Origin of the sequence: Rhizobium sp. TAL182 (assembly GCF_002117725.1) — a bacterium.
Lineage (GTDB): Bacteria > Pseudomonadota > Alphaproteobacteria > Rhizobiales > Rhizobiaceae > Rhizobium > Rhizobium esperanzae.
The window spans coordinates 1,805,765-1,915,606 of the sequence record NZ_CP021024.1; the positions used below are offsets into that span (position 1 = coordinate 1,805,765).

At 61.0% G+C, this 109,842-nt stretch carries 118 protein-coding genes and 1 pseudogene (2 of these 119 only partly in view); 68 read left to right on the top strand and 51 right to left on the bottom strand.

Going from position 1 to position 109,842, the window contains the following annotated elements; genetic code table 11:
* The 12 genes from rplF to Tal182_RS09125 all read left to right on the top strand — a co-directional run.
* Window positions 1-336, top strand: the 3' portion of a protein-coding gene (rplF, locus tag Tal182_RS09065) for a 50S ribosomal protein L6 (RefSeq protein ID WP_064801909.1). 198 nt of this gene lie to the left of the window's left edge; the window shows 336 of its 534 coding nt (coding positions 199-534); the start codon falls outside the window, past its left edge; the stop codon is at window positions 334-336.
* Window positions 337-348: 12 nt separating this feature from the next.
* Window positions 349-711, top strand: coding sequence for a 50S ribosomal protein L18 (gene rplR, locus Tal182_RS09070; protein WP_011424987.1), 363 nt, complete (start codon window positions 349-351; stop codon window positions 709-711).
* A gap of 134 nt (window positions 712-845) precedes the next feature.
* Window positions 846-1,415: a 30S ribosomal protein S5 gene (rpsE, locus tag Tal182_RS09075; protein ID WP_003573784.1), complete on the top strand. Its 570-nt coding sequence runs from the start codon at window positions 846-848 to the stop codon at window positions 1,413-1,415.
* Window positions 1,416-1,428: 13 nt separating this feature from the next.
* A complete protein-coding gene (gene rpmD / locus Tal182_RS09080) occupies window positions 1,429-1,638 on the top strand; it encodes a 50S ribosomal protein L30 (RefSeq protein WP_011424988.1) in 210 nt (69 codons plus the stop codon).
* Between the two features lie 16 nt (window positions 1,639-1,654).
* Window positions 1,655-2,131: a 50S ribosomal protein L15 gene (gene rplO, locus Tal182_RS09085; protein ID WP_064801911.1), complete on the top strand. Its 477-nt coding sequence runs from the start codon at window positions 1,655-1,657 to the stop codon at window positions 2,129-2,131.
* A 233-nt stretch (window positions 2,132-2,364) separates the two neighbouring features.
* Entirely contained in the window at window positions 2,365-3,705 is a 1,341-nt protein-coding gene (gene secY, locus Tal182_RS09090) for a preprotein translocase subunit SecY (RefSeq protein ID WP_064801913.1), read from the top strand.
* A complete protein-coding gene (locus Tal182_RS09095) occupies window positions 3,702-4,352 on the top strand; it encodes an adenylate kinase (protein WP_085859192.1) in 651 nt (216 codons plus the stop codon). Before secY ends, Tal182_RS09095 begins: the two co-directional genes overlap by 4 nt.
* A gap of 222 nt (window positions 4,353-4,574) precedes the next feature.
* Window positions 4,575-4,943 carry a 30S ribosomal protein S13 gene (gene rpsM / locus Tal182_RS09100; RefSeq protein ID WP_008521297.1) on the top strand — a complete coding sequence of 123 codons (369 nt, stop codon included), beginning with the start codon at window positions 4,575-4,577 and terminating at the stop codon, window positions 4,941-4,943.
* Window positions 4,944-5,076: 133 nt separating this feature from the next.
* On the top strand, window positions 5,077-5,466 hold the full coding sequence (gene rpsK, locus Tal182_RS09105) for a 30S ribosomal protein S11 (RefSeq protein ID WP_003547577.1): 390 nt from the start codon (window positions 5,077-5,079) through the stop codon (window positions 5,464-5,466).
* Window positions 5,467-5,563: 97 nt separating this feature from the next.
* A complete protein-coding gene (locus Tal182_RS09110; RefSeq protein WP_003547579.1) occupies window positions 5,564-6,574 on the top strand; it encodes a DNA-directed RNA polymerase subunit alpha in 1,011 nt (336 codons plus the stop codon).
* A 176-nt stretch (window positions 6,575-6,750) separates the two neighbouring features.
* Window positions 6,751-7,173 (top strand): 50S ribosomal protein L17, encoded by a 423-nt coding sequence (rplQ, locus tag Tal182_RS09115; RefSeq protein WP_011424993.1) that lies wholly within the window; start codon window positions 6,751-6,753, stop codon window positions 7,171-7,173.
* Between the two features lie 164 nt (window positions 7,174-7,337).
* Window positions 7,338-7,730, top strand: a complete 393-nt coding sequence (locus tag Tal182_RS09125) for a DUF2809 domain-containing protein (RefSeq protein WP_085859194.1) — start codon at window positions 7,338-7,340, stop codon at window positions 7,728-7,730.
* A 9-nt stretch (window positions 7,731-7,739) separates the two neighbouring features.
* Here the strand turns inward: Tal182_RS09125 and msrQ are convergent, their stop codons facing one another.
* Together msrQ and msrP are read right to left on the bottom strand one after the other, a co-directional pair.
* On the bottom strand, window positions 7,740-8,396 hold the full coding sequence (msrQ, locus tag Tal182_RS09130; RefSeq protein ID WP_085859195.1) for a protein-methionine-sulfoxide reductase heme-binding subunit MsrQ: 657 nt from the start codon (window positions 8,394-8,396) through the stop codon (window positions 7,740-7,742).
* On the bottom strand, window positions 8,396-9,343 hold the full coding sequence (msrP, locus tag Tal182_RS09135) for a protein-methionine-sulfoxide reductase catalytic subunit MsrP (protein ID WP_085859196.1): 948 nt from the start codon (window positions 9,341-9,343) through the stop codon (window positions 8,396-8,398). Before msrP ends, msrQ begins: the two co-directional genes overlap by 1 nt.
* Before the next feature lie 340 nt (window positions 9,344-9,683).
* Here msrP and ilvD point away from each other — a divergent pair, with 340 nt between their 5' ends.
* Window positions 9,684-11,522: a dihydroxy-acid dehydratase gene (ilvD, locus tag Tal182_RS09140; RefSeq protein WP_085859197.1), complete on the top strand. Its 1,839-nt coding sequence runs from the start codon at window positions 9,684-9,686 to the stop codon at window positions 11,520-11,522.
* Window positions 11,523-11,580: 58 nt separating this feature from the next.
* Here ilvD and Tal182_RS09145 read toward each other — a convergent pair whose 3' ends face one another.
* Both Tal182_RS09145 and Tal182_RS09150 read right to left on the bottom strand, forming a co-directional pair.
* On the bottom strand, window positions 11,581-11,931 hold the full coding sequence (locus Tal182_RS09145; RefSeq protein WP_086005019.1) for a hypothetical protein: 351 nt from the start codon (window positions 11,929-11,931) through the stop codon (window positions 11,581-11,583).
* Window positions 11,932-11,950: 19 nt separating this feature from the next.
* Window positions 11,951-12,331: a DUF1232 domain-containing protein gene (locus tag Tal182_RS09150; protein WP_085859198.1), complete on the bottom strand. Its 381-nt coding sequence runs from the start codon at window positions 12,329-12,331 to the stop codon at window positions 11,951-11,953.
* Window positions 12,332-12,464: 133 nt separating this feature from the next.
* Here Tal182_RS09150 and Tal182_RS09155 point away from each other — a divergent pair, with 133 nt between their 5' ends.
* A complete protein-coding gene (locus Tal182_RS09155; protein WP_064801925.1) occupies window positions 12,465-13,868 on the top strand; it encodes a DegQ family serine endoprotease in 1,404 nt (467 codons plus the stop codon).
* Window positions 13,865-15,181 (top strand): replication-associated recombination protein A, encoded by a 1,317-nt coding sequence (locus Tal182_RS09160; protein ID WP_064801927.1) that lies wholly within the window; start codon window positions 13,865-13,867, stop codon window positions 15,179-15,181. Before Tal182_RS09155 ends, Tal182_RS09160 begins: the two co-directional genes overlap by 4 nt.
* A 12-nt stretch (window positions 15,182-15,193) precedes the next feature.
* Here the strand turns inward: Tal182_RS09160 and Tal182_RS09165 are convergent, their stop codons facing one another.
* From Tal182_RS09165 to Tal182_RS09175, 4 genes are all read right to left on the bottom strand, one after another.
* Window positions 15,194-15,505, bottom strand: coding sequence for a DUF1883 domain-containing protein (locus tag Tal182_RS09165; RefSeq protein ID WP_085859199.1), 312 nt, complete (start codon window positions 15,503-15,505; stop codon window positions 15,194-15,196).
* A 124-nt stretch (window positions 15,506-15,629) separates the two neighbouring features.
* A complete protein-coding gene (locus tag Tal182_RS32185; protein WP_164517743.1) occupies window positions 15,630-15,788 on the bottom strand; it encodes a hypothetical protein in 159 nt (52 codons plus the stop codon).
* A 168-nt stretch (window positions 15,789-15,956) separates the two neighbouring features.
* Window positions 15,957-16,955, bottom strand: coding sequence for a 2-dehydropantoate 2-reductase (locus tag Tal182_RS09170; protein ID WP_085859200.1), 999 nt, complete (start codon window positions 16,953-16,955; stop codon window positions 15,957-15,959).
* A gap of 146 nt (window positions 16,956-17,101) precedes the next feature.
* Window positions 17,102-17,953 (bottom strand): oxidoreductase, encoded by an 852-nt coding sequence (locus tag Tal182_RS09175; protein WP_085859201.1) that lies wholly within the window; start codon window positions 17,951-17,953, stop codon window positions 17,102-17,104.
* A 114-nt stretch (window positions 17,954-18,067) separates the two neighbouring features.
* Here Tal182_RS09175 and Tal182_RS09180 point away from each other — a divergent pair, with 114 nt between their 5' ends.
* The gene (locus tag Tal182_RS09180) at window positions 18,068-18,955 is read left to right on the top strand and encodes a LysR family transcriptional regulator (protein ID WP_085859202.1); all 888 of its coding nucleotides are present in this window, start codon (window positions 18,068-18,070) and stop codon (window positions 18,953-18,955) included.
* Window positions 18,956-18,966: 11 nt separating this feature from the next.
* On the opposite strand, the gene Tal182_RS09185 is transcribed toward Tal182_RS09180, so the two are convergent.
* A complete protein-coding gene (locus tag Tal182_RS09185; protein WP_085859203.1) occupies window positions 18,967-19,530 on the bottom strand; it encodes a nucleoside 2-deoxyribosyltransferase in 564 nt (187 codons plus the stop codon).
* A 351-nt stretch (window positions 19,531-19,881) separates the two neighbouring features.
* On the opposite strand from Tal182_RS09185, the gene Tal182_RS09190 reads away from it, so the two are divergent.
* Window positions 19,882-20,856, top strand: coding sequence for an alpha/beta hydrolase (locus Tal182_RS09190; RefSeq protein ID WP_170965926.1), 975 nt, complete (start codon window positions 19,882-19,884; stop codon window positions 20,854-20,856).
* 25 nt (window positions 20,857-20,881) lie between these two features.
* Here the strand turns inward: Tal182_RS09190 and Tal182_RS09195 are convergent, their stop codons facing one another.
* Both Tal182_RS09195 and Tal182_RS09200 read right to left on the bottom strand, forming a co-directional pair.
* The gene (locus Tal182_RS09195; protein ID WP_085859205.1) at window positions 20,882-21,505 is read right to left on the bottom strand and encodes a carboxymuconolactone decarboxylase family protein; all 624 of its coding nucleotides are present in this window, start codon (window positions 21,503-21,505) and stop codon (window positions 20,882-20,884) included.
* A gap of 118 nt (window positions 21,506-21,623) precedes the next feature.
* Window positions 21,624-23,156: a PAS-domain containing protein gene (locus Tal182_RS09200; protein ID WP_085859206.1), complete on the bottom strand. Its 1,533-nt coding sequence runs from the start codon at window positions 23,154-23,156 to the stop codon at window positions 21,624-21,626.
* A gap of 400 nt (window positions 23,157-23,556) precedes the next feature.
* Here Tal182_RS09200 and Tal182_RS09205 point away from each other — a divergent pair, with 400 nt between their 5' ends.
* The 12 genes from Tal182_RS09205 (at window position 23,557) to Tal182_RS09260 (ending at window position 39,562) form a co-directional block, all read left to right on the top strand.
* Window positions 23,557-24,612 carry a LacI family DNA-binding transcriptional regulator gene (locus Tal182_RS09205; RefSeq protein WP_085859207.1) on the top strand — a complete coding sequence of 352 codons (1,056 nt, stop codon included), beginning with the start codon at window positions 23,557-23,559 and terminating at the stop codon, window positions 24,610-24,612.
* A 22-nt stretch (window positions 24,613-24,634) separates the two neighbouring features.
* Window positions 24,635-26,248: an acyl CoA:acetate/3-ketoacid CoA transferase gene (locus Tal182_RS09210; RefSeq protein ID WP_085860890.1), complete on the top strand. Its 1,614-nt coding sequence runs from the start codon at window positions 24,635-24,637 to the stop codon at window positions 26,246-26,248.
* Window positions 26,241-27,020, top strand: a complete 780-nt coding sequence (locus tag Tal182_RS09215) for an enoyl-CoA hydratase/isomerase family protein (RefSeq protein ID WP_085859208.1) — start codon at window positions 26,241-26,243, stop codon at window positions 27,018-27,020. Before Tal182_RS09210 ends, Tal182_RS09215 begins: the two co-directional genes overlap by 8 nt.
* Complete coding sequence (locus Tal182_RS09220) at window positions 27,020-28,528, top strand: aldehyde dehydrogenase family protein (protein ID WP_085859209.1); 1,509 nt, start codon at window positions 27,020-27,022, stop codon at window positions 28,526-28,528. The genes Tal182_RS09215 and Tal182_RS09220 overlap by 1 nt, the downstream gene beginning before the upstream one ends.
* 97 nt (window positions 28,529-28,625) lie before the next feature.
* Window positions 28,626-29,885 carry an ABC transporter substrate-binding protein gene (locus Tal182_RS09225; RefSeq protein ID WP_085859210.1) on the top strand — a complete coding sequence of 420 codons (1,260 nt, stop codon included), beginning with the start codon at window positions 28,626-28,628 and terminating at the stop codon, window positions 29,883-29,885.
* 147 nt (window positions 29,886-30,032) lie between these two features.
* Entirely contained in the window at window positions 30,033-30,980 is a 948-nt protein-coding gene (locus Tal182_RS09230) for a sugar ABC transporter permease (protein ID WP_085859211.1), read from the top strand.
* Window positions 30,977-31,948, top strand: coding sequence for a carbohydrate ABC transporter permease (locus Tal182_RS09235; protein ID WP_085859212.1), 972 nt, complete (start codon window positions 30,977-30,979; stop codon window positions 31,946-31,948). Before Tal182_RS09230 ends, Tal182_RS09235 begins: the two co-directional genes overlap by 4 nt.
* A 3-nt stretch (window positions 31,949-31,951) precedes the next feature.
* Window positions 31,952-33,067 carry an ABC transporter ATP-binding protein gene (locus Tal182_RS09240; protein WP_085859213.1) on the top strand — a complete coding sequence of 372 codons (1,116 nt, stop codon included), beginning with the start codon at window positions 31,952-31,954 and terminating at the stop codon, window positions 33,065-33,067.
* A gap of 15 nt (window positions 33,068-33,082) precedes the next feature.
* The gene (locus tag Tal182_RS09245) at window positions 33,083-34,621 is read left to right on the top strand and encodes a GMC family oxidoreductase (protein ID WP_085859214.1); all 1,539 of its coding nucleotides are present in this window, start codon (window positions 33,083-33,085) and stop codon (window positions 34,619-34,621) included.
* Window positions 34,622-34,630: 9 nt separating this feature from the next.
* Window positions 34,631-36,286 carry a GMC family oxidoreductase N-terminal domain-containing protein gene (locus Tal182_RS09250; RefSeq protein ID WP_085859215.1) on the top strand — a complete coding sequence of 552 codons (1,656 nt, stop codon included), beginning with the start codon at window positions 34,631-34,633 and terminating at the stop codon, window positions 36,284-36,286.
* Between the two features lie 11 nt (window positions 36,287-36,297).
* The gene (locus Tal182_RS09255; RefSeq protein ID WP_085859216.1) at window positions 36,298-37,467 is read left to right on the top strand and encodes a Gfo/Idh/MocA family oxidoreductase; all 1,170 of its coding nucleotides are present in this window, start codon (window positions 36,298-36,300) and stop codon (window positions 37,465-37,467) included.
* A 13-nt stretch (window positions 37,468-37,480) separates the two neighbouring features.
* Window positions 37,481-39,562, top strand: a complete 2,082-nt coding sequence (locus tag Tal182_RS09260) for an FAD-binding protein (protein WP_085859217.1) — start codon at window positions 37,481-37,483, stop codon at window positions 39,560-39,562.
* 18 nt (window positions 39,563-39,580) lie between these two features.
* Here Tal182_RS09260 and Tal182_RS09265 read toward each other — a convergent pair whose 3' ends face one another.
* From Tal182_RS09265 to Tal182_RS09280, 4 genes are all read right to left on the bottom strand, one after another.
* A complete protein-coding gene (locus Tal182_RS09265) occupies window positions 39,581-39,763 on the bottom strand; it encodes a hypothetical protein (RefSeq protein WP_064801965.1) in 183 nt (60 codons plus the stop codon).
* Window positions 39,764-39,768: 5 nt separating this feature from the next.
* On the bottom strand, window positions 39,769-39,999 hold the full coding sequence (locus tag Tal182_RS09270; RefSeq protein WP_085859218.1) for a hypothetical protein: 231 nt from the start codon (window positions 39,997-39,999) through the stop codon (window positions 39,769-39,771).
* Between the two features lie 77 nt (window positions 40,000-40,076).
* The gene (gene xth / locus Tal182_RS09275; RefSeq protein ID WP_085859219.1) at window positions 40,077-40,868 is read right to left on the bottom strand and encodes an exodeoxyribonuclease III; all 792 of its coding nucleotides are present in this window, start codon (window positions 40,866-40,868) and stop codon (window positions 40,077-40,079) included.
* Between the two features lie 123 nt (window positions 40,869-40,991).
* Complete coding sequence (locus Tal182_RS09280; RefSeq protein WP_085859220.1) at window positions 40,992-41,477, bottom strand: hypothetical protein; 486 nt, start codon at window positions 41,475-41,477, stop codon at window positions 40,992-40,994.
* Window positions 41,478-41,778: 301 nt separating this feature from the next.
* On the opposite strand from Tal182_RS09280, the gene Tal182_RS09285 reads away from it, so the two are divergent.
* Window positions 41,779-42,267 carry a hypothetical protein gene (locus tag Tal182_RS09285; RefSeq protein ID WP_085860891.1) on the top strand — a complete coding sequence of 163 codons (489 nt, stop codon included), beginning with the start codon at window positions 41,779-41,781 and terminating at the stop codon, window positions 42,265-42,267.
* 105 nt (window positions 42,268-42,372) lie between these two features.
* Here the strand turns inward: Tal182_RS09285 and Tal182_RS09290 are convergent, their stop codons facing one another.
* The 3 genes from Tal182_RS09290 to Tal182_RS32190 all read right to left on the bottom strand — a co-directional run bounded on the left by Tal182_RS09290 (window position 42,373) and on the right by Tal182_RS32190 (window position 44,628).
* Window positions 42,373-42,996, bottom strand: coding sequence for a response regulator transcription factor (locus tag Tal182_RS09290; RefSeq protein WP_064801974.1), 624 nt, complete (start codon window positions 42,994-42,996; stop codon window positions 42,373-42,375).
* Window positions 42,997-42,998: 2 nt separating this feature from the next.
* A complete protein-coding gene (locus tag Tal182_RS09295) occupies window positions 42,999-44,387 on the bottom strand; it encodes a sensor histidine kinase (protein WP_085859221.1) in 1,389 nt (462 codons plus the stop codon).
* A gap of 64 nt (window positions 44,388-44,451) precedes the next feature.
* A complete protein-coding gene (locus Tal182_RS32190) occupies window positions 44,452-44,628 on the bottom strand; it encodes a hypothetical protein (RefSeq protein WP_164517778.1) in 177 nt (58 codons plus the stop codon).
* 159 nt (window positions 44,629-44,787) lie between these two features.
* On the opposite strand from Tal182_RS32190, the gene Tal182_RS09300 reads away from it, so the two are divergent.
* Window positions 44,788-45,639 (top strand): methyltransferase domain-containing protein, encoded by an 852-nt coding sequence (locus Tal182_RS09300; protein WP_085859222.1) that lies wholly within the window; start codon window positions 44,788-44,790, stop codon window positions 45,637-45,639.
* Window positions 45,640-45,735: 96 nt separating this feature from the next.
* Here the strand turns inward: Tal182_RS09300 and Tal182_RS09305 are convergent, their stop codons facing one another.
* Window positions 45,736-46,008: a hypothetical protein gene (locus tag Tal182_RS09305; RefSeq protein WP_064801980.1), complete on the bottom strand. Its 273-nt coding sequence runs from the start codon at window positions 46,006-46,008 to the stop codon at window positions 45,736-45,738.
* A 192-nt stretch (window positions 46,009-46,200) separates the two neighbouring features.
* Between Tal182_RS09305 and Tal182_RS09310 the strand changes: the two genes are divergently transcribed.
* The 6 genes from Tal182_RS09310 to Tal182_RS09330 all read left to right on the top strand — a co-directional run bounded on the left by Tal182_RS09310 (window position 46,201) and on the right by Tal182_RS09330 (window position 49,924).
* Complete coding sequence (locus tag Tal182_RS09310) at window positions 46,201-46,599, top strand: DUF1236 domain-containing protein (protein WP_064806091.1); 399 nt, start codon at window positions 46,201-46,203, stop codon at window positions 46,597-46,599.
* Between the two features lie 112 nt (window positions 46,600-46,711).
* On the top strand, window positions 46,712-46,876 hold the full coding sequence (locus Tal182_RS32195; RefSeq protein WP_164517779.1) for a hypothetical protein: 165 nt from the start codon (window positions 46,712-46,714) through the stop codon (window positions 46,874-46,876).
* Complete coding sequence (locus Tal182_RS09315) at window positions 46,873-47,454, top strand: BA14K family protein (protein WP_085859223.1); 582 nt, start codon at window positions 46,873-46,875, stop codon at window positions 47,452-47,454. Before Tal182_RS32195 ends, Tal182_RS09315 begins: the two co-directional genes overlap by 4 nt.
* A gap of 114 nt (window positions 47,455-47,568) precedes the next feature.
* Window positions 47,569-47,883, top strand: a complete 315-nt coding sequence (locus Tal182_RS09320; RefSeq protein WP_085859224.1) for a hypothetical protein — start codon at window positions 47,569-47,571, stop codon at window positions 47,881-47,883.
* A 63-nt stretch (window positions 47,884-47,946) separates the two neighbouring features.
* A complete protein-coding gene (locus Tal182_RS09325; RefSeq protein WP_085859225.1) occupies window positions 47,947-48,831 on the top strand; it encodes a hypothetical protein in 885 nt (294 codons plus the stop codon).
* A gap of 100 nt (window positions 48,832-48,931) precedes the next feature.
* Entirely contained in the window at window positions 48,932-49,924 is a 993-nt protein-coding gene (locus Tal182_RS09330; RefSeq protein ID WP_085859226.1) for a L,D-transpeptidase, read from the top strand.
* A 73-nt stretch (window positions 49,925-49,997) separates the two neighbouring features.
* Here the strand turns inward: Tal182_RS09330 and Tal182_RS09335 are convergent, their stop codons facing one another.
* On the bottom strand, window positions 49,998-50,534 hold the full coding sequence (locus tag Tal182_RS09335; protein ID WP_085859227.1) for a peroxiredoxin-like family protein: 537 nt from the start codon (window positions 50,532-50,534) through the stop codon (window positions 49,998-50,000).
* 90 nt (window positions 50,535-50,624) lie between these two features.
* Between Tal182_RS09335 and Tal182_RS09340 the strand changes: the two genes are divergently transcribed.
* Window positions 50,625-51,380 (top strand): AraC family transcriptional regulator, encoded by a 756-nt coding sequence (locus Tal182_RS09340; RefSeq protein WP_085859228.1) that lies wholly within the window; start codon window positions 50,625-50,627, stop codon window positions 51,378-51,380.
* Between the two features lie 166 nt (window positions 51,381-51,546).
* Here the strand turns inward: Tal182_RS09340 and Tal182_RS09345 are convergent, their stop codons facing one another.
* Window positions 51,547-52,338 carry a phenylalanine 4-monooxygenase gene (locus Tal182_RS09345; RefSeq protein WP_011425035.1) on the bottom strand — a complete coding sequence of 264 codons (792 nt, stop codon included), beginning with the start codon at window positions 52,336-52,338 and terminating at the stop codon, window positions 51,547-51,549.
* Window positions 52,339-52,461: 123 nt separating this feature from the next.
* On the opposite strand from Tal182_RS09345, the gene Tal182_RS09350 reads away from it, so the two are divergent.
* Window positions 52,462-52,923 carry an Lrp/AsnC family transcriptional regulator gene (locus tag Tal182_RS09350; RefSeq protein WP_064801990.1) on the top strand — a complete coding sequence of 154 codons (462 nt, stop codon included), beginning with the start codon at window positions 52,462-52,464 and terminating at the stop codon, window positions 52,921-52,923.
* A 3-nt stretch (window positions 52,924-52,926) separates the two neighbouring features.
* Here the strand turns inward: Tal182_RS09350 and Tal182_RS09355 are convergent, their stop codons facing one another.
* Complete coding sequence (locus Tal182_RS09355; RefSeq protein ID WP_064801992.1) at window positions 52,927-53,427, bottom strand: Lrp/AsnC family transcriptional regulator; 501 nt, start codon at window positions 53,425-53,427, stop codon at window positions 52,927-52,929.
* A gap of 130 nt (window positions 53,428-53,557) precedes the next feature.
* Between Tal182_RS09355 and hppD the strand changes: the two genes are divergently transcribed.
* From hppD to maiA, 4 genes are read left to right on the top strand one after another with little or no spacing between them, the layout of a single operon-like run.
* Window positions 53,558-54,667 (top strand): 4-hydroxyphenylpyruvate dioxygenase, encoded by a 1,110-nt coding sequence (gene hppD, locus Tal182_RS09360; RefSeq protein WP_085859229.1) that lies wholly within the window; start codon window positions 53,558-53,560, stop codon window positions 54,665-54,667.
* Between the two features lie 39 nt (window positions 54,668-54,706).
* Window positions 54,707-56,068, top strand: a complete 1,362-nt coding sequence (gene hmgA, locus Tal182_RS09365; protein ID WP_085859230.1) for a homogentisate 1,2-dioxygenase — start codon at window positions 54,707-54,709, stop codon at window positions 56,066-56,068.
* 48 nt (window positions 56,069-56,116) lie between these two features.
* The gene (locus Tal182_RS09370) at window positions 56,117-57,142 is read left to right on the top strand and encodes a fumarylacetoacetate hydrolase family protein (protein ID WP_085859231.1); all 1,026 of its coding nucleotides are present in this window, start codon (window positions 56,117-56,119) and stop codon (window positions 57,140-57,142) included.
* The gene (gene maiA / locus Tal182_RS09375) at window positions 57,139-57,771 is read left to right on the top strand and encodes a maleylacetoacetate isomerase (RefSeq protein WP_085859232.1); all 633 of its coding nucleotides are present in this window, start codon (window positions 57,139-57,141) and stop codon (window positions 57,769-57,771) included. Before Tal182_RS09370 ends, maiA begins: the two co-directional genes overlap by 4 nt.
* A 3-nt stretch (window positions 57,772-57,774) precedes the next feature.
* On the opposite strand, the gene Tal182_RS09380 is transcribed toward maiA, so the two are convergent.
* Window positions 57,775-58,245, bottom strand: coding sequence for an MEKHLA domain-containing protein (locus Tal182_RS09380; RefSeq protein WP_085859233.1), 471 nt, complete (start codon window positions 58,243-58,245; stop codon window positions 57,775-57,777).
* A 71-nt stretch (window positions 58,246-58,316) separates the two neighbouring features.
* On the opposite strand from Tal182_RS09380, the pseudogene Tal182_RS09385 reads away from it, so the two are divergent.
* A pseudogene (locus Tal182_RS09385) lies at window positions 58,317-58,581 on the top strand (hypothetical protein); the annotation flags it as partial.
* Between the two features lie 102 nt (window positions 58,582-58,683).
* On the opposite strand, the gene Tal182_RS09390 reads toward Tal182_RS09385, so the two are convergent.
* Entirely contained in the window at window positions 58,684-59,592 is a 909-nt protein-coding gene (locus Tal182_RS09390) for an ATP-dependent Clp protease proteolytic subunit (protein WP_085859235.1), read from the bottom strand.
* Between the two features lie 197 nt (window positions 59,593-59,789).
* On the opposite strand from Tal182_RS09390, the gene Tal182_RS09395 reads away from it, so the two are divergent.
* Complete coding sequence (locus Tal182_RS09395; RefSeq protein ID WP_085859236.1) at window positions 59,790-61,058, top strand: patatin-like phospholipase family protein; 1,269 nt, start codon at window positions 59,790-59,792, stop codon at window positions 61,056-61,058.
* A gap of 276 nt (window positions 61,059-61,334) precedes the next feature.
* Here the strand turns inward: Tal182_RS09395 and Tal182_RS09400 are convergent, their stop codons facing one another.
* From Tal182_RS09400 to Tal182_RS09445, 10 genes are all read right to left on the bottom strand, one after another.
* Window positions 61,335-61,868, bottom strand: a complete 534-nt coding sequence (locus Tal182_RS09400; protein ID WP_085859237.1) for a histidine phosphatase family protein — start codon at window positions 61,866-61,868, stop codon at window positions 61,335-61,337.
* 584 nt (window positions 61,869-62,452) lie between these two features.
* On the bottom strand, window positions 62,453-63,823 hold the full coding sequence (locus tag Tal182_RS09405) for an IS1182 family transposase (RefSeq protein ID WP_085859238.1): 1,371 nt from the start codon (window positions 63,821-63,823) through the stop codon (window positions 62,453-62,455).
* A gap of 88 nt (window positions 63,824-63,911) precedes the next feature.
* Window positions 63,912-65,720 carry a TniQ family protein gene (locus Tal182_RS09410; protein WP_085859239.1) on the bottom strand — a complete coding sequence of 603 codons (1,809 nt, stop codon included), beginning with the start codon at window positions 65,718-65,720 and terminating at the stop codon, window positions 63,912-63,914.
* Window positions 65,717-66,772, bottom strand: a complete 1,056-nt coding sequence (locus Tal182_RS09415; protein WP_085859240.1) for an ATP-binding protein — start codon at window positions 66,770-66,772, stop codon at window positions 65,717-65,719. Before Tal182_RS09415 ends, Tal182_RS09410 begins: the two co-directional genes overlap by 4 nt.
* Window positions 66,773-66,787: 15 nt before the next feature.
* A complete protein-coding gene (locus Tal182_RS09420; RefSeq protein WP_085859241.1) occupies window positions 66,788-69,067 on the bottom strand; it encodes a Mu transposase C-terminal domain-containing protein in 2,280 nt (759 codons plus the stop codon).
* Complete coding sequence (locus Tal182_RS09425; protein WP_085859242.1) at window positions 69,064-69,351, bottom strand: hypothetical protein; 288 nt, start codon at window positions 69,349-69,351, stop codon at window positions 69,064-69,066. Before Tal182_RS09425 ends, Tal182_RS09420 begins: the two co-directional genes overlap by 4 nt.
* A 10-nt stretch (window positions 69,352-69,361) precedes the next feature.
* The gene (locus Tal182_RS09430; RefSeq protein WP_085859243.1) at window positions 69,362-70,204 is read right to left on the bottom strand and encodes a TnsA endonuclease N-terminal domain-containing protein; all 843 of its coding nucleotides are present in this window, start codon (window positions 70,202-70,204) and stop codon (window positions 69,362-69,364) included.
* 180 nt (window positions 70,205-70,384) lie between these two features.
* On the bottom strand, window positions 70,385-70,867 hold the full coding sequence (locus Tal182_RS09435; RefSeq protein ID WP_085859244.1) for a hypothetical protein: 483 nt from the start codon (window positions 70,865-70,867) through the stop codon (window positions 70,385-70,387).
* Between the two features lie 43 nt (window positions 70,868-70,910).
* The gene (locus Tal182_RS09440; protein ID WP_085859245.1) at window positions 70,911-71,378 is read right to left on the bottom strand and encodes a hypothetical protein; all 468 of its coding nucleotides are present in this window, start codon (window positions 71,376-71,378) and stop codon (window positions 70,911-70,913) included.
* A gap of 80 nt (window positions 71,379-71,458) precedes the next feature.
* Window positions 71,459-71,866 (bottom strand): hypothetical protein, encoded by a 408-nt coding sequence (locus Tal182_RS09445; protein WP_085859246.1) that lies wholly within the window; start codon window positions 71,864-71,866, stop codon window positions 71,459-71,461.
* A gap of 524 nt (window positions 71,867-72,390) precedes the next feature.
* Here Tal182_RS09445 and Tal182_RS09450 point away from each other — a divergent pair.
* Window positions 72,391-73,080, top strand: a complete 690-nt coding sequence (locus Tal182_RS09450) for a hypothetical protein (RefSeq protein WP_085859247.1) — start codon at window positions 72,391-72,393, stop codon at window positions 73,078-73,080.
* On the opposite strand, the gene Tal182_RS09455 is transcribed toward Tal182_RS09450, so the two are convergent.
* Both Tal182_RS09455 and Tal182_RS09460 read right to left on the bottom strand, forming a co-directional pair.
* On the bottom strand, window positions 73,019-75,241 hold the full coding sequence (locus tag Tal182_RS09455) for a DNA cytosine methyltransferase (RefSeq protein WP_085859248.1): 2,223 nt from the start codon (window positions 75,239-75,241) through the stop codon (window positions 73,019-73,021). The genes Tal182_RS09450 and Tal182_RS09455 overlap by 62 nt on opposite strands.
* A 168-nt stretch (window positions 75,242-75,409) precedes the next feature.
* On the bottom strand, window positions 75,410-76,000 hold the full coding sequence (locus tag Tal182_RS09460; protein WP_085859249.1) for a PIN domain-containing protein: 591 nt from the start codon (window positions 75,998-76,000) through the stop codon (window positions 75,410-75,412).
* Window positions 76,001-76,105: 105 nt separating this feature from the next.
* Here Tal182_RS09460 and Tal182_RS09465 point away from each other — a divergent pair, with 105 nt between their 5' ends.
* The 6 genes from Tal182_RS09465 to Tal182_RS09490 all read left to right on the top strand — a co-directional run bounded on the left by Tal182_RS09465 (window position 76,106) and on the right by Tal182_RS09490 (window position 80,141).
* Window positions 76,106-76,288, top strand: coding sequence for a hypothetical protein (locus Tal182_RS09465; RefSeq protein WP_085859250.1), 183 nt, complete (start codon window positions 76,106-76,108; stop codon window positions 76,286-76,288).
* Between the two features lie 602 nt (window positions 76,289-76,890).
* On the top strand, window positions 76,891-78,189 hold the full coding sequence (gene blh, locus Tal182_RS09470) for a bifunctional sulfur transferase/dioxygenase Blh (protein ID WP_085859251.1): 1,299 nt from the start codon (window positions 76,891-76,893) through the stop codon (window positions 78,187-78,189).
* Window positions 78,180-78,527 carry a sulfite-sensing transcriptional repressor BigR gene (gene bigR, locus Tal182_RS09475; protein ID WP_094299091.1) on the top strand — a complete coding sequence of 116 codons (348 nt, stop codon included), beginning with the start codon at window positions 78,180-78,182 and terminating at the stop codon, window positions 78,525-78,527. The genes blh and bigR overlap by 10 nt, the downstream gene beginning before the upstream one ends.
* Entirely contained in the window at window positions 78,524-78,934 is a 411-nt protein-coding gene (locus Tal182_RS09480) for a YeeE/YedE family protein (RefSeq protein ID WP_085859253.1), read from the top strand. The genes bigR and Tal182_RS09480 overlap by 4 nt, the downstream gene beginning before the upstream one ends.
* Complete coding sequence (locus tag Tal182_RS09485) at window positions 78,931-79,362, top strand: YeeE/YedE family protein (protein WP_085859254.1); 432 nt, start codon at window positions 78,931-78,933, stop codon at window positions 79,360-79,362. The genes Tal182_RS09480 and Tal182_RS09485 overlap by 4 nt, the downstream gene beginning before the upstream one ends.
* Window positions 79,359-80,141 (top strand): sulfite exporter TauE/SafE family protein, encoded by a 783-nt coding sequence (locus Tal182_RS09490; protein WP_170965912.1) that lies wholly within the window; start codon window positions 79,359-79,361, stop codon window positions 80,139-80,141. The genes Tal182_RS09485 and Tal182_RS09490 overlap by 4 nt, the downstream gene beginning before the upstream one ends.
* Before the next feature lie 218 nt (window positions 80,142-80,359).
* Here Tal182_RS09490 and Tal182_RS09495 read toward each other — a convergent pair whose 3' ends face one another.
* Window positions 80,360-81,193, bottom strand: a complete 834-nt coding sequence (locus tag Tal182_RS09495; RefSeq protein WP_085859256.1) for a universal stress protein — start codon at window positions 81,191-81,193, stop codon at window positions 80,360-80,362.
* A gap of 96 nt (window positions 81,194-81,289) precedes the next feature.
* A complete protein-coding gene (locus Tal182_RS09500; protein ID WP_085860892.1) occupies window positions 81,290-83,941 on the bottom strand; it encodes an HAD-IC family P-type ATPase in 2,652 nt (883 codons plus the stop codon).
* Window positions 83,942-84,176: 235 nt separating this feature from the next.
* Between Tal182_RS09500 and Tal182_RS09505 the strand changes: the two genes are divergently transcribed.
* Both Tal182_RS09505 and Tal182_RS09510 read left to right on the top strand, forming a co-directional pair.
* Window positions 84,177-84,500 (top strand): TraR/DksA family transcriptional regulator, encoded by a 324-nt coding sequence (locus tag Tal182_RS09505; protein ID WP_085859257.1) that lies wholly within the window; start codon window positions 84,177-84,179, stop codon window positions 84,498-84,500.
* Window positions 84,501-84,528: 28 nt separating this feature from the next.
* Complete coding sequence (locus tag Tal182_RS09510) at window positions 84,529-86,388, top strand: heavy metal translocating P-type ATPase (protein WP_085859258.1); 1,860 nt, start codon at window positions 84,529-84,531, stop codon at window positions 86,386-86,388.
* On the opposite strand, the gene Tal182_RS09515 is transcribed toward Tal182_RS09510, so the two are convergent.
* A complete protein-coding gene (locus Tal182_RS09515) occupies window positions 86,385-87,206 on the bottom strand; it encodes a universal stress protein (RefSeq protein WP_085859259.1) in 822 nt (273 codons plus the stop codon). The genes Tal182_RS09510 and Tal182_RS09515 overlap by 4 nt on opposite strands.
* Window positions 87,207-87,335: 129 nt before the next feature.
* Here Tal182_RS09515 and Tal182_RS09520 point away from each other — a divergent pair, with 129 nt between their 5' ends.
* Together Tal182_RS09520 and Tal182_RS09525 are read left to right on the top strand one after the other, a co-directional pair.
* Window positions 87,336-87,794: a pyridoxamine 5'-phosphate oxidase family protein gene (locus Tal182_RS09520; protein ID WP_085860893.1), complete on the top strand. Its 459-nt coding sequence runs from the start codon at window positions 87,336-87,338 to the stop codon at window positions 87,792-87,794.
* Window positions 87,795-87,838: 44 nt separating this feature from the next.
* Window positions 87,839-88,210, top strand: coding sequence for a hypothetical protein (locus Tal182_RS09525; RefSeq protein ID WP_085859260.1), 372 nt, complete (start codon window positions 87,839-87,841; stop codon window positions 88,208-88,210).
* A 12-nt stretch (window positions 88,211-88,222) separates the two neighbouring features.
* Here Tal182_RS09525 and Tal182_RS09530 read toward each other — a convergent pair whose 3' ends face one another.
* Window positions 88,223-88,633, bottom strand: coding sequence for a universal stress protein (locus Tal182_RS09530; RefSeq protein ID WP_085859261.1), 411 nt, complete (start codon window positions 88,631-88,633; stop codon window positions 88,223-88,225).
* Window position 88,634: 1 nt separating this feature from the next.
* Window positions 88,635-88,934, bottom strand: coding sequence for a hypothetical protein (locus Tal182_RS09535; RefSeq protein WP_085859262.1), 300 nt, complete (start codon window positions 88,932-88,934; stop codon window positions 88,635-88,637).
* Between the two features lie 165 nt (window positions 88,935-89,099).
* On the opposite strand from Tal182_RS09535, the gene Tal182_RS09540 reads away from it, so the two are divergent.
* A complete protein-coding gene (locus Tal182_RS09540) occupies window positions 89,100-90,083 on the top strand; it encodes a zinc-dependent alcohol dehydrogenase family protein (RefSeq protein WP_170965911.1) in 984 nt (327 codons plus the stop codon).
* A gap of 282 nt (window positions 90,084-90,365) precedes the next feature.
* Window positions 90,366-91,013, top strand: coding sequence for a BON domain-containing protein (locus tag Tal182_RS09550; protein ID WP_085860894.1), 648 nt, complete (start codon window positions 90,366-90,368; stop codon window positions 91,011-91,013).
* Window positions 91,014-91,120: 107 nt separating this feature from the next.
* Here the strand turns inward: Tal182_RS09550 and Tal182_RS09555 are convergent, their stop codons facing one another.
* Both Tal182_RS09555 and Tal182_RS09560 read right to left on the bottom strand, forming a co-directional pair.
* Window positions 91,121-93,040, bottom strand: coding sequence for a PAS domain-containing sensor histidine kinase (locus Tal182_RS09555; RefSeq protein WP_085859264.1), 1,920 nt, complete (start codon window positions 93,038-93,040; stop codon window positions 91,121-91,123).
* A complete protein-coding gene (locus Tal182_RS09560; RefSeq protein ID WP_085859265.1) occupies window positions 93,018-93,749 on the bottom strand; it encodes a helix-turn-helix domain-containing protein in 732 nt (243 codons plus the stop codon). The genes Tal182_RS09555 and Tal182_RS09560 overlap by 23 nt, the downstream gene beginning before the upstream one ends.
* 122 nt (window positions 93,750-93,871) lie before the next feature.
* On the opposite strand from Tal182_RS09560, the gene Tal182_RS09565 reads away from it, so the two are divergent.
* Window positions 93,872-94,615 (top strand): response regulator transcription factor, encoded by a 744-nt coding sequence (locus tag Tal182_RS09565; RefSeq protein ID WP_085859266.1) that lies wholly within the window; start codon window positions 93,872-93,874, stop codon window positions 94,613-94,615.
* Here the strand turns inward: Tal182_RS09565 and Tal182_RS09570 are convergent.
* Entirely contained in the window at window positions 94,578-95,021 is a 444-nt protein-coding gene (locus Tal182_RS09570; protein ID WP_085859267.1) for a hypothetical protein, read from the bottom strand. The two genes, Tal182_RS09565 and Tal182_RS09570, sit on opposite strands and share 38 nt — an antisense overlap.
* A gap of 203 nt (window positions 95,022-95,224) precedes the next feature.
* On the opposite strand from Tal182_RS09570, the gene Tal182_RS09575 reads away from it, so the two are divergent.
* Window positions 95,225-95,731, top strand: a complete 507-nt coding sequence (locus tag Tal182_RS09575) for an Hsp20/alpha crystallin family protein (protein ID WP_164517780.1) — start codon at window positions 95,225-95,227, stop codon at window positions 95,729-95,731.
* Window positions 95,732-95,807: 76 nt separating this feature from the next.
* Here the strand turns inward: Tal182_RS09575 and Tal182_RS09580 are convergent, their stop codons facing one another.
* Together Tal182_RS09580 and Tal182_RS33095 are read right to left on the bottom strand one after the other, a co-directional pair.
* Entirely contained in the window at window positions 95,808-96,455 is a 648-nt protein-coding gene (locus tag Tal182_RS09580) for a BON domain-containing protein (protein WP_085859269.1), read from the bottom strand.
* Between the two features lie 80 nt (window positions 96,456-96,535).
* Entirely contained in the window at window positions 96,536-96,670 is a 135-nt protein-coding gene (locus Tal182_RS33095; protein ID WP_280952450.1) for a hypothetical protein, read from the bottom strand.
* Here Tal182_RS33095 and Tal182_RS09585 point away from each other — a divergent pair.
* The 7 genes from Tal182_RS09585 (at window position 96,669) to Tal182_RS09615 (ending at window position 104,305) form a co-directional block, all read left to right on the top strand.
* Window positions 96,669-98,306 carry an MBL fold metallo-hydrolase gene (locus Tal182_RS09585; protein ID WP_085859270.1) on the top strand — a complete coding sequence of 546 codons (1,638 nt, stop codon included), beginning with the start codon at window positions 96,669-96,671 and terminating at the stop codon, window positions 98,304-98,306. The two genes, Tal182_RS33095 and Tal182_RS09585, sit on opposite strands and share 2 nt — an antisense overlap.
* The gene (locus Tal182_RS09590; protein ID WP_085859271.1) at window positions 98,287-98,640 is read left to right on the top strand and encodes a hypothetical protein; all 354 of its coding nucleotides are present in this window, start codon (window positions 98,287-98,289) and stop codon (window positions 98,638-98,640) included. The genes Tal182_RS09585 and Tal182_RS09590 overlap by 20 nt, the downstream gene beginning before the upstream one ends.
* The gene (locus Tal182_RS09595) at window positions 98,633-99,805 is read left to right on the top strand and encodes an acetate/propionate family kinase (RefSeq protein ID WP_085859272.1); all 1,173 of its coding nucleotides are present in this window, start codon (window positions 98,633-98,635) and stop codon (window positions 99,803-99,805) included. The genes Tal182_RS09590 and Tal182_RS09595 overlap by 8 nt, the downstream gene beginning before the upstream one ends.
* A gap of 9 nt (window positions 99,806-99,814) precedes the next feature.
* Window positions 99,815-102,199, top strand: coding sequence for a phosphoketolase family protein (locus tag Tal182_RS09600; RefSeq protein ID WP_085859273.1), 2,385 nt, complete (start codon window positions 99,815-99,817; stop codon window positions 102,197-102,199).
* Window positions 102,200-102,438: 239 nt separating this feature from the next.
* Entirely contained in the window at window positions 102,439-103,104 is a 666-nt protein-coding gene (locus tag Tal182_RS09610; protein ID WP_170965910.1) for a CBS domain-containing protein, read from the top strand.
* 39 nt (window positions 103,105-103,143) lie between these two features.
* Window positions 103,144-103,296 carry a hypothetical protein gene (locus Tal182_RS32200; RefSeq protein ID WP_164517781.1) on the top strand — a complete coding sequence of 51 codons (153 nt, stop codon included), beginning with the start codon at window positions 103,144-103,146 and terminating at the stop codon, window positions 103,294-103,296.
* Window positions 103,297-103,375: 79 nt separating this feature from the next.
* Window positions 103,376-104,305 (top strand): ABC transporter ATP-binding protein, encoded by a 930-nt coding sequence (locus tag Tal182_RS09615; protein ID WP_245344853.1) that lies wholly within the window; start codon window positions 103,376-103,378, stop codon window positions 104,303-104,305.
* Window positions 104,306-104,345: 40 nt separating this feature from the next.
* Here Tal182_RS09615 and mgtA read toward each other — a convergent pair whose 3' ends face one another.
* The 5 genes from mgtA to Tal182_RS09640 form a co-directional block, all read right to left on the bottom strand.
* Window positions 104,346-106,985, bottom strand: coding sequence for a magnesium-translocating P-type ATPase (mgtA, locus tag Tal182_RS09620; RefSeq protein WP_125461466.1), 2,640 nt, complete (start codon window positions 106,983-106,985; stop codon window positions 104,346-104,348).
* 155 nt (window positions 106,986-107,140) lie between these two features.
* On the bottom strand, window positions 107,141-107,974 hold the full coding sequence (locus Tal182_RS09625) for a universal stress protein (protein WP_085860898.1): 834 nt from the start codon (window positions 107,972-107,974) through the stop codon (window positions 107,141-107,143).
* Window positions 107,975-108,119: 145 nt separating this feature from the next.
* Window positions 108,120-108,578, bottom strand: coding sequence for an EF-hand domain-containing protein (locus tag Tal182_RS09630; protein WP_085859274.1), 459 nt, complete (start codon window positions 108,576-108,578; stop codon window positions 108,120-108,122).
* Window positions 108,579-108,837: 259 nt separating this feature from the next.
* A complete protein-coding gene (locus Tal182_RS09635) occupies window positions 108,838-109,434 on the bottom strand; it encodes a cytochrome b/b6 domain-containing protein (RefSeq protein WP_085859275.1) in 597 nt (198 codons plus the stop codon).
* Entirely contained in the window at window positions 109,431-109,706 is a 276-nt protein-coding gene (locus Tal182_RS09640; RefSeq protein ID WP_085859276.1) for a PepSY domain-containing protein, read from the bottom strand. The genes Tal182_RS09635 and Tal182_RS09640 overlap by 4 nt, the downstream gene beginning before the upstream one ends.
* Before the next feature lie 128 nt (window positions 109,707-109,834).
* Between Tal182_RS09640 and Tal182_RS09645 the strand changes: the two genes are divergently transcribed.
* On the top strand, window positions 109,835-109,842 hold the 5' end (the start) of the coding sequence (locus tag Tal182_RS09645) for a PepSY domain-containing protein (RefSeq protein ID WP_245344841.1). 343 nt of this gene lie beyond the right edge of the window; only the first 8 of its 351 coding nucleotides appear in the window; it begins with the start codon at window positions 109,835-109,837; its stop codon lies off the right edge, out of view.

A 109,842-nucleotide genomic window follows, 5' to 3' on the forward strand; every position in this document is an offset into this window, starting at 1 on the left:
ATGTCCCGCACGATGATCGAAGGCATCTTCAAGGGCGTCAAGGACGGTTACGAGCGCAAGCTCGAAATCAACGGCGTCGGTTACCGCGCCGCCATGCAGGGTAAGAACCTGCAGCTGGCCCTCGGTTTCAGCCACGACGTGGTCTATGAACCGCCGGTCGGCATCTCGATCGCTGTTCCGAAGCCGACTGAAATCATCGTCAGCGGCATCAACAAGCAGCAGGTCGGTCAGGTTGCCGCTGAAATCCGCGAATATCGCGGTCCCGAGCCGTACAAGGGCAAGGGCGTCAAGTATGCCGACGAGCGGATCGTCCGCAAAGAAGGCAAGAAGAAGTAAGGATCACGCGAAATGGCTAGCAGGAAAGAAGCACTTGCACGTCGTGCCAACCGCGTGCGCCGTCATATCAAGTCGGTGGCCAATGGCCGTCCGCGCCTGTCGGTTCATCGCTCCTCGAAGAACATCTATGCTCAGATCATCGATGACGTGGCCGGCAAGACGCTTGCGTCCGCCTCCACCCTCGACAAGGATCTGCGCGGTTCTCTGAAGACCGGTGCCGATACCGCCGCCGCCGCCGCCGTAGGCAAGCTCGTCGCCGAGCGCGCCTCCAAGGCCGGTGTTACGGACGTCGTATTCGACCGTGGCGCCTTCATCTATCACGGCCGCATCAAGGCTCTCGCCGAAGCGGCCCGCGAAGGCGGTCTGACCTTCTGATCAGTTTCCGGCCGGGCGCTGTCGCTCCGGCCGGATTTTCGCCGGACCGCAGGCACTCCCCGGCAAGAAGGGGAGGCTGATGCGGTCCACATTCATTTGCCGATTGCACCCGGAAAAGAAAAAGGAAGAGGACAATGGCACAGGAAAGAAGGCCGCAGCGGGAAGACCGCCAGAGCCGTGAAGAGCGCGATAGCGAATTCGTCGACAAGCTGGTCGCGATCAACCGCGTCGCCAAGGTCGTCAAGGGCGGCCGTCGTTTTGGTTTCGCAGCACTCGTCGTCGTCGGCGACCAGAAGGGCCGCGTCGGCTTCGGCCATGGCAAAGCACGCGAAGTGCCGGAAGCCATCCGCAAGGCAACCGAAGCCGCCAAGCGCGAGCTGATCTTCGTACCGCTGCGTGACGGCCGTACGCTGCATCACGACGTCCACGGCCGCCACGGCGCCGGCAAGGTTCTGCTGCGCTCCGCCAAAGTCGGTACCGGCATCATCGCCGGCGGTCCGATGCGCGCCGTTTTCGAAACGCTCGGCATGCACGACGTTGTCGCCAAGTCGACCGGTTCGTCGAACCCCTACAACATGGTTCGCGCCACCTTCGACGCTCTGAAGCACCAGGTTCACCCGAAGGACATCGCAGCTCAGCGCGGCATCAAATATGCAACGCTGCAGGCTCGTCGTAGCGCCTCCGGCAACGCCTCTGAAGAATAAGAGGAGCTGACCAATGGCCAAGGCTACCAAGAAGGCTGAAGCGAAGACTGTCACGATCGAACAGATCGGCAGCCCGATTCGCCGTCCGGACGTCCAGCAGCGCACGCTGATCGGTCTCGGACTGAACAAGATGCACCGTCGCCGCACGCTGGAGGATACTCCTTCCGTTCGCGGCATGATCCGTGCTGTCCAGCATCTCGTTCGCATCGTCGACGAGAAGTGAGACGGAGGAAACGCTCATGAAACTCAATGAAATCAAGGACAACGAAGGCTCGACCCACAGCCGCAAGCGCCTCGGCCGCGGTATCGGTTCGGGCTCGGGCAAGACGGCTGGTCGCGGTGTCAAGGGTCAGAAGTCCCGTTCCGGCGTCGCCATCAACGGCTTCGAAGGCGGCCAGATGCCGATCTATCGTCGCCTGCCGAAGCGCGGCTTCAACAACATTTTCGCTTCCGATTTTGTTGTCGTGTCGCTCGGCCGCATTCAGGCTGCGATCGACGCCGGCAAGCTCGATGCAAAGGCGACTGTTGACGCAGCTGCCCTGAAGGCTGCCGGTGTTATCCGCCGCGCCAAGGATGGCGTTCGCGTTCTCGCTGACGGCGAGCTCAAGGCCAAGATCACCATCGTCGTCGCAGGCGCTTCCAAGCCCGCCGTCGAGAAGATCGAAAAGGCCGGCGGCACAGTGACGCTGCTTTCGGCTCCGGCTGCAGCAGAATAATATCTGATGATATATCGCCCGGAGTGCTTCACACCGGGCGATTTTGCTCCCATATGTGGGCCTCACAAAAACTTGGCTGGCGCGCCCGCGTCATGCCGGTAAGACTGGAAAACAAGGGTGAGGCATGGGGTTGCGCTGCAATCCGTCCAAAGCCCGGTTTTGAATTATTTTCATACTGATTCCGGGGCCGGTATTTCCCCAGGGACGCCGGAATTGGTAGGGCGGAGAATCGCATGGCTTCTGCAGCGGAACAATTGGCATCCAACCTCAATTTTTCGACCTTTGCCAAAGCCGAGGATTTGAAGAAGCGCCTGTGGTTCACACTGGCTGCTCTCCTCGTCTACAGGCTCGGCACCCATATCCCGCTTCCGGGTCTCAATCCCGAAGCCTATGCCCAGGCGTTCCGCGGCCAGGCAGGCGGTATTCTCGGCCTTTTCAACATGTTCTCGGGCGGCGCCGTTCAGCGCATGGCGATCTTTGCGCTCGGCATCATGCCCTATATCTCCGCTTCGATCATCGTGCAGCTGATGACTTCGGTTGTGCCGACGCTTGAAAACCTGAAGAAGGAAGGCGAGCAGGGGCGCAAGATCATCAACCAGTACACCCGCTATGGCACCGTCATTCTGGGTGCGCTCCAGGCTTACGGCATTGCCGCCGGCCTTGAGAGCGGCCAGGGCCTTGTCGTCGATCCGGGCTGGTTCTTCCGTATTTCCACCGTTCTGACGCTGCTCGGCGGCACGATGTTCCTGATGTGGCTCGGCGAGCAGATCACCTCGCGCGGTATCGGCAACGGCATTTCGCTGATCATCTTCGCCGGTATCGCAGCAGGCCTTCCGAGCGCTCTTGCCGGCACCCTTGAACTCGGCCGCACCGGCGCGCTGTCGACCGGCCTCATCCTGCTCGTCATCATAGTCGCGATCGCCGTCATCGGTGTCATCGTCTTCGTGGAGCGTGCCCAGCGCCGGTTGCTGATCCAGTATCCGAAGCGCCAGGTCGGCAACCGCATGTTCCAAGGCGATACCTCGCACCTGCCGCTGAAGCTGAACACCTCGGGCGTCATCCCGGCGATCTTCGCCTCTTCGCTGCTGCTTCTGCCGGCGACAGTCGCAGGCTTTGCCAACACCACTGCGATGCCTGCCTGGGCGACCTCGATCGTTGCCGCCCTCGGTCACGGACGGCCGCTTTACATGGTGCTCTATGCGGCGCTGATCGCCTTCTTCGCCTTCTTCTATACGGCCATCGTTTTCAATCCGAAGGACACGGCCGACAATCTGAAGAAGCATGGCGGCTTTATTCCCGGCATCCGTCCCGGTGAGCGCACCGCCGAATATATTGACTACGTGCTGACCCGCATCACGCTGATCGGCGCCATCTATCTTGTCTTCGTCTGCATCCTCCCTGAGATTCTGGTGTCGCAAACCGGCATTCCATTATCCCTTGGTGGGACTTCGCTTTTGATCGTGGTTAGCGTAACTCTTGATACGGTTGCACAGATCCAGGGTCACCTGATCGCGCAGCAATACGAAGGCCTGATCAAGAAATCGAAGTTGCGAGGAGGAAAGAGGGGGCGATGAGACTTATCCTTTTGGGGCCGCCGGGCGCGGGCAAGGGAACCCAGGCCCAGCGGATCGTGGAAAAGCACGGCATTCCGCAGCTTTCCACGGGAGATATGCTGCGGGCGGCGGTCAACGCCGGCACGGAGGTCGGCAAACGCGCCAAGGCGGTGATGGACGCCGGCAAGCTGGTCTCGGATGAGATCGTCATCGCCATCGTCTCGGAGCGAATCGATCAGCCCGATTGCGCCAACGGTTTCATTCTCGATGGCTTCCCCAGGACCCTTGTTCAGGCGGACGCTACGGAAGCGATGCTGAGAGCAAAGGGTCTTGATCTCTCCGTCGTCATCGAATTCCGCGTCGACGACGCTGAGCTCGTCCGGCGCGTTGCCGGTCGCTACTCCTGTGCGCAGTGCGGTAGCGTCTATCACGACACGGACAAGGTCCCGGCCAATGAAGGCGTGTGCGACAAGTGCGGCTCTACCCACTTCAAGCGCCGTCCCGACGACAATCCAGAGACCATGACGGCCCGGCTGCAGGTCTACTACAAGGAGACCTCGCCGCTGATCGGTTACTACCATGCCAAGGGCAAGCTCAGGTCCGTCGACGGCATGGCCGAAATCGATCGGGTGACTGGCGAGGTCGAAGCCATTCTTTCCAAGCTGTAAGGCTTGAAAATAAACTTGGCGGAAACGGTTGCTTTTCAGCAGTGATTCCGCTAAACACCGCGCCAACTCGCGACATTCCCTGCGATCGGCGCGGATTTCCCTGGGAAGTCCGGGTGCGGTCGTTTTGACATGTTACGGACATTAAATCTGAACGGGCGGTCCTGAGGGCCGCATAACGAAGCCCACTTGCCGGATGGCAACTGGAATGCAAGGAGAACAGGCGTGGCACGTATCGCTGGCGTCAACATCCCGACTGCAAAGCGCGTAGTCATCGCGCTGACCTACATTCACGGGATCGGTCCGAAATTCGCACAGGAAATCGTCGAGAAGGTCGGTATTCCGGCTGAACGTCGTGTGCATCAGCTGACGGACGCTGAAGTCCTTCAGATCCGCGAAGCCATCGACCGTGACTATCAGGTCGAGGGTGATCTTCGTCGCGAAACCGCGATGAACATCAAGCGTCTGATGGACCTCGGCTGCTACCGCGGCCTGCGTCATCGTCGCGGCCTTCCGGTCCGCGGTCAGCGCACGCACACCAATGCCCGCACCCGTAAGGGTCCGGCAAAGGCAATCGCTGGCAAGAAGAAGTAATTTCCGGGAAACCGGGGTGGGGAGGCTGGCGGTCCGCGCCGGCCTCTTTTGAGTTTGGATCGGGACCATATAGGCGCCGTTCCGGTGTAGCCGCTGGTGTTACGGCGGTGAAGAGATCAACGAAAGGAATAGCATGGCTAAGGAAGCCGTCCGCGTTCGCCGTCGCGAGCGCAAGAATATCTCGTCGGGTGTCGCTCACGTCAACTCGACCTTCAACAACACGATGATCACCATCACTGATGCGCAGGGCAATGCGATCGCCTGGTCGTCGGCTGGCGCCAAGGGCTTCAAGGGCTCGCGCAAGTCGACCCCCTTTGCTGCCCAGATCGCTGCCGAAGACTGCGCCAAGAAGGCCCAGGAGCACGGCATGAAGTCGCTGGAAGTCGAAGTCTGCGGTCCGGGTTCGGGCCGTGAATCGGCTCTGCGCGCGCTCCAGGCTGCAGGTTTCATGATCACGTCCATCCGCGACGTGACCCCGATCCCGCACAATGGCTGCCGTCCGCGCAAGAAGCGCCGCGTCTGATCATCGCTCTCGTCACCGGTGAGCGCCTTGGTGCTCCCGGTGGTTTTCAAGCTCGGTTGTCACGATTGGATGGTGGCAACGAACGGAAGGCAAACTCATGATTCAGAAGAACTGGCAGGAACTGATCAAGCCGAACAAGGTGGAGTTCTCCTCGAGCTCGCGCACCAGGGCGACGCTTGTCGCCGAACCGCTGGAGCGCGGCTTCGGCCTCACCCTCGGCAACGCGCTGCGCCGCGTTCTGCTCTCCTCGCTGCGCGGTGCTGCCGTCACGGCGGTGCAGATCGACGGCGTGCTGCACGAATTCTCCTCGATTCCCGGCGTCCGCGAAGACGTCACGGATATCGTGCTCAACATCAAGGAAATCGCCATCAAGATGGATGGCGACGACGCGAAGCGCATGGTCGTCCGTAAGCAGGGCCCGGGCGTTGTCACGGCTGGCGACATTCAGACGGTCGGCGATATCGAAATCCTCAACCCCGAGCATGTGATCTGCACGCTCGACGAGGGCGCCGAAATCCGCATGGAATTCACCGTCAACAACGGCAAGGGCTATGTTCCGGCCGAACGCAATCGTGCAGAAGATGCTCCGATCGGCCTTATCCCGGTCGACAGCCTCTATTCGCCGGTCAAGAAGGTGTCCTACAAGGTTGAAAATACCCGCGAAGGACAGGTTCTCGACTACGACAAGCTGAACATGACCATCGAAACCGATGGCTCAATCACCGGCGAAGACGCCGTCGCTTTCGCGGCGCGCATCCTCCAGGATCAGCTTGGCGTCTTCGTCAACTTCGACGAACCGCAGAAGGAAACCGAAGAAGAAGCAGTCACCGAACTCGCTTTCAACCCGGCTCTCCTCAAGAAGGTGGACGAACTCGAACTGTCGGTCCGTTCGGCAAACTGCCTGAAGAACGACAACATCGTCTACATTGGCGACCTCATTCAGAAGACCGAAGCAGAAATGCTCCGCACGCCGAATTTTGGTCGCAAGTCGCTGAACGAAATCAAGGAAGTTCTCGCTTCCATGGGCCTGCACCTCGGCATGGAAGTGCCGGCATGGCCGCCCGAGAACATCGAAGATCTCGCCAAGCGTTACGAAGACCAGTACTGAGCGGCGTGAGGAAAAGTGTAAAGCGGTTTTCCGCCCGCACGCCGATCGCAAGAACATAACAAAAGGCAGGCTCTTTCGGCTGCCTTTCCCCGTCAAACAGCAGGCCGATCGCCTGCATGTGCCAGGAAACGGCAGGCCCACCTAACGTAAGGGCACTGCATTAAAGGAGAATAGCAATGCGCCATGGTAAAGCCGGCCGCAAGCTGAATAGAACCGCAAGCCACCGCAAGGCGATGTTCGCCAATATGGCGGCTTCGCTGATTACCCACGAGCAGATCGTCACGACCCTGCCGAAGGCCAAGGAAATCCGTCCGATCGTCGAGAAGCTGGTCACGCTCGGCAAGCGCGGCGACCTGCACGCTCGCCGTCAGGCGATCTCGCAGATCCGCGATGCCGCCGTCGTCTCGAAGCTGTTCGACACGATCGCAACGCGTTACGCCACCCGCAACGGCGGCTACCTGCGCATCATGAAGGCCGGCTTCCGCCAGGGCGACAACGCCGCCATGGCCGTGATCGAGTTCGTCGACCGCGACACCTACGCCAAGGGCGCAGCCGACAAGGCCCGTGTCGCTGCCGAAGAGCAGGCCGTCGCCGCCTAAGTCTTCCGCTTCGGCGGATAGAAAACAGCCGGGCCTGCAAAGCCCGGCTGTTTTCGTTTGTGCATCGGTCGAAAACGGAAGCGGCGCAGCTTCTTTAGCGACGGAGCCATTCTGATGTCCGCCCAGAGCTCCAAACTGTGGAGATTAAGAGGGAAGAAGATTCTATGCGCGAAGCGCATTCTCGAGCGCAGTTCCTCCGTCTCGCGGCTGTGCTTGTGGCGATTGCGGCCGGCCTGGCACTCAGGCGCTTCGGCTACGCGGTCGATCTGCCTTTCGTCGTCGTCAAATATGGCGGGTCGGCGCTGTGGGGAGCGATGGTCTATCTGCTGGTGGCACTCGTTCTCGGAAAGTCACCGCGGGCAGTCATTGCGGTCATGGCGCTGTTCATGGCAGTCGCAGTCGAATTGTTCCGGCTTTATCATACACCCTGGTTGGACGCGTTTCGGCTGACGACTGCAGGCGCCTTGTTGCTTGGCCGGATATTTTCCCTCTGGAACATACTGGCCTATGCGATCGGCATCGCTGCGGCCTGTGCCTTTGATCCCGCGCGCCGTTGACGGCTGGCTTCAAGAAACCGACGCCACCGCGCGATTGCGTTGCCGCCCCTGGCTTTTCTTCCGACTGCGCGCGATCGGCCGCCAGGAGCGGTAAAGGATGAGCGCGATGATCAACCCCACATAAATAAACTGCTCGAGATCGAGGATCTTGGTCGAAAGCGCAAAATGCAGAGCCCCGGAGGCGGCAATGATGTAGATGAGGCGGTGCAGCCAGATCCAGCGATTGCCGAGGCGACGGATCGAGAAATTATTGGATGTCACCGCCAGGGGAATAAGCATCGCAAGGCCGGCCATGCCGAACATGATGAACGGGCGCTTCAGCACGTCATTTATGACGGCCTGAATATCCATCGCCTGGTCGAGCACCATGTAAACGGTGAAATGCATCAGCGCGTAGTAGAAGGTCAAAAGGCCGAGAGCGCGGCGGTAGCGCAAATAATTCCAGCCGAACAACTCGCGGGCAGGGGACACCGCAAGTGTCGCGATCAGGAAGCGGATCGTCCATATGCCGAGGAAGAGCTCGAAGGTCTTGACCGGATCGGCGCCGAGCTGATCGGTCGCGCCGAGATAAAAGGTCCAGACGGCAGGCACGAGCCCGACGGTATAAAGCAGCCAGACGGAGGCAGGTTGCCAGCGCTTCGGGATGGCAAGCGACAGTTCGGCCATCAGAAATTCGCCTTCAGGTCCATGCCGGCATAAAGGCTCGCCACCTCGTCGGCATAGCCGTTGAAGGGCAGGGTGGGGTGGCGACTTGCGCCGAAGAAACCGCTTTCGCCGATGCGTCGTTCGCTCGCCTGGCTCCAGCGTGGATGGTCGACGGCAGGATTGACGTTGGCGTAGAAACCGTATTCCTGCGGATTTGTTACCTGCCAGGTGTTTTTCGGCTGCTGGTCGGTGAGCGTGATCCTGACGATCGACTTGATGCCCTTGAAGCCGTATTTCCACGGCACGACCAGGCGGATCGGCGCACCATTCTGGTTCGGCAGCGTTTCACCATAAAGTCCGACGGCAAGCAGCGTCAGCGGGTGGCGCGCCTCGTCCAGCCGCAGCCCCTCGACATAGGGCCAGTCGAGCGATTGGAAGAAGCCCTTCTGGCCCGGCATCTCCTCCGGCCGCACGACGGTTTCGAAGGCGACATATTTGGCGCTGCCGAGCGGCTCCACCTTGTCGAGCAGCGATGCCAGCGGAAACCCGTTCCATGGGATGACCATCGACCAGGCCTCGACGCAGCGCATCCGATAGGTGCGCTCCTCGATTGGGAATTCCTTCATCAGCGCCTCGACGTCGAAGGTGCCTGGCTTGTTGACCATGCCGTCGACCTTGACCGTCCAGGGCAGCGGCTTGAAATCGCCGGAGAGAGCGGCAGGGTCGCCCTTGTCGAGGCCGAACTCATAGAAATTATTGTAGGTCGTGACGTCCTTGATCGGTGTCGTCTTCTCATCGACCTTGTACTTGCTCTCGACGGCGGAAAGGGCGGCCGCGCTCGCCTTGCCGGCGCCATAGAGCGCCATGGCGCCCAGCGCTGCGGCGCCCAGGAATTCACGGCGGCGCAGATAGATCTGGCGCGGCGTGATCTCCGACGACGCGATCTTCGGGGGGCGATAGCTTGGCATGTCGAAAACCTCCAGGGCGGATACTCCGAATATAGTCCTTAAACGAACTGCCCGCATGTTCGGATCAATCTCTATGCCTTGAATATTGCCGACGGGAAGCCAATTTTTTGTGTTCGGCTGTGATGGAATAGGTCGTAACCAAAGGTCCCGCCGAACCGTATATATTCGAATGGCCCTCAACGCGCTTCTCCCGGCAGCGTACCGGATTTGGCCTTGCCGGTAGTGACAGCTCCCATCGATTGGATTAGGACAATTCCAAAAAGCGGCGTTCGCCCGGGCCGCAGGCTTCATTGCCGCCCCGGCTTCGCCTGATGTTTCCGACATGTCGAGGAAGACACCAATGCCAGCTTACCGTTCCAGAACCACGACCCACGGCCGCAACATGGCGGGCGCGCGCGGCCTTTGGCGCGCCACGGGCATGAAGGATTCGGATTTCGGCAAGCCGATCATCGCGGTGGTGAATTCCTTCACCCAATTCGTTCCCGGCCACGTGCATCTGAAGGATCTCGGCCAGCTGGTCGCTCGCGAAATCGAGGCGGCCGGCGGCGTTGCCAAGGAGTTCAACACGATCGCGGTCGACGACGGCATCGCCATGGGCCATGACGGCATGCTCTATTCGCTGCCGTCGCGCGAGCTGATCGCCGACAGTGTCGAATACATGGTCAATGCCCATTGCGCCGACGCCATGGTCTGCATTTCCAACTGCGACAAGATCACCCCCGGCATGCTGATGGCATCGCTGCGCCTCAACATCCCGACAGTCTTCGTTTCCGGCGGTCCGATGGAAGCGGGCAAGGTCGTGCTGCATGGCAAGCAACACTCGCTCGACCTCGTCGATGCCATGGTCGCGGCTGCCGATGACAAGATCTCCGATGACGACGTCAAGGTCATCGAGCGTTCAGCCTGTCCGACCTGCGGTTCGTGCTCCGGGATGTTCACTGCAAACTCGATGAATTGCCTGACCGAGGCGCTCGGCCTGTCGCTGCCCGGCAACGGCTCGACGCTCGCCACCCATGCCGATCGCAAGCGCCTCTTCGTCGAGGCCGGCCACCTGATCGTCGATCTCGCCCGCCGCTATTACGAGCAGGACGACGTCAAGGCGCTGCCGCGCACCATCGCCTCCAAGCGGGCCTTCGAGAATGCCATGGCGCTCGACATCGCCATGGGCGGTTCGACCAACACGGTCCTGCACATCCTGGCCGCCGCTCACGAAGGCGAGGTCGATTTCACCATGGCCGACATCGACGCACTGTCGCGCCGGGTGCCGTGCCTGTCGAAGGTCGCGCCCGCCAAGAGCGATGTGCATATGGAAGATGTCCACCGCGCCGGCGGCATCATGTCGATCCTCGGCGAGCTCGATAAGGGTGGCCTGTTGAACCGCGATTGCCCGACCGTTCATGCCGAGACGCTCGGCGATGCGATCGATCGTTGGGACATCACCCGCACCACCAGCGACAGCGTCCGCAACTTCTATCGCGCCGCTCCCGGCGGCATCCCGACCCAGGTCGCCTTCAGCCAGGAGGCTCGCTGGGACGAACTCGACACCGATCGCCAGCACGGCGTCATCCGCTCGGTCGAACATCCCTTCTCCAAGGATGGCGGTCTTGCCGTGCTGAAGGGTAATCTCGCGGTCGACGGCTGCATCGTCAAGACGGCCGGCGTCGATGAATCGATCCTGAAATTCTCCGGCCCGGCCCGCGTCTTCGAAAGTCAGGATGCGTCGGTCAAGGCGATCCTCGCCAACGAGATCAAGGCCGGCGACGTCGTCGTCATCCGCTACGAAGGCCCGAAGGGCGGTCCCGGCATGCAGGAAATGCTCTATCCGACGAGCTACCTGAAGTCGAAGGGCCTCGGCAAGGCCTGCGCGCTGATCACCGACGGCCGCTTCTCCGGCGGCACCTCCGGCCTTTCGATCGGCCACGTCTCGCCGGAAGCGGCGAATGGCGGGACGATCGGCCTGGTGCGCGAAGGCGACATGATCGATATCGATATCCCGAACCGCACGATCAGCCTGCGCGTCGGCGAGGCCGAACTCGCCGCCCGCCGCGCCGAGCAGGACGGCAAGGGCTGGCAGCCGACCGAGGTTCGCAAACGCAATGTGACCACAGCGCTGAAGGCCTATGCGGCTTTCGCAACCAGCGCCGACCGCGGCGCCGTGCGGGATCTCAACGCCCGCTGAGTAGTCTCGAACTACGACCCGCTGATTAAGAGTCAGCGGCTTTGCCAACCGGCCGCTGTCAAAGGGGCCGGTTGATGTTTTTGTAGGTCTCGCCGAGCTGCTTCATCCGCTCGTCATAGGCAGCCTTGATACAGGCCGCGTCGGCCCCGCATTCCTGTCGCTTCTTCAGCCAGGCGGTCTGCTCGTCCTGCAATGTTCCGCGCGAACCCATGGCCAGCAGCCCGGAGAGCAGCTCGAAGGTCGTCACCATCTTGACGTCGGCGTCGTTGAGGGCGCGGTTGTCGCAGATCGCCTTTTCGTCCGGCTTCAATTCCTTCGCATCACAATCGAAGCTCGCCGACCATGCCGGATCCGATGGGAAAATCAGGATCGCCAAACCAAGCGCGGCCGACATTCGCCATGTCATCATCATCTTCCTTTACTGCCGATCAAATCAGCTTGCGCACTGCCAGAGCCAGAAAGATGATGCAGGAGAGCCAGACGACAAGGATGAAGATCAATCCTGCCCGGCCGGCCGGGCGTTCGATCCGCCTCGCAGCTTCGACGCGAAGCGCAGCCATCACCTTTGCTGGAACAAGACGCGTCGCCAGCAGGATGCCGAGCGGAACGATGACGAGATCGTCGAGATAGCCGAGCACGGGAATGAAATCGGGGATCAGATCGATCGGCGAAAGCGCATAGGCTGCGACAGCACCGGCGACCGCTTTCGCATACCAGGGCACGCGAGGATCGCGAGCGGCAAGCCACAGCGCTACGATGTCACGCTTCAGTGACTTTGCCCAGATTTTGGCTTTTGATATCAGTTCCATGGCTGATCTTCCGGAATCAAATTCGCAGCGACTTCAGGGCATTCTCTTGCCTTATTCTTCCATGCTTCCGCCCTCTTTCCTTTCTAGCGTCGGACGCTACAACGTTGCTCAAGAGGATTCAAAAGGGATACCCATGCAAGGCCTGTTCAAGCGCGCCTCCGTTTCGCTGTTCGCTCTCATGCTCGTTCTGCCGGCTGCAGCCCAGGCGCAGACGGCAAAGACGGTGCCTGAGAGCCAGATGCAGATGCAGCTCTCCTTCGCGCCGCTGGTCAAGCAGACGTCGGGCGCAGTCGTCAACGTCTACGCGGAAAAGATCATCCAGCGCCAGTCGCCCTTTGCCGGCGATCCCTTCTTCGAGCAGTTTTTCGGCCAGCAGATGCCGAATCGATCCGAGAAGCAGTCCTCGCTCGGTTCCGGCGTCATCGTCGAGGCGAACGGCACCGTCGTCACCAACAACCACGTCGTCGAAGGCGCCGACGACATCAAGGTGGCGCTGTCGGATGGCCGCGAATTCCCCTGCAAGGTGGTGCTGCGCGACGACCGCGTCGACCTCGCCGTGCTGAAGATCGACACCAAGGAGAGCTTCCCGACGCTGCCGATCGGCAATTCCGATAACGTCGAGGTCGGCGATCTCGTGCTGGCGATCGGCAATCCCTTCGGTGTCGGGCAGACGGTGACGAGCGGTATCGTCTCCGCGCTTGCCCGCAACCAGGTGGTCAAGAACGAGTTCGGCTTCTTCATCCAGACCGACGCGTCGATCAATCCCGGCAATTCCGGCGGCGCGCTGATGAACATCAAGGGCGAACTGATCGGCATCAATACCGCGATCTTCTCGCGCGGCGGCGGCTCGAACGGCATCGGCTTTGCCATTCCCGCCAATCTGGTCAAGGTCTTCCTCGCTTCCGCCGATGCCGGCGTCAAATCCTTCGAGCGGCCCTATGTCGGCGCGAGCTTCGATGCGGTGACGTCGGAAGTCGCCGAAGCCCTTGGACTCAACAAAGTGCGCGGCGCACTCGTCGTCAAGGTTTCGGAAGGCAGCCCGGCGGCCAAGGCCGGGCTGAAGGCCGGCCAGATCGTCACGTCGGTCAACGGCATCTCCGTCGAGCATCCGGACGCATTGCTCTATCGCCTGACGACAGCCGGCCTTGGCAAATCGGTCAATCTGACCGTCATCGACAACGGTCGCGAGGAGCAGTTATCGCTGGCGCTGGATCGCGCCCCGGAAACCTCGCCGCGCGACCAGCGCGTTATCGGCGGGCGCACGCCCTTTACCGGCGCCGTCGTCGAAAACCTGTCGCCGCGTGTCGCAGACGAATTGCGTATGCCCTCGGAATCGGCGGGCGTCGTCGTTGCGGATGTCAAGGAGGATTCGCCGGCAGCCCGCCTTGGTTTTGAGCCCAAGGATATCATCGTTTCGATCAACGGGACGGACGTGAAATCGACCAAAGAGCTCTCTGAGATCGCCGATAGCGACCCCGGCCTGTGGCGGGTCGAGATCGAGCGCGACGGCCAGCGCATCCGGCAGTTCTTTCGATGAGCAATGATCTCTTCGCGCCGCGTGTTCCGGAAGAGGTTGCCGCCAGGCGGCCGCTTGCCGACCGGTTGCGGCCGAAGACGCTTGCCGATGTCACCGGTCAGGAACATCTGACCGGTGAGGACGGCGTGCTGAAGAGGATGATCGAAAGTGGTTCGCTCGGCTCAATGATCTTCTGGGGGCCGCCAGGCACCGGCAAAACGACGGTGGCGCGGCTGCTTTCCGGTGAGGCGGGGCTGGCCTTCGAGCAGATATCGGCGATCTTTTCCGGCGTTGCCGATCTGAAGAAAGTGTTCGAGGCGGCTCGCATGCGCCGCATGGACGGCCGCCAGACGCTGCTGTTCGTCGATGAGATCCATCGTTTCAACCGCGCCCAGCAGGACAGTTTCCTGCCTGTTATGGAGGACGGCACCGTCATCCTCGTCGGCGCCACCACCGAAAATCCCTCCTTCGAGCTCAACGCCGCTCTGTTGTCGCGCGCCCGCGTCCTCACCTTCAAATCACATGACGAGGAGAGCCTGGAGGAATTGCTGACGCGCGCCGAGGCGATCGAGCAGAGGCCGCTGCCCCTGACCGAGGAGGCCCGCGCCAGCCTGATCCGCATGGCCGATGGCGACGGCCGCGCGGTGCTGACGCTTGCCGAAGAGGTCTGGCGTGCCGCCCGCGAGGGCGAGAGCTTCGACACCGAAGGCCTGACGCGCATCGTCCAGCGCCGCGCCCCGGTTTACGACAAGGCGCAGGACGGTCACTACAACCTCATTTCGGCGCTGCATAAATCGGTGCGCGGTTCGGACCCGGATGCTGCGCTCTATTATCTCGCCCGCATGTTCGATGCCGGCGAGGATCCGCTCTATCTCGGCCGGCGTCTGGTGCGCATGGCGGTGGAGGATATCGGGCTTGCCGATCCGCAGGCGCTGGTGATCTGCAACGCCGCTAAGGATGCCTATGACTATCTCGGATCGCCGGAGGGGGAGCTGGCGCTCGCCCAGGCCTGCGTCTATCTCGCCACCGCTCCGAAATCGAATGCCGTTTATACCGCCTTCAAGGCGGCAAGCCAGGCCGCGAAGCAGAACGGTTCGCTGCTGCCGCCCAAGCATATCCTCAATGCGCCGACCAAGCTGATGAAAGGCGAGGGCTATGGTGAAGGTTATCGCTACGACCATGACGAGCCGGATGCCTTTTCCGGCCAGGATTATTTCCCGGAGAAAATGGGCCGCCAGACCTTCTACGATCCGCCGGAACGCGGTTTTGAACGCGACATCCGCAAGCGGCTGGAATGGTGGGCGAAGCTTCGTAAGGAGCGCAATCCGCGCTGACCCGTCCGAATGTCAGGAAGAACGCGGCGTCTTCTGATTGGGTGGCGCGGCGATCACCTTGACAGCAGATTCGGCAAGGCCGTGGTGGCCTTCCATATCGACGACGACGTGCCAGTGGCCGCTTTCCGGAACGGTGAGCTTGACGGGTGACTTGCGCGCCACGCCGCCAATATATTTGAAATCGAGAACCTCGGTGAACCGCTGGAAGTTCGGCGCCGTCATCAGACGAACATTGTTCACCGCATTCAGTGACACCTCGACGATCGTTCCGGCTCGCTGTTCCTTGAGATCGTAATGGCTGAAGCGGAAATTCGGTTTCGGCATCGGTCTCGTGGCATCTGATAACTTGGCGACGAGATTTTACCAGCATGCCGGTTAACGAAAAGTTGGAGATCGGCCCCTTCATCCCATGCCTTCTCTCGCTGCGTGGAAAACACGCGCAGAGGGCTCAGAATGCGGAGTAGACGATGTAAAGTTCGACACAGGCCAGCAGGACGCTGAAGGCGATGAGCGCCCAGGCGGTGCGCCTCTCGCGCATCCGCCGGTCGCCGCGCGTGATCCGATGTGGGCGAAGAGCGTGGAAGGCGGAGGACATGATATTTCGCATGGCGTTTGACCCTTGCCGTTACGGCGAGAATCTACAGCCGGCTGCGATAGGAAATCCATTCGGGGCGAGGGACAAAAATATAGGAATGGCATAAAGGCGGGCGGCGGAAATTTCGGCGCGCGGTGTCGGAAAGGGATGACCGCCTGATGGCTGCCGTTCTCCTCGTTGTCAGTTGCCGCGCCGGTTTTCCCGATCCAGCTGCGTCACCAGCGCCAGGATCGTTTCCGATACCGGTGTCGGCACGGCGGTCAGGCGTCCAAGCGCCACCAGCATGCCCACAAGCGGCGTAATTTCGAGCGCCTTGCCGCCGATCAAGTCCTGCAGCATCGAGGTTCGAACGCCGCCGATGTGGCGCGATTGCTCCAGCCGCCGCTCGACTGACATGGCGAAATCTGCGCCGACCGCATCGCCGACGGCGCGCACTTCCTTCATGACCTTGCTGACCATATCCATCAGCGCCGGATCCGCCATGATGTCAGTCATCAGCGCCCGTGTCAGAGCACTGATCGGGTTGAAGGCGGCGTTGCCCATCAACTTGCTCCAGATTTCACTGCGGATGTCCGCCGTGGTCGTAATGCTGAGGCCGGCGCCGGTCAGCACCGCTGCTATGGCCGAAAGGTCGGCAGACATTTCGCCGCAGGGCTCGCCAAGCACGAAGCGGCCGTTATGAGAAAGCCGGATCTCGCCCGGGCTGACGACTTCCGCACCTTGATAAGCGACGCAGCCAATCACGCGGTCCGGCCCGATCAGCCGCCAGAGCCTGCCGCCGGGATCGAGCTCATCAAATTGCAGTTCCGCATGTCCGCTCCTGGTATCGCGATGGAAATACCACCACGGAATGCCGTTGAGGATCATGACGACGCGGGTGCCTTGCTTGAGCAGACCGGCGATCCCCTCGGCGGCAGGGGGCAGCTGGTGCCCCTTGAGGCCGGTGATGACGAGATCCTGCGGCGGCAATGTCTTCGGATCGTCGGTTGCTGTCACGTGCACCTTGAGCGGGGTTTCCGCATCGGCCTCGCGCAGGCTGAGACCGTGGCTGCGGATCGCGTCGAGATGCGCCCCACGCGCGACGACGGAGACGTCGTTATCTTCCCTGCCTGCGAGCTTGGCGGCGATGGTGCCGCCAAGGGCGCCGGCGCCATAGATACAGATGGTCTTGATGGACATGCGTTGCCTCTTCACGGGTCACGCTGACTACATAGGCCATCCCCGGCGAGAGGCGAATGCCAATTTGCCACAAGGTGTTCTTTCCATGATCATGGTGTTGCCGCCGCATCTCCAAGTTTGAATGCGACGGCATCGATCCTGGCTGCTCAGGCCCCAGCCATTGCATCGCTTGCGAAATCCGTGGAGACGGCAAGCTCGCGCCATGCGGCCAGCTCCCTTTCGACACTCGCATGCTGCGCCTCGATCATGGCGACCGTATCGCTGCCGAACGGCATGCGCAGCGGTGGGTTGGCCGAGTTGACCATCGTCATGATGCCAGCCGCGAGCCTGGTGGGGTTGCCGGGCTGGGCGTGATTGGCGTCGGCGGCGAAATTACGCATGTTTCCGGCCGGCGTGCCCTCGTAATCGGCGATGGAAGCAGGGCTTATTGCCAGCGAGGTGTCGGCGAGGAAGTCCGTGCGGAAGAAGCCGGGCTCGACGATCGTCACCTTGATTCCGAAGGGTGCGAGTTCGGCGGCAATGGATTCCGACAGTCCCTCGACGGCGAATTTTGTCGAGCCGTAGACGCCCCAGCCGGGATAGCCGAAATAACCGCCGATCGAGGAGAAGTTCAGGATATGGCCGGAACGCTGGCGACGCATATAGGGCAGCACGGCGCGTGTCACCTTCAGGAGACCGAAGACATTGGTGGCATAGATCTTTTCGATCTCTTCGGCTGTGGCTTCCTCGACCGCGCCGAGGAGGCCGTAGCCGGCATTGTTGGCGAGAACGTCGATGCGGCTGAAGCGGGCGATGCCGGCGGCCGCAGCCTCCTTCGCCTGCGTCTCGTTGGTGACGTCGAGGGCGACGGCCAGCAGGTTCGGATGGTCCCCAAATTGCTCGATGATGGTCTTCGGGTTGCGGGCGGTGGCGATGACGGCATCGCCTGATGCGAGTGCTTCCTTGGTCATCAGCGCGCCGAAGCCGCGGGATGCACCAGTGATGAACCAGACTTTCATGACGAATTCCTTTTGTTGGCGTCGCATCTTTGTGCTGACGGGCTGAATTTGACCGAAATTACGATGCTGTATAAGATTTGTTATTATTGAAGCTATGATGAGTACAGTTCAATAATGCGTGCGACCGAACTTTCTGAACTGGCCGCCTTCGCGGCCGTGGCGCGGCACAAGAGCTTCCGCAAGGCGGGGGAGGAGCGGGGCGTTACTGCCTCTGCCGTCAGCCATGCCGTGCTCAATCTGGAAGACCGAATTGGCGTCCGCCTGCTTAACCGCACGACACGCAGCGTTTCGCTGACGGAAGCCGGCGAACTCCTTGTCTCGCATCTCGCCCCGGCTTTCGGGGAGATGGCGGCGGCCCTCGATGCGCTGAACCGCTACCGCGACACGCCCTTCGGCAGGGTGAGGATCAACGTGCCGAATTCGATCGGTCCTTTCGTCATCGGCCGTGTCATCGCACCGTTGATTGAGCGTAATCCCAATTTACAGCTGGAAATCAACGCGACCGACAGGCTGGTCGACATTGTCGAGGAGGGTTTTGATGCCGGCATCCGTTTCGGCGAGCGCGTCACGGAAGGCATGATCGCCTTGCGCATCAAGCCGCGCATCCGCCTGGTCGTCGTCGGTTCACCCGGCTATTTCGAGAGGCGCCCGAGGCCGGAAACGCCTCACGAGCTCAAGCGCCACCTCTGCATTCAGAACATGTTTCCCTCCGGTGCCCGCTATGCCTGGGAATTCGAGAAGGCCGGCCAAACGGTGAGTTTTCAGCCGACCGGCCCGCTGTCACTCGACGATCATGAACTGATGATGCAAGCAGCGCTCGGCGGCGTCGGCCTTGCCTATATCTGGGAGCCTCGCGTCGCAAAGGCCATTGCCGACGGAGAGCTCGTCCAGGTGCTCGATGATTGGTGTCAGCCGGAGGAACCGCTCTATCTCTACTATCCCAGCCGCCGCCACATGTCTGCGGGCTTCAGGGCGGTGATCGACGCGATCAGGGCGGAGTGAAGCGTGCAATCCTACCCGCGCATGCCGGCGATCGTCTGAAGAGCCTGAAGATAAACCGTCAGGTCGCGGGCAGGATCCGTCGGCAGCGCGGTCGCACGGAATACCTTGCCTCCCGCCGCCTCAACGCCTCCGTCGATCATCAGGTTGTCGGCCATGCCGTGATTTTCGATGGCGATGCCGTCAGGCCCACGCGGGCGTCCGCTCGTCTCGTCGATCTCCATTCCCGCATACCAGATCGAGCGGACGCGCAGCCCATAGTCGTCGGGGTGATTGGTATAGGCGAAGACCGATTTGCCGAGAGCAATCATGAAGCCGATCTCGTAGACTGTACCCGGATCGGCGCTGACGCCGCGAAAGGGCGTGATATTGGCGAGACAAATTTCGGCCCGGCGCATGGCGACGTCATTGCGGGCGTAGATCTCTGCAGCCGTCCGCTTCACGGGTGTCTGGTTTTCATCGCTGCCGGGACCGGTCGGTTCGAAGGCGAACTGACGCGCCAATCGGCGTTTTTCGGCCATGATGGGCAGTGCGTCGGCAAGAAAGACTTCCGGGCCGGCAAGGTAAATGGTGGTCATCGGTATCCTTCATTCCTACGCGAGCCGAAGCATTGGAGTTAAGGGCAGGGCGGGAGCCTATTTCCGATGGAAGCCTGGCAGATGGCAAGCCGCGCCGGCAGCAATTGTCGATTTTTTCCGATGACAGTCCGGTCAGCCCGCGGCAGGCCGCAGCTGCCGCGGGCCGGCATCAGGCTGCTCGTTGGAGACGAAAAAGCGGAAGGTTGCGCTCGTCACCCTTTTGACTTCGCTGGGCGAAGCGGCCAAAGATACGGCCATCGGCAGCATCATCGGGAGAGATTGATGAAGGGGCGGATTTTGTCAAATGCTGATCGAAGAGCGCCGAAGCGGCTCGGATATCTGTTTCCCGTCTTGGCCGCGCTGATCCTATCGGCACCGCTGGCGCTGGGAGAGGACATCGGGCCGCAAAGCCAGTCCTCGCGTGCCCAGGTCGAAAAACTGCTCGGCCTGTGGAAGGAGCACTTCGCCGGCGCCGACAGCCTGCAAGAGCGCAGGGCTGCTTTCGCCAGGCTGATGGAAACGATGCCGGGGCCGACGCGCATTCAGGTCCGGCAGGTCGATGCCGATGGTGTGGATGGCGAGCTGATGTGGCCCGCCCGGCTCCATCATCCGATCGGCAAAAGGGCGATTCTCTACATTCATGGCGGCGGTTTTTCCGGCGGTTCCATCCGCACGCATAGCCTGTTCGCCGGTTCGCTCGCCAAGGCCGCATCCAGCGACGTGCTTCTGATCAATTATCGGCTGATGCCGGAATATACCTATCCCGCCCAGATCAACGACGCGCTGACGGCCTATCGCTGGCTTCTCGATAACGGCTATCGCAACGAGAATGTCGTCGTGGCAGGAGACGACGCCGGTGGCAATATCGCGCTCGAGACGGTGCTGCGGCAGAAGCAGGCGGCCAAACCCTTGCCGGCGGCCGTGATTGCGCTGAGCCCGATCACCGATCTTGCCGCGACGGGCGGAACGATGACGGCAAATGCCGGCAGCGACCCGCTGATCGATAAGGCGTCGATCGAGACCTTGCGCAAGACCTATCTCGGCAGCCGGCCTGCCACCGATCCTCAGGCCTCACCGCTTTATGCCGACGTGACCGGATTCCCGCCGCTATTGCTGCAGGTCGGTTCCGGCGAAGCCCTGCTTGATGACACGCTGCGCCTCGCCGACAAGGCGCGCGGGGAGGGCGTAGATGTCACCACCGAGGTCTGGCCGGGCATGCCGCATCAGTGGCAACTGTTTCCCGCGATGCTCGACGATGCCGATCGCTCGAGCCAGACTATTGCCGAGTTTGCGATCCGGCATTTTGCCGATAAGCCGGAAGAGTAGGGGCGCAGCAGCCCGCGTCACCGCATCATCGCGATGTGCCGCCGGCCGGTGAAGGCGCCAGAGGCCGCTCGACCTCCCGGCCGACGCTGAGCGCCTTTCGCACATTCGGCTCCAGCCGCTCGATATAGGCGTGGTCGGGCGCAGCGCCGAGCGCATCAAGCATTTTCGAGAAGAAACAGCGGGCGGCTGCGGCGGCCGTGACGTCGAAGATCTCGGCGTCGCTCAGCCCGTGTTTTTTCAACCCGTCTATATCCTGCTGCGTGACCGACGTCGCATCGCGCGCCACCTTGGCCGCAAAGGCCATGATCGCACGTTCGCTGGCATCGACCGGCGCCTTTTCCGTCTCGTTGACAAGGGCCGTCAGCCCGTCGCTGGTAAATCCCTCGCGCAGCAGCACCGAGCCGTGCGCCAGCATGCAATAAGAGGATTTGAGCTCCTTGGCGGCCGCCAGCGTCACCAGTTCATAGCGCCTGGGGCTCATATGGCTGCGAATGCTCGAAAGCAGCCCCGCCCAGCTCTCCATCACCTCCGGCCGATGGCCGAAGGCACGATACATGTTCGGCAGATAACCATAATTCGCCTCGGCCGACGCGTACATCGACGTCGTCCTCTCGCTGGCGGATGCATCCGGGGTGTGAATGAAAGCCATGGCATGGTCCTCCTCTATTGCGAGAAGGATAGGGTAGATATGCCGGACAGCAATCCTGCGCCGTCAGTTCGGGAACGAGCCATCGGCCCTGGAGGACGCCATTTGAGGATCTGAATGATCAGGCAACGTCGTTGCCCGCCAGAACGTCAGCGGCTCTCCTGATTGGAAGAGTGACCGTGAAGGTGGATCCACACCCTTTTGCACTTCGCACCTCTATCGAGCCTTGATGCAGTTCGATGATCTGCTTCACAAGGTTGAGGCCGATACCGGTTCCGGCAATCCCCGTCGACGTGCGCGCCCGGAAATAGCGCTGAAACAACCGGGGCACGTCTTCAGCATCGATCCCCACGCCGTCATCGCTGATCGAAACCTTGACGTTGCCCGTCTCCTCCCATGCCGCAACCCGAATTTCGGATGTTCCTGGCGCGTATTTCACTGCATTCGAGAGCAGATTGGTGAAGACCTGGCTCAAGCTGCGGGGATCGGCATCGATGAATTCCGGCAACCCGTCTATGTCAAGCACGAAGCCATGCGTCTTCGAGATTGCCGACTGCCGCTCGCAGCAGGTTCTGATCAACGGTCCCAGGGCGCAGGCGTCGTAACTGATATCGATCTCCCCGGTATCGAGGCGTCCGTCCGACAGGATGCTCTCCATGAGATCGACGATCCGGCTCACCGATGCACGGATCTGTTCGACCTTGTCATTGAGAAAATCGGGCTCGACCGCGCCTCCCTTCCGCAACAGTCGCTGGGCGGCGGCATCGATGATTGCAAGCGGCGTACGGAATTCATGTGATGCCATCGCCACGAACTGCCGCTGCAATTCGTTGATGCTCCGCTCCTGGGCGAGCATCCGCTCAAGCTCGCGCGCCTGCCGCTCGACCTCCGCCGTACGGCTTTGCACGGTAACTTCGAGCCGATCGTGATGGCGGCGCAGCTCTTCCGCGAGCCGCACAGTCTTGGTGACATCCTCGTGGGTCGCCACGTATCCGCCGTTCTGCATCGGATTGTGGGTGATTTTGATGATGCGCCCGTCGGTGAGCGCGATGTTCTGGCTCGCCGGCGCGCCGAGTGCCGTCGCTTCGAAGACAACGTCAAAATAGGTGGCGGTGTCTGCCGGACCATTTCCCAGCCGGCTCCGATAGGCGAGGATGTCCACCAGCGACGTTCCGGGTTGAGTGAGAAAATCCGGCAGATCGTACATCCGTGCATAAGATGCGTTGCACAATATCAGCTTCTTCATCGAATCGAACATGCACAGTCCATGTGGCATGTTGCTGAGAGCTGCGTCGAACCGCTGATGTTGTTCGCTCAGACTGTCTGCGACGCGGCTGAGGGTCGAGATGTCTTCATAGCTCAGGATCCAGCTTCCCGCTCTCGACGGGGCGCAGGTCAATGAGATCATCCGTCCGTCGGCCAGTGCAAACTGCGAGGTGTGCGGCCTACCGGTCGTCAACCGTGAACAGGCCGCTGCACGGCAGGCGGCGGTGCCGGGCAGGCCGTCGATATTCATTCCCCTGCGCAGAGTGCCATCGGAAAGGCCGAGAATGTCGAGCGCGCGGGAATTGAAAGCCGTCACTGTATCGGCAGAATCGAGGAGAACAATGCCCTGCGGCAGGTTCTCCAGAATGGCTTCAAACGAATGCGGCATTTCCGGCCCCGCTTTAGATCTGGCACGTCCCCTATCCGTAGCATTAGCCACAAACGATAAAGTTTCGCTAATGCCTCTGGGCGAGAGTTCCTTGGGAGCAATTCCAGCAGAACTGCATCGCGATTCTGCGTCACGCTATTGGATCCACGACATTGCCGCGCTTCATCTTCTGGCTTGAAGAATGAGAGATTTCGCAGGGTGACCCGAGCGCGCAGCGTTGGGAAAAGCCCGTCGGATTGATCCCATGTTTTAAATCGTTCCAAAAATCGTCCCCCGCCTCGCGGCGTGATAGCGCTAGAGAAAGGTCAATAAAGCGCAGCTTTAATTGAATTAGTCCTTGACATATTTGGAACGTTCCAAATAAATAGACATCAGTCGACGACGACGTCGGGAGGGTGAAGTGACAAAGGCGCGGGTGACCGTCATCGACATTGCGAAGGCCGCCAATGTCTCCAAGTCGACGGTGTCGCTCGTGCTTCAGGGATCCTCCCTGGTCAACGAGGCGACACGTGCCAAGGTCAATGCCGTGATGCGCGAGCTCGGATACGTCTATAATCGCGGCGCAGCCAATCTTCGGCAGGCCGGTTCCAAATCGAGGATCATTGGAGTCGTCGTGAACGATCTGACGAACAGCTTCTTTGCGGAGTTGGCGGTCGGGGTCGATATGGTCGTTCAGTCGGCGGGTTTCGTGCAGTTCCTGTCGAATACCGGTGAGAGCATCGACAGGCAGCGCGAGGTTGTCGCATCGATGCGCGAACATGGCATTTCGGGCCTGATCGTCTCGCCGGCGCGCGCCACCGATGCCGCCGACTTCAAGCCGCTGGTCGCGGCAGGCATTCCCGTCGTGGTCGTCGTTCGAAATCTGCCTGGCGCCAAAGTCTCGTCCATCGTCTCCGACAACCGGGCCGGTATGATGTCCGCCGTTCAGCATCTGGTGGGTCTCGGTCATAAGCGCATCGCATTTCTCGGTGGCTTTCCCGATACCGCTGTCTTCGACGATCGCCTTGCCGGTTACCGCAGCGGAATGGAGGCGGCCGGGCTCGGATACGACGAGGTACTCGTGATCTCGTCCGCCCCGTCGCGAGCGGGCGGCGTGGAGGCCATCGGAAAGGCGATCGCCCTTGGCGACCGACCCACTGCAGCCGTCTGCTTCAATGATGCCGTCGCCTTCGGAGTCTGCGACGGATTGCGTGCGCGCCGTCTGGAACCGGGCGCCGACTTCGCCGTCGTCGGCTTCGACGACGTCATCGAGGCTCAGGCGGCGGTTCCCGCGCTGACGACGGTCTCGGTCGATCCGCAGGGCATCGGGCGCCGCGGCGCGCAGATGCTCCTCAAGCAGATCAATGCCGGCAAGGCGGAAGCCGAGACGGTAACGACAGCCGTTCGGCTGGTGGTCCGCGAAAGTTGCGGCGCCGGCACAGCCTCGCCGGCGAGGGCCGGCAGAGCGGTAAATTGAAATGGGGTTCGAAGTGACGCACATGAAGAAGCATCTCACACCAGCCGAAGCGGCGGCATTGATCCCGGACGGCGCCGTTGTCACGGTGTCGTCGTCGAGCGGTCTCGGCTGCCCTGACCTGATGCTGAAGGCGATCGGCGAGCGTTTCGATGCGACCGGTCATCCCAGTCACATTACCACCCTTCACCCGATTGCCGCCGGGGATATGAGCGGAATCAAGGGCGTCGACTATATCGCGAGGAAAGGTCTGCTCAAACGCATCATCGGCGGCTCCTATCCTTCAGGCCCGTCATCGGCCGAGCCGCCGTTGATCTGGCAGATGATCACCAACAACGAGATTCCGGCCTATAACATTCCCTCCGGCATCCTGTTCGACATCCACCGCGAAGCCGCCGCCAAGCGACCGGGTGTGCTGACCAAGGTCGGCATCGACACCTTCGTCGATCCGCAGCGGCAAGGCTGTGCGATGAACGCTCTCGCTTCGGACGATCCGGTGGTCAAGCGCGTCAGCTTCGAGGGCGACGATTGGCTGTTCTTCCCCTCGATCGTTCCTCAGGTCGCCATCATCCGCGCCACCACCGCCGACGAACGCGGCAACCTCACCTATGAACATGAAGGCGCCTATCTCGGCGGCCTCGACCAGGCGCTCGCCGCCCGCAACAATGGCGGGATCGTCATCGCGCAGGTTAAGCGGATCACAAAGGAAAGCTCACTGAAACCGCATGACGTCCGCGTGCCGGGAATGCTGGTCGATTATGTCATCGTCGATCCCGATCAGAAGCAGACGACGCAGACTGGGTACGACCCGGCAATATCGGGCGAGATCTTCCGGCCGCTCGATAGTTTCCGCGTTCCGGAGTTCAATGTCCAGAAGGTCATCGCGCGCCGCGTCGCGCAGGAGCTTGAGGCCGGAAGCTGCGTCAATCTCGGCTTCGGAATCTCGGCCAACGTCCCGCGGATTCTGCTGGAGGAGGGGCTTCACGGCGCTGTCACCTGGGTCATCGAGCAGGGCGCGGTCGGCGGTGTGCCGCTGCTCGACTTCGCCTTCGGTTGTGCCTCCAACGCCGACGCCTACATGCCGTCTCCCTATCAGTTCACCTATTTCCAAGGCGCTGGTTTCGATGCGTCGCTCCTGTCCTTCCTCGAAATCGGCAAGGACGGTTCGGTCAACGTCTCGAAGCTGTCGTTCCGGCCGCATGTCACGGCCGGCGCCGGAGGCTTTGTCGACATCACGGCGCGGGCGAAGAAGATCGTCTTCTCCGGCATGTTCAACGCCGGCGCGAAGCTTTCGATCGCTGATGGAACTCTTCTCATCGAGAAGGAAGGCAAGCTGAAGAAGCTGGTGAACGAGGTCGAACACGTCACCTTCAGCGGCAGGCGCGCGATAGAGCAGGGACAGGACATCACCTATGTCACCGAGCGGTGCGTGATGAAGCTGACACCTGATGGCATCGTGTTGACCGAAATCGCTCCCGGGGTCGATCTTCAAACCCAGATCCTCGATCAGTCCGAATTCCGGCTGATCGTCGCGCCCGATCTGAAGGTGATGGACGCTGCATTGTTCCGGGAGACTGAGATCGGGCTTTCGCTTTCGGCAAAGAGGGCGCGGACATTGGAGGGCACCTTCAATGGCTAGCGGAACGGTCAAGGTCGATATCGAAGGTCACGTGGCAATGCTGACGATGTCCCGTCCGGAGAAGTTGAACGCGCTCGATCTCGATATGCTGAAAGCCTTGGCGGAGGCGGCCGACGCGGTGGAGGCGAACCCGAATGTGCGCGCTGCCGTTCTCACCGGCGAAGGAAAGGGCTTTTCCGCGGGAGGCGATATCAAGGCCTGGGGCGGAATGCAGCCTCAGGAGTTCGGTCACGCCTGGGTTCGCCACGGTCATCGCATCTTCGAAAGACTGGCGACGCTCAGGGTGCCGCTGGTCGCGGCCCTCAACGGCCACGCCCTCGGTGGCGGGCTCGAACTGGCGGGCGTTGCCGACATTCGCCTCGCAGAGGAACACATCAAGATCGGCCTGCCGGAGACCGGCCTCGGCATGGTGCCGGGCTGGTCCGGCACCCAGCGTCTCGTGCGCCGGTTTGGCGCGCAGGCCGTCCGGCGCATGGCGCTCGGCGGCGAGATATTCACTGCCGAGGAAGCCCGCCTACTCGGCATCGTCGACGCAGTCGTTCCGACAGGAAATTCGCTGGCTGCCGCCAGGGACTATGCCGAGCGGATTGCCGCAAGGGGGCCGGCCGCCGTGGAGATCGTCAAGCTGATGATCGCATCGGCAAACGGCGAAGACAACGGAACTGCGGTCGAAGCCCTGGGCTCGATCCTCGCCGCCACGACTGGCGATCTGAAAGAGGGCGTCGCGTCGTTCAGCGAGAAGCGCCCGGCAACGTTCAAGGGAGAATGGTAATGACGGTCCTCGTCAACCCCACTGTGCTGAGCGACCGTAGGGCGCGCGATTTCAAGATGCTCATCGACGGCAGATGGGAGGCCGGCGCCGCCGATCCGATCGAGCGTGTCGCGCCGAGCCACGGGGTCGTGGTCAGCCGTTTCCCGACTGGGAGCAGAAAGGACGCCGAGCGCGCCATAGCCGCCGCACGCAAGGCCTTCGATCTTGGGCCATGGCCACGAATGACCGCCTCCGAACGTTCCGCCATCCTCCTAAAGGCCGCCGATTTAATCGCCGCGCGTGCCGAAGAGCTCGCATTTCTTGATGCTATGGAGGCTGGAAAGCCGATCACGCAGGTACGGGGTGAAATCGCCGGCTCTGTCGATATATGGCGCTATGCGGCGGCCCTTGCTCGTGACCTTCACGGCGAAAGCTACAACACGCTTGGCGACGGCACGCTCGGCGTCGTCCTGCGCGAGGCGATCGGCGTGGTGTCGATCATCACGCCCTGGAATTTCCCTTTCCTGATCGTCGGCCAGAAACTGCCCTTCGCGCTCGCCGCAGGGTGCGCGACCGTCGTCAAACCCTCGGAACTGACATCGGGATCGACGCTTGTGCTCGGAGAAATCCTGCAGGAAGCAGGCATTCCGGATGGCGTCGTCAACATTGTCACCGGCACAGGACCTGAGGTCGGCGCGGTCATGACGTCCCATCCCGACGTCGATATGGTCTCCTTCACCGGCTCGACGGGCGTGGGAAAATTGACGATGTCGAATGCGGCGCAGACGCTGAAGAAGGTCTCGCTGGAACTCGGCGGCAAGAACCCGCAGATCGTCTTCCCGGATGCCGATCTCGACGCCTTCATCGATGCCGCGGTCTTCGGCGCCTATTTCAATGCCGGCGAGTGCTGCAACGCCGGCTCGCGACTGATCCTGCACAAATCGATCGCTGCCGATGTCGTCAGGCGGGTTGCCGAGCTGTCGAAGGGGGTGAAGGTCGGCGACCCCCTTGATCCCCAGACGCAGGTCGGCGCGATCATTACGCCGCAGCATCTGGAGAAGATCTCAGGCTATGTTGCCGGCGCCAGGAGCAACGGCGCCCGCGTCGCCCATGGCGGCGAGACGCTTGACCTCGGCATGGGGCAATTCATGTCGCCGACGATCCTCGAAGCGGTGACGCCCGATATGGCGGTGGCGCGCGAGGAAGTCTTCGGCCCGGTGCTGTCGGTTCTGACCTTCGAGAAGACTGCCGAAGCGATCGGGATTGCAAATTCCATCGACTACGGCCTGTCGGCCGGTGTCTGGAGTCGCGATTTCGACACCTGCCTGACCATCGGCCGGTCGGTGCGGGCGGGCACGGTCTGGATGAACACCTTCATGGACGGCGCCTCGGAGCTTCCCTTCGGCGGCTACAAGCAGAGCGGCCTCGGCCGCGAGCTCGGCCGCCATGCGGTCGAGGACTATACGGAGACCAAGACGCTGAACATGCATATCGGCATGCGCACCAATTGGTGGATGCCGCGAACCTGAGGCTGGCTTTGCCGGCGAGAAAACTACGCCTGAGGAGGCGGGTGATCGGGTGCGGGAATGGTCCCGCATCTCCAAACGGGAACTGGGAGGTTCTTCGATGAATAAGTTCATGAGCTCGGCAGCGGTTGCTGTCGTGATGCTGGCTGGATTGGGTGCGGCGCAGGCTGCCGACGTCAAGGAAGTGCAGATGCTGCACTGGTGGACGTCTGGCGGCGAGGCGGCTGCCTTGAACGTCCTGAAGCAGGACCTGGCGAAGGAAGGCTTTGCCTGGAAGGACGTCCCGGTTGCAGGCGGCGGCGGTGATGCGGCGATGACGGCCCTGAAGGCGATGGTGGCGGCCGGTACTTATCCGACGGCCTCGCAGATGCTGGGCTATACCGTGCTCGATTATGCCCAGGCCGGCGTCATGGGCGACCTGACCGAGACGGCCAAGAAGGAAGGCTGGGACAAGTCGGTGCCGGCGGCGCTGCAGAAGTTCTCCGTCTATGACGGCAAGTGGGTTGCAGCCCCGGTCAACGTCCATTCGGTCAACTGGCTGTGGATCAACAAGGCTGTCATGGACAAGATCGGCGGCAGCCAGCCGAAGAGCTTCGACGACCTGATCGCCCTGCTCGACAAGGCGAAAGCTGCGGGTGTGATCCCCTTGGCGCTCGGCGGCCAGAACTGGCAGGAAGCGACGATGTTCGATTCGATCGTGCTGTCGACCGGCGGCCCGGAGTTCTACAAGAAGGCGTTCAACGACCTCGACGAGGCGTCGCTGAAGTCGGAGACGATGAAGAAGTCCTTCGACAACCTGGCCAAGATCGTCAAATATGTCGATCCGAACTTCTCCGGCCGCGACTGGAACCTGGCGACCGCCATGGTCATCAAGGGTGACGCACTGGTGCAGGTGATGGGCGACTGGGCCAAGGGCGAATTCGTTGCCGCCAAGAAGACCCCGGACAAGGACTTCCTCTGCTACCGCTTCCCCGGCACCGAAGGCAGCGTCATCTACAACTCCGACATGTTCGGCATGTTCAACGTTCCTGAAGACCGCAAGGCGGCGCAGGTGGCGCTGGCAACGGCCACGCTGTCGAAGAGCTTCCAGTCGGCTTTCAACGTCGTCAAGGGTTCAGTGCCGGCCCGCACCGACGTTCCCGACACCGACTTCGACGCCTGCGGCAAGAAGGGCATTGCCGACCTGAAGGCCGCCAATGAGGGCGGCACGCTGTTCGGTTCGCTGGCCCAGGGCTACGGCGCGCCTCCGGCGATCGCCAATGCCTATAAGGACGTCGTCTCGAAGTTCGTCCACGGCCAGATCAAGAGCTCCGACGAAGCCGTCAAGCAGCTCGTCCAGGCGATCGACGACGCCCGCTAAGGGTCGTCGATGAACAAGGCTTCCCCGCGTCTGCGCGGGGAAGCTTCAGCCCCTGGCGGATATGCGGGGGCGATCATGCGGGGACAGGCATGCTGGCCACCCCCATGACGACATGCATGACGACATGCAGGGAGGAGATGACATTCCATGAGCACAGTTGCCACCACCGATCCGGTTCTCACACAAGCGACGCCGATCTCGCTGCGGGGCCGGCTGCAGGATGCGCTGCCGAAAATCGTGCTGGCGCCGAGCTTCGTCATCACCCTGGTCTTCGTCTACGGCTTCATCGTCTGGACGGCCTATCTCTCCTTCACCAATTCCAAGACCTTTCCCTCTTATGCGCTGACCGGGGCACGCGCCTATCAGCGGCTGTGGCGCTGGACCTTCGAGAACGATCCGCCGTCCTCCTGGTATACCTCGATCACCAACATGGCGATCTTCGGCTTCCTCTATGTCGGCATCTGTTTAGGCCTCGGCCTGCTGCTTGCCATCCTGCTCGACCAGAAGATCCGCGGCGAGGGGCTGCTCAGGCCGATCTTCCTCTATCCGATGGCGCTCTCCTTCATCGTCACCGGGGTGGCCTGGAAGTGGTTCCTCGATCCCGGCCTCGGACTCGAGCAGACACTGCACCACTTCGGCTGGACGAGCTTCCACTTCGACTGGATCAAGAACAAGGACTTCGTCATCTATACCGTCGTCATCGCCGGTGTCTGGCAGGCCTCGGGCTTCGTCATGGCGATGTTTTTGGCCGGGCTTCGCGGCATCGACGGCGAGATCATGAAGGCGGCGCAGATCGACGGCGCCTCGCCCTTCCAGCTTTATCGCCGCATCGTCATTCCGCTGTTGCGGCCGATCTTCCTGTCGGCCTTCATCGTGCTCGCCCATATGGCGATCAAGTCTTATGACCTGGTGGTGGCGCTGACCTCGGGCGGGCCGGGCGGCTCGGCCTGGCTGCCGTCCAACTTCATGTATGAATATACCTTCAAGCGCAACGAGATGGCCGTCGGCTCGGCCAGCGCCATCATCATGCTGATGACGATCTCGGCCATCATCGTTCCCTATCTCTATTCCGAACTGAAGGAGAAGGCGCGATGAGCAGCCTCACCTCTTCCATCGGCACGTCGGCCGCAATGCTTTCGCAGAGCGGCGATAGCAGGACTAACAGCGCCCGCTGGATCGGCCGACTGGTCATCTACGGCCTGCTGGTCATCTTCGCCATCCTCTACCTGATGCCGCTCTTCGTCATGCTGACGACTTCGTTCAAGACGATGGACGAGATCCAGGGCGGCAACATGCTGGCGCTGCCGCAGGCGCCGACCTTCGATCCCTGGGTCAAAGCCTGGGGCGAGGCCTGCGTCGGGCTGACCTGCGCCGGCATCAAGGGCTACTTCTGGAACTCGATCAAGATGGTGGTGCCGGCGGTGGTGATCTCCACGATCATGGGGGCGCTCAACGGTTATATCCTGACCAAATGGCGCTTCCCCGGCCATACGCTGGTGTTCGGGCTGATGCTGTTTGCCTGCTTCATCCCGTTCCAGTCGGTACTGCTGCCGATGGCGACCATCCTCGGCTCGCTCGGCCGCTTCGGCGTGACGCTGCAGAACGCCACCGGCTGGAACTTCGGCTTCGGCAATTCGACCGTCAATCTGGTCTTCGTCCATGTCGTCTACGGCTTGGGCTTCACCACGCTGTTCTTCCGCAATTTCTACGAGGCGTTTCCGACCGAACTGGTCCGCGCCGCCCAGGTCGACGGCGCCAGCTTCTTCCAGATCTTCCGCCGCATCATGCTGCCGAACTCGCTGCCGATCATCGTCGTCACCGTCATCTACCAGTTCACCAATATCTGGAACGACTTCCTGTTTGCTTCCGCCTATGCCGGCACCGGTGACTCCATGCCGATGACGGTGGCGCTCAACAATGTCGTCAACACCTCGACCGGGGTGGTCGAATACAATGTCAACATGGCCGCGGCGATGATCGCGGCCGTTCCGACGCTCATCGTCTATATCCTCGCCGGCCGCTACTTCGTGCGCGGTCTGATGGCGGGCGCAGTCAAAGGGTAAGTCATGGCCTTCCTGGAAATCTCCGGTCTCAGAAAGCGCTTCGGCGCCGTCGACATCCTCAAGGGCATCGACATCGAACTCGAAAAGGGCGGCTTCCTCGTGCTGGTCGGCCCCTCCGGCTGCGGCAAGTCGACCCTGCTCAACACCATTGCCGGGCTGGAGACGATCACCTCGGGCGAGATCAGGATCGACGGCCGCGACATCAGCGGCCTGCATCCCTCCAAGCGCGACATCGCCATGGTGTTCCAGTCCTATGCGCTCTACCCGAATATGACGGTATCAGGCAATATCGCCTTCGGCATGGAGATCCGCGGCGTGCCGAAGGAAGAGCGGGCCAAGGCGATCAAGCAGGTCTCCGACATGCTGCAGATCGGCCATCTGCTCGACCGCAAGCCGTCGCAATTGTCCGGCGGCCAGCGCCAGCGCGTCGCCATGGGCCGGGCGCTGGTGCGCAACCCGCAGGTTTTCCTGTTCGACGAGCCGCTTTCCAATCTCGACGCCAAGCTGCGGGTCGACATGCGCACCGAGATCAAGCGGCTGCACCAGCGCATGGGCACCACCTTCGTCTATGTCACCCACGACCAGATCGAGGCGATGACGCTGGCGACCAAGATCGCCGTGCTGAAGGACGGGGTGCTGCAGCAGTTCGGCACGCCGGCCGAGATCTATAACAGCCCCGCCAATCTCTTCGTCGCCGACTTCATGGGATCGCCGGCGATGAACCTGCTCAACGCCACCGTCGAGAACGGTGCTGCCGGGCTGGCCGTCTCGCTCGAGCGGCCGAACGGCGCGCCGCTCAGGCTGCCGGTCGTCTCCGGCAATCACGGCCTGTCTGCCTATGCCGGCAAGCCGGTGATCTTCGGCATCCGCCCCGAAGCCTTGACCGATCCCGACGGCGCCGACCGCAAGGCGCGCTCGCTGACCGAGGACGATTGCCTGATCGAGGTGGTCGAACCGGCCGGCTCCGACACCTTCGCCGTCACCAAACTCGGCGGCAAATCCGTCGTCGCCCGACTGCGCGCCGATGCCGGCATTGCGCCGGGACAAAATACCCGCCTTGCCTTCAATCTCGACAAGGCTGTGTTCTTCGATCCGGACAGCCAGGTGCGGATCGTGTGACGGGCAGGTGTTGACATGAGCAGTTCGCCAGACATCGTCATCATTGGCTCGGGCGTCGGCGGCGCCACAGTCGCTGCCGGCCTGGCTGTATCAGGTGCTGAGATATTGGTCCTCGAAGCCGGCGATCATATCGCCGATCTTCCCGTCAATCGCGACCAGCGCGCCATCTTCCAGCATGGACATTTCCGGCCGAAGGAAACCTGGTACGAGGCGAACGGCAGGGGCTTCAACCCCGGCAACTACTACAATGTCGGCGGCAATTCGAAATTCTACGGCGCCGTCTTGTCGCGCTATCGCAAAGAAGATTTCGACGTCATCGAACATCGGGAAGGCGTTTCGCCGGCCTGGCCCTTTCCCTATGAAGAGCTGGAGCCATGGTATTCGCAGGCGGAGCTGATGTATCAGGTCCGCGGCAGTCTTGGCGAAGATCCGACCGAACCGCATCACTCGGTTGCCTACGAATTCCCGCCCGTGCCCGACGAGGCGCCGATCGCCGAAGTCAGGGTACGTCTGAAGGCGAAAGGACTGCATCCGTTTTCGCTGCCGCTCGGCCTGGATCTCGATGCCTGGCTCTCCAAGGCGCGCACGCCCTGGGATGCACATCCGAATTCACAAGACGGCAAGATGGATGCCGAAACCGCGGCACTCGCTGTGGCGCTGAAACACAAGAACGTGCGGCTCGAGATAAATGCACGGGTGATACGGCTCGACACCGGGGCGGGGAGCCGGATCGACGGTGTCACCTACGTCAAGAACGGACAGACGCTGACTGTCTCGCCCAGGATCGTCATCCTTTCCGCCGGCGCGGTTCAGTCATCCGTGCTTTTGCTCCGTTCGAAAAACGACCGCTTCCCGAGGGGACTCGCCAACTCTTCCGATCAGGTGGGCCGCAACTTCATGAACCACAATGCCTCGGCCGTGATAGCGGTCTCGCCGCGCTTCAGGAACACCGCCGTCTACCAGAAAACCTTCGCCTTCAACGACTTCTATCTCTCCGACGGGGAGGGAGGACCGCCGCTCGGCAATGTGCAGTTGCTGGGCCGTATCTCCGAAAGAGTTCTGAAGGGCTCTCTGCCGCAGGCTCCGGAATGGCTTCTCCGTTTCATCACGGACCATGCCATCGACTTCTATGCCATGAGCGAAGACGTGCCCAATCCGGAAAGCCGCGTCATGGTCGATGGCGATCGGATCATCCTCCAATGGCAGAGAACCAACTGGGACGCGCATCTGGCGCTTGTCGCCAAGCTGAAGGCGATCCTGAAGTCGGTCGGATTTCCGATCGTACTATCGAGACCCTTCGACAAGCGCACGCCCTCCCATCAGTGCGGAACGATCCGGATCGGCAATGACCCTGCGACGGCGCCGCTCGATCCCTATTGCCGGTCCTACGATCACGAAAACCTCTTCGTCGTCGACGCCGGTTTCCTGCCTACCTCGGCTGCAGTCAATCCGGCGCTCACCGTCGCCAGCCAAGCTCTCAGAGTTGCCCATCACATCGCATCGACGGACTTGCAGACACAGGCAGATCCATTGGTGCGCGCCGGCTTCAAATAGGACAGTAAAATGGGATTCGATTATATCATCACCGGTGCCGGTCCTGCGGGCTGCGTTCTTGCAAGCCGCCTCAGCGAAGATCCCGATGTCAAGGTACTGCTTCTGGAGGCCGGCGGAGGCGACTGGAATCCTCTTTTCCACATGCCCGCCGGTTTCGCCAAGATGACCAAAGGCGTCGCCAGCTGGGGATGGGAAACCGTTCCCCAGAGGCACATGAAGGACAGGGTGCTTCGCTACACCCAGGCAAAGATCATCGGCGGCGGCTCGTCGATCAATGCGCAGCTCTACACCCGCGGAAACGCGGCCGATTATGATCTCTGGGCCAGTGAAGACGGCTGCGAGGGCTGGGACTACCGTTCGATCCTGCCCTATTTCAAACGTGCCGAGGACAATCAACGTTTCGCCGACGATTACCACGCCTATGGCGGTCCGCTGGGTGTCTCGATGCCGGCGGCACCGCTGCCGATCTGCGATGCCTATATCCGCGCGGGACAGGAACTCGGCATACCCTACAATCACGATTTCAACGGTCGCCAGCAGGCCGGCGTCGGATTTTACCAGCTCACCCAGCGCAACCGGCGCCGCTCATCGGCATCGTATGCCTATCTCTCGCCGATCAAAAACCGGAAGAATCTGACGATCCGGACGGGCGCGCGTGTCGTCCGCATCGTGCTGGAGGCAGGCCGCGCCATCGGCGTCGAGATCGCCACCGGACACGGTCTGGAGGTCGTGCGTGCTGAACGCGAAGTCTTGGTCTCGTCAGGCGCGATCGGATCGCCGAAGCTCCTCTTGCAGTCCGGCATAGGGCCGGCCGACCATTTGACCTCGGTCGGCGTCAAGCCCTTCCACGATCTGCCTGGCGTCGGCGGCAATCTTCAGGACCATCTCGATCTTTTCGTTATCGCCGAATGCACCGGCGATCACACCTATGACGGCGTTGCGAAGCTCCACCGCACGCTTTGGGCGGGGATACAATATGTCCTCTTCCGCACCGGTCCGGTCGCCTCGTCGCTCTTCGAGACCGGCGGCTTCTGGTATGCCGATCCCGACGCACGGTCTCCCGATATCCAGTTCCATCTCGGCCTGGGTTCCGGCATCGAAGCAGGCGTCGAGCGGCTGAAGAACGCCGGCGTGACCCTCAACTCCGCCTATCTGCATCCGCGCTCGCGCGGCACGGTGCGTCTGTCTTCTGCCGACCCGGGTGCAGCACCCTTGATCGATCCCAACTACTGGTCCGATCCGCACGACAGGAAGATGTCGCTGGAGGGGCTGAAGATCGCCCGCGAGATCATGCAGCAGGCGGCGCTGAAGCCCTATGTCATGGCCGAAAGGCTTCCGGGTCCGAAGGTCATCACCGACGAGCAGCTTTTCGACTATGGCTGCGCCAACGCCAAGACCGACCATCATCCGGTCGGCACCTGCAAGATGGGAACGGGGCCCGACGCGGTTGTCGGGCTGGATCTCAAGGTCCATGGCCTCGAAGGCCTCCGGATCTGCGATTCCTCGGTCATGCCGCGCGTCCCGTCCTGCAACACCAACGCTCCGACGATCATGGTCGGCGAAAAGGGATCCGATCTCATTCGGGGTCTGCCCGCGCTGCCATCGGCGATCTTCGCCTATGAACGCAATGATACCAGGACCCGGGCCCGCGCCGAGATCCGCTAAGGAGAGCGACAATGTCTGAAGTGAAAGTTGCAGTGCTTGGCGCCTCGGGCTGGATGGGAAAGGTCCACACGATGGCCTATCAGACCTTTCCGCATTTCTTCGGCGTCTCAGACGGAACGGCGCGGATCGTGGCGCTTGTCGACAGCAATCCTGACGTAGCGCAGGATATCGGCAACAGGGCGCCGGGGGCCAGGATCTACCAGGATTGGAAGCTGGCGGTTGCCGATCCCGAAGTCGATCTCATCGATATCTGCTTGCCCGACCATCTGCACTATCCGGTGGCCAAGGCGGCCCTGCTGGCCGGCAAACATGTCTATTGCGAGAAGCCGCTGGCAAATACCGCTAACGAAGCGCTGGAGCTGGCCGAGATCGCCAGAGAAAAGGGTGTCATCACCCGTGTCGGACACGCCTTCCCCCGAAACCCCGTTCATGATCTGGCGAAAGAGATCATCGAATCCGGTGAAATCGGTGAGATCAAGCTGTTTCGCGGCTGCCAACACGTCGACATGTATGGCGATCCCACAGCACCGTTCATGTGGCGCGCCGATGGCAAGCTCGCGCCGACCGGGATCGTCGGCGACACCGGTTCGCACATCTTCAGCTTCATGGATTTCCTCGTCGGCCGCGTCAGCTCCCTGATCGCCGACAATCTCATTGTCACTCCGCGCCGGCCGATCGTCGAGGGGCTTGCCTATGGCGAGCAGGTGAAACTGTCGGGCAACGAGGCCTGGGCCGATATCACCAATCCCGACGCGACCAACCTGCTGTGCCGGTTCGAAAACGGCGCCGCCGGCATCGTGGACTTCAGCCGCGTCGCCACCGGCCGCAAATTCATGCAGACCTACGAGGTCTATGGAACGAAAGGCAGCATCGCCTATACCTATGACGAGATAAACCGGCTGCGTTTCTACACCAACGACGACAGCACGGGACGGCGCGGCTTTCGCGAGATCGACGCCGGTCCTGAGAATGCGACCTTCAGGGCTTTCCTTCCGTTGCCGAACTTCGGCATAGGCTACAATGAAAGCAAGATCATCGAGGTGGCCGAGGTCATAAGATCGATCGTCGCAAACAGACCAATGTGGCCGACATTCGATACCGGCCACCACATCTGCCAGATCGTCGACGCCTGCATGGAGTCTTCCCGGCAGAGACGCTGGGTCGATATCCCGCTCAATTGATTGTGGTGCGCCGATGACGATAGATGTCCCGCAGGAAATTCTTGACGCACTGACCGATGTCGATATGCCGCGGCTTCCAGCCGAAGGCGTCGCTTCGGAAGAGGTCCGGCTCGCTGGCATCGCGACGCCGATCTACCGAGCCGGCTGCGTCGTCGTCGGCTCCGGCGCTGCGGGTCTGCGTGCGGCGGTGGAAATGAAGCGGCGCGGCGTCGATGTCGTCATCATCAGCCAAAGCGCATGGGGCGGAACCTCGGCCTGCTCTGGCTCCGACAAGCAAACCCTCCACACCGCGAACACGGCCGATCAGGGCGATAATTACCGGGCGATGGCCCGCGCCATCGGCAGCGGCGGCGCCATGGACGAGGACACGGCCTATGTCGAGGCGGTCGGCTCGTCACGGATGATGGCATCGCTGCAGTTCTTGGGGCTGCCGCTGCCCCAGGATCCGCTTGGCGGAACACTGAGATATCAGACCGACCATGACGAGGTCGGCCGCGCCACCAGCTGCGGCCCGCGCACCTCGCGCTTGATGGTCAAGGTGCTGGCGGAGGAGGCGATCCGACTGGGCGTGCCGTTCTACAACCAGACCACCGCGGTGAAAATCCTCACCGAGGGCGAGGGGGCTGAGCGTAATATCGCCGGCATGCTCGTCATGCGCGCCGGCGACCGTACGCAGGAGAATCCGCTCGGCATCGCCTTGTTCGTGAGTGGCATCATCGTGCTTGCCGCCGGCGGGCCGGGCGAACTCTATCGCGACAGCGTTTATCCCAACGGCTGCTTCGGCTCCCTCGGATTGGCGCTGGAGGCGGGCGTCGAACTCGTCAACCTGACCGAAAGCCAGTTCGGCATCGGAACGCGCAGAGAGGGATTCCCTTGGAATCTGTCCGGCACGTACGTCCAGGCGATTCCGCATATCTATTCGGTCGACGGCGAAGGCGCCGAACACCATTTCCTGGCGGGATATTATCGAAGTACCCAGGAGCTGGCGTCGAACATCTTCCGTAAGGGCTATCAATGGCCGTTCCACGCGACCCGCATGCTTGATTTCGGCTCGAGCCTGGTCGATCTCGCCATTTACCGTGAGACCGCAGCCGGTCGGCGCGTCTTTATGGACTTCAATCGCAATCCTCTGCCCGTTCCCGGCGACCTGCCATTCAGCCTGGAGAGGCTGGACGAGGACGTTCGCCTCTATCTCGGCAAGGCTGGCGCCGATCAGCAAATGCCGATTCATCGATTGAAGCATATGAACCCGCTCGCGATCGAGCTCTATCGCCGTTACAAGATCGATATTGCCGCAGAGCCGCTGGAGTTCGCGGTCAACAACCAGCACATGAACGGCGGCATCATGGTCGACAGCTGGGGCCGCACCAATCTGGGTGGCTGCTACGCGGTCGGAGAGGCGGCTGGCACGCATGGGGTAACAAGGCCCGGCGGAGCGGCGCTGAATGCCGGGCAGGTCTTCGGAACCAGGGTGGCCGAACATATCGGCGCCGGCGGGGCAAAGCGGCCTGCGGCGGGACGTGTACCGGAGGCTGCAGAGGCGGGCATCGCCAATCTCCTCTCCGCCCTGCGAACCGAAAGCCCGCTCACTGTCAAAGCGGTCCGCTCGGCGGTGCAGGCACGCATGAGCGAGAAGGCTGGCATCATTTGCGATCAGGGGAGCGTCCGCCAGGCCTTGATCGAAGCGCGGGCGCTGAACGCCGAAATCCGCGCCAACGGCCTCGCCTACGAGCGCGCGGCCGAAGCGGTCCGAGGCGTGCAATGGCGGCACATGGCGCTCGCCTCGGAGGCGGTGCTGAGCGCCCTGGACTTCTACATCGGCAGGGGCGGCGGCAGTCGGGGAGCACGGGCGATCTGCGATGCGGAGGGCGAATTCCTGCCGCTGGCGAGTGCCAGTCGGCTGGAGGACTATCGTATCCGCAAGGAAAACGAAGCGCATCGCAAGGAGCAGATCGTCGTTCGGCTCGAAGGCGAAGAGGTCAGGCTTTCAACCCGTCCGAACCGCGAACTGGATAAAGGTGCCAGATCCTTTTTCGAGCGCGACTGGCCCGCCTGGTTGACGGGCCGCATCTATGATCTGGACGGCGGCGAATGAGGCGATGCTGTCATTGTATCAATCAGGATTGGCGACCGCTGGCGGAACCCGGATGCGCTCCGTATCGTCAGAGCCTTCGGCGACGGCTTCCTCGCTTTTGCGCACATGCCGTGGTGGATCTTTTCCTTCGACGGGTTTCGGCGACAATTGATCGTCGGCCTGGATTTCGTCGGTATTGAGATAATTCTTGCTCTCGCCCATGACGATCACTTCCGGTTGGAGAATTGCGGGGCAGGAATGCGCCCCTTCTGATCGACGCGGCCTGTCTCAGGATCGGAGCTGGGGACGCCGTCGACTGCCTCGCGGCTGCTGCCCATGCTGACGGGAGGCTTGCGCTGGTCGTCGACACCTGCCTCGGACAGCTCATCGTCCTGAGTGTCCTCGTTCAACGACTTGGGCGGAAGCTTAGCGGAATCGGGAATGGGTTTTATACGCATCGGACAATCTCCTTTGCAGAGCTAACTCCAGCAGGCATCGCAGGTTCCGTGCTACTCTGCGACCGATGCATTGCCGCTCACACGGCTTCAGCTGCCGGAAGATCGAGCTCGATCATGACGGGTGCGTGGTCGCTCGTATGCTCCCAACTCCGGGGCTTGCGCCGGACGGTTGCCGATCGGAGCCACGGCGCCACTGTCGGGCTGAGCAGAAAGTGGTCGATCCGAAGCCCGGCGTCGCGCTCGAAACTGTTCCGCCAATATTTCCAGAAGGTGTAGATGCGCTCGTCCGGATGCAGATGCCTGATGGCATCCGTCCAGCCTTGGGAGACGAGCCTGGCGTAGGCTTTGCGGACTTCGGGCCTGAAAAGTGCATCGTCTCGCCAGCGCTCCGGCTTGTAGACGTCGATCTCCGTCGGCATGACGTTGAAATCGCCGGCAAGGATGGAAGGCACCTCGATGTCGAGCAGTTCGGCGGCATAGGCGTGCAAGCGCCCGAACCAGCGAAGCTTGTATTCGAACTTGGCGCTGGGAAAAGGGTTGCCGTTCGGCAGATACAGGCATCCGATCAGCATTCCTTCGATGACGGCTTCGATATATCGGCTGTGGGTGTCGTCAGGATCGCCCGGAAGACCGCGCCGCGTCAGGATGGGTGTCTTGTCCTTTGCCAGGATGGCGACGCCGTTCCAGGATCGCTGCCCGTGCCAGACGGCGCCGTAGCCGGCCCGTTCGATCTCTTTTCGCGGAAACCTGGCGTCGTCGGTTTTCAGTTCCTGAAGGCAGGCTACATCGGGGGCATCCTCTTTCAGCCAGCGCAGCAGGTTGGTCAGTCGCCCGTTGATCCCGTTCACGTTGTAGGATGCGATTTTCATGAGGGATCATGTCGAGGCAGTGCTGGCCAGATCCGAAAGCGTGCCGCGTTCTTCCTGGTTCTTTTGTCGCGCGCAGGATTCGTGCAGACAGCCAGTCCATTGACTCGCCATGGTGCCGCCCTTTCAGCGCGTTGCGCCGTACACAAAGGCGATGGCGGCGACGATCGCTGCGGCAGTCAGCGGCTGCCGGCGTATCCTTTCCTCCATATCCTGGACGAAACTCCTAGCTTCCGCCTTTGCCAGACGGGCTGTTCCGGACGCCAGCTCCGACGCGGACTCAGCCATCCGACCGGCTTCTTTCTGAAGCGCGCGCAGTTCCTCGCGGTCGGCATCGAATCTGTCCGAGGCGTGCGAAGTCTGCAGGGCCTGATCGACCAGCGGATACTCTTGGTCAATGGCGGTCGGATCCGGCTCCCGCTTCACCCGCTCAGCCGCCTCGACATCGCTGCGGCCGACGGGAATGGAGGTATGGGTGGCGGAAACAGGATCAGACGCGGGAAACGTGTCTTCGATCGCTTTGTCGAGTTCGCCCTTTCCGGACTGTTTTCGCTGCTCTGCCTGCTCTTTTCGCAGGGACTGGACGGCGGGTGAATCATTCGGGTTCGGCATCGCGGTTTCCTCTGTTGCAATTTGATAATCAAAGCGGTGACGAGGAAAGAAGTTCCAGAAAAATGCGTCTGCGCCTTGTCCAGCAACACCATGGCGACGATGTCGACAATATACGCGCCGTGGCAGTATTTGTGATGACATCGCTCGTATTTTTGGGGGCGCATCCACTGCATGCCGGACCAAAGTCCTGCCTTTTCTTAGTACCTAGGTCCGGTTGCATTTAGCCCTCAGAAAGGCGAAAATTCTCAAGGCGTCCAATAGGCGTAGGAACGGCGAAGAACGGATGAACAAGTCAATGGCATTGACTATCTCGAAACGGGGTTTTTTGAGATTGGGCGGCTGCGCGGCCGTCGCCCTCGTTGTTGCCGGATCGCCTGTGACAATCAATCTCGATGGCTCCCTTCGCGTTCTGACGGTGAAACACGCAGCGGCAAAGGACGGCAATAACGGCGGCGGCAACGGCGGAGGAAATGGCAACGGCGGAGGGAATGGCAACGGGGGAGGCAATGGCGGCGGGGGCGGAAACGGCAGTAGTGGTTCCGGCAGCAGCGCAGGTGGAAGCTCCAACAGCAACGCCGGATCCTCTTCATCCTCGGCCGCGTCGTCGACGGGATCGAAGGCCAGAGCGACCGAAGGCACCGATGGGTCGATCAACGTTCGCCACGCGAACGGCATCACCGAAAGCCTGCGCAGTGGCCGCTATATCATGAAGGACTCGAAGGGCAGGACGATCATAAGCCGGCAGGCGACGGCCGGCGACGCAAACCGGCTGAGCAATTTCCTTCGCTGAGGCAGAATGCGGAAAACGGCGCCGTAGAGCCTTTCCGGGTTGGAGTGCAGTATTCTGTTGGCTCAACTAACCCGGAAAAGCTCTGGATCGCAGGTCGAGCCGGCGCTATCGCCGTTCGCGCCATTGCAGGGCCGCTTCGGTCCTGTTCGAGGCGCCGAGCTTGCTCAGGATCTGGGTCATATGGTGCTTCACGGTCTTTTCCTGCAGGTTGAGGCGCAGGCCGATATGCTTGTTTGACAGACCTTGGGCGACGAGATCCATCACCTCGCGCTCCCTTGGCGTCAGACTGTTCTTGTCGGAGTTTCCGTTTTGTAGCGAATTTTCCATCGCCTTCGCCGACATCATCGGCGAGACATATCGCGACCCGCTGAGGACGGTTTTAATCGCTTCGGCGAGGCCGCGTGAACCGACACCTTTGAGAACGTAGCCCATCGCGCCCTGCTGCAGGGCTCCGAGCAGCGTGTCCACCTCCTCGGATACCGTCAACATCAGCACTTTCGTCGTCGGGCTGAGCGCCAGGACGTCGGCGATCGCAGCCAATCCGCCGCCGGGCATCGAGACATCGAGAAGCATCACGTCGGGGAGGTTGTTCGATGCGATCATGGCGGCATCTTCGCTGCTGGCCCCTTCGCCAATGACCACGAAGTCGCTCATCTCCGACAAGCTGCGCGTTACACCCTCGCGAAAAAGCGGGTGGTCGTCCACGACGCCGACGGTGATTGGTGTCATCTCTATTCTCCAGCTTCCATAGGCTCGAAGGTCATGGTCACGGTCGTTCCTCCTTCACCCGTCTTGATATCGAAAGATCCCCCCAGGCTGTCGATGCGTTCGCGCAGCCCCACCAGGCCCAGGCTTGTCGGCCTCACCTCCGTCGGGTCGAACCCATCGCCACGATCACTGACCTCCACACAAACATGACCATTATGCGACACGGCTTTCACGGTCTGCTGAACGCCGCCGCCGTGGCGATAGGCGTTGTTCAAGGCTTCCTGAACGAAGCGATAGATACAGATCTTTACGGCAGCAGCGAGCTCGGGTCCATCCTCGTCGATAATCGCTTCGACAACGGTTTCGGTCTTGTGCCGGTGCGCTTCGACGACCCGCAGCACGATATCGGTGATGGAGGACTTTTCGATCTGCGGGAGCACCAGTCCGCTGCAGATATTGCGGATTTCCGTCATGGCCTCCGCGAGGCTCGAGCGTATCCAGGCAAGTTCTTTTTCGCGCGCTTCGGGTTCGGTGGATGCGTTGATCAACAAGTCGCTGTCCAGTCGCAGTGAAGCATAGGCAATGTGCTGTGCCGGACCGTCGTGAAGATCGGCGCCGATGCTGCGCAGATATGTTTCGTTCAGCGCCGCCACGCGCTGCGAAGCGCGCTGCAGCCGCCGCTGGAGTCCGCGATTTTCCGCCAGCAGCGCAGACAATTCCTTGACCCGTTCCTTGAGATCCCTGCGCTGCGCTTCTATCGTGCGGCTTCCGCGAAACACCAGGGCGGAGAGAACGAGGAAAAAGACGCCTGTGAGAGCGGCGACTGCTCCCCAGCTCTGCAGCCTTGCGTGCGCCAGACTGTCGCCGAGGCCTTCCGCGGTCTCGTAGAATTCGAGCACAGCAACCGCCTGGCCGGACCACGGCTGGAGAACCGGATTGTAGATTTCCATCAGCGGCTTGCCGAGCGCGCGCTCGGCACCGCTTTCCGGGTCGTCGGCGACTTCGTATCGCGCGACGAGCGAGCCGGCGAATGCCTTCTGCAGCTTGGCATTTATGGGAAACTTCTGGCCCACCAGCTCCTTGTCCTTCGAATAGAGGATGGTGCCGTCGTTCCGCCACAGCCTGAAGGAGACAAGGCGCCTGCCAAGCGCCCCTTGACCGAGTGTTTCGTCGAGAGCCTGAGCGCTGCCTTCGTCCAGCAGCGATTCCGTTTGCATGTCGGGAAGCAGCGGCGCCACCACACTGTCGACGTAAAGCGCCGTCGCCGCGCCGGAATTATGAATGACGGCTTCCTCGATCAGATGGGTGACAAGGATGCCCACGAGAAACATGGCGGCGATCGAGACCAAGCCACCCGCGATGAAAAATTGCGAGGCGAGTGAGCGGGCATTCCAGCGGCGCAGCCAATTCATTTTGATACCGGCAAGAGACTTTGCCGACTAACCTACAGCGTCTTTGGAGTTTTTCCAGACTGTATCAGGGCAGATTCCTAGTATCGAAGACCTCGGCGCCTCTGATGCTCTCGGTCAAATGAATGCTATCGCCTGACATGGCTGCGCCGAAGACATAGAGGAGACCGGCCAGAACGATGACGAGGGCAATGACGGAGGCGTTCCAGGCATCGTTGACATGGGATCTGTTCTTTTGGGGCATAAGCGGATCTCCTTCCATATCGCTCAAACGACGCGGTCAGGCGACCGTTCCGCTTCGGGGACTTCGGTCGAAGAGGCCTGGGACCAAGGTCCGTCCCCGTGGACAACATCCGATTCAGCCATATTTCAACTTCGATGGAGCTGTGTTTGGAGACGTGTGGTGACAGTTTCTGCGAACATCGATGACGGTGCAGATGCCGCATCTGTCGCGCCTCCCCCTCCGTTCGGGGCAGGCGTCGCCGATCTTTACCAAGCCCTTCTCGTGCCGATTCTCTTTGAGCCCTATGCGTTGGAAATGGCAATCGTCGCCGAACGGTCGAAGCCGGTCAGCGTGCTCGAAGTCGCGGCGGGGACCGGCGCCTTGACACGCGCTCTGCGGGCGAAGCTCGATCCGGCCGCCGAGATCGTTGCCACCGATCTCAGCCAGGCGATGATCGACGTCGGCGCACCATCTGTGACGATGTCGCGAACGCATTGGATGCACGCAGATGCGCAAGATCTGCCGTTCGCCCCCTTGATGTTCGATCTCGTCGTTTGCCAGTTCGGCGTCATGTTTTTTCCGGATAAGCCGAAGGCCTATCACGAGGCGAAAAGAGTGTTGCGGAGCGGAGGCCATTTCCTGTTTTCGACTTGGGATTCGCTTGCTGCCAACGACTTCGCAAGATGTGTGGACGAATGTCTGACAAGCCTTTTCCCGTCGGATCCTCCCGATTTCCTCAGGCGCTTGCCATATTCTTACTTCGACCCCAGCCCGATCAAGGCTGAAGTATCATCGGCGGGATTCGAGGCAGTTTCCTGCGAACGGCTCGAACTGACCTCTATCGCGGCCACAGCACAGGATATCGCGACCGCTTTCTGCCGGGGCACGCCGCTCAGCGGAGAAATCGAATGGCGGGCGCCGGAGCGCATGTCGGAGATCGTTGATGAGGTGGCCGAGCGGGTGGCGTCTCGCTATGGCGCCCGTCCTCGCGGCAGCATGAGCGCCCTGGTCGCCTCCGGCCGGGCCCCTTAACCGCTTCCGGCAATCTTCTCGCGCGCCGATTACCTGTGCTCGGGGCTCGTGCGGATAATCATTCCCTGGCGCCCGGATTAAACCTGCGGTCGCCGATTACGGGATGAGGCAGTAGTGGGGGTAGTCAGGCGCGCGCATCGCGCCGATGACGTGCTGTTCGATCTCGACGCAGGTCTCGTCATATTCCCGCACCAGCTTCAAATTGAACCGTCGTCTTCGAAGCCGATCACGCGCTTCGACTGCCATCTGGTAGGCCTCGAAAAGCTCGAGCTGCCACGGGTCGCGCGCCTGCATGATCAGCGCCCGCATTTGCGGCAGACGCATGGCCAGGCGCCTGCGTCCCGCTTCCCGACGGTTGGATCGTGTCATCTCCCTCGGTCTCCTGCCCAAGCCCGCGATGCGATGGCGTTCGGCTCGAGAATAGCGCGGCTGACGAATAATGAAATCCAGACCAAGGGCCGGGATGCCTCAGACCGAGGTCCGGGGCGTGGAACGACCTCGTTGCCAGCAAGTTGGTTTGGCAGCGGCAAGCAGGCCGCATTGAAAAGCAAGGAGGAAAAGATGCTCTTCAAGTTTATCGCAGGCGCCGCAACTGCCATGACCGTGATGTCGGGCGTCGCATTCGCCCAGTCCTCGACCGTCAATGGTGCGGCCGGTGGCGCAATCACCGGAGCTATCGTTGGTGGGCCGGCCGGTGCTGCTATCGGCGGCGTTGCCGGCGCAGTCGTCGGCACGGCGATCGATCCGCCGCCTGAAAAGGTCGTCACCTATGTCCGCGAGGCTCCGGCACCGTCGGCACGCGTCGTTGTGAAGGAAAAGGTGGTCGTCGGCCAGCCGCTGCCGGAAACGGTCGTCGTGACTCCCGTTCCGGACGATCCGACATATGCCTACGCGGTGGTCAATGACGAGCGTGTCATTGTCGAACCGTCGTCGCGCAAGGTGATCCAGGTGATCAAGTGACCTGATCGTTCACGTGGCTCTGCCGCGTCTTCCTTTCGCAAATCATCTTCAGATCAGCCGCACGATGGACGGCAGCGTCGTCGTGCGGCCGCACGGATCGAGGAGAGGGAACATGATCTATTCCGAAGAGAAATCCGCTGGTCTCGCCGTGCCGCTGATCGCCATTCTCCTGTCGATGGTCGGCATTATCGCCGTGCTGGTCGCCACCGGCGGGCACAGCAGCGCCGGGGCGCGTGTCTGGATTCCCCAGGCACAACAGCAGGGAGCGGGCCAATGAATGCCATTGCAAGCGTCGCCTTCGGCATTGCCAGCTCGGTTGGCGCCTGCATGGCAGCGGCCTCCGTTGCCTCGCATGTGGTGGCGGATTCCGGACCACCCGCGCTCACGGACCTTGCCGCCCCCGATCTATGGACGACGAGTCCGGTGAAGGTCGATCCCCATCGGCAGCATTATGAACGAATTCCGCCTGTCTATTCCAGCTATGTCACCGAGGCTGCGGCGACCGTCGCGCCAAGGGTGACTACGCGACCCGCTCGTTCGTCGACAGAACTGCAGCCACCGCAGCCAAAATTCGCCGCCGAGCACCTTGCCTGGTGCGCCAAGCGTTACCGTTCCTTCGATCCTGCGACCAACAGCTACCGATCCTATAGGGGCGAGATCCGCGAATGCGCCTCGCCGTTTCAGCAGAATATCGCTGCAAGCCCTGAAGCCGGCGGCACAAAAGTCAATGCCCAGGCGGCAACCCGATGTGCCGCCCGATACAGATCGTATCGGCCGGAAGACAACACCTATCAGCCGTGGGAGGGGCAGCGCCGAAGCTGCGAGATGTCGGATCTGGTCGCGACGAGCAATTAACCATGACCGGGTACGGCGTACAAAATCGTACCGTGCTGGCGAGCCAGACTAAAGTCCGTGTTGTAATCGCATCGGTTGTGATATCCGGTTGTATTTGAGGGGCGGAGAGCGGGGATGGCGACGACGCTGATAGCAGAAATCCACCAGGCGCAGACAAGGCTTCCGTTCTTGAGTAGGGCGGAGCGCGGAGCCCTTATCGTTCGCATTCTTCGCGAGTTGAAGATACTCCGTCGCGAAGTTCTCGGGAATGTGTCGGCCGATCGCTGCGTTTGGATCGATAAACTGATCGCGTCAGTTTCTTCGACGGTATCGGAAATCGTCACGATGCCGGACGCCGAGTTCAACCGTGTCTTGAACGAGTTCGAAAAGCTCATGGCAACGCTGCATAACATTTCGCAGCCGCAGAAGCCGTCGAAGACAGTTCACTAGCATCGTTAAGGCGACGTACGGCCGCGCCGGAAACCGATCCCGGTGCGGAAGCGTTCTCCTCCTATGACAGAAACAAAATCGCCTGCTGACCAGGACGAGATGTCGCCCCGTGACGATGAGCCGAAGCCAGGCGCAGAGGTTTCCTTCCCTTACGACAGGATGACTGTAGAGCAGTTCCGAAATCGCTTCCCGCGTGCCCGCTGGAACGACGTGCGAAGGGCCTGGTTCGTTCCCGGCCGAACCGCGTCCCGTCGCATCGGCCGATGGCTTGCCGAGCTGGAGGCCGAAGCCGACGCGCATGCGGATGCGAAGGGGCGCGATGCCTTCGCCTTTGATCCCATCGACAGTCCATATCTGGAACTCGGCAAGGACGGCTTTCGAATCCGCACGCCCTATTCAAAAACCGTCGTCGACGAGCTTCGCGAGGTGCCGTTCTCGCGATGGGACGGCGATCTTCGAATATGGCACGTTCCCTTTCGATCCTATGAGGAACTGAGACGCAGATGGCCTGACATCGAAGCGGCGGCTCGCAGAAACGAACCGGAGGAGAGGCGACGGCGCGCCGAGGAGCGGAAGGGAACCGAACGGGAGATGCGCAGCAAGCTTCGCACAGCCGAACGCAAGCGCCGCCGTTACCCGCTTCCGACCGACGACTTGCCGCCGACAGGACGCCCGGTGGCCACCTCGTATGGGATCGTCGTCTTCACAGAAATCACCGGCGAACTGGTCGATCCGGCTCTCGTCGCGGATTTCTATCCCGGGGTCACGGAGGATTATCTCTGGGGGTATTGGCGGGTGCCGACATTCGACGAACTTGTCCGTACCTGGCCTGCGAAAACGCCTCCCCGTCGAGATGCCGAATGGTGGCAGCCGACGATCGAAGAACTGAGGCCCGCCCGCCGCGCGGCAAGAGCACGCGAAGCCAGGAAGCAAGCGAAGGCGCCGTGACCGGAGCCTGCCACCGGTCGTGCGGACTTGTAGCAGATGCTGCGTCGGAGGATGCCCGGCTGGTGTGGGAACAAATTCCCACGTCGGCCATTTGTTGTCCATGAAAACAGCCCTGCCGATCTCGCTGCTCGCTCTGGCCCTTTCCGTTGGCGGCGCTTCCGCGGGGGAGCTTCGTCCCGAAGCGATCAATGCCGCTTCCCTTGCCGATATCGGGAAAGGAAAGCTGCCGCCCGCAGATCCGGACCCGGCGATCATCCGCCTTCAGGTCCTGCTCGACCGTGCGGGCTCGTCTCCCGGCGTGATCGACGGTCTCTCCGGCGAGAACGTCGACAAGGCGGTGGCCGGCTTCGAGGCGATGAACAAGCTTCCCGTAGACGGCAGGCCGGATCCGGATGTCGCCTCCCGGTTGGAAGACAATTCGCCCATCATCGAGAGCTATGTCGTCTCGCCGGAGGACGCCACGGGGCTCGTTGACAGAATCCCTGAGGATTACGGCGAGAAGGCAAAGATGCAGAGCCTCGGCTATACCAGCGTTGCGGAGAAGCTGTCCGAGCGCTTTCACATGGATCTCGATCTCTTGAATGCGCTCAACCCGGGTTCGCAGTTCGCGCCCGGCGACAATGTGTGGGTCGTTGATCCCGGCCCTCCCAGAGAAGGCAAGGTTAGGAGTATCGAGGTTGACAAGAAGACAGGGCAGGTGGTGGCCTATGGTGAGGATGGATCGCTGCTTGCCGTCTATCCCGCCACGATCGGCAGCGAGGACAATCCGGCGCCCTCAGGAAAGCACAAGGTCAAGGGCGTCGCGCGAATGCCGGTCTACCGATACGATCCGAAGCGAAATTTCAAGCAGGGAAAGAACAACAAGGTCCTGACGATCCCGAAGGGACCGAATGGCCCGGTCGGCACCGTCTGGATCGACCTGACCGAGCCGACCTATGGCATACACGGAACGCCGGAGCCGAAGCTCATCGACAAGGTCGGCTCGCATGGCTGCGTGCGGCTGACGAATTGGGACGCCGAAGAGCTGGCCGGCATGGTCAAGCCGGGCGTCCCGGTCAAATTTGTCAATCGCAGTCCCGCCGATCCGAAGTGAAACCCAAATCTGACGATCACTTGAACAAGGCGGCGGCCACAGCTGCCTTCCGGCGCGTCGCGATCAGGCGGCGTTAGACCCCTCCCGTATATTCACCTCTTGCCGGGTAGCCGTTTTTGACCACAAAATCCAACGCCTGCACCATGTCGGCGAAATTTGGCCGCGCAAACGGCATGGATTGGACCGAGAGCCAATAGACCGTCCGATCCGGCCTGACTAAGAACACGCCCGGCTCTGAGAAGAGTTCGGGTTCCTCGATGCCAATCGATGTCTTGCCGCGCGAACTGGAAATATAAAGACCCCATTGCCGCGCCACGCTCAACGGCAGGCCATAACCGACCCGCAGGTGTTCAGCACCGATTTTGTCCGCCATCTGCCTGGCGCGGTCTTCCCCATCAGAGCTTATAGCGATTGTACTTACCCCGCGATCTTCGAAGGCTGGCGTCATCCGTTCCAACTCTTTGAGATAGTTTGCGCAGACGGGGCAGTGGAGCCCACGGTAGAAGCACACAAGCGTCATGAGCGATGGGCCTTCGCTCGTCAGATCGAACTCGCCATGCTGAAGGGTCTTAATGGTCAAATTGGGGGCCAGTGTTCTCGGGATCAACATCGATCAACTCCCTTAGGTCAAACGTCAGACGCCGTGTTGACGTCGAGGCCTCACCGTTTCATAATTTTGATCATCACTAGTCCGAGAATCATGATCGAAAGTCCGAAGCCTTTTAGAAAAGTTGATCGCCTGACGGCCTTCTTTGACGCATTCGAACTGGAAGTCTCGCTGGACCCAACGCCGATAAGCTATGGCCGCGCCCGGCTGTTCGTGATTGGTGAAGCAGGCGGCCCCGTCGAAGCAATCGTTCTCCAACCACGGGGCGACAGCGTTCCCGAGCCATCGGTGTTGATGACCGCGGCGGTCGATTTCGAGGGGGCGCATAACCCGCTCATGAATGCGTTGCCTGACCAGGTCCTCGTCGGCATCAACGATATTCCAGCTCTTCGGGACATCACGGCCGCCTTCATGGAGGAAGCGCTGGACTCTCGCTGCGGACGCAGCGCCGCCCTCAATCGCCTTGGCGAAGTCATTGTTCTGCTCATTCTGAGGTCGGCGATTGATCGTGGGGCGACTGGGCCTGGCTTGCTCGCGGGCCTGTCCCATCCCTCGTTACACCGGGCCTTGGTGGCAATGCATGATGCGCCGGCGCGCGCCTGGAACAGCGATGACCTTGCTGCAGCGGCAGGGATGTCAAGGAGCCATTTCATGGCCCTGTTTCGCGACGTGGTTGGCACAACGCCGCAGGCCTATTTGACGGGATGGCGTTTGATTCTTGCTCGACGAAAGCTCGCCAAAGGGGCGAAGGTGAAGGCGGTGGCGCGTCAAGTCGGATTTGGCAGTGCGGCTGCTTTCTCTCGCGCATTTTTCCGGAAATTCGGGGATTGGCCCTCAGTCCCATTCTAGGTGCGCGATAGAGGTCGCCCTTAGTGCATCAGGTGGAAACGGCAGGGGCGCGGCATCCACCACGCGTGGAAGCCAAGCTTTCATTTTGCGGCTCAGCCATTTTCTCCAGATCAATGATCGTCAAAGCGCCTGCTTTAGATCGGCGGCGATTGACGTTGGCTTTCAATCACGAAGCCTTGGCTTCGAAAGCCGGGGCGAAATCCCCCAGCGATTTCGCCTTGAGGATCGCGCCGCCGATATCCTGCTCCACGATCGCCTCGAGATCGGCAAAGCTGTCGATAACATAGTAGATCGGCTGGAGGATATCGATGCGGTAGGGCGTCCGGAGCACGCTCAACAGATCGAACGGCCGGAATTCGCACGCCGTGCCTTCCGTTGCCGCCTTGGCTTCACTCGGAGAAGAGACGATGCCGGCGCCGAAACAGCGGCGGCCTTGCGGCGTGTTGATCAGGCCGAATTCGACTGTGAACCAGAAAATCCGGAACAGATGCCATGAATAGCCCTTGCCGAGGCGCATGGCAGTTTCGCCGAAGTGCCGGACGAAATTGGCATAGCTCTGATTGGTCAGCAGCGGGCAATGGCCGAACACTTCGTGGAACAGGTCCGGTTCCTCGATATAATCGATATGCTCGCGGCGGCGCAGGAAGGTCGCCAGCGGGAACTTGCCCTGCGACAGAAGTTCATAGAAGCGCGAGGGCGGAATGAGCGCCGGCACGCCTTCCACGCCGAAACCGGTGGTCTCGTTCAGGCGTCTGTTCACATCGAGGAGCTGCGGCACTTTCTCCGGCCTGAGCCCCAGCAGTTTGACGCCGTCCAGATATTCCTGGCAAGCCTTATCGGCCAAGAGCTTCATCTGACGCCGGTAGAGTTCGCCCCAGATCGCATCTTCTTCGGGGGTATAGTCATAGAGGCCGTCCGGGCCGGGCAGTTTGGCGGTGTAGCTGCTTTCCTTGGTCATCGATTGATCCTCCCGGGAATGGCAATATCTCTGTCATTATGCTCCGTGTTTGACGGATTTTCTTTTCTTTCATGCCGGCTGTCGCCATAGTGGTGGGAGATATTCTCGAATGTGGTGGCGAAAATGAAAGAAACTGGGAATTTCCGCCGCAAGCTTCTGCAGCTGATCCAGGCCGACGGCACTCTGTCGTTGGCGGACCTGGCGGAAAAGGCCGGCATGTCGCAAAGCTCGGCCTGGCGGAAGATCCAGGAACTCGAAGCCGACGGCGTCATCCGCAAGCGCGTGACGCTGCTCGATCCCGGCAAACTCGATCTCAAGCTCTGCGTGATTGCGCACGTCACGCTGGAGGATCACCATGAGGAGGCGGTGGCTTCTTTCGCTTCAGTGGTGCTGGAGCGGCCGGAGATCATGGAGTGCTACGCCTTGTCGGGCGCCTTCGACTACATGCTGAAGATAAGGGCGAGGGACGTCGAAAGCTACGAAGCCTTCATGACCCGCTATCTGATGCGCAATCCGCATGTGCGCACCGTCGTATCGAGCTTCGTGTTGCGCGAGCTGAAATTCTCCACCGAACTGCCGCTCTGACCATTATCGCGCGCTGTCGCCATGCCGGCTGCCCGGCATCATCACCGGATAGCCTTCGAACGTCTTCAGCGTGTCGAGCACGATTGACGTTTTCACGTGCTGCACGGATTCGTGCGGCAGCAGAACGTCGTTGACGAACTTCGACAGATCGGCGAGCCCACGGGTCGCCACCTTCAGGTGATAGTCCATCTCGCCGGTCAACGCGTAGGCTTCGAGAACTTCGGGCAGGCCGTTGATTAGTTGCGAAAATCGGCGGGCATTGTCTCGGTTGTGGGTCGCAAGCGTGACGGAAATGACCACCAGCATATCAAGCCCCAGCTTCTCCCGATCGAGGTGGGCACGGTAGCTGCGAATATATCCCTCGGCCTCCAGTCTGGTGCGCCGGCGTGAGCATTGCGACGGTGAGAGCGCGATGCGCTCACCAAGCTCGTTGTTCGTGAGCCTGCCATCCTTTTGAAGTTCAAGGAGGAGGCGCAGGTCTAGTTTGTCGAGGGGCTCATCCATTGCGCAAAATCTCCAAAATGCTCACAGGTCGTGCATAAACTGTTCCTTACGCATCAAGAACGCAAGAACTTTGCACGTGTTTTGAGCCATAGTTTGCATAGAAAATGCAATCTCCTCTGGAGGAAAGAAAATGGGTCCGTTCCCGCATGATGCGCCTCCGTCGGAAATCACCGCCGACAATCCGGCCGGCACCGACGGCTTCGAATTCGTCGAGTTCGCTCACCCCGAGCCTGAGAAACTTACCGAGCTCTTCACACGCATGGGCTATGTCGCGGTCGCCAGGCACAAGACGAAAGACATTACCGTCTGGCGCCAGGGCGACATCAATTATGTCCTCAATGCCGAGCGCGGCAGTCATGCCGCCCGTTTCGTCGCAAAGCATGGTCCCTGCGCCCCGTCGATGGCCTGGCGTGTGGTCGATGCCAGGCACGCCTTCGATCACGCCGTGTCGAAAGGCGCCGTTCCCTATGAAGGAAATGACAAGGTGCTCGATGTCCCGGCGATTGTCGGGATTGGCGGTTCGCTGCTCTATTTCGTCGAGACCTATGGGGCAAAAGGATCGGCTTACGAGGCCGAGTTCGATTGGCTTGGCGAGCCCAATCCGAAGCCGCTCGGGATCGGCTTTTACTATCTCGACCATCTCACCCACAACGTCTTCCGCGGCAACATGGACAAGTGGTGGGATTTCTACCGCAACCTGTTCAATTTCAAACAGATTCACTTCTTCGATATTGACGGCCGCATCACCGGTCTGGTCAGCCGCGCCATCACCTCGCCCTGCGGCAAGATCCGCATTCCGCTGAATGAATCGAAGGACGACACCAGCCAGATCGAGGAATATCTGAAGAAGTATCGGGGCGAGGGCATTCAGCACATCGCCGTTGGCACGGAGGATATTTACGAGGCAACCGACCGGCTTGCCGATAACGGCCTGCGCTTCATGCCGGGGCCTCCCGAGACCTATTACGACATGTCCTATGAACGCGTGCATGGCCATGACGAACCGATCGACCGCATGAAGAAGCACGGCATCCTGATCGACGGCGAAGGTGTGGTGAACGGCGGCATGACAAAAATCCTGCTGCAGATCTTCTCCAAAACGGTGATCGGTCCGATCTTCTTCGAATTCATCCAGCGCAAGGGCGACGAGGGTTTCGGCGAAGGCAACTTCCGTGCGCTGTTCGAGTCGATCGAAGCCGATCAGATCAAGCGTGGTGTCATCGGCACGGCAGCGGAGTAAACTCTACGGCGCAGTAGAGTTTTCGGGGAGGAGTTGAGCATGGACCAGACAGCGATCCAGGCCGCCGATGCGGAAGCGGCGACCGCAAACAGACTGAAATATATGCCGGGTTTCGGCAACGATTTCGAGACGGAGTCGCTGCCCGGCGCCTTGCCGCAGGGCCAGAACAGCCCGCAGAAATGCAATTACGGCCTTTATGCCGAGCAGCTTTCCGGCTCGCCCTTCACCGCGCCGCGCGGCACGAATGAACGGTCCTGGCTGTACCGCATTCGCCCGAGCGTGCGTCACACCCGCCGCTTTTCGAACGCGTCCTATCCGCTCTGGAAAACCGCGCCTTGTCTCGACGAGCATTCGCTGCCGCTCGGCCAGCTGCGCTGGGATCCGATCCCCGCGCCTGAGCAGAGGCTGAGCTTTCTGCAAGGGGTGCGGACGATGACGACGGCAGGCGATGCCGCGACCCAGGTCGGCATGTCGGCGCATGCCTATGTCTTCAATGAAGACATGGTCGACGATTATTTCTTCAACGCCGACGGCGAACTGCTGATCGTGCCGCAGCTCGGCGCCATCAGAGTGTTCACCGAAATGGGCATCATGGATGTCGAGCCGCTGGAGATATGCCTCATTCCCCGCGGCATGATGTTCAAGATCATGACAGTGGGCGAGCAGACGGTCTGGCGCGGCTATATCTGCGAGAACTATGGCGCCAAATTCACATTGCCGGACCGCGGGCCGATCGGCGCCAATTGCCTGGCAAACCCGCGCGACTTCAAGACGCCGGTCGCCGCCTTTGAAGACAAGGAAACACCCTGCCGCGTCCATGTGAAATGGTGCGGCAAATTCTATGTCACCGAGATCGGCCACTCGCCGCTTGATGTGGTTGCCTGGCACGGCAATTACGCGCCTTACAAATACGACTTGCGGACGTTTTCGCCGGTGGGCGCAATCAGCTTCGATCATCCCGACCCGTCGATCTTCTCGGTGCTGACGGCGCCGACCGAAGATGCCGGCACGGCGAATGTCGATTTCGTGATCTTTCCGCCGCGCTGGCTGGTCGCCGAACACACTTTCCGCCCGCCCTGGTATCACCGCAATATCATGAGCGAGTTCATGGGCCTGATCCATGGCCAGTATGACGCCAAGGAGGAGGGCTTCGTGCCTGGCGGGATCAGCCTTCACAACATGATGCTTCCCCACGGCCCGGATGCGCTCGCCTTCGAAAAGGCATCCAACAGCGAACTCAAACCGGTGAAGCTCGATCACACCATGGCCTTCATGTTCGAGACTCGCTACCCGCAGCAGCTGACCAAATATGCGGCCGAGCTCGAAACGCTGCAGGACGATTACCTCGAATGCTGGGATGGCCTCGAACGCAAGTTCGACGGAACTCCGGGCATCAAGTGACAGGATCGGTCAAGATCGGCGAAGCTTCCTCCGGCACGGAATTGAGACATGAAACTTGCGACCTTGAAGGACTCCACCAGGGACGGCCGCCTCGTCGTCGTGTCCCGCGATCTGGCCCGCTGTTCGGAGGTCGGCCACATCGCCCGCACCCTGCAGGCGGCGCTAGACGACTGGGAGCATGTCGCTCCGAGACTTCGTCTGGTCGCCGAAGGCATCGAGACGGGCGCCCAGCCGACGATGCGGTTTCACGAACATGACGCCGCATCGCCTTTGCCGCGTGCCTATCAATGGGCCGACGGCTCGGCCTACGTCAATCATGTGGAACTGGTGCGCAAGGCGCGCGGCGCCGAGATGCCGGCGAGCTTCTGGACCGATCCGTTGATGTATCAAGGTGGCTCTGACGGTTTTCTCGCACCGCGCGATCCAATCCTGATGGCGGACGAGGCCTATGGGATCGACATGGAGGGCGAGGTTGCCGTTATCACCGGCGACGTCGCCATGGGTTCTAGCCCGGAAGCCGCCGTAGGCGCCATTCGTCTGGTGATGCTCGTCAACGACGTGTCGCTGCGCGGCCTCATCCCGGACGAGCTGGCGAAAGGCTTCGGTTTCTTCCAGTCCAAGCCGGCCTCGGCATTCTCGCCGGTCGCGGTGACGCCGGACGAGCTAGAAGAGGCGTGGGACGGCAGCAAGCTGCACCTGCCTCTGCTCGTGAGCCTGAACGGCAGACCATTCGGCAAGGCGAATGCCGGCATCGACATGACCTTCGACTTCGGCCGGCTGATCGCCCATGCCGCCAAAACCCGCCACCTCGTGGCCGGAACGATTGTCGGCTCCGGCACGGTCTCCAACAAGCTCGATGGCGGCCCCGGCAAGCCGGTGGAGGCGGGGGGAGACGGCTATTCCTGCATTGCCGAACTGAGGATGATCGAGGCGATCGAGAGCGGATCACCGAAGACCCCCTTTATGAGGTTCGGCGACCAGGTCCGCATCGAGATGAAGGACCATGCCGGCCATTCGATCTTCGGAGCGATCGAGCAGACGGTCGGACGATACGAGGGAGCCGACCGGCGATGAACGAGATCATTCTCTACGACTACTGGCGGTCATCGGCGAGTTATCGAGTGCGGATCGCGCTCAATCTTCTGGGCCTTGACTACCAGACCGTGCCGATCAACTTGCTCGACGGTGCGCACAGAATGCCGGACTATCTCGCGCTCAACCCGCAGGGGCTCGTGCCGACACTTGTGATCGATGGGAAAACGCTGACACAGTCGCTGGCCATCATCGAATATCTGGCCGAGTCTCGGTCGGAATACGGATTGCTGCCGTCCGATAGCTCCGATCGCCATAGAGTGCGCGCTCTCGCATATGCAATTGCCATGGACATCCATCCGATCTGCAATCTGCATGTCGTCTCGCATCTTCTGACGCTGACCGACAAGGCGGAGGCTCGCGAGGAATGGATGAAACATTTCATCGGCGATGGACTTCGCACGCTAGAGATCATGCTCGGGGAATCCGATGGCGCGTTCAGCTTTGGCGACAGGCCGTCGATGGCCGATCTCTGCCTTGTTCCCCAGGTCTACAATGCCCGCCGCTGGGGAGTTGATATGACTGCTTTCAGACGCATCAGCGATGTCGACGCCAGATGCGCCGACCTCCCCGCCTTCCAGGCAGCGCATCCGGACCGCGTGAAGCCGTAGGAACTACGCGTCCCGCCACGATGAAAATATCGCCGCCTGGCCCAACCGCTTTCCCGTCTCATCGATGAGCTGCCAGACAGTGAAATTTTCGACCCAGAAACGGCGCCCCGATTTCGCCACCCTGAGGCCGCGTCCGTTGTCGACAAACCCATCGCGCGTGACGGCGTCCAGCAGCCGCTGGCGTTCGGCGCGATCAGGCTGCTCGGCCGAAAGCCGCGACGGCAGCATGATGAATTCGTCCCAGCTATATTCGAAGCAGTTCTGCGCGGTCCGGTTTGCGTAGATGAAGCGCGGGTCGGGCAGGGTATTGTGGGCGAGGACGACGAAAGGAGCATGGCTGTAAAGCCAATCCGGCCCCTGCCCATCCTCGACGAGGGCGCGGCCGACGATGCGCTTGTAGCTGCCGGTAAGAAGGGCGAAGAAATCGGGATCATTCCTCAGGTCGAAGGCGTGATTGTCATAGGGAGAAGTCACGAACGGCCTCGCTGGTCAAATGTGTCGGTGCAGGCGACATAGCCGAAATCAATTGCACGCGTCTATGATGGCAGATCGAGTCCGAGACCGGAAAGGTGCTCGCCACGGACAAGGGTGCCAAGGCCCCGGACCGGTTGATCCGTCAGCGGACAGGACTGGACGACATCTGTCGCAGGAGTCGATCGCTGGGCACCGAGACGCAAGTGGCGTGCAAACGGCGCGACGAACTCGGTTCGCTGCTCAATCGCGTCGACTGGTGCTACGGCCTGAAGGCGAAGCCGGAGTAAACTGGAGTGGCACAAATGCGATGCCAACTCACGCACCATGCAGAATAGATATCACCGGTCCGCCGATAATGTGCGGCAGTTGTCTGAGCAAGCCGGCATCAACGTACACGTCCTGCTTTCCCGAAAATCGTTCCGATTTACGGCCGATACGCTAGCAGCCGTCAAGCGCCTTGATCCTGGAGACCAGGGTCTTGCCAAACACGTAGGTGGTCAGGACATCGGCGCGACCCTGGCAGCGACGGCCATCATTGGTGACGTATTCGTAGGAAACCCGGACGTCATCAGTGCCGCGCAGCGCCGTGCCTGTGAGTTTGAGCGGCTGCGACATCGCGCCGAAGAAGGCGTGGATTGATGCTTCATTGAAGGGCCCCTGGCCACGCTTTTCCGGAATGACCAGCGCCGAGGCGGTTTCACCATCGGCTGCTGCGAGCGCCGAGTAGAAGGCCGTCACCGTGCGCATAGGATCGTGCGGAAACGTCTTGCCCGCCTCAGACGCCGGATCAGGTCCGTCCTCGTCAATCACGTCATAGGTAATGCCCACGGCCTGTGCCTTATCGGCCGTCAGCCACGCGATGCCTTCAGGCGGTGCCGACGTCACGTAGGCGATGGCGGTGTCGGATAATCCCAGCTGATTGAGGTAGGCTCCGACCAGAGCGTTGGCGACGCCGCTCTCGCTGGCCTTGCCGTCCACTATCCGATAGGCGGCATGAAAGCCGATATTCGATTCGGGCTGAAGAAACCGGGGCGACCCGGCAAGCCAGGTGAGGGCGCAGGCTGACGCGCACAAGGTGCCCGGCAGGGTCGCCGTGGCAAAGCCTCGAAGGCGGACGGCCCGCCCGATCTCGATCCCGGCTTTGACATCCCCGCCCTCGCTGTTCAGAAACACAAGGGCCTTGCTGGAGGCGGCAGCCAGATTTCTGAAGACGATTTCGTCACCGTCGTTCAAGACGCCCGTGACCGAGATCAAGTCCGTGTCACCTTCCAACGGCCCTCGCGTGATCTCTGCCGCAGACAGAGGAAACGCGCATAAAAACAACAACCCAGCCACGATGTGACGCATCGATTCCCCCACTTTCGCTGGTGTTATTGAACATCGCGAAGGATGTTTTGCAAGACTGATCGTGCAACCCTGCAGAGGGCTTGGCCTGTGGATCGAAGTGAAAGAGGACGGACGCCGATCTCGTGGTAAATCCGCTATGACATTTCTTCTGATATACAGCGAATGTCGCCACCCTTCTTAACGTGATACGACAGAGCATGTCAGCAGACGAGCATCCTGAGGAAAACAGCGTCCGCTCTGGATCTGACGACCCCGAGAAGCCGGCCGAGCGCTACCAACTCGGTCTTTGCCTTTCGGGCGGCGGCTACCGGGCCATGCTATTCCATGCGGGATCGCTGGCGAGGCTGAACGAGGCCGGTCTTCTCGCAAAGCTCGATATGATCTCCTCGGTCTCGGGCGGATCCATCGCCTCCGGCCTGCTCGCCTATATCTGGCCCCGGCTGATCTTCGAGAACGACATCGCCGTCAACTTCAGGACTGAATATCTGGATCGCGTTCTGGCCTTCAGTCAGCTATTCGCTGATGGGCCGAGCTTCCTGAAGGGCCTGTTCAATCCCTTTTCGAGCGCGGCGGCGGAAGCCGCGAAACTTTACGAGCGACATCTGTTCGATGGAAAATCGCCAAGCCTCAGAGATCTTCCGAGCTCGCCCTGGTTCGTATTTTGCGCCAGCAATCTCAGCACCGGTTCGCTCTTCCGTATGTCCAACCGTTATATCGCAGATTATCGGATCGGGGTGTCGTTCCATCCGGCACTTTCGCTCGCGACCGCGGTTGCCGCTTCGGCCGCATTCCCGCCGGTGCTGTCACCGCTGCGATTGGACCTGGCGCAGTTTTCATGGAAGAGGGAAAAACTCGATGACACCGTTGGCGAACCGGTTGCTCCGAGCCGGGCAATATTGAGCGACGGCGGCGTCTACGACAATCACGGCATCGAGCCGGCGCTGAAACGCTGCGACTGTCTACTTGTCAGCGATGCCGGCGCGCCTTGGCGCTCCTCGACCCGCGGATACTGGAACTATCTCTCGCAGCTCAAGCGCGTTCTCGATACGACGGACAATCAGGTGAGGTCGTTGCGGCGGCGAGACCTGATCGGCGGCTTCAAGGCTGCAAAACAGGCCGATAGGCTTGGCCTCGACGATCTCGCGAAATCGGCGCTGCGCGCAAGAACCCATGGCGTCTACTGGTCGATCGACAGCAAGGACGCCGAACTCAAACCCTACGCCTCTTACACGCTGCCGCCGTCGTCGGTCATTCCCGCGCAGGTCGGCACCTACCTTCATTTCCTCGGCGCTGAGGAGACCGAGCATCTGACGAACTGGGGGCACTACGTCTGCGACGCGATGCTCAACCGGTTCTATCCAGCGCCCTTGGCTCCATCGTCCGGCCCGCCGTTGGCTGCCGGAGCCGTGAAGCCGACTTGGGCGGCGAGGGCGAGCAAGCGCCTGTTCGACATTCTGCCCTTTTGACAATGGCCGGAGGTGCCGGCCAGGGAGAGCCCGAAGGCGGAACTCTGACGGGGTGAGGGAAGCGGCTGCCCGGCGTGTGGCAATCCACCATCTAGAGGAAGAGATGCCCGCAAGGATTACCTTGTCGAACCGATCCCAATTCGTTGACGAGAACGGGTTCTTCGGCCTGTCGGCTTGTCGAACCATTCTGCCGTGAACGGCCCGTTCGGTACGGGCGCGAGGCAGAATCAGGGCCGCACACGATGTCCACCAAATCCAAACCGGAAAGTGGCCCTATTATCCCAAAGATCGCGGTGTTACGAACCGCTCGAGATAACCGGTGCCCGCCGCAATATCGTCCCATCCGTCGAGATCGAGGTCGATGACGGCGAGTCCCGCCGTCGGGAACTTTTCCCGCATGCGTCCCACGGCAGCGGCATCGCCGTCTGCCACGATCAGCGAGGCCGCATTCTCCATGCCGGGATTGTGGCCGACGATGAGCAGCGTCCGGATACCAGGTTCGACGGCCCGGATCACATCGAGGATGCGATCGGCCGACACCTCGTAGATATCCGGCGCCTCGCGTTCGGAGACCTTTTTCGAAAGGGCCCGGCGGACGAGCTTCCATGTTTCCTGCGCCCGGCGGGCCGGCGAGACGAGGGCGAGATCGGGGATCAGCTTTTCGCGCGCCATATAGGTGCCGATGACGGGTGCAGCCTTGCGCCCGCGACCCGCCAATGGCCGCTCACGGTCGGCCGCACCGTCGGGCCAGGCGGATTTGGCGTGGCGCAGAAGGATGAGGCGGTGTTTCGGCATGGGCTTGAGTGTCATTTTATCGCGAGGCCGATGTCGTCGGTTCGTTTCGTGTTGACTCCCGGAGCATGAAGGGCCTCCGATACAGCTCGTAAACTAGGCGGATGCCACTGGCAGGTCCAGTTGTCCCGTCCTACTTTGCGAACTTGAGCATCCCGCGGATTTATGGCGTTTCGCTACTCTTGCGGTTGTTTCTCTGTTTGTTCCTCAGAGGATTCTCCGGGCACTTGTTAGTGCCCGGACGGCTGTGTCGGGTTGGCCATTTCTTCTGTCGGAAATGGCCAATTTCAGAGGCTTTTAGCCAGAACTAGCTTCGATTTCTCAACAGACACTGTGTCGCGTCCATTGAAACAATCTCCCAACTCGCCTCCCGCGCATTGATTTCATTGAATAATCCAGAGGACGTCTAACAAATCAAATCCCGGTCCAAACAAGATCGATCCCCGGAGCTTCAAGCGCCTCTCTTTGGGCATAAAAAAAGCCCGGCGAAGCCGGGCGCAGGCTGCTGACAAACCCCGTCATTTTTTGGCGGGGTTTTGTTTTGTATTGATATTGGTGGCTTGAACGACTTGCGATGGCGTGCTTTCGGAGGCGTCATCGCCTCATGCGGGCGTTGGTTTTGGTGCCGTTGTGAGGGCCATCGCGATCTTCTTGATGTTCTGCGCTGCGGCTGCCAGCAGGCACTGGCATGCGACGCGGATTTGACTTCGGAAGCGGGCATAGCGATGTCCGTGAAGCTGTTTGGCATCCGCGAAGGAGCGTTCGACCGTCTCCTTTCGCCGCTTGTAGATTGCTTTGCCCCAAGGCTTCAGTCGGTTGGCATCGGTCCGCTCGCGGGCTTCGGCCCAGACGTGTCGGGTGATGGTGCGGGTCGAGGCGGCGTTCGAGGTGCAGGATGCAAGCAAGGGGCAGTCGCGGCAGATCACCGGGTCGGAGCGATAGTGGCGATAGCCGTTGCGGTCGGTGGTGGCGTAGGCGAGCAGTTGGCCTTGCGGGCAGCGGTAGCCGTCTTCTTGCCCATCGTAGACGAACTTCGACTTGCGCATCATGCCAAGCTTGGGCGGCGTCGGATTGCGATAGCCGGTGACGCCGAGGATGTCGCGTTGTTCGAGCCCTCTGGCAATGCCGGATGTGGCATAGCCCGCATCGAGCCCGACCGCTTTGACATCGAAGGAGAAGCGTTGGCGCTGACGGTCCAGCCGATCGAGATAGACGATGCTGTCATGCACATTGGCTGGGGTGACATGGGTGTCGGTGATGATGGCGTGCCGGCCGTCCACCGTGCGGTGGTCGAGATAGAAGAAGCCTTTCGGCTTGCCGTCGCGCACCATGTAGCCGCTGTCGGGATCGGTGCGCGACACCTTGGTTTCCCTGACCTCAGGCGCGCGCGCCTTTTCCTTCAACGGCTTCTGGCCGCGCACCAGGCGTTCCGCATCGATCGCCCGGTCGAGATCGGCCCAATAGTCGGACCGCGACTTTTCGATCATCGCAAGATCATATTTGCCCTTGTTGGCATTCGCCTTCAGGTGGGTCGAATCCGTATAGAGCACCATGCCATCGACCAGCCCATGGCCGATCGCCTGCTCGACGATATGGTCGAAGATGTCCTGCGCCACATCCGTATCGTTGAAGCGCCGGCGCCGGTTCTGCGACAAGGTCGAGGCGTCGAACACCCCATCCGTCAGTTTCATCCGCAAGAACCAGCGATAGGCGACATTGACCTCGATCTCGCGCACCAACTGCCGCTCGGAGCGGATGCCGAACAGGTAGCCGATGAACAACGCCTTGAACATCAAGGTTGGATCGAGCGGTGGTCGGCCATTGTCGGCGCAATACAATCCCGCAACGCGGTCGTGGATGAAGGAGAAGTCAATCACCGCCTCGATCTTGCGAAGCAGGTGATCCTTTGGCACCAGACTATCGAGCGTCACCATCTCGAGAGCTGTCTGTTCAGGGCTGGGTTTCTTCAACATGTCCCAGTGAATCACAAACCCCCAGCTCTCGCCAGGGGTTTGTCAGCAGTCTGAGCCCGGCGAAGCCGGGCGCTGTGATGACGGGAATCTAATATCTGAAAAACGATCGATGATAGAACGTCGCTCCGACCGCTTCCGCAGAGATACTCGGAAAGATCCCAAGCGGGCGCAATTGACGACGTATGAGACCCACGTTTTTCCGGAATTCCTTTGCCAAGTTGAAGAGCGAGACGTAGTCGCGTTTGAACTCTTCGACGACCGAAGGTTGAAGATACCTTTGGCGGCACCGTTTAACAGGGTTGAGCTGCCACTCCGCAACCACCCAGCCCGTATCGATGAGGTTTCTCAAAATCTGACTCGGAATGTTCAACACTTTGGCGGCATCGACGATGTTCATTCCGTCTTGGCTGGGAAGGGCGGTGTGCCGTGCGACCTCGGTCGGATTGAACATGATGGCTCTGAATCCGCTTCTGCCCGGATGAACGGAGACCGTTTCCAGCTTCGCGCCGAACAACAAGCCGAGGAGTTCGGCGAACTTACAGTTCGCGCGCTTGATCGTTTCGGAAAACGAAGTCAGGCCGGCGTCTTGATCGAAGGCGCAAGTCGCGTGCGACACTACCTTAGCGACGAACGCGTCAAGATCGGACGGGCGATAGAGGGCATACATCCCGGCTTGGTCGGAACCGGCTGAATTCCGGATGTGCCCGTCGCGCACCAGAACCTTGAACGAGGGACGGCTTACTCCGATATGCTCGGCAGCGTGCTCCGCGGAAAGGTTACCTCTGATGCGGTCGACGAGCGCGAGCATCTCATCCTTCGGGAGCAGCGTTCGCTCGTCCGTAAGGGTGTCGCTTCCGACTATTGCCTTCGCATTCTTGAGGAGCTTGCGCAGGGTCTTGGGATGGATGCGATACTCCTGTGCTGCCGAGTGGACAGAGTGAATTCGGCGTTCGGTAACGCGCCCGAACATCTCGTCTCCGGGGCCGATCGGCAGTGACCCCAAGGTCACGTCGTACATCACGCTACGGATCGGGTCGTATGCACTGTCGCTGGTTTCATGAGCGAGGCGCTCGTATAGCCGACCGTAAAGCGCCCGGCCGCCGGTGTGCGTCTTCTTGTTCCAGAAATCGCCGTGCATCGACTTCAGAAATTCATCGAAAGCGCTCTGGCCAGCAGAAACGACTTCGAAACCCATCTGCGCAGCCTTCGCCCAATCGCCTTCTGAATGATCGTCGACTTGGTAGACTTTACCGAAGACCCTCGCCGCACCGACGAGTTCGGACAGACGTCCCACGACATACAAAGGAAACTCGTCGATCCAGCCATGAGAGGCGCGTCGGCCCCAAACCGCACTTTCGACGAAATTTTCGAAGGGCGTGCGCAACGCCGCTTCCGGCTGCTCACGGGACATCGTGGGCAATTCCGCAGCGATCATTCGAGCGACGTCGTGGGAACCGGTAAGGTTGCTCTGATTGGCCAGCCGGAACAGCGTCTGGTGTCTTGCGCAGGTGCGGACAAACGTAATGCACCACGAAAGCCGACCGTACCCACGAGCTTCTCGACGCATCCCTTTGGTCTGAAGATCTTCCTCGAGGCAGTGGGCGCAGTATCGAAGGCGGCTGCGCATGACGGACTTCTTTGAAAGCCGCTGACCGTTGACGTCGTAGAAGAGTCCGTCCTTCGTGAGAAGGCGACCGGCGACGTCATCGACGCCTGCCAGCTCCAACATTTTCTGAGTTTCCAGTGGATTTCCCACGGCGATCTTCACGTGGTTTAGACCGAGGTACCAACAGAAGTCCTTTACGTTGGGGACGCCGTTCGCCGCCGCCAGGCGCGAGCAGAAGCTGAACGCGGTTTCGTCGGAGTTAAAGGGCACGGTGATCGAGAGCGTGTTCATCGTGGACGTTCTCCAGGTTTCAGTGCCTTTGCCTTCGTGGCGCCCGCGGACGTCTCGTTTTCCTCGCCGCTCTCAAGCCTGGCCAGACCGCTGGGGAGTGCTTCCCACGCTTCCTCGACGAACACGTTGTCGTGTGGCAGGCATTCGGTTCGGTTGTAGTACGCTTGCGCAAAATCGAGAGGGCAGACCTCAGTTCGATTGTCCCAAAGGGCAACCTCGATAGCGTCTCGGATCAGCTCGATGATCGAGCCCGCGTTCCCGATGCATGAGTGGATCAGGCGCAACGAGAGGTCATCGAGCTTCAGTCCGGCCATGGTGAATTCTGCATGATCGAGAATGATTTCGTTCAGCCACGTCACTACGCGGGAGGCCTTCGCCGCAGAAATCCGGCGAAGCTTCATGCGCTTGGATCGGTTTAGCATCTGGGTATCCCGCTTGCGGAGCTTGTCGAGAGGGTCGACTCCGATGAGGATCACGCGGATGGGCCAGTCTGCGTTGTCGACGAGCGTGATCAGATTGTCCGAGAACTCCTGAAGCTCTTGCTCGTCATTGATCTTCATTGTCCGCTGCGCCTCGTCGATCACCAGGAACATGACCCGGTGCGCGCAGATCGAACTGACCATCTGAGGCCAGGCCACCGTCTTCGCAAGGTTGTCGCGTACGGGAACTCCGAGACGCTTCATGAAGCGGACAGCGAAGTTGCGCTGGGTACACGGCGAGGCGGCGTCGTCCTTGAGAAGCGGCTTGGCACGGCCCTCGTCGTCTTCGTAAGACAAGAAGGCGGGATCGGCTGCGAGGATATTCTCCACGAGGCGCGACTTGCCGGAGTTAGACTCTCCGGTTACGAAGAGGATCTTGCGTTTCTTTTCGCCGGTCACAAGGCTACGCTTCATTGCGGCGATATGCGCCTTGAGATGGTCGTCACGTGGCGTCGAGCAATTTCTGACGCGGATAGCCTTCATCCTTGCGGAAACGCGTTCGTCCTCCGCTGACATCGTGGCGAGCATCCGCGCCTCAGCCGCTTCGCGGCGACGCTTGTTGTCATGCATCATCTAGGATTGGCCCTCTCAGTGTTCGTTGAAGTAGCGGACCGAATTGACCGTTCCGGCGGTCTCGGCAGGTTTGGCGGGTCCCTGGGCGCCGGGATTGGCGCCCGTAGCCTGAGCTTGGGCCTTCTTGAGCTTCTTCTTGCCCTTGGCCGTTTCGCCATACTTGGCGGCCGCGGCCGCCGCGGTCTGCTCCTTGCCGAGGTCGAGGTCGTCGCCCGCCGTTTCGTCGGTGTAGCCCCAGGCGTCGTCGGAGAAAGGGGTTCCGGCCCAGTCCTGCGTGCTCACCTCATGGGAGTATTCCGACTCCGGGACCACGCGGAGCTCGCGGAACACGCGACGCTCCACGCGCTTGATGTGCTCCTCGGTGATGATCGGGGAGGCGACGCTATACTTGATGCGACCGATTTCCGCCTGCGCATCGATGTATTCCAAAGCCGCATCCACCTGTGCGCTGGTACGGTTGGTATACTCGGTATCGATGAGACGGAGTTCCTGCAGCAGGGCCGTCGCTTCCCAGTAGGAGAGTCCCTTCAACTGCGGCAGCCGACAAGGAACACGATAAGCGAGTTCACCGTCGAACACCGTGATTTCCGATACGTCCTGCATGTCAACGCGGATGTGCACCTCGCGATCGGTGTCGTCCTGTCGCATTTTCTGGATTTCCTCGGACTGGAAATAGAAGCCGATAAACCGGATGCCTTCGCGACCGATCACACGCGTAAGATTGATGCCGTAGATCTTGCGGCGGAGATATCCCGTCGGCGGAGCCGGCGGCTTACGCAGCTTGCAACCCACCAGCCAGGCCTGGTTAGGAGTCATTCCTCCAAGTTTTCCGGTGTTCGGAGTATTGTGGTAGATGTCCAAGATGGCACGCAGCAGGACTTTCTCCAGCATCACGGGGTCGACCGAAACGCCCTTCTTCGGGTCGTGGTCACCGCGCTTGACGACGTCGGAGAAGGTTCGGCCCGAGAAATTCTGCAGAGTGAGGGAGCCGATGGTGCCGAAGACACGCTCCATCGTTCCACGCAACCACGGCATCTTTACCGGCGTGTGGAACTTCGCGGTCTTGGCATCGGTGAGCGTGGTCAAGACCGCGGTGCTCGTGTACCAGGCCGCGGCATCCAGGCGAATGCCGCGCACGCCACCGCAGTGCTTCCATTCGGACTTGCAACCTGCGTTCCGCGCGGTTTGGGTCTTGTCGCGGGCCGTCATTTCGAAGGTGGCGCGGGCCGTCGCGATCGAAGGCGCCTGCGTGTGTACGCGGAAGCTCAAGAAGGCCGTAGACGAATGGTCGACCACGGCCGAGAACCAAAAACGTTCGCTGGCATCCTTATAGGCCCTTTGCTCCTCCTCGGAAAGCTGATCCCAGACGTTGGCCGCCTTGATCATCGTAACGAGGTCCAGCCGGCACTCGTCGCCTTCGGCCACGTCCATCGGATGTCCGCGGTCCTTCCCGATGACGATGTTGTACTTCGCCATTGCCTTGGCCTCGCCTAGTCGGGCGACCGTCTTCGAGAAGTCGGGAATGGCGTCCAAACGATTGTAGAACGTGCTGCGCGAACCCAGGTTGAGCTGGTCATTGTCCGCGCGGCTGCGGTTCAGTCGACGTTCGACGGCCTTCATGATTCGGTACAGGTAGGCGCCGGTCGGCTCCGTCGAGGAGAGATAGCGCCATACGAAGTGTCCCTGAAGGTGGAGCTCCTCGGGCGTGAAGGTACTTTTCTTCCCGGTGCCGCGGCGATCGCGAAGCACGCGCGCGTCGCCGCCAGCGCGTTCCAGCTTCAGCGACCATTCGCTCACCGCCTCGTAGCTCGCGAGCTTCAGGTGCGGTTCGTCGCTGTTCTCATATGAAAACTTGAATTTCTTAAAATGCGCCAGTCCACGCATCTCCTCGTGGTCGGCGTAGTATTCCTCGCGGATCTGGCGCATCAGCGGCTTGCGACGATGATGGGGGATGCGACCGATTTCGTCGCGCTTTCGACGGAGGAGGGTGACCCACAGAAGCTTGAAGCCGACGGAGTCCTGCTCCTCCGGCGGCATGTCCTGAAGGTGCGCCGCACCTTTATCCAGATCGCGCTTTCGCGGATCGTAGAAGCCACGATCGACGATCAGGCGATCTTCGGCGAGCGCGCGCTGAATGTCTTCGTTGGAAAGAACGTCGATCTTGCCGTTGCCTTCGCGACGCTCGAACGCCTTTCCCTCAGGAGCATCAAGGGCCAGCTTGACCTCGACGTCGTGCAGGAAGATGCGGTCGAAGGGCTCGATCGAAAACCCTGTGATATTGGCAAATGCCGTCATTGTGGCGCTCCTGTCAGATGCGGTCGGACCGGCGAGCGGCGCGCTGGCCGTTCTCGGGAATTGGCTTCGGCGTTGAAAAAACCGCGATGTAGGATCAGCCGGCCGTCGCAGATGGCGTCGCGGAGAAAGCCCTCGCAGAAGATCGAGACCTTGCCGCTGCCGTCGAGATGCTGAAAGGTGGGGAGGCTGTGGGTTTCACCAATCAGCCTGAGTTCGTGGCCGTTCAAAAGAACGCGATCTTCGCTATCGATCGTACCGGCCGAGGTGTGCGCGCGAATTTTCATCGGTGATCTCCTAGTGACGAATGAGGGGAAGGATGACGGAGGCGTCCGAGAAACGGCGGCGCGGTTCCTCGATCTGGATGAGGCGGTCGTACAAGAGGCAGAGCACGGCGTTCCAGACGTCGGACTCGTCGCCAAGTTGTTCCTGCAGGCGCCAGATTTCGATCGGGCGGCCGATGCCGAGCAGCACCTCGAGGACGTGGTCGCAGTAAGCCTGCAAGCGCACCGCTCGGGCCTCGTTGACGTCGACTGCATTCCAGCCGTAGTCCCGCGTGATCTTCGCTTCCGTGCATACGATGAACTTGTCTGCGAACGTCGGTGCATGGAGCGACGCCAGCGCCTGCATCTTCCGAACCGTCTGGTCGCGCTTCAACTGGTCCTCGGGCTTGACCGCATAGGCCACCCGCAGGCGACCGGAACTGGTCGTGCGGAAATCGATCGTGTGGCGATGGTGGCTGCCGTCCAGTTGGAACGGCAGTTCCGCCGGCTGGTCCTCGACCAAGACGATGTTCTTGTCGGCCATGAGAATGTTCGTCATGAGGTACTCCAAAATGCTCTCGAAGCTGAGAAGGCGGTTGCGGGAGATGTCGACCACGTGTCCGCGGATCGACGAGCCGGATTTCAGTGAGATTTGGCGGGACGCTGTAGAGGCGCGGGGAGGTTCCCAGGCCACGTCGGTGCGGTCGCCCGCTTCATCGAAGGTGAGGCCCGGATGGTCGTCAGGCGTGACGCCCGGCACGATCAGCCGGCCCGCCGCCGGCCGGTCCGGGCAGGCGAATTCGAAGCCGTCGGGGATTGCGCGGACAGTGCCGCGCTTCTTCCTGATCAGATAGTCGAGGACTCGTCGTTCGAGCATGCGGGCATCCTTTCGAGCGCGCAGGTTTCCTGTCCCGGCCGACAGGCGGCCGGGCTGCTTGTTGCGATTGCGGTGAATGCGTGACTGGAGGTGCTAGTTCGTGCGCGCGAGATTGTCGAAGTGGAAGCCGAGAACGACCTTCGTCTTTCGGTCCACGTGCAGGACGACGGCCGTTGCGCTTCATCTTCGCCCGGTCGTCCCCGCCCAGAAGGCTTCCCCAGCCACGCGACGCCTGCAACGCGCCTTGTTCATCAGGCGTTGCAACGGCCAATAGTTGCCGACCGAGCCCTCCTCTCGCCACAACTCCTCGGCTGCTGCGATAGCCTCGAGTGTGAGACCTTCTCCAACGGCGTCAGCACCACGCTGGAACTTCACGTGGCGGCGGAAGGTGCTCTCCGAAAAGAGCATTCCGCGGACGCCGCCCGCAAGTGCGCTGAACTCGAGCTGCCGGTAGGTGTGTTTGACGGACTGGATTCGATGACCGGCGGCACACGCGACGACCGCTCTGAGGTAGAGCAGTACGGTCGCCCGCCGACGGACATCGATCGCCCGCAGCTCGAGGCGTCGGGAGGCCTCCGCGATGCGGCGATAGACAACCTCCGCACGATGCTCGACCGACAGTGCGGGCGACTGAGCTGCGCGCAGCGTTTTCATGTGTTTCATCTTCGGCTCCTTCAAAACCTATGAAACGATGTGGACAAATGGACTAGCCGCGGTGATCCGGACGCGACTGAGCGCGGAGTTCCGCGATGACGGCGTGAACGAAGATGCGACGGCTCGGGCACGGTGCGTCCAGCCCTTCCTCCGTCGTGGCGGAAAGCCACTCGCGGCGGAGGAGGTGGTAAAACGTGACGATTGCTGCATCGCCGCGAACCTCGCGGGATACGAGGCCGCGAACCGAGAGCCCTTCCTCCTTGGCGCATTCCTTGGCAGTATCGACAAGGAGGCGATCGAAGACGTCCATGCGAGGTGCGGACGCGAACATCGTGTTTTCCGAGCGATCGCGATATCCCTTGGACATGAGGGCGCAGAGGTCGGAGACCTCGGTCTCACCGCGCGTGTCGGACTGCTCGAGTTCCCAGTCGTCGCCATCGAAGGGGGCGTGCTCGAAGCGGTCGCCCATCGAGACGCCAATCATCGGAACGCCGTCGAAATTCTTGTAGATCAAGCCCATGTTCATCATCCTTGTCGTTGGGCATAGCTTCGCCGATCGCGCTCGCGGCGCGTCTTGCCTGCCCGTGGCTCGTTTTATTTTCAGATAGTCAGCGACGTCATGATCGCTGCTTCCGCAGGCCGCGGCGTAGGTGCCCATGCACGCCGCCGCCGCTTCTCTCGTCCCCGAGGCCGGGGTTCAGCCTGGTCGGTTGGCCGAGGCAGACGCACGTCGATGACCATGAGCGTGTAGAGCCCCATCGCCTCGGCAAGTTCTCCTTTGTCGACCACCGGCCTGCAGTCCCGGTACCGAGCGTTCCACGCAGCGACCTCGATCTGGAAGCGCCCGTACATGCCGTCGAGATCTCGGCCAAGCTTCGAACGCCACTTGTCGATGACCGCGTATTGAATGGCGACAAGCTCGAACCACAGGCCCACGCGCCATCCCAACCACTCCACGAAGTGGGGATGACGGGAGAGCGGTTGCTCGATGATGTTGCGGCCTTCCATGGCGACCTCCCTCAAGATCGTGAAGCAGCGTATGGCTCCACGTCGACGTTCCCGGTCCTCTTAAACCAGGAAAAAAGACGTTGCAGACCCTGACCGCAGCGCGAGGCTTGCGGAAGAAAATGGTGTGCTTCGGTTTGGCTGGGACGTGTATTCCGGCGAAGACGGGTTCGGGCGCGCGCCGCAGGGGCGCCGCCGACCTGATGGTCAGGCTGCTATGAGGAACCTCGTGCGGAAATCACGCATCACGCTTCGGCCTACAAGAAGGTTGAGACGCCGATTTAGGTAGCGGATAAAATTAATATTGTCCACAGAATTAGTTTAAGTTTGAGGCATTGACTGTGTGTGTATGTAGTATTGAAATACGCGTACGCGCGCGTATCGGGACAAAATCCTCAGTGCACGTAGTTAATTGTCAACATTTATGTGGAATGAACTTACCTGTTTGTCAACAATTATGAATCCATAGGTTTGTTACTTTCGACGCCGCGAGGAATCCTTTCTTGGTCGCTCACCGGAGAGGGAATATGTCCAAATACATCAAAAAAAGGCTCGCCGATATCAAGCGGGAAATCGGATCGTTGCTCGATTCTCTAGGAGTCGAACTGACGGTCACAAATGTTAAAGACGCCATAAGGGTAGGCACCGCCCCGAAGGCGGGCAACGCCTGCTTCTCCCCCGTCACGATCGTGTTCGGCGACAGCAATGTCACCTATTTGGACGAAGCGCGCTGGGAGGACGCCCATATCGAAGTGGATCTTTTCTCCCGCAGGACCCTTGGCGACACGGGTTGGGTGTCCTGGAAACACGAGGACACTCACCGCTACCCTATCACGCCTCCTGGCAAGGAAACCTTCGACTGGCTCCGGGAGTTGACCGAGAGAGCAGGCGTCGTTCCAGATGGCGCGGGAGCCCCCAACTGCATCGAGAATCCGAGCGTCGGCGATGTCTATCGCGTTCTCTCCAGGTTTTTCGACAACATCGAAATCGATCAGGATCTAACGGGCGCGCATGGCGATGTCGTGGAGACCATTTCCTTTACCGATGGTGTCGGGCATGAAGTGAAGATCCCGATGCATGCTGGCGAAGTCCATGCGACGTTCTACGTCGATGGCGAAGATTTCGCGACTTTCGAGCAGGAGGACACGACGACGATCAGGACGATCCTGTATCATCTGAAGAGAGCGCCGGTTCCCTCGCGAAGCGCGACCCCCTAGGGGCGTGCAGAACTGTCGGGGCGTGATCGTCCCAGGCGTCACCGCGCGCGTTTTCCTCCTCCTGTCGCCGCTCGCACTCCTCCTCGACGCGGCTCCATTCTCTCTTCACGAGAACCATCATTTCCTTGATCGGAGTCCTTAGTAGCCTATCCGGCTCGACGAGCTTGAGTTCCTCCCCCTTGAGGACTCGAACTGCCTGATGAAAAACTTTGTTTCGAGGCAGGTATTTCGACTGCCGCAATCCAGGCCTCCTGGTCGGGGCGGGTTGAGGACCAATCTTGGAATCCTCGATCACCTTCGCCTCGACTTCCTTGCCGACGTCGAAGAATTCACCCGTCAACGCGGTTCGCAAAGCCAGGCCGACGATGCGTGCCATGACAGGAGGGAGAGCGCCCTGGATCATCGGCAGCTTCTCGTCGCCTTTCGGCGCGAACCGCCAAGGAGCCGGAAAACCCTGCGCCGCGGCCAGCGCGGCAAATGTGAGCCGGGGTCTGAAATCCGTGCAATCGACTTCATCGACGCTTGGCGCGTTCTCGACGATCCAGGAGCGATCGAAGCCGCAAGACCGCCAACCTTCGCCCCAGTCGGCCCGCTTCTCCTGCTTCGTCGGTATGTCCGGCAGCATTTTCGTCCGGAATTTCCCCCGCCAATCCTTGGCCCAGCGATCGTAGTTCTTCTGGGCAGACGACCTGCCCCTCGACCGGCCCATTTCATATGCAGTCATCAAGGGAACGATCGTAGCGCCCATGCACCGCCTATAGCGTGGCCTGGGTACCGCGAATACGTTTGCGATGTCAGACCGTATTCCAATCATGAAGTCTCGGCGCGTGGAATGTGGAAGACCGAAGTCAGCGCTGTCGAGACTGAAGTCGGAGACCGCATACCCGGCCGCGGTGATCGCGGCTACGGTTTCGGCCCGTGCGACTTCTAAGCCCGGCTTCTTTCGCGCGCCGGCGTCGCTCTCGAAAAGAAAGGCCTTCGGTTTGACCGACCTCAAGAGCTTCACCATGTGAGGATGAAGATCGGGCCGCTTCTTGATCTTCTCTCCGGGAGCACAAGGCAAACCGGCTGCGAGCAAATCGACGTCAGCATGCTTGTCAAGGACGTCGGAAAGTTTCGTGACGTCGCCATGGAAGACCGGCCAGTGGGGCTGATTGATCTGAAGGGTTTCGATCGACGGCTTGTAGTTGTCGTAAAGTGCGACGTGCTGAAAGCCGGCGGCTTGGAGTCCCAAAGCCATTCCGCCGCCGCCCGCGCAGAGTTCCAATACGATAAGCGGCTTCTGATCTTCCGCTGTCGGCGAGTTGTAGCCGTCGAATGGAACCAAGCGGCTTACAGCGTCCGCGAGATCCAGCCTTCCGGCGCCGACATCTTTGTGAAGCGAGAGCCCGTTGCCGTAGCCGAACTTCCCTTCTGAAATCTGCCTAAGCGCGTAAAATGATGACGCGACGTACGCCGAATCCTCGCTTTGTCGCTTGAGTAGTTCTTGCCCAGACCCGAAGATTGCCGAGAATTCGCTAAGTGCTTCGGATGCCTCCGCGACAAGCGATTGGTGGCAGAAATCGTAGAACGCACTGTCCGCATCGAAGCTCCCGTCCGACCAGCAGTGATCGAAGTCATGCAGGTGCCTGACGAGGTCGCTGGCCTTGGATTCGAGCTTGGCGATCTTCGCCTTCAGCACTGGTGCGGCAAAGGATTCGATCGCGAAGGAGCGGTCCGCCTCCCATCGCTCCCAATCAGGCGTGCTTTCAAGTTCACGCTTCTCAGCCAACTTCGTGATCTCGTCGGGACCGAGGACCTGGCCGAGCGCGAGCATCTTCAGCACCAAGAGCTGAACCTCCTCGGGCGCGTCCGCCCAGGCGTCGATTGCCTGGACAGTCATACGGCTCCCACTCAGCAGCGTGATGCTCCGGCTCAACTTCCCGCTCAGGGCCGCGTAAAGTTTCCGAAGTCGCTCGGAACCCGCGCCAGAAAGAGCAGCGTGCTTCGCCAAATAAGCGTCAACACGACCGGGATCGAGCGCGTCGAGCATGGCTATGGAATAAGCCGCCTCCAGATAGCTCCGTGAAATGCTCTCGTTGATCGAACTGAGGCGCTCTGCGGCCCGCTGGAGGAGGACTTCCTCGACCGATGGTGGCGTGGTGTTCTTCTTTCTTGTCATGGCGGCTCCGAAATGCGTTTTCGATCGGTAGCAGCCAATGGTTGAAAGAAGGGCAAACCCATACGGTTAAGGAATCACGAGGCCTTCCGCAGGTCGACGACCCGCCAAGGATAACGATCGCGTTACTGCACGCGAAGCGCGACAGACGCCAGCCCGGCGATTACAGGTCTACGGACGCCTGCCGGGCTGGGGCCATCTCGACGAGCTGACGTCGTCGTTCGCGGGTTCGCCGAAGTGCCAGCCGACTGAAGGCTCGACGTGCCAGACGTCCGCTCGGGGGTCGTAGACGCCAGGCAACGGAAAGTGTTGGTGGATCAGGCAGAAGTCTGCCGGGTTGAGCGTGGCGATCGGAAACTGGTGGGCGATGGAGAGGGCTGCCAGCATCGGATCACACCCTAGGTTCACCCGGTCCTGCTTGATCGACCTTCCGTATCTGTCCTTCTTTTCCGGAGTGAAGAAGAAGTGCTTGAGAGGAGGATGGGCGGCCATGGTTCCCAGCACGCGGGCCGCGGTGACGTCCATTTCAGGATGAACCATCTGACTGGCGAGGAACTCTTGGAACCAGGCGAGCAGTTCTATCGCCTTTTGAGGGTTGTTCCGCTGGACATTTCGAATTCCATATTCGGTTTCGTAGATCGTGATCCACGAGACGGCGAGCGAGCCGCGTGGCAGTTCCTCCAGCCACTCCCAGATCCAGTGCGGAGGATCGGGAAGATAGGCTACGCTGATGATGTTGGTATCAACGAGAATCTGCCCCACCAGCTCGCCGCTTCCAATTGTTGGTCCCGTTTAAACGAAGGTATGCTAACTGCTTTGCGCCTGTTAAAATGTTACCGTTCGAATCTTTAATGCGGTGGAATGGGAATGAGCCGGGTCTGGACGAGCAAGGAAGCCGAGGGGAATCTCGCACGGCTGCTGGAGCAGGCCAGAACCATTGGCCCGCAGCGCATTCGCGACGAGACGGGTATTTATGTGCTGAAGCTCGAAGACGATTTCAGCAAGAGAGACGCTGCCGAGTCTCTGCTGAAACTGCGCCCAAAGGGCTAGATTTCGGCGCCTCGGCGGTAAGGATTCGTTCACCATCCTGGAAGCTTTTCGGCCTGTCGTTCTCTCGCGGTGGGCCAATGAATATTGCATAACAAGTGCGGCCGGTTCTTCGGGATTCGGCGGCAGCCGTCTCCCTTGCCGTTTCTGCGCCTTAGCATCCCGAGCGCCAGGGGCACAAGACCGAACACCGCGAACCACAGGAGATCCCAGAACAATTGGTTTTCGACGTCCATCCGAATTCAGTGGATTCCGAGTATGGAGTGGGAGAGGGCGCTGTCGAGGACGTGTCAGCGACCGAAGCCAATCAGTGCGTTCGCGAACAGAAGCCTGTCTGCTCCGCCGACAGCGAAGGCGCGCCGAGCGCGCCAGCAGCCACGGCGCCGCCGCGGCGATTTAAGCGAGCCTCTCCTCCATCTGCCAGCCCAGGCGCCGGTTGATCTCGTCGGATATCTGGGTGCTCCCCCGGTTCGTCGTCGTGGCCATGGTTGCTTCTCCTCTTCGCGGGAGCCACCGGGCGAGCACAAAGTTCCGTGCCTGACCTTGAAGAGAAATCAATATATATTATATTAGATTGTATAATGAAATTCGACACGGAGCTAGTCATGCCTGTCACCATAATATCCGAGAAACTATCGATCTCGCCGCAGCCGAGCATCGAGGACATCCGGTCGCTTCACGACAAAGGGTTCAAGACACTCATCAACAACCGACCGGACGACGAGGATCTTGCCCAGCCGGGAACGCAAGCCGAAAGCCAGGAAGCGAAGCACTGCCACCTGTCCTATGCGTTCGTCCCGGTCACGGCCGGCACGATCACCGAGGCGGATGTGCGTGCGTTCCAGCGCGCGGTCGACAAATCCGAGGGACCCGTGTTCGCCCACTGCAAGACCGGCATTCGGTCGCTAAGCCTCTACTTGATCGGCGAGGTCCTTGACGGCCGCATGTCTGCCGACGAGGTCGTCGAATTCGGACGCAGCCGCGGCTTCGACACCAGCGCCGCCGCAGCCTGGCTCGTGCAACATGCTGCCCGCAGGCCGCAGGTGGAGGGCTTCTTCGACAAGCGCACCTGGAGCGTCCAGTACGTGGTGTCCGATCCCGCGACTCGCAAGTGCGCCATCATTGACCCGGTGCTCGACTTCGATGAGAGGGCCGGTGCGACGGCGACCATCAATGCCGACGCGATCCTCGACTACGTCCGCGACAACGGGCTGACGGTCGAGTGGATCCTCGACACCCATCCGCACGCCGACCACTTCTCGGCGGCCCAGTATCTGAAGGAGAAGACTGGCGCGCAGACAGCAATCGGCGAACGCGTCGTGGACGTCCAGAAGCTGTGGAAGGGCATCTACAACTGGCCCGAGCTTGCCACCGACGGCTCGCAATGGGACCGGCTGTTCGCCCATGGCGAGCCCTTCAAGGTCGGCTCCATCGATGCCAAGGTGCTCTTCTCTCCGGGACATACGCTCGCCTCCATCACTTATGTGATCGGCGACGCGGCCTTCGTGCACGACACGCTCTTCATGCCAGACAGCGGTACGGCACGCGCCGATTTCCCCGGCGGCGACGCGCGCGTCCTGTGGAAGTCGATACAGGAGATCCTCGCGCTCCCGGACGAGACGCGGATATTCACGGGCCACGACTACCAGCCGGACGGTCGGGCGCCTCGATGGGAAAGTACGGTGGCGGAGCAGATGAAGTCCAACCCGCATTTTTCCGGCGTGACGGAAGAGGAATTCGTGGCGCTGAGGACGAGGCGTGACAAGACGCTGCCGATGCCGAAGCTCATCCTGCATGCCCTGCAGGTGAACATCCGCGGCGGGCGCCTGCCGGAGCCGGAAGCCAACGGCCAGCGCTACCTCAAGTTCCCGCTCGATGCATTTCGGGGAGCGGCATGGGAATGACCACCGATCTAAATGCGATGAGGAGGGCGGGGCTTTCCCCCGCCGAGATGGCCAGCCGGGCCGGAGAGGTAGCGAACCTCCTGAAGACGCTGTCCCATCCGGCGCGCCTGATGATCGTCTGTACCCTGGTAGAAGGCGAGTATTCGGTCGGCGAGCTTGAAGAGAAGCTCGACCTCCACCAGCCGCATCTGTCGCAGCACCTGACGGTACTGCGTGGCTCCGGGATCGTCGAAACCCGGCGGGAGGGGAAACAGATCTTCTACCGCCTGACGGAAGAGAAGGCCGCGCAACTGGTCGCCGCCCTCTATGACATTTTCTGCCTGAAGGATGACAAGTGAACGCGTATCTCCCCTCATTGGTCGGGGGTATGCTGATCGGAGTGTCGACCGTCATGCTTCTGCTCCTTAACGGCCGGATTGCCGGGATCAGCGGGGTCGTCGGGCGTCTCGCGCAAGGCGTGGGGCTCACCACCAATCTTGCGTTCGTGCTCGGGCTGCTACTCGGGCCACTCGCTTACCTGTTCGTGTTCGGCGGCTGGCCGGCTGTTCAGATCACCGTCGGCTGGCCGCTGATCATCGTCGCGGGGCTGCTCGTCGGCTTCGGCTCGCGCATGGGATCGGGCTGCACCAGCGGCCACGGCGTGGTTGGGCTTGCCCGCCTGTCGCCGCGGTCGATGGTAGCGGTCGCCACGTTCCTGACGGCTGGCGTTATCGCCGTCGCAATTCTGCGAGGTCTCGGACTATGAACCGGAACATCTACAAATTCGTGGCCGCTCTCGCCTCGGGTATCGTCTTCGGCGTCGGACTGTCCCTGTCCGGCATGCTGAACCCGGTCCGGATCCAAGGCTTCCTCAACGTGTTCGGCGCCTGGGATCCGAGCCTTGCCTTCGTTCTCGGCGGCGCCGTCATCGTCGCCTTTTACGGCGTGCAGGTGATGAAGCGGTTGCGGCATCCAGCCTTTGACGACAGCTTCCACGTGCCGACGAGCCGCCGGATCGATGCTCCGCTGGTCGTTGGTTCGGCCTTGTTCGGCCTGGGCTGGGGGATCGGCGGCTTCTGTCCCGGTCCGGCAGTCGCATCCCTATCGGTCGGCCTTCCCCAGCCGTTCCTGTTCGTCATCGCCATGCTGGTCGGGATGACCTTGTATGACAGAGTGTGGAGCAGGCGGACGTGAGCACCTCCATTTTGGTGGCAGTTGGCTCCGGCGGGATCGTCGGCTTCATGCTCGGCCTGCTCGGCGGCGGCGGGTCCATTCTGGCGACGCCGCTACTCCTCTACGTGGTTGGCGTAACCCAGCCGCATATCGCGATCGGAACGGGTGCGCTTGCGGTCTCGGCGAATGCCTTCGCGAACTTCGCAAGCCACGCGATCAAGGGGCACGTCTGGTGGCGCTGCGCAGCCGTCTTCTCTGCGCTCGGCGTCATCGGCGCCCTCGGCGGCTCCAGCCTCGGCAAGGCGGTGGATGGAGACAGCCTGATATTCCTATTCGGCGTCCTGATGATGGTCGTCGGCGCTCTGATGCTGAAGCCTAGGAAGGCGGTGACGGTAGAGTGCCGTCCGGTCGACCTCAGGATGTGCCTTGCCACCGCCGCCGTGGCACTCGCCGCCGGCGCTGCATCCGGCTTCTTCGGCATCGGCGGGGGCTTCCTGATCGTTCCCGGCCTCATGCTGGCGACGGGCATGCCGATGATCAACGCGATCGGCACATCTCTCCTCTCCGTCGGTGCGTTCGGACTGGCAACGGCCTTGAACTATGCCAGTTCAGGCCTGGTGGACTGGTGGCTTGCCGCCGAATTCATCGGCGGAGGCATCGTCGGCGGCGTACTCGGCATGCTGCTCGCCACCCGGCTCAGCGCCTACAAGAACATTCTCAACCGCCTGTTCGCAGCGCTCATCTTCGTGGTTGCTGCATACATTTTGTATCGGAACTGGGGGACGGTGATGCCGGGCTAAGACGCCAAGCGAAGGCCTCGACAGCAGGCGAGCCGCGACTTCCGGCCAGAAGAGACCCTTGCGTATGAAGAGCGAGCGACCGTTGCAACACCAACACGTTGACCATCTTTAGAGACCAGCGGCGGCGTCGCTGATGGAGATGGTCGTACCCATCGTGTCTGAAAGCGACATGCCGCCACGCCGGGCACGGCGCGCGTGCAACGCGGCCGTGTCCTTCCTCAATGCGCCATGAATATTGGCATGCTGCTTCGCTCGATCATGTTGCGCGTCACGCCTCCGAAGAGCGTCTGCTGCCACCGAGGGTGATTGTATGCTCCCATGACGATCAGATCGGCGTTCACGTCCATCGCATGCTGCCTCAGGACCTCGTCGGCCGTGTTTCCGCCGCTGGCCACACGATCCACCTGAACCTTCACCCCATGACGAGACAGGAAGCTCGCGATGTCGGCGCCTGGTTCTTCTCCATTCACCCGCTCTCGCGAGACTGGATCGACCATCGTCACGTAGACGCAGTCCGCCGTCTTCAACAGGTCGAGCGCCTGCCTTGCGGCACGCGATGCCTCGTCGCTCGAATCCCACGCCAGCACGATCGATTTGGAAGTGGAAGAGAGCGGCCGCCGTCCGCGGTTGATGATGACCGGCGTCGGCGTCTGGAACAGGGCGCCATCCATGACCCTTTTCTGCAGTTCCTCGTCCTTGCACGCTTGGCGGCCGACGAGAACGACGTCGGCATAGAGCGCCCGTTCTGCAACGTCCTCCCGCGCAAAAGCATATTCAGTGTAGACGTCCTGCACGTCGTAGGACAGACCGGTGCGCGAGAGATACGCCTTGATCTCTTCGGCCTTCTTGACGAGTTCCTCGATTTCGCGCTGGCGTTCTTCCAACCAGATGGTCGACAGGGAGTTGTATTCTCCCATCATCGGCGACGCGCCCATGCAGATCACGACTGCGCTGAGATGCGCTCCGGAGGCTTCGCAAAACTCCACGGCGGCCTTCAGGTCTTCGTCGAAATATTTGGACGTCAGGATGCTCAATACCGTGCGAATGGACATTTCGATCACCTCTCTTGTTGAATATCGGGATGATAACGGCACTTGCGGCGCCGTCTTTGATCTTCGTCAAGCAACACGGGATGATCGTTCGCGGCGTCATCGGGAGAAGAACTTGTCGACCTCGGTCACGAGAACGAGTGAGCTCGCCACCAGCATGCTGAGACCCCATTCAAGAGGCGTAATGGGCGAAAGGCCAAGAGTTATGCTGAGCCACGGCACGTACATCGCCGAGATATGGATAGTCTGCGCGGCGAGCACGCTTAGGAGGAGGAAGCGATTCCGAAGAATGTCGATGGAGAATATCGATCGTCTTTCGGAGGAACTTGCCAGGGTCTGGACGTTCTCGAACATCACGAAGATGAGAAGCGCCAAGTTGCGTGCTTCGGAAACGCCATAACCATGCGCAAGCATCCACTGGAAGGCCAGGAACGCTGCCCCGCCAATGACGAGCGTCGATTGGACGACGCGCCGGATCATCAGCCGGTCGAGGACAGGCTCGTGTGGAGAACGCGGCGGTCCCGCCAGCTCGTCTCCTTCCGGTCTTCCGCCCGCAAGTGCGACGTCCTGGATGCCGTTCGTCACGAGATTGAGCCATAGAAGCTGAACAGCGAGGAGTGGCATGGGCAGCCCGAATGGCAGCGCGAGCATGAAGAGCAAGACCTCCGCGACGCCCGTTGCGACCGACATCAGCACCACCTTGCGGATGTTGCGATAGGCCGCCCGGCCTTCTGCTATCCCCACGACGATGGATGCGAAGTTGTCGTCGGTGATGACGAGATCGGCGCTCTCCTTTGCGACCTCGGTTCCCCTGAGCCCCATTGCGACGCCGACATGCGCTCTCTTCAACGCCGGACCGTCGTTCACACCGTCTCCTGTCACGGCGACGATATGGCCATTCCGGATCAACGATCCGACGATCGCCGATTTCTGCGCCGGCTGCACACGGGCGTAGATGCGGGCCTCTCTTGTAATCTCGTCGAGCCGTTGGTCGCCCGCTCGTTCGGCTTCATCGACGTCCTTGCCCAAGACGACCTGGCTGGCGTGAAAGCTCAAGCCGCAATCTCTGGCAATCGTGGCGGCGGTCCGGGGGTCGTCCCCTGTAACCATCACGACCTCCACACCTGCCGCACGGCAATCTTTCATAGCGCTCGGCACTTCCGGCCGAACTGGGTCCTGTAGTCCGGCTAGGCCTAAGAACACGAGATCGACAAGGTGACCATGTCCAAGGCTTTCGACGAGAGTCGCGCCGACTTCCCCTTCCGCGAAAGCAAGCACCCTGAGCCCTCGAGCGGCCATCTGTTCCTTCTGCGCCAAGAGCGAAGCGCGGTCGATTTCGACCACGTTTGCTGCTGAGTCCATCCGATCCGCCATCTCGATGAGCACCTCCGGAGCCCCCTTGACGAAGACATGGATACAATCGCTGCCGTGATGGAAGGATGCTGCGTATTTGCGCTCGGGCTCGTAGGCGATCCTTGCCGCCAGTGGGTATCGGTCATTCAGCTCTTCCGGCCCCATCCTTGCCTTCCGTCCTGCTGCAAGAAGCGCCACGTCGACCGTGTCTCCGGCGGCCACCCAGAGATCGTCCTGGCGAACGAGGCTTCCTTCGTTTGCGAGCAGTGCAGCGCGCAGCAGCCTGCGCGCCCTCTCACGGACAAGATCGCCGTCCAGGCCGTTCGCGCTGATCTCGCACCTGTCAAGATCGGCATGGGCGTCCAGGACAATGTCCGTTCCGTCCGGCAGCCGGATTTCGGTCACCGTCTGAACGTTGCTGGTCAAGGTGCCGGTCTTGTCCGTTGCGATCAGCGTGGTCGAACCCAGGGCCTCGACGGCCGGCATGTTCCGAACGATGACGTTGCGGGCGGCCATCCGCCGCATGCTGACGGCAAGAGCGATGGAGATCGCGATCGGAAGGCCTTCGGGGACAGCGCTCACCGCCAGTCCCACGGACATCATGACAAGATCGTGCAGAGGGAGCCCCTGCATGAAGCCCGCGAGGACCAGCACTAATGCTGCCACTCCTACGAAGACCGCGAGCGCGTTCGTGAACTTCGCCAGACGGGCGACGAGCGGAGGCAGCGACGAACTGGCTCTTTCCAATTCGACGGCGATGCGGCCCAAGTTCGTCGCGGTACCAGTAGCGGTCACGACGCCTTTGGCTCGCCCGCGAGTCACCAGTGCACCCGCGAGCAGCAGCAAGGAACTGCCTGTTTCATCCGGCGAGCCTTCGACTGTTCGCCCTTTGGGGACCGGCATCGACTCTCCTGTCAGAAGCGACTCGTCGCACCGGAGGTCGCTCGCATCGACAAGCGTCAGATCGGCAGGGATTCTGTCACCCGATTCGAGAAGAACGAGATCGCCCACGACCAGCCGCTTGGCCTCGATCCGGCAGGCCACCCCGTCCCGGATGACCCTGGCCGACGGCTGCTCAAGTTTTCGAAGGGCGGCCGCCGCTCGATCCGCCGAATATTCCTGGTAGGTGCCTATGGAGGCATTGATCAGAAGCACGACGAGAATGAACAGGCCGTCTTCGATCCTGCTGGTCGAAAACGACAGCGCCGATGCCAGCAGAAGGATGTAGATGATCGGGTTGCGGAATTGGATGAGGTAGATCTTAAGCGGCGATGGGGGCTCAGGCTCGGGCAGCGTGTTGGGTCCAAGCTCGGCTAGGCGTTCCTCGGCCTCCTCGCTTGTCAGTCCGATCACCGCAGGCGTCGTGGGGGCGGGTGTCTGCGCCGTGAGATTCATCATGGGCTCCGGGCTTGTCGCGACGATTTCATCGAAAGTTCCCATGATAGCCTATGTGCTTCCACGCACGTGACATTGACCGGGATCAAGGAGCTCCGATCGCACTGAGATATGCTTGAGCCGATTTGTGGACCGCGGTTTTGCGGCCACTGCGTTTCGAAAGCGCGGCGCTTGGATCGGTTCCCGACGGTGGCGCGTGTGGGCCCGCATTGATCAGGCAAGATTGGAAGGCACTAAAATGAGTGAGAGCTCGGTACGGACCGTATTGCAGACGATGAAGAATGACCTTGTCCGCCGTCTCGGAGCGATCGATGCGGATCTCTGCGTCGCCCTCGAGAAGGACAGCGAGGAGCGCGCGAGCCAGGTCGAAAACGATGAGGTTCTTCGCGAGATGCAAGCCGAGGGGCGCGACCAGATCGCGGCCATCGAAGCGGCGATCGATAGGCTGAACGACGGCACATACGGGAAATGCGTCAAATGCCACAATCCGATCGGTAACGAGCGGCTGACTGCTGTTCCCTATACTCCGTTCTGCATCGATTGCGCAAAGTCGTTCCGCTGAGGCTTCTGGTTTAATGGGAGGGTGAGAGGTGGATACAGCGGCGGCTTGGTGGGCTGATAGGTGGACGGCGCCTGAGGGAGGGCTGTCGCGACTGAGGGCGGGCCCCCGGTCGGGCCTTCTGGTGCTGTCGTCGCTGCTTGCGCTTGCGGCCGCATTCGCCTTCTATCTCTTGGGGCACGGCCTTGGATATCGGTTAATCCTGGTGGGCTGCACCAGCCTGAGTCTGCTGTCTCTTTGCGTCGAGATCGCCAAGAAGCTGCGGAAAGAGGAATACGGGCTGGACCTGATCGCGGCCCTGGCCATGGGGTCCTCCTTATGGTTCGGTGAATATCTCGCCGGAGCGATAGTCGGACTCATGTATTCCGGCGGCCAGTTTCTGGAGGCATACGCACATCGTCGCGCCGACGAGGGAATGTCGGCTTTGCTGGCGCAAGTTCCGCGGACCGCCCTGCGGCTTGCCGGGAGTGGTTTCGAAGAAATTCCGATCGAGGCGGTCGCAGTCGGCGACGTGCTCCTGATACGAAAGGGAGACGTCGTACCGGCCGACGGGGCGCTCGTCGGCGAATTCGCAACGATCGACCAGGCGGTTTTAACCGGAGAGCCTTTCCCGGTGCGCATCGCCAGGGGCGGAAAGATTTCGAGCGGCGCTACGAACGAGGGCGACGCCATTGAAATCCGCGTTCTAAGCCGTACCGAGGACAGCAGCTACGCAGGAATTGTCAGACTCGTGGAGGCGTCGAAGCGGTCCAAGGCGAAGCTGGTGCGCCTGGCCGACCGGTTCTCGGTCTGGTTCCTGTTGGCAACGATCGTGGTCGCAGGAGTATCGGCAATCTTGTCCGGAGACATGTCACGGATCGTGGCCGTGCTGGTTGTCGCCACGCCCTGTCCGTTGATCCTTGCCGTACCCGTCGCTCTTGCGGCCGGCACTTCAAAGGCCGCCAAAGAGGGCGTTCTGGTGAAGGGAGCGGGACCTTTAGAGACCCTCGCCCAAGCCACCGTCGTAGTGTTCGACAAGACGGGGACCCTTACCGCAGGACAACCCGAAGTGGGGGTGATAGACGGCTCGGAGCATCCGGACAGAATCCTGCGGCTGGCCGCCTCGCTGGACCAGGCGTCCGGCCATGTGGTCGGACGCGCGCTGGTGGACGAGGCCCATAGGCGTGGATTGATGTTGACCCGCCCGTCGGGGGTGACCGAGACCGCGGGATCTGGGATTTCCGGAATTGTCGATGGCGTGCATGTCGACGTCGGAGGAGACACCTATTTCGGAGAGGCTCCGCCGTCCGGGCCGAACGGTTCAGGTAGCGCAATGCGTGTGAAGGTGCTCCTTGACGGCGCGCTGGCTGGCGCGATCACGCTCGAAGACCGCCTTCGCAATGACGCCATCCAGCTCGTCAACCAGCTCAGGGCATCAGGGATATCTCGAATAGTCCTCGCTTCCGGGGATGAATTGGCTATCGCCACAGCCATAGCTCGCTCGCTGAGCCTGGACGGCGTCGAGGCGAGGCTCGATCCCGCAGACAAAGTCGCAGTCATCGAGAAGGAGCGCGCCCACGGGAGAGTGCTGATGGTCGGCGACGGGGTGAACGACGCGCCGGCGCTGGCGGCAGCCGACGTCGGGATCGCGGTGGGCGTCGAAAACCTTGCGGCGGCCGCGGAGGCTGCGGATATCGTACTCGTCCGGGACGACCTGACGCAGATAGCGAAGGCGATCGGCATCGCTCGTCGTTCACGCAAGATCGCGCTTCAGAGCATCTATGCGGGCATAGGTCTCTCGCTCATCGCGATGGGGTTTGCGGGAGCGGGATACCTTCCGCCGGTCGGCGGTGCGTTGCTTCAGGAGGTCATCGACGTGGCGGTCATCCTCAACGCCCTTCGCGCCCTCTAATGGGCGAGAAGCACCGGTAGCTCGGCCTTGACGAGCAGGTCTCGAGTGACGCCGCCGAGGATGAATTCACGAAGTCGGGAATGGCCGAATCCGCCCGCGACCAGGAGGTCTGCTTTACGCTCCAGCGCAGCCGATTGGATGGCAGCGGTCGCGGTTTCTCCGCCTGCCTGGATGGACACGTCTTCCACGTCGAATCCCGAGTGCTTCAAGGACGAGATCAAGAGCGAGCGGTTCGGCTCGTCGATCACCTTGTCGTCCGTGATCGAGATGACCTGCACCTTGGTGGCGCGCTCGATGAAAATGCGGGCGCAGGACAGGGCACGCGCGGCGGTGGCGCTGCCGTCCCAGGCAACGGCGATCGTGTCTACACGAGAGCAGATGCTCGTGGCGGGATATAGCACGAGGGGACGGCCGCTTCCGAACAACAGCGTCTCGGAAAGCTCGCGGGAGAGCTCCGAGGCCTCGACGATGGACAGGTCGTGGCACCTGCTGATTTCGGAAAAGTGTTCAAACACGAACGGCTCCGTGGCCTCAAATCCATGGATTCGCACTTGGATGCCAGTCTCGGCAACAGCGTGGGTGATATGTTCCCGCAGCGAAGTCCCGCTGTCCCGGCTATATCGCTCTGCTTGCCCCCGCCATGTGTCGACATCGATTAATGTGGGAAAGGGCTGATGGACCTGAGGAATCCGGACTTGCGGGATGCTGGCGACGAGATGGGCGTCATTCTGCCGGGCGAGGTCGATAGCATTGTCGATTATGGTGAAGGAACTCGCGTCGGGATAGGTCGGCAACGGAAGATGGAACTGCGGCTTCATGCTGGCCTCCTAAGGTTAAACAGCCGTCATGATGCATGCCGCGGAGAGAGTCTGCATTGCGCTTTGTCAAGGCGGTGGCGCAACGACGCTCTTATGATCGCGCCTTCATGCAAGCTGGAGAACACGGCCATGACGATCAAGCTGACGGAGATAAACCCCGGTGAGTGTTACCGGATCCTCGAGAATGAGCGCTTCGGTCATCTCGCATGCTGTATGAATGGCCAGCCGTACGTGGCGGCAATCTACTTCGCCTTTTCCAGCGGCGTCGCCTATAGCTTCACCATGCCTGGCAAGAAGCTCGACTGGATGCGGGGGAACGACAAGGTCTGCCTTCACGTCGAACAGCGTGCCGCCGCCGGCGGTTGGAAAAGCGTCGTTGTCGACGGTCGGTTCGAGGAGTTTCCGGACAGCGACGCGCGACGGAGCGAAAGGCTCCATGCGTGGTCGCTTCTCCAAAAGTATTCGGACTGGTGGGAGATCGGCTCCATGAAGCCCCACGAGCTCCCCACGCTCGAAGGCTCACCGCATGTCTTCTACGGCATTGTCGTCACGGCCGTGTCGGGACGGAGCGCAATCAGATCGGAATGACCGTCGATGCCTGAGCCGCCCATATCTCACAAACGGAGCACTACATGGCATATCTACCCAGCCTCCATCCAAACGCCACATTCAACTTCAATCTCGCACCCATCTTTCGCGCGGGGGTTGTGATCCAAGACGTGACCTTCGCCGCGTCGGCCAAGGTCACCACGGATTTGACGGAGTCCGCCGCGCGGCGAGGGCTTCGATGCTTTGAATTTCTGACTCGACTTGGCTGCAGTATCGACCACGGCGATGCGGTCGAAGTCCTTTCTGACTTCGTCGAGACCGAGCTGGAGGAATATCCCAGGGAAGTGGCGCGGCTGTACGAGGTCGGGTCACGAACGTTGTCGCACGCCGCCGAACTATGTCGTGACGTCGCCGCCGGTCAGGTCAGGGAGACGGAAGCGAAGACGGTCGTGTGAAGCGTGCGGCGGTCAACGGGTCGTTCGCAAGACGAGCACGGAGCATGGTGCGCGCTGCACGACATGGTCCACGACCGAGCCGAAGACGCGGTCGAGCACGTCGTCCCGGTGAGAGGCGATCACGACGAGATCCGCGGCGATCTCCTTCGCTGTCGCGACGATGACCTGAGACGGGTTGCCCGCGCGGACGTGTATAGAGGCAGGAGTGTCGATCGACCGCAGGGCTTCCGCAAGTCTGGTCTCGGCGGCGGCTATCACCTCGACCGCCCAATCGTCCGGCGAGGCCGATGAGGGCAGGCCCTCCACCGCGTGAACGAGGTGGAGGCTTCCGTTGGGGGCGAGCTGCTCGCGCGCCGTTTCGACGAGTTGGAGCATGCGTTGCCGGGAGCCTCGGCCGATGGCGCAGACGACTGTGGCAAACATGTCAGTATATGTCCTTTCCAGACAGGCTGACGAACTCGGTGGTCAGTCCATCGCCATGCGCTTCCTTGAGAAGCCGGTCGGCGCTCATGATGTCGAGACACATGGTGCCAGTGAAGGATTGCCGGAGCGCGCAACAGAAATGGTCTCTCGCCCATGCCTGGGCTCGCGGCGTCGCTGTGGTCACCTCCCAGCGATCCTCGTCCCGACGTTCAAGAACAAGGTCCGCGGACGTCCGTTCGACGTGCCCAATCGTTGTTGCGGCACCCGTTGGTGTCTTACAGGTTGCTTCTTGTTCGCGCATGTCCGTCTCCTTTGGATGAGGTCGTGGCGCTCTTTCCAGAGCCTATTGGACCCTCGGCATTCCGTCTTTGACGAGCATCAATCCGGATGCTTGACCGGGATCAAGTCGAAGTCGGGAGGGTGGTGATACGACTAGCGCCGGTGGTACATGCCGATGGAGGGAAACGTGAGGGCGATGGTACTCGAACAGGTGGGCCGGCCGCTTCGTCTCTCGGAGCGGCCGGATCCGCTGGCGCGGCATGGCCAGGTCGTCGTTAAAGTCGAAGCCTGCGGGGTCTGCCGCACGGACCTTCATGTCTGCGACGGAGACCTCTCCAAGCCAAAGCTTCCCCTCGTTCCGGGCCATGAGATTGTTGGGACCGTTATGGCAGCGGGCGAGGGCGTTCCTGGTCGACTGATCGGTCGAAAGGTCGGGGTACCGTGGCTGGGCCACACCTGCGGCCATTGCGCATATTGCCGAGAGGGTCGCGAGAATCTTTGCGACGAGCCCGGCTTCACCGGGTACACGATCGATGGCGGCTTCGCGACGCATGCGGTCGTCGAAGCGGGCTACGCGTTCGAACTGCCTGACGATACGGATCCGGTGGCGACTGCGCCTCTTCTTTGCGCGGGCCTCATCGGGTGGCGATCTCTGAAGATAGCGGGCGAGGGGAGGACGATCGGCATCTACGGGTTCGGCGCGGCCGCCCACATCCTCGTGCAGGTGTGCAAGCATCGGGGCCAGAGCGTCTATGCGTTCGTGCGTCCTGGAGACGATGCCGGGCGGAAGTTCGCGCTTGATCTTGGCGCCGTCTGGGCCGGGTTCTCCGGTGAAAGGCCGCCGGTGCCGCTCGACGCCGCCATCATCTTCGCGCCGGCCGGGCAGCTCGTACCGATGGCGCTCGACGTGGTGCGGAAGGGTGGAACGGTGATCTGCGGCGGCATCCACATGTCCGACATCCCAAGCATGCCCTACCGTCTGCTCTGGGGCGAGCGGCGAGTAGTCTCGGTGGCGAACCTGACCCGGAACGACGGAGCCGAATTCTTCTCGATCGCCAAGGCGGCCGGGGTACGATGCGTCACCAGCGTTTACGCTCTCGAGAATGCGAACGACGGCCTCGACGACCTGCGCGCAGGCCGTGTTACAGGCGCCGCCGTGCTCGTTCCGTAGCTGAGGATCAATCCGGATTATCCGGCAACACGGAAGCTTTTCCGACGACGGACGTCGGCCAACTGCTCGCAATTCTCATTAGGGAGCATGCCCGCGCGCTCGTCACGGTCGCAAGGAACGGCCGTCTCTTCGTTGCCGCCGACGTGCAAACCCGGTAGCGACCGCGGAGGCGGTATTCGGCCCGATGCGATCACAAGGTCGCTCTCGTGCTTGATGAAGATCAACGACGAAGTTCTGCGGCACTGGCACGATCGACATGTCTTAAACCTGAAGGAGGTTGTCATGGACGACATTCGTCTCAGACAGAACATTCTCGATGAAATGGAATTTGAGCCCAGCATCGACGCGGCTGGTATCGGCGTTGCGGTCCACAGCGGGATCGTGACCCTGACCGGACACGTGCGCACCTACGCGGAGAAGGAGGCCGCAGAGCGGGTAGCTAGTCGCGTCAAGGGCGTACGCGGAATAGCTGCCGACATCGAGGTCCAGATTTTCGGTCCGAAGGCAACAGACGACGACGACATCGCCCGGCGGGCTGTCAAGATGCTCGACTGGAACGTCTCCGTGCCGAAGGATTCGGTGCAGGTGCGGGTCCTAACGGGGTGGATCACCCTGAGAGGCCAGGTCGAGTGGCAATATCAAAAGAACGCAGCCTACGACGCAGTGCGTGATCTCGCCGGCGTGGTCGGCGTCTCGAACCTGATCGAGCTGAAACCGCGTATCACGGCGGTGGACGTCAAGAAGCGCATCGAGGACGCATTCCAGCGCGACGCCGCTTTGGAGGCCGATGCAATCAAGATCGATGTCAAAGGCGGAAAGGTTATCCTCTCCGGCAACGTGAAGACCTGGTCGGAACGGCAGGCGGCGGAGCGTGCCGCGTGGTCTGCACCGGGGATCAGCACTCTCGACGACCGGCTGACGGTCGGGTGATCGAATGTTGGGAGCGGCTGGAGTTAGCCGCTCCGCCCACTCAATAGCAAGAGCGCCGCTGCGACCGCCTCGCACACGTCACCAATCCCGAGATCAAAGGTCCGCCGTCAAGCAGAACCGCCATCATGCTTCGTGTCGAGCAACAGCCTGAGATGGGTCGACATCTCCGATGCCGTGTACGGCTTCTTTAGCCAGCCGGCGCCCGCTTCGATCTCCTTTTCTGCAGCATGGGGCTCCGAAAAGCCGGACGTGAGGAGAATTTTTACCCGCGGCCAGCGCTCGCGAACCTTGCGGGCCAGTTCGTCGCCGTTCATTCCAGGCATGGCCACATCGGTGAACAGGAGCGCTATGTCCTGCGACGCCTCCAATTCCTTCAATGCGTCGATTCCGTTCGTCGCTTCGATCACGGTGTAGCCGAGCGTCTGTAGACGGCTGACCGTCACTCTGCGAACTCTCGCGTCGTCTTCGACGACCAGAATGGTTTCAGTTCCATGAGACGGGGTGTGCTCGGTCTGCCCTTTTTCCGGATGGGGATCCTTCCCGCCATCGGCGCGTGGAAGGAAGAGGCGAACCGTGGTCCCCTCGCCAGGTTCGCTGTAGAGCTGCAGGTGTCCTGCGGATTGCTTTGCGAAACCGTAGACCATGCTTAGCCCGAGTCCCGTTCCCGAACCCGTCGGCTTCGTTGTGAAGAACGGCTCGAATGCTCTCTCCCTAACCTCGCTTGTCATTCCAGTCCCTGTGTCGGTAACCGAAATGAGGACGTATCTGCCGGGTCGGATTGCCGGATAAATCCCAGCGTAATCGGAATCGATCTCGACGCCGGATATCTCGATCGTTAAACGGCCTCCGGCAGGCATTGCGTCTCTGGCATTGATCGAAAGATTGAGAAGCGCACTCTGGAGCTGCGCCTTGTCTGCCATTGCGGTCAACCGCCGTCCGGGAATGACCGTCCGGAGTTCGACGGAGTCGCCGAGCGTTCGCTGGACGAGGTCCGAAAACTCTCCAAGCAGGGCGCCGACGTCCAGCTCCTTCGGTGCGAGAGCCTGCCGCCTTCCGAACGCGAGAAGCTGAGAGGTAAGTCTGGCACCGTCGTCGGCCGCGGACTGCGCCTCCCGCAGCAGGGACAACTGCCCCGGCTCAACTAGACTGGCCTCCAGCATCTCGAGATTACCGCTGATGACCGCCAGAAGATTGTTGAAGTCGTGGGCGAGCCCTCCCGTCAACTGTCCGACCGCCTCCATCTTCTGCGACTGCCGCAGCTCGGCCTCGATGCGGTGGCGGCTCGTCAGATCCCTGACGAAGCCCGTGAAGATCCGTTTGCCGCCGGCAACCGCCTCGCCGACGGAGAGCTCCATTGGAAAGGTGGTCCCGTTCTTCCTCAGGCCGACGACCACGCGTCCGTACCCGATGATCCGTCGGCGCCCGGTCCGAATGTATGAATCCAGATATCCGTCATGTGCCTCCCGGTCGGGAGAGGGCATGAGCATGGAGACGTTCTGCCCGATGGCCTCGTGCGCGGAGTAACCGAAGAGTTTCTCTGCCGCAGCGCTGAAAGAAGTAATAATACCTCTGTCGTCTATGACGACCATTGCGTCTGGTACCGTATCAAGAATGGACTGGAGGTGAGCCTGCCGCTCCCGCAGCTCATCCCCGACCTGCTGCATGAGCGTCACGTCGTAGTTGGATTGGACGATAAGCGTGTCGGGATCGCCAAGTTCGAGAACAGTCCACCGCGTAGCGATCGCCAGTCTGACACCGTCCTTCCGTCGGTGCTCCACCTGACCGCTCCAGAACCCCATTCTACGCACATTGGCCCGAAGCTTGTACAAGTCGACCGGAAATCGCGTATCGAGGAGTTCGTGGACCACCTTTCCCACGGCCTCCTCGGCGGACCATCCGTAGAGCTGCTCGCAGCCCGAGGTCCAGCGCTGGATGACGCCGTCGAAACCGTGGACGATTAGGTTGGCCACGTCGAACATGCGCACGATCCGGTCCAGATCGGTTTCACTGGTAGCGTGTTCCAGCATAGCGTGCTCCAGAATGTTCTTCGAAGTCGTCGTCCGGGTCTTCGACGGCGGTGCGGGCCAACGCCGACCGGCTGGCCACCTTGAACTGATGCTTGTCAGCAGGCAATAGGATGCCTTTGGCGACAAGTTTGGTAAGCGTCCTCGACACGGTCTCGATCGTCATGCCCAGGTGGTCGGCGATGTCGGCGCGGACCATCGGCAGACTGATCGTCCGGCCATCCCGTCCCTCGTTCCGTTCAAGCCGCTGCAGCAGAAAGGTGCAGACTCGCTGCTCGGCGTTCTTGTGCGACAGCAGGAGCATGTGGTCCTGCGCTGCAGAAATCTCGTCTCGTAGTTGCGACAGAAGCTGAAGCCGGAATTCAGGCACCATTTGCAGCTCCTCTTCCAGCGTGCGCTTGTTGATCCGGGTGAAGGACACGTCGTCGATCGCCTCGCCTGCAAACATGTAACGGTTGCGAAAAGACAAGCCGACTAGGTCGCCCGCTCCAAGAAAGCCGATGATGAGGCGGCGCCCGTCCGAAAGAAACCGGCATATGCGGACGTTTCCGCGGACGATGCGAAACACATGGCGGGCGGCGTCGCCCTCGAAGAAGATCGTGGTTCCCGCCTGGGCTGTCTCGATGGTCTGGCCCACGAACAGAGGCGCGAAGTCGATCATTCCTTGCGCTAGTGGCCGTTCAAATGAGTGAATATTCGATACCGCAGGCATGTCGTGGCTCCCTCCGCCGTTGTCTGGCGTGGATTTGACCGAAGTCTGATGACACAGGGATGCGAGGAGCGTAAGAATTGATGCGATTGTGTAACAATCCGTAACAACTCGAGAATGCTGGGATGACGAGCGGACCTGTCAGGCGAACCCGCATACTTGTCGTGGACGACGATGTCCGGATCCAAAGAATGCTCGCGCAGTATCTCGGCGAGGAAGGATTCGACGTCGACGTGGCAGGCGGCAGCTCGCAGATGCGTTCCAGGATGGCGGGGGCCAAATTCGACGCCGTCCTGCTCGACCTCGTCCTGCCGGGAGACTGCGACGGACTCCAGCTCGCAAGGGAAATTCGTTCGGGTTCGGACGTTCCCATCATCATGCTGTCCGGCCGCGACGACGTCATGGATCGTGTCGTCGGACTCGAGGTTGGTGCGGACGACTACATTGGAAAGCCTTTTCATCTGAGAGAGGTGCTGGCTCGGGTCAAGACCGTGCTAAGGCGCAGAAACCCAGCAGGAGACCAGGTCAGGATTGAGGGTGACGTTTTACGCTTCGAGGGGTGGAAGCTCGATGTGGAACAGCGGGCGGTGACCAACCCCGCCGGAGACGAAGTGGCGCTGTCGACGGGGGAGTTCGACATGCTGCACGTGTTCGCCACTCATGCCGGCCGGGTCCTTACGCGAGACATGCTAATGGATCTGACGCGCAAGCGAGGCCGCGACGGCTTCGACCGCACGATCGACGCGCTGATCGTCAGGCTCCGTCGCAAGATCGAGACGGATCCGACGAACCCCCGCCTGATCAAGTCCGTCCGCGGCGTCGGATATCTCTTTACAGCAAGGCTAGAGACGGCTTCTGGTCAACCCTGACCATCAGCCCGTGATCCCACCGACGAAATCTGCCTTCGCTTTCCATCTCTGTGAAATCGCTTGGGCACCGCGCCCAGAACCGCATGAAGTTGCATCCTGCCGATCGTCTGCTCAACGAGGTGAACAGGACGTCCGCGATGGTCACGTCGTCAATGACGCTCGCCGCCACGAAGATCGGAACGTCCATCAATCGCCCGGCGATCGGATGCCGGGCGATCCGGTAGACTGCCAGCCCACGCACATACCCTGCCGCATCCTTTAACGAGACGAGCTTCCATCCATCGACGCTCGTCACCACTTGCGCCCAGTCGTCGGCAGAAAAGCTCGGAGCCGTCACCTGGATCAGGCTGTAGGCGTGCAGCGCATCGTCCATGTGGAGCGGGTGGACGCAATATCCCGACGTCATGGTCGCTTCCTCCTCGATCGAGAGGAGATCCTCGCATGGTCCGGCCGTTGGAGCCTTGTTCCAGGTCAATCCTCAGTGTGGGGAAACGTGAATGACAAAAGCGGGCGATTTGACGGTGATCAAAGACCGAAGATGAGATGGACTGTTCTATATGCGCGTCGCCGCATGTGAACGACGGCATTCTTGAGAGAAGGAGAATGACAATGGCAGACTCTCCAACGAAACTTTCTGTTAAGACCGAAGCGAGACCGGCGGCGCCCGCCGACCGATGGTGGCCCCTCGAAAGCCTGCGGTCCGAGATCGACCGCGTGTTCAGCGACTTCGGGAGCCCGTCGATTTTCGATCGCGCCTTCAGGATGCCCGCCGCGTTCTCGCGCGGCATGCTCGCCGTCGATCTCGTTGAATCCGACAAAGCCTTCGAGCTGTCGGCCGAGCTTCCGGGCGTCGACGCCAAGGATCTTGACGTCACGCTCGCCGACGGTGTGCTCACCATCAAGGGTGAGAAGAACGAGGCCAAGGAAGAGAAGGAAAAGGACTATTACCTCTCCGAACGGCGCTACGGATCGTTCCACAGAAGCCTGGAATTGCCGCGCGGCGTGGATAGCGAGAAGATCGAGGCGAACTTCTCCAACGGCGTCCTCAAAGTCACGCTGCCGAAGACGCCCGATCGGCAGCAAAACACCAAGAAGATCACGGTCAAGGCGGCCTGACGGTCAACCCTCCGCCACGCCGAGGGGTGGCGTACGGTGGGCGCGGAGAGGGAGGGGGCGGACCCCTCCCTCTTTTTCAGTTGATGCGGATGTGGTTCTCGACGGTGGCAACGCCTGGTACAGACCAGGCCGTACGTTCGGCGACGCCGCGCTCGTGCCAGGCGCGCACACCGCCTTCGAGGACGACCTTGTCGTCCTGAACCTTGACCGTGATGCCTCCAGCGTCGACTTCGGCACTCCGTTTCAGGGCGTCCTCGATCCGACGGCGGACGTCCGGCACCGTCGGGCACGGCCGCATAGTCAGCAGATTGAGGACGCCGACCACGCCACCGAGCTTCCTGACGGCATGCTCGGCCGCGGCTTTCTGGAACTGCCAGCGCACTTCGCCCGACAACGTCACCCAGCCGTCCTCGACCTTTATATGAACCGGCCCCTCCGGGAGCGCCGTGGTCCAGGCGATGATGTCGATAGCCCGCGATGCGATCTGGTCATCCGCATGCTGCTTGTGACCTACGCACCGCACTTCGATGTCCAGGGCCACCGCCCGGACGCCCTTCACCCGCGCTGCCACGTCCTCCGCCGTCAGCTTTTCGGCATAGGTCGAGACATGACCGGAGAGGGTCGCGATGCCATCGTCCACCGACACGCCAATATGGGCGGCGTCGATGCTGGGTTCGAACGCCAGCTCGTCGAGTATGTCCTGTTGGATTGCTAAGTCCGTCATTTCTACCTCCTGTTGGGTTTCGAAGCCCGTTGGCCTCGTGGGTATGATGCGCCGTCCGAAATTTCTGGCGTTGCGCTTGGTCAATTGAACCTGGCGACGGCCCGCATCTCACCGAACTGGACCGTCAGGCTAGCCGCGAACGTGACTTTGACCTTCGTCAACGTGCGGTCGTCCGAGGTGCCATAAAGTGCCCGAAACACATAGGGAGTTGTCATGGCCGATCCGATCCTTCACTTCCACGGCGCCGCAGGGTCGGTCACCGGGTCGAGCTTCCTTTTGGAGACCGGTGGCACGCGCATTCTGATCGACTGCGGAATGTTCCAAGGCTCAAAGTCGGAGAAGGAGCTCAACTACAAGCCATTCCCCTTCGTACCATCACGGATCGACGCAGTGCTACTCACGCATGCGCACATCGACCATTCGGGCCTGCTTCCGAAGCTCGCGAAGGCGGGATATGGCGGGCCAATCTTTGCAACGGCAGCAACGATCGACCTTTGCACGATCATGCTCCAGGATTCGGGTCACATCCAGGAGTCGGAGGTCCGACAGCTCAACGGAAGGAATCGTAGAAGGGCGCGAGCGACGGTGGAGCCCATCTATACCGCCGACGACGCCCGCAGCATGCTGCCGCAGTTCATCTCGGTCGAGTATGGCGAGTGGCGGGAGACCGTCGGCGGCGTAAGGTTCCGCTACTGGAATGCCGGACATCTGATGGGTTCGGCATCCATCGAAGTCGAGACGCCCGGCGCCGACGGGGCGACAAGAATTTTGTTCTCGGGCGACGTCGGCGCGAGCAACAAGCTGTTCGAAAACCTCCCTCTGGCGCCTTCCGGGGTCGATTACCTCATCTGCGAAAGCACATACGGAGACAGGGAACGGGAAGAGTACGCCCTGAAAGATCGACGGGACCGGCTGCGCGAAGTGGTGGCGAGCTCGAACAGCCCCGGCGGGGTTCTTCTCATTCCCTCCTTTGCCGTCGAGAGGACGCAGGAGGTGCTGACTGATCTCGTCGCCCTCATGGACGAAGGAGAGGTGCCGCGGTGCCCAATCATGATTGACTCGCCGCTTGCGTCGCGAGCGACCGAGGCATTCAAGAAGCATGCGGCGGACCTCGGTCACGGCGGCAAGGCGTTCCTTCGCGCGCTCAACGCGCCGAACGTCCGCTTCACCGAGACGGCCGAGCAGTCGAAGGCCCTCGATCTCGTCCGTGGCTTTCACATCATCATCGCGGCCAGCGGAATGTGCGAAGCGGGGCGGATCCGCCACCGCCTGAAGAACTGGCTCTGGCGGCCGGAGTGCACCGTGCTGTTCGTCGGGTTCCAGGCGGCTGGGACGCTCGGCCGCATCCTGCAGGAGGGCGCGACAGACGTCCGAATCCAGGGCGAGGAGATTCACGTCTGCGCCAGGATGGCCACGCTCGACGCCTACAGCGGACATGCCGATGCAAGCGAACTGGATGCGTGGGTTGCCGGTCGGGAACCGATCCGGAAGGCGATCTTCCTTGTCCATGGAGAGGAGAGCGCTCGTCAAGCGATGTCCGCCCGGCTCCCGAAGCAAGTTTCCGTAAAGGTCGTCTGCCCGTCTTTGGACGACGTCTATGAGCTTTCACCGGCGGGCGCACGCCTCATCGAAGACAGGACGCACGCACGTCTCAAGCCGGTCGTGCCCGGCAGGCCTGACTGGAACAACGACTACCAGCGGTTCGTTCTGGACCTGTCCGATCGTCTGAAATCCGTCGCCGACGAAAAGGGCCGCGCCGTCGTGCTGCGCAGGCTTCGACGCGCACTGGATCCGGACGATGCTGCGGCGGTCGAAGGGAGGAGGGACGGCAATGTTAATCATGGATCGTGACTGCAAGCGCGGCGGGGAACGCTTTGCGATACCGAGCCAGGGGGAGGTGCAAGGCAAGCTTATCGTCTTGGAGGTCGTCGCTATAACCTGCCTGCGGGAGGTTCTCGCTTCGAAGGATGCCTTTGCGCTCGCCGCGTTGAAGAAGAAGGTTCTGCGGGCGATGAAGGAGGAGTGCGCGCCGTTCGGTCTGTCGTCGGAAGACGAGAAGGCCGCCTTGGAGTACGCATGCGAGTTCTTCGAAGAGGCAAGCAAGGAGGGAGGCAGGCAGACTGCGACGAAGACGGTCGCGAAGTCTGCTGGGACTGCACGCCCCAGGGGTTCGGGCCATGGATAGGGTTGCGGTCACTTTCAACGCCGGGTCCTCCAGCCTCAAGGTCGGCGTCTTCAGGCTGAAGGACGGTCGGGCACTCCGGCTGGGAGGCGGTGTTGCCACGCTCGGAGACCAGTCAAGATTCACATTCCGATTTTCTGACGGGGACGAGACTGTCGATCTTCCGTCCGGGACAGCGATCGACGCGCGGCTGGTTTCGCAGGTCGTCGATTGCATCGCCCACAGAGGATTCGACCCCGTGGTTGCCGGCCATCGCATCGTCCATGGGGGACAGGTCTTCGATGGCCCCGTTCTGCTGGAACCCAAGGTCGTCCTCAGAATGGAAGACCTGACGCATCTTGCGCCGGTGCACCTCCCTCCTGCGCTTGCCATCATCCGCGAAGTCCGGAGCGCATATCCTGACATACCGCAGACCGCGTCCTTCGATACCGCATTCCATTCGTCGCAGAGCAGTCTTGCCGCACGGCTCGCCATTCCAAGAGAGCTGCACGACGCTGGGGTCCGCAGATACGGCTTCCACGGTCTTTCCTATAAATACGTCGCCGGCGAACTCAGGAAACACGATCCCGACCTGGCGGCCGGCCGTGTCATCTGTGCGCATCTTGGAAGCGGCGCGAGCCTCTGCGGCATGGTCGACGGCGTGAGCATAGACGCCAGCATGGGCTTCTCCCCGCTGGACGGAATTCCGATGTCGACCCGGCCGGGTTCCCTCGATCCCGGCGCGGTCGTTCACCTTCTGCGCAACAATTTCCACGACGCTGATCGTCTCGAGGATTTCCTCTACAATCGTTGCGGGCTGCTCGGCGTCTCGGGGAAAAGCGGCGACGTCCGGGTCCTGCTGGAGGACTTTCATCCGGCGTCCAGGGAAGCCGTCGACCTCTTCTGCTTCAGGATCGCCGGCGAGATAGGAAGGCTCGCCGTCTCTCTGGGCGGGGTGGACGCCATCGTCTTCACCGCCGGCGTCGGCGAACATCAGCCGGAGATACGCAATTGCGTCGCCCACCATCTGGGTTGGCTGGGTCTCTCGTTGAGTGAGCCTGCGAACAAGATGAACGCGACCGTGATCAGCGCAAGGGAAAGCGAAATCGTCGCCCTCGTCATCCCGACCGACGAGGAACAGGTTATCGCCGAAGAAGCAATCGAAGTCATCAGCCGGCACAAGCTTTGAGGATCAAACATGTCTGAACATAGCAGCCCACCGCCGACGGCGCGCGAACTCGAACTCATCGACCGCTACTGGCGCGCCGCCAACTATCTGTCCGTCGGCCAGATCTATCTCATGGACAATCCGCTTCTGCGTGAGCCGCTTCGGCCGGAACATATCAAGCCCCGCCTTCTCGGACATTGGGGAACGACGCCCGGCCTCAACTTCATCTACGTCCATCTCAATCGCGTCATCAAGGCTCGTGGCCGAGATGTCCTCTATGTGTGCGGACCCGGCCATGGCGGGCCGGGAATGGTCGCGAACACCTATCTCGAGGGGACATACAGCGAGGTATATCCCGGCATCTCGCAGGATGCCGACGGCATGCGCAAGCTGTTCAGGCAGTTCTCGTTTCCAGGAGGCATACCCAGCCACGTCGCCCCAGAGACTCCCGGTTCGATCCACGAAGGCGGCGAACTCGGATATGCGCTGGTTCATGCGTTCGGCGCCGCGTTCGACAATCCGGATCTCGTCGTAGCCTGCGTGGTCGGCGACGGCGAAGCGGAGACAGGACCTCTCGCGGCGGCCTGGCATTCGACGAAGTTTCTTAATCCTGCTCGCGACGGCGCGGTGCTGCCGATCCTGCATCTCAACGGCTACAAGATCGCCAATCCGACGATCCTGTCCAGGACAAGCGACGAGGATCTCAGCAACCTCTTCGTCGGATTTGGCTATGAGCCAATCTTCGTAGAGGGCCACGAGCCGGCGGACATGCATCGGCAGATGGCGACCGCCTTCGACCGGGCCTTCGACATCATCGAATCCTTGCAGGCGGCGGCGAGGAAAGGGTCGCCCGCGGCGGGCGTGCCGCGGTGGCCCATGATCGTGCTTCGCAGCCCTAAGGGGTGGACCGGACCCAAGGAGGTCGACGGCAAGAAGGTGGAGGGGTTCTGGCGCGCCCACCAGGTGCCCGTCGCCAATTGCCGCGGGGATGCCGGCCACCGCAAGATCCTCGAATACTGGATGCGAAGCTATGATCCCGACGACCTGTTCGAAACGGACGGGCGGCTCAAGAGCGAGTTGAGGGCTTTGGCGCCGACCGGCGAGGCCCGCATGGGAGCCACGCCGTACGCAAACGGTGGACGGATGCGCACAGAGCTGCAGCTACCAAGCATTCGCGACCACGCGGTCACGATTGACGTTCGTGGTGCTGCCCAGGTCCAGTCGACAGAGATTTTAGGACGGTATCTGCGGGATGTAATGCGGCTCAATGCCGAGGCCAAAAACTTCCGGATCTTTGGACCGGACGAGACCGAATCGAACCGGCTGGGTGCGGTGTTCGAACAGACTGACCGAGTCTGGATGCAAGAAATTGAAGACTACGACGTCCATCTCGGCAGGGATGGCCGGGTCGTGGAGGTTCTCAGCGAGCATCTCTGCCAGGGGTGGCTGGAGGGATATCTCCTCACAGGTCGCCACGGGCTTTTCTCATGCTACGAGGCCTTCATCCACATCATCGACTCGATGTTCAACCAGCATGCCAAGTGGCTAAAGGTTTCGCGAGGATTGGATTGGCGGGAGCCGATATCGTCTCTCAATTACATCCTGACGTCGCATGTCTGGCGACAGGACCACAACGGTTTCTCGCATCAGGACCCCGGCTTCGCCGACCTAGTCGCCAACAAGAAGGCAGACGTCGTCCGCATCTATCTACCGCCAGACGCTAACACGCTCCTGTGGGTCGGCGATCACTGCCTGAAGACTTACGACCGCGTTAACGTGATCGTTGCCGGCAAGCAGCCGGAGTCCCAGTACCTTACGATTGACGAGGCGGTGAAGCATTGTGAAGCGGGAATTGGCGTCTGGGACTGGGCAAGTTTCGAGAACGATACGATCGCGCCGGACGTCGTGATGGCATGTGCGGGCGACGTACCTACCATGGAGACGCTCGCGGCCGTCATGCTGCTGCACGAGGCGGTACCAGATCTCAAGATCAGGACAGTCAACGTCATCGATCTGCTCGCGCTGCAGGATCCGAAGGCGCATCCTCATGGCCTCGACGATGCACAGTTCGATGGTATCTTCACGAAGGACAGGCCGGTCATCTTCGCCTATCACGGCTATCCCTATCTCATCCACCGGTTGACGTACCGACGCACCAATCACGGCAACATCCATGTGCGTGGGTTCGTGGAGGAGGGAACGACAACGACGCCGTTCGACATGACCGTATTGAACGAGCTGGACAGGTATCATCTCGCTCTTGAGGCGATCGCGCGAGTGCCCGATCTCGCCGAAAGGGTGCCAGATGTGATCGCAGATCTGCATGCCAAGCTCGATGAGCACCGGGCGTTCGTGCGGGAGCATGGAGAAGACATGCCAGAAATCCAGAATTGGCGCTGGGCACGCTCCTCCTAGCGCGACGGTCCGGTTCAGCCGGTCTCGAGCAATTGGCCGGTGCCAACCTCCATGCCTATGTCGGGATTGATCCAGCATAAGGTTACAATGTCGGCGAGCCTGATGCCGCACTTCGTCAGAAAGCTGAGGAGACGTCACGCGAAGAGGGGCTCCGGCGGCTTCGTGTCCGGCTTGATCCACGTCAATGCGCCCAACGCACGTTGGCTCCGTAATTGTCCGATCAACAAGGAGAAAGCGTGATGCTTGCTAGAGACATCATGACGACCCCCGTGACGACGCTCGACGAGGGACACAACGTCAGGGAAGCCGTCGAGATTGTCAACGCCAGCAAAATAGGCGCGGTGCCCGTCATCGATGGCGAAGGGCGTCTCAAGGGCATCGTCACCGAGGGAGACCTGCTGCGCCGGGTGGCGTCGTCCTGGGCGAGACGGGCGGTGCCGCATACGCGCGACCGCGAAGATGCACTGGCGGACTATGTGAAGGCCCGAAGCTGGCGCGTCAAGGAAGTGATGTCGACCCCTGTCGTCAGCGCCGCCCCGACCGCCACCGCGAGCCAGCTCGCAGAACTTCTGCTGTCCCACGACATCAAACATCTTCCCGTCGTCGAAAACGGCAGTCTCGCCGGAATGATCAGCCGTCGCGACTTGATGCGAGCGCTTCTTGATGTTCCACGGCAGTGCACCGCATCCGGCGACGAGGCCCTGGGGACCGCCGTTCGCAGCCGCCTGGAAGGCGAGCTCGAAATAACGCCCCGCAAGGTCAACGCGACCGTCTCCAACGGGGTAGTCACCCTCAGGGGAGAGGTCGAGACGGAGCTGGAACGCACGGCGGCGAGGGTGGCGGCGGAAAGCGTCCGCGGCGTCGGCGGCGTAGTGAACAACATCACCCTGGCTTCCGCATGGTGAGCCCGCTCCCACGATGAAATAGTGCCTGGAATTTCCGTTATGTTTGGCAAGGTCATCGCAGATGCCGTCATTTCGAGACTGCTCCTCATCATCCTGATCCTGATGGTCGGGACGGTCGTGGGCGTCCTGCTGGTGAAGCCATCCGACGACTCCCGAACCGGGCGCGTCGAGCGCTCCCTCTCTGATCCGTGAGGGCGCGATGAACATCTGGTCCTCCAGGATTGAATTGACCGGCCGCTTCCCGCAAATGACCGGAGGCGCGACGGATTCGATGCCCTCCGAACTATTCGGTTTCATCTGGCTGATGGGAAGACGTCATCAGGCGTTGATCGCAGGGTTGTCCCTAGCTCTTTTCGTTATCGGCGCGGCGCCTCTCGAACTCCAGCGCCGGATCGTCAATGAGGCGACCGAGGAAGCCTCATACGGGTCGCTTCTCTTTCTCGTATCCCTCTATCTCGCGGTCGCCGTGTTGGAGGGCGCGATAAAATTCACCCTCAACCTCTACAGAAGCTGGGTCGGCGAGAAGAGCACGCTCTGGCTGAGGGCGCGCGTTCTGCATCGGGCCGAGACGCCGCCATCAGAATCCATGCTCGAGGGCGTCGAACTGTCGATCGTCCTCGCGGAAGCTGAACCGGTGGGTGGTTTCGTTGGAACCAGCATCTCCGAGCCGCTGCTGCAGATAGGCATCCTTCTTACCGTAGGCGGTTATCTGATCTATCTCCAGCCGCTGATGATGCTTGCCGTCGCAGCGACCTTCGCCCCGCAGATTGCGTTCGTCCCGATGTTGCAGGCCGCGATCAACCGCCGGGTAGAGGCGAAGGTCGCTATCATGCGTAACGTCAGCGAAGGCATGGTGCATGCGATCGAAGGTGGCCAGGATGAGGATCGCCAGACTTCGCGCATCGGAGCGATCTTCTTCGCCAACATGGAGATCTACCGCTACAAGTACGCCATGAACTTTCTCATGAATCTCATGGCGCAATTGGGCTATGTCGGCATTTTCGTCCTGGGAGGATATTATGTTGTTACCGGCAAGACCGAGATTGGCACCGTGGTCGCCTTCGTCTCTGGACTGGCGAAGATTGTCGATCCGTGGGGAGCGATCGTGGATTGGTATCGTGACCTCAGGGTAACCCAGGTCAAGTTCCGGCTCATCAGGGACGCCGCGAAGTTCGGTGGCGCTGGCATCGACAAAACATGAGTGCATTTCGAGATGCGGCGCTCGCGCGCAGACGATCGCGCTATTTTGAATGCCGCCTTGTTCGAGCGCCAGGACGACGGCGCGACGCTCGGTGCAGGTGCCGAGTTGGCTGCGTCGAAAAGTAGAAGATCTTCGCGATCTCGAGAGTTGTCACGTAGATCAAGGTGATGCCCAAAAGCGCCGCGAGGATCTCGAGGGGGATTGAAACGAAACCAAAAACCCCGCCGATCGGGGTGTAGGGGATGGTCACTCCCGCGGCACCGACGGCGATCGCCGTGCCGAATAGCAGCGGACTGGGCCGGCTCCTCCAGATCGGACCGGACGTTCTGATGACCAGCATGGTCGCCAACTGCGTGATCAGCGATTCAACGAACCATGCTGAGCGGAACTCGTTCTGGCCGGCGGAAAACACTGCCAGGAGGACGACAAACGTCGCTAGATCGAAGAGAGAACTTAGCGGGCCGAACCAGAGCATGAACCTCTTTATGCGGGAGATATCCCAACGCTGCGGTAGCCGAAGGTCTGTCGGATCGACCTTGTCCGCGGCGATGGCCATCGCGGGCAGGTCCGACAGCAGATTGTTTAGCAATATCTGCTTGGCAAGGAGCGGCAGGAACGGCAGCACGAGCGAAGCCGCTGCCATGCTGATCATGTTGCCGAAGTTGGCGCTGGTCGCGATCGATATGTACTTCATAGTGTTGGTGAAGGTCCTGCGTCCGTCATCCACACCTTTGGAAAGGACGGCCAGATCCTGCCGCATCAGGACGACGTCGGCAGCCTCGCGGGCGACGTCGGCCGCGCCCTCCACCGAAATTCCGACATCCGCCTCGTGAAGGGCCGGCGCGTCGTTTATCCCGTCTCCCAGATATCCGACCACGTGTCCGGCCTTGCGAAGGGCCGCCACGATCCGTTCCTTCTGATTTGGGTCGATCTCGACGAACAGGTCGGTTTTTCCCGCGCGGCTGAACAGTGCGTCGTTGCTCATACGGCCGACCTCCTTCCCCGTGAGCATGCGGGAACCGTCGATTCCGATCGACGACGCGAGATGCCGAACGACATATCGGTTGTCTCCCGATATCACCTTGAGCCGCACCCCTCGTTCGACGAGGCTTGCTACTACGGCTGAAATGTCGGCCTTGGGCGGATCTGTGAAGAGCAGAAAACCTTGGAGACACAGTCCGGATTCGTCTTCTCGCGAGATCTTGGAAGTTGCTTCGGATACGGGCCGGGTGGCGACTGCGAGCGCGCGCATGCCTGCTTCTCCCCATTGCCGGCAGAAGTCGTCCAATTGTTTGCGGACATTGTCGCCCAATGCCAACTCGCGACCCTCGGTCATGACGGTGGCGCAGACGTCGATCACGTTGGTGGCCGCTCCTTTGCAAATCAACATCGGCGGCCCGTTCTTACCGCCGACGATTACAGATAGACGCTTGCGCGAGAAATCGTATGGAATCTCGGCAAGCCTGCGGGCGTCGGAAGAAACCTCCCCGGCCGCGATCGTGGCCGTCACGGCGTCGTCGAGAGGATTCTTCATTCCCGATTGAAGCGCTGAATTAAGAAGCGCAAGCCGCCTCACTTCCGACGAGACGACGCCCTGCGGGTCGACGCAACTGTCGAGGCGGACGATGCCCTCGGTGAGCGTGCCTGTCTTGTCCGTGCATAGCACGTCCATGCTGCCAAGGTTCTCCATTGCATCCAGACGGCGGACGATCACACCAGACTTCGACATCGTCCGGGCGCCGCGCGCGAGCGTCACGCTGATGATCGCAGGCAGCAGCTCCGGCGTCAGGCCGACCGCAAGTGCGAGTGAGAAGAGCAGAGAGTCCACGATAGGTCTGTGAAGCAGGAGATTCGCCACCAGTACGACGACCACGATGCAGAGCATGATCCGCGTCATCAGAAATCCGAAATGCCGAACACCCCGCGCGAATTCCGTTTCCGGAATCTGCCGCGCGACGGCGCTGGCGATCTGTGCGAATTCCGTGCGGGGGCCGGTCGCAACCGCAAGCGCAGTCGCTGTGCCGCTCCGAACCGACGTTCCTGTGAATACGCAGTTGGAACGATCCGCAAGGCCGGCGTCTTTGGTTGAAACGCCGGGCGCCTTCATTACGGGAAAAGTCTCTCCTGTAAGCGTCGCTTCACTGACGTTGAGATCCTGCGCTGCAATGAGGACTGCATCGGCGGGCACGAGGCTCCCTGCTGAGAGCTGGATCAGGTCGCCCGGTACGATGCCGTTTGCGGCCACCACCTTGTCGGTGCCGTCGCGGCGGACCTTTGAAGTGAGAGAGATCTGCTGTCGCAGCGCCTCGACCGCTCGTTGGGCGACATGTTCTTGCAGAAAGCCCAGAAAGCAGCTAGCGAGAATGATGATGCCGATGATGACAGCGTCGTGGACTTCGCCGACGCCACCCGCGACGAGCGCTGCGAACACCAGCACGAGCACGAGCGGACTTCTGAACTGGCGCGCGAAGTCTGCCAGCATGCCTCCACGGCTTTCGTCGGAAAGAGAATTCGGCCCGAACCGTCGGACACGCTTCTCGGCTTCGGCTGTCGTCAGCCCGTCCTGAAGGGACGTGGCGAGGGCAGCGCCGAGCTCCGAGGGCGATCTCGTCCAGTATGCAGGGATCGCGACTTCCAAAGCCGACGAAGGGTGAGAGGAAGGAGGAACGGCGATATCCATCACGAACTCCGTATGTGATCTCGCCGATTATCATCTCCGCCGGGAGGACGTCATTGATGGTTGTCAACCTTCATACTTTGCGTCGAAGGTGCCTGGCTTGATCGATATCAAGAAACCGGTAGGGTCCTGCTGCTAAATAGCAGCCGGACAGTTCGTCAATGGGACATGAGGACGGGTAAAAGAGGCTCCTGCAACACGCCGTCTGTTGCTCCGCCAAGAACAAAATCTCGTAATCTCGAGTGACCGAATCCTCCCATGACCAGGATATCGGCGCCCAATTCCAGTGCTGTTTGCTGGATGCCCTCGCCGATGGATGACGAGGTGAATCGGGCCGCTGTTGCGCTTGCATTGACGCCGCCCGAAACCAGGATCTCAGCGAGGTGGGTTCCGATCGTCGCCGACAGCGGCTTTTCGCCCGTCAAGGACAGCACCGAGACCCGCTGCGCATTGCGAAGGAACGTGCTTGCATCGCCGACGGCCCGAGCGGCCGCGCGGCTCCCGTCCCACGCGATGACCACGTGATCCAGCGGGCCCGCATGGGTTTTGTTTGGAAAGATGATGGCTGGCCGGCCAGAGCCGAAAATCACCGACTCGGCGACAATGCGGGTATCTGGAACGTCCGCGATACATTCCAGGAGAGCCAGATCGAAAAAGCGTGCTTCCGTGGCCGCGGTCTCGTGGAGTAGAGATAGGCTGGTTTGAACCGTTCGGCAAAACAATCCAACTCTGGCATTCGCGCCAAGATTGGTCGCAGCTTCAACCAGTGTTGCGGCGCGATTTTCGCTCAAAGTTTCGGCCTGCTCGATCATCCTCGGCGTATCCAGCAACAAGGAAGACCATTGTTTAGGGATGTGCGGTATCGCTACTTTTAGTGCGCAAACGTGAAGATCTGCTCCGCAGTACTCTGCAAGTGCTAATGCGTTCGAAATGAGTAACTCGGAACTTGAATCGGGATAGGTCGCCAGCGGGAGAAAATACTGTTCTGTCATGGCCTCATCGCCTCCCAGGAGCTGCAATCACTCCGGCCGACCGCATCGTCGAAACTACTCGCCCAGAGAGTTCTATCCAGCGGATAGGTTCATGAGACGTCTCCTTGGGTTCCCATGCGACGGCCGGCAAATGTCCCGCGTTTAATCACATGTCTTGCATGAACCCCTGCATTTCTTCAGGGGTGACCTTGCCGTCATTATTTGCGTCGACCGCGTCGAAGATGCGTTTATGGATCGCCGTCAACTCTTCGAAAGAAACTGCACCGTCTCCATCACTGTCGGCGATTGCGAACATGATCTTCATCATATGACCGCGCATTGGCCCCGTCATGCGCATTCCTGGGAACATGCCAGATGGCATCATGCCGCGGCCCATCATGCCTGGCATCATTTCCGATCCGTCGGAGTCGGGCTTGTCCTCCGACTGGGCCGGGTCTGGACTTTTCGTCTGTGCGGAGGCGATGCCCATGGCAACGACGGCGCCGAGCAAGGCCAACACAGTGATCGTTGGCAGTCTGAACATGGACATCGTGACTCTCCTCTTTGAGTGTTGTCCTCCACGAGTTGGAGCACCCTTTGAGGATACGATGCACACCGGGTTCAGGCATTGCGCTGGATCAAACGGGTTTTATAGTTCGAGTCGCCGAGGACGGACCGATCCCTTTCGCGTCGCGCCATGACTGCGACGCCAGCCCCCCCCCGCGTCGCCGAGGAACGATCGCGGCTGCAGCGACCAGGAGGACCGAGCCGGCTAAAGCGAGATTGAGTGATTTCAGAGTGCGATAGTGCCTGGCTTGATCGATCAACGTCCACGCCTTTCTAACCCGAGCACCAAGTCCCTAACCAAGGGGGTTTCCGTGGCTTCAGGTCCTACTCGGCCGCGACGCCAATCCAGGTGAATCGGCTCGCTTCCTGCCCGTTATCATCGCCCGGACAAGGTTTTCCCTGTGCTCGATGCTCGCCAAGAGGACGCCAGCAATGTGAAGGACGATGAGGCCAAGCGTCACATTGACCAGTAGTTCATGCGCCTCTTCTACCCATTCCGCACCCCAATAGGCATCCGTCGTCATCATGTAACCGGTTGCGGCAATGCCGAAGATCGCGACGAGCAACGCGAACACCATCGCGCCTCCGGCCGGATTGTGGCCGATGTAGCGTTTGGCGCGCATAGCCAAGCTGTCGCGCAAGAAGCCGAGGGTCGTGACCGGATCGTAGATGAAGCTGGAAAAGCGCGCGTGGCGACTGCCGACGAAGCCCCAGATAGTTCGCACCAGCAGGAGACCCACGATAGCGTAGCCTGACAGAATATGCGCCTGCTTCCACTCGTCGCCGGTTAAATAGGAAAAGGCGAACAGTCCCACCAGGCCCCAGTGGAACATCCGCACCACCGGGTCCCAGACCCTGATCTTTGGCGGCGAGCAAGCGCCCGCCGCGTCCATGTCGATCTTGCCCATGGTCATTCGCTTTCGTTGCCGACCACTGCGCCGGTCTCCGGGTTGAATAGGGTTTCGACCTTTTTGCCCTTCGCATCGACCGCGTAGACCTCGTAGCAACTGCCCTCCATTTTGACCCGGCGCACGTCGAGGCCCGCGGCTTTGGCCTTTTCCTTGATGCCGTCCTCGCTCAGCCACTTATCCTTGGGAGCCTGCGTGCAATTCTGACCTTCTTCGGCGCGGGCAACGCCGATCAACGCGGTGGCGAGCAGGAGGGTTGCGAACATGATCTTCTTCATTGGTTTTTTCTCCATCAGTCCAGGAGCGGTTTTGCTCATCTGGTCGGCGTCGAACCTACGAGGGGCTACCTGACGGCGACCTGATCGCGATTGTCAGGTTATTGTCACCTTTGATGGGATATTCTCCGATGATGTA

Excerpts from the sequence above, each read along its gene's own strand:
- Tal182_RS09155 (WP_064801925.1), top strand. The coding sequence starts at position 12,465 with ATGCAAGGCCTGTTCAAGCGCGCCTCCGTTTCGCTGTTCGCTCTCATG.
- Tal182_RS09160 (WP_064801927.1), top strand. The coding sequence starts at position 13,865 with ATGAGCAATGATCTCTTCGCGCCGCGTGTTCCGGAAGAGGTTGCCGCC.
- Tal182_RS09640 (WP_085859276.1), bottom strand. The coding sequence starts at position 109,706 with ATGAAGAAGATCATGTTCGCAACCCTCCTGCTCGCCACCGCGTTGATC.
- Tal182_RS09320 (WP_085859224.1), top strand. The coding sequence starts at position 47,569 with ATGGCGACGACGCTGATAGCAGAAATCCACCAGGCGCAGACAAGGCTT.
- Tal182_RS09145 (WP_086005019.1), bottom strand. The coding sequence starts at position 11,931 with ATGATGACATGGCGAATGTCGGCCGCGCTTGGTTTGGCGATCCTGATT.
- Tal182_RS09560 (WP_085859265.1), bottom strand. The coding sequence starts at position 93,749 with ATGCCTGCGGTATCGAATATTCACTCATTTGAACGGCCACTAGCGCAA.
- Tal182_RS09530 (WP_085859261.1), bottom strand. The coding sequence starts at position 88,633 with ATGTTTGCCACAGTCGTCTGCGCCATCGGCCGAGGCTCCCGGCAACGC.
- Tal182_RS32195 (WP_164517779.1), top strand. The coding sequence starts at position 46,712 with ATGATCTATTCCGAAGAGAAATCCGCTGGTCTCGCCGTGCCGCTGATC.
- Tal182_RS32190 (WP_164517778.1), bottom strand. The coding sequence starts at position 44,628 with ATGCCCCAAAAGAACAGATCCCATGTCAACGATGCCTGGAACGCCTCC.
- Tal182_RS09260 (WP_085859217.1), top strand. The coding sequence starts at position 37,481 with ATGACGATAGATGTCCCGCAGGAAATTCTTGACGCACTGACCGATGTC.
- rplO (WP_064801911.1), top strand. The coding sequence starts at position 1,655 with ATGAAACTCAATGAAATCAAGGACAACGAAGGCTCGACCCACAGCCGC.
- rpsE (WP_003573784.1), top strand. The coding sequence starts at position 846 with ATGGCACAGGAAAGAAGGCCGCAGCGGGAAGACCGCCAGAGCCGTGAA.
- rpsK (WP_003547577.1), top strand. The coding sequence starts at position 5,077 with ATGGCTAAGGAAGCCGTCCGCGTTCGCCGTCGCGAGCGCAAGAATATC.
- Tal182_RS09370 (WP_085859231.1), top strand. The coding sequence starts at position 56,117 with ATGAAACTTGCGACCTTGAAGGACTCCACCAGGGACGGCCGCCTCGTC.
- Tal182_RS09535 (WP_085859262.1), bottom strand. The coding sequence starts at position 88,934 with ATGCGCGAACAAGAAGCAACCTGTAAGACACCAACGGGTGCCGCAACA.
- Tal182_RS09310 (WP_064806091.1), top strand. The coding sequence starts at position 46,201 with ATGCTCTTCAAGTTTATCGCAGGCGCCGCAACTGCCATGACCGTGATG.
- Tal182_RS09445 (WP_085859246.1), bottom strand. The coding sequence starts at position 71,866 with ATGGAAGGCCGCAACATCATCGAGCAACCGCTCTCCCGTCATCCCCAC.
- Tal182_RS09400 (WP_085859237.1), bottom strand. The coding sequence starts at position 61,868 with ATGACACTCAAGCCCATGCCGAAACACCGCCTCATCCTTCTGCGCCAC.
- Tal182_RS09465 (WP_085859250.1), top strand. The coding sequence starts at position 76,106 with ATGAGCCGGGTCTGGACGAGCAAGGAAGCCGAGGGGAATCTCGCACGG.
- Tal182_RS09430 (WP_085859243.1), bottom strand. The coding sequence starts at position 70,204 with ATGCTCGAACGACGAGTCCTCGACTATCTGATCAGGAAGAAGCGCGGC.
- Tal182_RS09345 (WP_011425035.1), bottom strand. The coding sequence starts at position 52,338 with ATGACCAAGGAAAGCAGCTACACCGCCAAACTGCCCGGCCCGGACGGC.
- Tal182_RS09315 (WP_085859223.1), top strand. The coding sequence starts at position 46,873 with ATGAATGCCATTGCAAGCGTCGCCTTCGGCATTGCCAGCTCGGTTGGC.
- Tal182_RS09590 (WP_085859271.1), top strand. The coding sequence starts at position 98,287 with ATGTTAATCATGGATCGTGACTGCAAGCGCGGCGGGGAACGCTTTGCG.
- Tal182_RS09440 (WP_085859245.1), bottom strand. The coding sequence starts at position 71,378 with ATGGGCTTGATCTACAAGAATTTCGACGGCGTTCCGATGATTGGCGTC.
- hppD (WP_085859229.1), top strand. The coding sequence starts at position 53,558 with ATGGGTCCGTTCCCGCATGATGCGCCTCCGTCGGAAATCACCGCCGAC.
- rplQ (WP_011424993.1), top strand. The coding sequence starts at position 6,751 with ATGCGCCATGGTAAAGCCGGCCGCAAGCTGAATAGAACCGCAAGCCAC.
- Tal182_RS09125 (WP_085859194.1), top strand. The coding sequence starts at position 7,338 with ATGCGCGAAGCGCATTCTCGAGCGCAGTTCCTCCGTCTCGCGGCTGTG.
- Tal182_RS09435 (WP_085859244.1), bottom strand. The coding sequence starts at position 70,867 with ATGAAACACATGAAAACGCTGCGCGCAGCTCAGTCGCCCGCACTGTCG.
- Tal182_RS09270 (WP_085859218.1), bottom strand. The coding sequence starts at position 39,999 with ATGCGTATAAAACCCATTCCCGATTCCGCTAAGCTTCCGCCCAAGTCG.
- Tal182_RS09175 (WP_085859201.1), bottom strand. The coding sequence starts at position 17,953 with ATGAAAGTCTGGTTCATCACTGGTGCATCCCGCGGCTTCGGCGCGCTG.
- Tal182_RS09570 (WP_085859267.1), bottom strand. The coding sequence starts at position 95,021 with ATGACGTCGGGATATTGCGTCCACCCGCTCCACATGGACGATGCGCTG.
- Tal182_RS09425 (WP_085859242.1), bottom strand. The coding sequence starts at position 69,351 with ATGAAAATTCGCGCGCACACCTCGGCCGGTACGATCGATAGCGAAGAT.
- Tal182_RS09335 (WP_085859227.1), bottom strand. The coding sequence starts at position 50,534 with ATGTTGATCCCGAGAACACTGGCCCCCAATTTGACCATTAAGACCCTT.
- Tal182_RS09230 (WP_085859211.1), top strand. The coding sequence starts at position 30,033 with ATGAGCACAGTTGCCACCACCGATCCGGTTCTCACACAAGCGACGCCG.
- Tal182_RS09195 (WP_085859205.1), bottom strand. The coding sequence starts at position 21,505 with ATGGCTTTCATTCACACCCCGGATGCATCCGCCAGCGAGAGGACGACG.
- Tal182_RS09350 (WP_064801990.1), top strand. The coding sequence starts at position 52,462 with ATGAAAGAAACTGGGAATTTCCGCCGCAAGCTTCTGCAGCTGATCCAG.
- Tal182_RS09095 (WP_085859192.1), top strand. The coding sequence starts at position 3,702 with ATGAGACTTATCCTTTTGGGGCCGCCGGGCGCGGGCAAGGGAACCCAG.
- Tal182_RS09485 (WP_085859254.1), top strand. The coding sequence starts at position 78,931 with ATGAACCGGAACATCTACAAATTCGTGGCCGCTCTCGCCTCGGGTATC.
- mgtA (WP_125461466.1), bottom strand. The coding sequence starts at position 106,985 with ATGGATATCGCCGTTCCTCCTTCCTCTCACCCTTCGTCGGCTTTGGAA.
- Tal182_RS09250 (WP_085859215.1), top strand. The coding sequence starts at position 34,631 with ATGGGATTCGATTATATCATCACCGGTGCCGGTCCTGCGGGCTGCGTT.
- Tal182_RS09390 (WP_085859235.1), bottom strand. The coding sequence starts at position 59,592 with ATGCGTCACATCGTGGCTGGGTTGTTGTTTTTATGCGCGTTTCCTCTG.
- bigR (WP_094299091.1), top strand. The coding sequence starts at position 78,180 with ATGGGAATGACCACCGATCTAAATGCGATGAGGAGGGCGGGGCTTTCC.
- Tal182_RS09215 (WP_085859208.1), top strand. The coding sequence starts at position 26,241 with ATGGCTAGCGGAACGGTCAAGGTCGATATCGAAGGTCACGTGGCAATG.
- Tal182_RS09225 (WP_085859210.1), top strand. The coding sequence starts at position 28,626 with ATGAATAAGTTCATGAGCTCGGCAGCGGTTGCTGTCGTGATGCTGGCT.
- Tal182_RS09200 (WP_085859206.1), bottom strand. The coding sequence starts at position 23,156 with ATGCCGCATTCGTTTGAAGCCATTCTGGAGAACCTGCCGCAGGGCATT.
- Tal182_RS09340 (WP_085859228.1), top strand. The coding sequence starts at position 50,625 with ATGATCGAAAGTCCGAAGCCTTTTAGAAAAGTTGATCGCCTGACGGCC.
- Tal182_RS09210 (WP_085860890.1), top strand. The coding sequence starts at position 24,635 with ATGAAGAAGCATCTCACACCAGCCGAAGCGGCGGCATTGATCCCGGAC.
- Tal182_RS09610 (WP_170965910.1), top strand. The coding sequence starts at position 102,439 with ATGCTTGCTAGAGACATCATGACGACCCCCGTGACGACGCTCGACGAG.
- Tal182_RS09325 (WP_085859225.1), top strand. The coding sequence starts at position 47,947 with ATGACAGAAACAAAATCGCCTGCTGACCAGGACGAGATGTCGCCCCGT.
- Tal182_RS09525 (WP_085859260.1), top strand. The coding sequence starts at position 87,839 with ATGGCATATCTACCCAGCCTCCATCCAAACGCCACATTCAACTTCAAT.
- ilvD (WP_085859197.1), top strand. The coding sequence starts at position 9,684 with ATGCCAGCTTACCGTTCCAGAACCACGACCCACGGCCGCAACATGGCG.
- Tal182_RS09565 (WP_085859266.1), top strand. The coding sequence starts at position 93,872 with ATGACGAGCGGACCTGTCAGGCGAACCCGCATACTTGTCGTGGACGAC.
- Tal182_RS32185 (WP_164517743.1), bottom strand. The coding sequence starts at position 15,788 with ATGCGAAATATCATGTCCTCCGCCTTCCACGCTCTTCGCCCACATCGG.
- Tal182_RS09220 (WP_085859209.1), top strand. The coding sequence starts at position 27,020 with ATGACGGTCCTCGTCAACCCCACTGTGCTGAGCGACCGTAGGGCGCGC.
- Tal182_RS09595 (WP_085859272.1), top strand. The coding sequence starts at position 98,633 with ATGGATAGGGTTGCGGTCACTTTCAACGCCGGGTCCTCCAGCCTCAAG.
- Tal182_RS09395 (WP_085859236.1), top strand. The coding sequence starts at position 59,790 with ATGTCAGCAGACGAGCATCCTGAGGAAAACAGCGTCCGCTCTGGATCT.
- Tal182_RS09520 (WP_085860893.1), top strand. The coding sequence starts at position 87,336 with ATGACGATCAAGCTGACGGAGATAAACCCCGGTGAGTGTTACCGGATC.
- Tal182_RS09170 (WP_085859200.1), bottom strand. The coding sequence starts at position 16,955 with ATGTCCATCAAGACCATCTGTATCTATGGCGCCGGCGCCCTTGGCGGC.
- msrQ (WP_085859195.1), bottom strand. The coding sequence starts at position 8,396 with ATGGCCGAACTGTCGCTTGCCATCCCGAAGCGCTGGCAACCTGCCTCC.
- Tal182_RS09330 (WP_085859226.1), top strand. The coding sequence starts at position 48,932 with ATGAAAACAGCCCTGCCGATCTCGCTGCTCGCTCTGGCCCTTTCCGTT.
- Tal182_RS09455 (WP_085859248.1), bottom strand. The coding sequence starts at position 75,241 with ATGACAAGAAAGAAGAACACCACGCCACCATCGGTCGAGGAAGTCCTC.
- Tal182_RS09585 (WP_085859270.1), top strand. The coding sequence starts at position 96,669 with ATGGCCGATCCGATCCTTCACTTCCACGGCGCCGCAGGGTCGGTCACC.
- rpmD (WP_011424988.1), top strand. The coding sequence starts at position 1,429 with ATGGCCAAGGCTACCAAGAAGGCTGAAGCGAAGACTGTCACGATCGAA.
- Tal182_RS09505 (WP_085859257.1), top strand. The coding sequence starts at position 84,177 with ATGAGTGAGAGCTCGGTACGGACCGTATTGCAGACGATGAAGAATGAC.
- Tal182_RS09625 (WP_085860898.1), bottom strand. The coding sequence starts at position 107,974 with ATGACAGAACAGTATTTTCTCCCGCTGGCGACCTATCCCGATTCAAGT.
- Tal182_RS09150 (WP_085859198.1), bottom strand. The coding sequence starts at position 12,331 with ATGGAACTGATATCAAAAGCCAAAATCTGGGCAAAGTCACTGAAGCGT.
- Tal182_RS32200 (WP_164517781.1), top strand. The coding sequence starts at position 103,144 with ATGTTTGGCAAGGTCATCGCAGATGCCGTCATTTCGAGACTGCTCCTC.
- blh (WP_085859251.1), top strand. The coding sequence starts at position 76,891 with ATGCCTGTCACCATAATATCCGAGAAACTATCGATCTCGCCGCAGCCG.
- Tal182_RS09290 (WP_064801974.1), bottom strand. The coding sequence starts at position 42,996 with ATGACACCAATCACCGTCGGCGTCGTGGACGACCACCCGCTTTTTCGC.
- Tal182_RS09240 (WP_085859213.1), top strand. The coding sequence starts at position 31,952 with ATGGCCTTCCTGGAAATCTCCGGTCTCAGAAAGCGCTTCGGCGCCGTC.
- Tal182_RS09355 (WP_064801992.1), bottom strand. The coding sequence starts at position 53,427 with ATGGATGAGCCCCTCGACAAACTAGACCTGCGCCTCCTCCTTGAACTT.
- Tal182_RS09110 (WP_003547579.1), top strand. The coding sequence starts at position 5,564 with ATGATTCAGAAGAACTGGCAGGAACTGATCAAGCCGAACAAGGTGGAG.
- Tal182_RS09180 (WP_085859202.1), top strand. The coding sequence starts at position 18,068 with ATGCGTGCGACCGAACTTTCTGAACTGGCCGCCTTCGCGGCCGTGGCG.
- Tal182_RS09635 (WP_085859275.1), bottom strand. The coding sequence starts at position 109,434 with ATGACCATGGGCAAGATCGACATGGACGCGGCGGGCGCTTGCTCGCCG.
- Tal182_RS09600 (WP_085859273.1), top strand. The coding sequence starts at position 99,815 with ATGTCTGAACATAGCAGCCCACCGCCGACGGCGCGCGAACTCGAACTC.
- xth (WP_085859219.1), bottom strand. The coding sequence starts at position 40,868 with ATGAAAATCGCATCCTACAACGTGAACGGGATCAACGGGCGACTGACC.
- Tal182_RS09405 (WP_085859238.1), bottom strand. The coding sequence starts at position 63,823 with ATGTTGAAGAAACCCAGCCCTGAACAGACAGCTCTCGAGATGGTGACG.
- Tal182_RS09515 (WP_085859259.1), bottom strand. The coding sequence starts at position 87,206 with ATGAAGCCGCAGTTCCATCTTCCGTTGCCGACCTATCCCGACGCGAGT.
- Tal182_RS09580 (WP_085859269.1), bottom strand. The coding sequence starts at position 96,455 with ATGACGGACTTAGCAATCCAACAGGACATACTCGACGAGCTGGCGTTC.
- secY (WP_064801913.1), top strand. The coding sequence starts at position 2,365 with ATGGCTTCTGCAGCGGAACAATTGGCATCCAACCTCAATTTTTCGACC.
- Tal182_RS09265 (WP_064801965.1), bottom strand. The coding sequence starts at position 39,763 with ATGGGCGAGAGCAAGAATTATCTCAATACCGACGAAATCCAGGCCGAC.
- Tal182_RS09420 (WP_085859241.1), bottom strand. The coding sequence starts at position 69,067 with ATGACGGCATTTGCCAATATCACAGGGTTTTCGATCGAGCCCTTCGAC.
- Tal182_RS09280 (WP_085859220.1), bottom strand. The coding sequence starts at position 41,477 with ATGCCGAACCCGAATGATTCACCCGCCGTCCAGTCCCTGCGAAAAGAG.
- Tal182_RS09550 (WP_085860894.1), top strand. The coding sequence starts at position 90,366 with ATGGACGACATTCGTCTCAGACAGAACATTCTCGATGAAATGGAATTT.
- hmgA (WP_085859230.1), top strand. The coding sequence starts at position 54,707 with ATGGACCAGACAGCGATCCAGGCCGCCGATGCGGAAGCGGCGACCGCA.
- Tal182_RS09235 (WP_085859212.1), top strand. The coding sequence starts at position 30,977 with ATGAGCAGCCTCACCTCTTCCATCGGCACGTCGGCCGCAATGCTTTCG.
- Tal182_RS09415 (WP_085859240.1), bottom strand. The coding sequence starts at position 66,772 with ATGATGCATGACAACAAGCGTCGCCGCGAAGCGGCTGAGGCGCGGATG.
- Tal182_RS09305 (WP_064801980.1), bottom strand. The coding sequence starts at position 46,008 with ATGACACGATCCAACCGTCGGGAAGCGGGACGCAGGCGCCTGGCCATG.
- msrP (WP_085859196.1), bottom strand. The coding sequence starts at position 9,343 with ATGCCAAGCTATCGCCCCCCGAAGATCGCGTCGTCGGAGATCACGCCG.
- Tal182_RS09255 (WP_085859216.1), top strand. The coding sequence starts at position 36,298 with ATGTCTGAAGTGAAAGTTGCAGTGCTTGGCGCCTCGGGCTGGATGGGA.
- Tal182_RS09450 (WP_085859247.1), top strand. The coding sequence starts at position 72,391 with ATGTCCAAATACATCAAAAAAAGGCTCGCCGATATCAAGCGGGAAATC.
- Tal182_RS09575 (WP_164517780.1), top strand. The coding sequence starts at position 95,225 with ATGGCAGACTCTCCAACGAAACTTTCTGTTAAGACCGAAGCGAGACCG.
- rplR (WP_011424987.1), top strand. The coding sequence starts at position 349 with ATGGCTAGCAGGAAAGAAGCACTTGCACGTCGTGCCAACCGCGTGCGC.
- Tal182_RS09555 (WP_085859264.1), bottom strand. The coding sequence starts at position 93,040 with ATGCTGGAACACGCTACCAGTGAAACCGATCTGGACCGGATCGTGCGC.
- Tal182_RS09245 (WP_085859214.1), top strand. The coding sequence starts at position 33,083 with ATGAGCAGTTCGCCAGACATCGTCATCATTGGCTCGGGCGTCGGCGGC.
- maiA (WP_085859232.1), top strand. The coding sequence starts at position 57,139 with ATGAACGAGATCATTCTCTACGACTACTGGCGGTCATCGGCGAGTTAT.
- Tal182_RS09185 (WP_085859203.1), bottom strand. The coding sequence starts at position 19,530 with ATGACCACCATTTACCTTGCCGGCCCGGAAGTCTTTCTTGCCGACGCA.
- Tal182_RS09410 (WP_085859239.1), bottom strand. The coding sequence starts at position 65,720 with ATGAACACGCTCTCGATCACCGTGCCCTTTAACTCCGACGAAACCGCG.
- Tal182_RS09165 (WP_085859199.1), bottom strand. The coding sequence starts at position 15,505 with ATGCCGAAACCGAATTTCCGCTTCAGCCATTACGATCTCAAGGAACAG.
- Tal182_RS09615 (WP_245344853.1), top strand. The coding sequence starts at position 103,376 with ATGCCCTCCGAACTATTCGGTTTCATCTGGCTGATGGGAAGACGTCAT.
- Tal182_RS09295 (WP_085859221.1), bottom strand. The coding sequence starts at position 44,387 with ATGAATTGGCTGCGCCGCTGGAATGCCCGCTCACTCGCCTCGCAATTT.
- Tal182_RS09495 (WP_085859256.1), bottom strand. The coding sequence starts at position 81,193 with ATGTCCATTCGCACGGTATTGAGCATCCTGACGTCCAAATATTTCGAC.
- Tal182_RS09500 (WP_085860892.1), bottom strand. The coding sequence starts at position 83,941 with ATGATGAATCTCACGGCGCAGACACCCGCCCCCACGACGCCTGCGGTG.
- Tal182_RS33095 (WP_280952450.1), bottom strand. The coding sequence starts at position 96,670 with ATGACAACTCCCTATGTGTTTCGGGCACTTTATGGCACCTCGGACGAC.